Origin of the sequence: Anaeromyxobacter oryzae, from assembly GCF_023169945.1 — a bacterium.
GTDB classification, from domain to species: Bacteria; Myxococcota; Myxococcia; order Myxococcales; family Anaeromyxobacteraceae; genus Anaeromyxobacter; species Anaeromyxobacter oryzae.
The window spans coordinates 2,659,170-2,772,823 of record NZ_AP025591.1 but is presented as its reverse complement, the minus strand read 5'-3'; the positions used below and the strand labels follow the sequence as shown (position 1 = coordinate 2,772,823).

The following is a 113,654-nucleotide window of genomic DNA, read 5'->3' as shown; positions in this document are numbered from 1 at the left end:
GAACGGGCTCTCGCTCGGGACCATCTACGCCCTGATCGCGCTGGGCTACACGATGGTCTACGGCGTCCTGAAGCTCATCAACTTCGCGCACGGCGACGTGTACATGGTGGGCGCGTTCGCGGGGTATTACCTCGCGGGCACGCTCGGCGTGCGCGACCAGCCGAGCTTCTGGAAGGCGGTCGCCGTCACCCTCGGCTCGATGGTCGTGTGCGGCGTGCTCGGCTTCGCCATCGAGCGGTTCGCGTACCGCCCGCTCCGCCACCGCGCCCGGCTCACCGCCCTCATCACCGCGATCGGCATCTCCTTCCTGCTCGAGTACGGGTTCCAGCTCCCGAGCCTCCAGGAGCAGGGGCGCACCCTCGCGCGCTGGGTCGACGATCGCGGCTACGTCGTGCCGGCGCTGAGCGCCGCGGTGCCCCGGCTCCCGGCCGAGTTCCCGCCCGGCCCGACCCCGCGCCTCTTCCCGGAGCTGCTCGAGCGGAAGGACTGGACCTTCTTCCACTCCGAGGCGCCGGACGGGACGGTGACGGATCTGCGGATCTCGAACTTCGACCTGATCGGTCTCGGCGTCGCCTTCGGCCTCATGCTCGGGCTGCAGTGGATCGTCTACCGGACGCGCTTCGGGCGGGCGATGCGGGCCGTCTCGTTCGATCCACAGGTCGCGGGGCTCATGGGGATCCCGGTGAACCGGATCATCTCCTGGACCTTCGTCCTCGGGAGCGCGCTCGCCGCCGCGGCGGGCATCATCAACGCGACGAGCCGCTACCGGATCGAGCCGCTCTTCGGCCTGATGAGCGGCCTGAAGGCGTTCGTCGCGGCGGTGCTCGGCGGGATCGGCTCGGTCCCGGGCGCGATGGTCGGCGGCCTCGTGCTCGGCCTCGCCGAGGAGTTCGTCGCCGGCTACACCGAGTCGTCGTACCGCGACGCGATCGCGTTCGCGGTGCTCATCGTGGTGCTGCTCTTCCGGCCGGAGGGGCTCTTCGGCCGCGCGCGCGTGGAGAAAGTCTAGGTGGGCAAGGCCGGCGCGCTCCTCCGCTCGTTCCTCCCGTTCCTGGTCGGGATCCCGCTCCTCCTCGCCCTCCAGGCGGCCCTCGACGCCTCGGGCCGGGGGGACCTGTCGCTCATCCTGATCTCCGTCGGCGTGAACGTGGTCCTCGCCGTGTCGCTCAACGTGGTGAACGGCTTCACCGGCCAGTTCTCCCTCGGGCACGCCGGCTTCATGGCGGTCGGCGCCTACACCGCCGCGAAGGTTACGCTCGCGCTGCGCGGCGACACGTTCGGCTTCCCGCCCGCCATCGGCGACAACCTCGTCTTCGCCGTCGCGCTCTCCTGCGGGATGGCGACCTCGGCGCTGGCCGGTCTCCTCGTCGGGATGCCCTCGCTCCGGCTCCGCGGCGACTACCTCGCGATCGTGACGCTCGGCTTCGGCGAGATCATCCGCTCGATCATCGTGAACTCGCGGTTCCTCGGGCAGGCGACGGGCCTCCAGGGGCTGCCGAAGCTCACGAACGTGACCTGGGTCGGCGTCTCGGTCATCGCGACCATCGTGATGGCGCGCCGCCTCGCGATCTCGACGCAGGGCCGGGCGCTCTTCGCGATCCGCGAGGACGAGGTCGCCGCGGAGGCGATGGGCGTCGACACCACCGGCTACAAGGTCCGCGCCTTCGTCATCTCCGCGAGCTACGCCGGGCTCGCGGGCGGGCTCCTCGTGCACGTCCTCCAGCTCGCGACGCCGAACAGCTTCACGTTCGTGCAGTCGATGGAGGCGGTGGTGATGGTGGTGCTCGGCGGGCTCGGCTCCATCACGGGCTCGGTCGTCGCCGCGTGCGTGCTGTCGTTCGCCCGCGAGCTGCTCCGCGACTTCCAGCAGTTCCAGATGGTCACCTACGCGCTCCTCCTCATCGTCCTCATGCTGGTGCGGCCGCAGGGCATCTTCGGCACGCGCGAGCTCTGGGACATCGGCCCGTTCCGGCGGCTGCCGCGCCCGAAGCTCGCGGCGGCCTCCGCCGCGACCGGCGCGTCGCCGACCGAGGTGCGCGACGACTCGACCCCGGGAGGGAAGTCGTGAACCGCGTGATCTCTCCCGCGAACCCCCTCGAGGCGGCGCACGTCACGATGCGCTTCGGCGGCCTCAAGGCGCTCTCCGACTTCAACCTCGTCATGCGCCCGGGCGAGCTCGTCGGCCTCATCGGCCCGAACGGCGCCGGGAAGACCACCGCCTTCAACGCGCTCACCGGCGTGTACGTCCCGTCCGAGGGCGAGGTCCTCGTCGCCGGCGCGCGGGTGAACGGGGAGAAGCCCCACCAGATCTGCGCCCGCGGCGTCGCCCGCACGTTCCAGAACATCCGGCTCTTCAAGGAGCTGTCGGCGCTCGACAACGTCCGGATCGCCTGCCACGCCGGCGCCTCGTCCGGCTTCTTCGACGCGCTCTTCCTCACGAGCCACCACCGCGCCGAGGAGGGGCGGATCCTCGCGCGCGCCGAGGAGTACCTCGCGGTGATGGGGCTCGCGCACCGCGCGGGCGAGATCGCGAAGAACCTCCCGTACGGCGAGCAGCGCCGGCTCGAGATCGCCCGCGCGCTCGCCACCGGCCCGAAGGTCCTCTGCCTCGACGAGCCCGCCGCCGGCATGAACGCCGCGGAGAAGATCGAGCTCATGCGGCTCATCCGCGGGGTCCGGGATTCGTTCGGCATCGCGATCCTCGTCATCGAACACGACATGCGCCTCGTGATGGGCGTGTCGGAGCGGCTCCTCGTCCTCGACCACGGCGTCACCATCGCGGAGGGGAAGCCGGAGGCCATCCGGAAGGACCCGAAGGTCATCGAGGCCTACCTCGGCGACGCGTACCTCGAGGAGAAGAAGATCGCGGTGCCGGAGGGACGGGTCCGGGGCGAGGGGGGTGACGCATGACGACCCCGATCCTGGAGGTGAAGGACCTCAAGGTGCACTACGGCGCGATCGAGGCGATCCGCGGCATCTCCCTCGAGGTCCCCGCCGGCGAGGTCGTCGCCCTCATCGGCGCGAACGGCGCCGGCAAGACGACCACGCTCCGCGCGGTCTCGAAGATGCTGCGCCCGAGCGCGGGCGCGGTCTGGTTCCAGGGCGACGACGTGACCCGGCTCGCCTCGCACGAGCTCGTCGCCCGCGGGATCGCCCACGCGCCCGAGGGGCGCGGGATCTTCCTGAACCTCACCGTCGAGGAGAACCTCGAGCTCGGCGCCTACCTCCGCAGGGATCGCGCCGGCATCGCCGCGGACGCGAAGCGCGCCTACGACCTCTTCCCGATCCTGAAGGAGCGGCGGAGCCAGGTCGCCGGCACGCTCTCCGGGGGCGAGCAGCAGATGCTCGCCGTGGCCCGCGCCCTCATGAGCCGGCCGAAGCTGATGCTCCTCGACGAGCCGTCGCTCGGGCTCGCCCCGCAGGTCGTCGAGAAGATCTTCTCGGTGCTCCGCGAGGTGAACGAGAGCGGGGTCGCGCTCCTCCTCGTGGAGCAGAACGCGCACAAGGCGCTCCAGCTCGCGCACCGCGGCTACGTGCTCGAGACCGGCACGGTGGTCATGACGGGGACCGGCAAGGAGCTGCTCGCCTCGCCCGAGGTGCGGAAGGCGTACCTGGGCGAGTGACGACGAGCCCGGCGCGCGGGCCGCGGTCAGGGCGCGCGCACGAGCACGCCGCCCGCGTGGAGCTGGGTCGACGCGAGCGCCCAGGCGCGCACGGCGTCGAACCCGTTCCCGGCCGGGTGAGCCCAGAGCGCGGACACGGCCGCGACCGGCGGATGCGTGTGCTGGAAGGCGGCGCCGTCCCAGCGCAGGACGTCCGCGCCGAGGAGCCACCCGTTGCCGCCCGGCACGTCGGTCCAGCCCCGGGTCGCGGACACGTAGACGTCGGAGGGCGCGATCCCGGCGATCGCGCCGGGCCAGGCGGCCTCGTCCGGGAGCCGCTGCGTCCAGGTCGCCCCGGAGACCTGGTGGACCCCGGAGTACGCGGTCACCCAGAGATCCGCGCCGCGGAAGGCGCCGTACGAGTTGCCCGGATCGCCGGGGAGCTCCGCCCAGCTCACGCCGTCCCAGTGGAGGGTGACGTTCCCCGCGAGGTAGAGGTCGCCGCTGCTCCCGGTGAGGTCGGCGACGCTCCAGAGCGCGGGGACCTGCGCCGGGACGTCGACCACCCCCCAGCCGCTCGCGGTGCGGTGCAGCGCCTTGCCGCTCTCCGCGAACGCCCACACCTCGCCGTCGGCGCCTGCCCAGACCACCTTCAGCTCGCCGATGTTCAGCGCCGGCTGGGCCGCGGCGTCGAGCGCGGTCTCGATCGAGGTCCCGCTCCAGCGAAGCAGGCGGGACGGCGTACCCGCCGCCGCGAGCCACACGTCGTTCGCCGCCACCGCCCAGACGTCCCGCGCGCGCGCCGTCCGATCGAGGCTCCAGCGCACCCCGTTGTACCGCGCGACCAGCGACGCGCCCACCGCCCACACCTCGCCCCCGGCGCCGGAGATCGCGGAGAAGCTCTCGGTCGTCCCGCGCTGGCTGCTCGACACGGGCGCCCAGGCGGCGCCGTCGTAGTACCAGATCCCGCCGTTCAGGCCGACGGCCCAGACCGCATCCCGCGCCGCCGCCGCGACGGCGCCGACCCCCTGCGCGTCGACGGGCAGCTTCACCTCCGTCCACTGCGTGCCGTCCCAGTGCCGCAGGAACCGGCTCCCGTCGACCGCCCAGATGTCCGTCGGGCCCGTGCCCGAGAGCGAGCGGCCGACGCCGGAGGCGCCCTTCGTGGTCCAGGTCGTCCCGTCGTAGTGATAGGCGAGCCCGCCCCAGATGCCGTCCGGCCCCACCACCCACACGTCGTTCCGCCCCGTGCCCCATACCGCATAGCCGTCGTCCGGCAGCGCCCGGCTCGACCACGTGGAGCCGTCCCAGTGGAGCAGCGTCGGCGGCGCGATCGAGCCGGCGACGATCCAGACGTCGCCCGGGCCGCTCGTCCACACGGCGAGCAATGTCGTGTCGGCACCGCCCGGGCGCTGCACCGTCCAGGTCCCCGCCGCGCCGCGGTGGAGGACCCGGCCGGACTCGCCGACCGCCCAGACGTCGCCGGCGCCCGTCCCGAACACGGCGAGCAGGTCGGTGCCCGTCACCTCGATCACCGCGTCCTGCTCCACCTTCCAGCTCGTCCCGTCGTAGCGGAGGATCACCGAGTCCTCGCCGACCGCCCAGACGTCGGTGCCCGTCGCGGTGCCCCACACGCCGTTCAGGGTCCGCCGCGTCGGGCTCGGCATCGCCTCGAGCCGGTCGCCGGTCCAGTGCAGGATCGTCCCCTGCTCGCCGACCGCGAACACGTCCGTCGTCGACCGCGCGAACACCGCGCGGAGATCGTTGCCCTGCGGGAGCGGCGTGGACCAGCACCAGCCGTCGCTGCACACCGGCACGAGCGTCCCGCACCGCGACGGGACTCCGCCGCCGCCGCAGGTCTGCCCGGCGGGGCACGCGCCGCACGCCGCCGTCGGACCGGTCGGCCCGGTCGGCCCAGTCGTCCCAGTCGGACCGCCGCCGGGGCTGCAGGCGAAGAGGAGTGACGCGAGCGCGAGCGCGGACGCCGTGCGAGCGAGCATGGATGGTGGACCCTCCCGGCGGCGGACGCTCGCACGGATGGAAAACGTCTCGCAATGTGGTTGTGGAGCCTACGGCGGGGGCGGCGGCGGGTTCTCGGGAACCCGGCCGTCGATCACCTTCGGTGATGTCGACGAGCCGGGCACGTCACGAATAGTGATACGGGACGTGCGCGTGCCAGCCGCCACCGGAGGACACCATGCGCGCGTGCTCGTACGTGGTCGGCGCGTTCAGCCCCCGATGGCTAGCCTGCGACTGCTCCAGTCTCGGAGCCGAGGGGCCTCGGACCGACGTGGGCAGCGCCGGGCGGCGGGATCGCCCCACCCGGGAGCGCCCCGCGCGCCGCTCTCCGCCGCATCATCTCCGCACGCGCCGCCTGACGGCGCGAGGGAGGCGCGATGGAGCTCCGGGACCTGAAGGTGATCGTGACGGGCGGCGCGCAGGGGATGGGCGCCCACTTCGCGCGGCGGCTCCACGAGGCCGGCGCCCAGGTCGCCGTGGGCGACGTGAACGAGGCGGGCCTCGCCGAGCTGCCCCAGGGCGTCCACCGCCGCCGCCTCGACGTGACGAGCCCGGAGGACGCGCGCGCCTTCGTCGCCTGGGCGGCCGGGGCGATGGGCGGCCTGAACGGCCTCGTGAACAACGCCGGGATCATCCGCGACGGCCTGCTCGTGAAGAAGGACCGGGCGTCGGGCGAGGTCCAGACCCTCTCCGACGCAGACTTCGACGCCGTCATCGCCGTGAACCTCACCGGCGCGACGCGGATGGTCCGCGAGGTGGCCGCCTGGATGGCGCGCGCCGGCGCGCGGCCCGGCGTCGTCGTGAACATCTCGTCGATCGCCCGGCACGGGAACCGGGGGCAGTCGAGCTACGTCGCCGCGAAGGCCGCGCTCGCCGCGAACACCGTCACCTGGGCGCGGGAATTCGCGCCGCTCGGGATCCGCGTCGGCGCCGTCGCGCCCGGCATGATCGAGACGCCGATGACGCAGGGGATGAACCAGAAGGCGCGCGACGCCCTCGTCGCGGCGGTGCCCGTCGGGCGCGTCGGGGTCCCCGAGGACGTCTGGCGGGCGGTCCGCTTCGTCTTCGAGTGCGACTACTTCGACGGGCGCTGCGTGGACGTGGACGGCGGGCTGTCGATGTAGCGGCGCCCGTCGAGTCCGCGGCGCTTCGGGCCGCACGCCCAGGACGAACGGATCCGAGCGCGTCGCCTCGCTCAGCGGACCAGGTCGAACGCGAGCCCCAGGTTCGCGTGGAACGCGAGGTTCGGCACGCGGGCGAAGCCGCCCGCGATCGGCACCTCCGCGTACGCGGCCGTGCCGCGCACGCCGAGGATGACCTCCATGCGCCAGAAGGAGATCCGCTCCTCGAGCCCGGCCCAGAGCGCAGCGCCGGAGAGGTGGTAGCCGTCGACCCCCGTGTTCTGGACGTTCGTCCGGCCGCGGACGATGTTCTCGGGGTGGCTGATCACGGGGCCCGCTCCGCCCCGGATCCAGAGCCCGGGCTGGACCTCGTAGCCGTACCCGGCGAGGAGCAGGTTCCAGCCGTGGGAGAGCGTGAACTCCTGCACCTCGGGCGGCGGATTCTCGAGGTAGAGCTTGTCGTGGATGAGCTCGAGCGACCACTCGCGCCCGCGGTTCCGGCGGGCGAATCCGACCACCCAGTAGAGCGGCGCCTCGAACGGCTTGTGATCCCAGCTGGCCTGGACCCGGATGTCGGGCTCGCCGTTCTGCTCCACGTCGAGCCGCGTGCGAGGGCTCCAGGCGCCGCCGCCGAGGACGCGGATCGACCAGGCCGGGTCGGCGCCCGCCCGCGCCGCGAGCGCGAGGCCGGCGGCTGCCGCCGCCGCGCGGAGCGTCGTCCCGACGCGCATGGCGACAGGATATCAGGCGCCGAGCGACACCGCTGCCTGCGGCCCGGCCAGGGTACGGAGCTCCCCGACCGCGTGCTCGTCCCGGACGAGGCGCCGGGGGTGGAACCCGCAGCGCGCCAGCGCGAGGGCGCGGACCCGGCCGTCGGGGCCGCGCACGTGCGCGATCAGCTCCGCGGCCTCGTCGCCGTGGCGACCGGCCGGGCCCGCCTCGAGCTCGACCCAGAGCGCCTGCCCCGACGGATGCGTGGAGAGCCACTCGGACATGCCCGCCTCGTACTCGGCGCGCTCGGTCGGCTCGAGGAAGTCGCGGAGCAACGTCTGGTAGGCGAGGACCAGCGCGCCGGGCTGCGCCGCGCAGAGCAGGTCGAGGCGCGCGGGGACGTTCCGCGCAGCGATGGGCACGAGCACCGGCGCATCCGGGCGCGCGCGCGCCGCCGCGAACGCGGCGAGCGCCTCCTCGAGCCGCGCGGCGCGCTCCCCCTCGCCCGGCCAGACGCAGGCGCGGAGCCATTCCTGGTCCTCCGCGCGGAGCGCGTCGAGCGGGGCCGAGTCGAGCCCGAGCCGCGCGACCGCCCGCACGCCGCGGGCCGTCTCGACCGGCGCGCCGTCCTGGAACGTCCAGAGGTCGGGGAGCGCGTCGGCGACGAGGTTCAGTCCGGCGCTCGCGCCGACGTCTGCGAGGGCGAGCGCCCGGCCCCCGGACGACGCGCCGGCGAGCGCGGCCGGCCAGAGCCACGCCACCGCGCGGGCGGTCTCGTTCGTCGAGACGCCGCGGTGCGCGAGCGCGTCGTAGACCCGCTCCCGCTCGGGGGCGAGCCCGGCCCGCAGGGCCTCCGCCGTGACCGCCTCCGCGCGCGGCTCCGGCGAGGCGAAGCCCTCGTAGAGCGGGTGGCCCGGCCCCTCCGCCCGCGCGTCGGCGCGGAGCGCCGCGAGGAGCAGGAGCGGGCGGTCGTACCAGGCGAAGAACGTCCGGTGCTCCCACGCGGCCGCGACGAACCGGCCCTCCGCGCCGTCCAGCACGCCGGGCAGGAGGTCGAGCGCCCGGGCATACGGCTCGGACCGCGGAGCGACGTGGGGGCGCTCGCGCGCGAGCTCGTCGGCGAGCCCTGCGAGGACGGTGCGGGGCGAGGTCATGCGACCCTCCTCTTCTCCGCCCCATGGTGCGAACGGACCGCGCCGTGCGCCGCGCGGAGCGGGCGGACGGTCGCCCGTCACGCCTCCGGCGCGGCGGCACCGGACGCCTCGGCCTCGTCCGGCGCCGCGACGCCGAGCGCCGCGAGCCGCCGCCGCCGCGGCGGGGCCGCGAGGAGGTGCCCGATCGCGACCGCGCCCCCGACGCCGAGGCAGGAGAGCCAGAGCGTCGGCCCGCCGAAGCGCTCGAGCAGCTCGCCCCCGAAGATCGGCGAGAGGGTGAAGGCGAGACCCCAGGTCATCGAGAAGGCGCCCTGGTACCGGCCGCGGAGCTCCGGCGGGGCGAGGTCCGACACCAGCGCCGAGGCGACCGGGAACCCGACCACCTCGCCGACCGTCCAGAGCACCACGCCGAGGACGTAGAGCGGGAGGCTCCCGCCGAGCGCGTTCACCCCGAACCCGAGGCCGAAGAGGAGCACCGACGCGGCGAGCAGGTGCGCGCCGTCGAACCGCCGGAGCTGGGGCGCGAGCGTCGGCTGCAGCAGCACCACCCCCACGCCGTTCAGCGCCATGAGGAACGAGAACGTCGAGGGCCCGACGCCGTGCGCGGCCATGTCGAGCGGCGCGGCCAGCTGGAACTGGGTGAAGACGACGAGCGCGGCGAGGTTCAGGAAGAGGAACGCGACGTACGGCCCGTCCTTGAAGACGCGGAGGAGCCCCTCGAGCGGCGGGTGCCGCGGGAGCCCCGCGGGCCGGGTCTCGGGGACGCGGGCGACGATGACGAAGGCGAAGGCGAGCGTGGTCGCCGCGTCGAGGAGGAACAGCGCCACGATCGACCGCTGCGCCACGACCCCCGCGAAGGCGAGCCCGAGCGCCCAGCCGAGGTTCACCGCCCAGTAGATGAGCCCGAACGCGCGGCGCCGGTCCGCCGGCGGCACGACGTCGGCGACCGCGGCGTTCACCGCCGGGCGGTAGAGCTCGCCGGTCGCCGCGGCGAGGAAGGCGAGGAACGCGAGCGCGGTCGGGTCGCGGGTGAAGCCGAGCGCGGCCACCGAAGCGGAGCCGAGCACGAGGCCGAGCAGCATCGTGAACCGCCGGCCCACGCGATCCGCGAGCGACCCGCCGATGGGCCCGGCGACGGTGATGCCGACGCCGTAGAGCGCGACGACCCGCCCCGCCTCGGCGATGGTGAAGCCCCTCTCCTGGGTGAGGTAGAGGGCGAGGAAGGTCGCGACGAAGCTCGCGAGCCGGTTCAGCAGCATGCCGGTCCAGAGGGTCCAGAAGACCGGCGGAAGGCCGCCCACCGCGGCGCGGAATCTGTCCCGGTGGGTCAAGGGAATCCGGAATACCAGACGTCCGGGAGAAATGAAAACGGCCGCCCTCGCGGGCGGCCGTCGTGAAGGCCAGAGCTGCTCCGGCTTCGACTAAATGTCGAAGTAGAGGGCGAACTCGAGCGGAGAAGGCCGCATCCGGACCGGATTGACCTCCTTGTCGTACTTGTACTGGATCCACGTCTCGATCACGTCCTCGGTGAAGACATCGCCCTTGAGCAGGAACTTGTGATCCGCCCGGAGCGCCTCGAGGGCGCCGTCGAGCGAGCCCGGCATCTTCGGGATGTCCTTCAGCTCCTCCGGCGACATGCCGTAGATGTCCTTGTCGAGGGGCTGGCCGGGGTTGATCTTGTTCTCGATGCCGTCGAGGCCGGCCATGAGCATCGCCGAGAAGGCGAGGTAGCCGTTGCAGGACGGATCCGGCGAGCGGAACTCGATGCGCTTCGCCTTCGGGGAGGGCGAGTACATCGGGATGCGGATCGAGGCGGAGCGGTTGCGGGCGGAGTAGGCGAGGTTGATCGGCGCCTCGAAGCCCGGGACGAGCCGCTTGTACGAGTTCGTGCCGGGGCAGCAGAGCGCGGCGAGCGCCGGGCCGTGCTTCAGGATGCCGCCGATGTACCACATGGCGAGATCGGAGAGGCCCGCGTAGCCCTCACCGGCGAAGAGCGGCTTGCCGCCCTTCCAGATCGACTGGTGCACGTGCATGCCCGAGCCGTTGTCGCCGTAGAGCGGCTTCGGCATGAACGTCACGGTCTTGCCGTGGCGGCGGGCGACGTTCTTGATGATGTACTTGAACCACTGGAGCTTGTCGGCCGCGTTCACGAGCGAGTCGAACCGGATGTCGATCTCGGCCTGGCCGGCGGTCGCGACCTCGTGGTGCTGGCGCTCCACGTGGATCCCGACGGACTCCATCACGCGGCACATCTCGGTGCGGATGTCCTGCTGCGAGTCGGTCGGGCCGACCGGGAAGTAGCCCTCCTTGTAGCGGGGCTTGTAGCCGAGGTTGCCGCCGGGCTCCTCGCGGCCGGTGTTCCACTGACCCTCGACCGAGTCGATCTTGTAGAACGCGTGGTTCACGCCCGCGTCGTACCGGACCTCGTCGAAGATGAAGAACTCGGGCTCCGGGCCGAAGAAGGCCGCGTCGCCGATGCCCGTGCCCTTGAGGTACTTCTCCGCCTTCATCGCGATGTTGCGCGGATCGCGGGAGTACGGCTCCTTCGTGATCGGGTCGGTGACGTTGCAGATGATGGAGAGCGTCGGCTCGGCCATGAACGGATCGATCACCGCCGTCGACGGATCCGGGACCACGAGCATGTCGGAGGCGTGAATGGCCTGCCACCCGCGGATCGACGAGCCGTCGAAGCCCAGGCCCGCCTCGAAGACGTCCTCGGTGAGCTCGTAGAGCGGGATCGAGAAGTGCTGCCAGATGCCGACGAAGTCCATGAACTTCAGGTCGACGTACGAGGCCTTCTTCTCCTTGGCCATGTCGAGGACCTGCTTCGGGGTGAGGTTCGCCATCGCGACGGGTCTCCAATCTCCGGAAATGAGGGAGCGGGTTGGTGCGGGTCGAGATAGCACGGCACATGCCACTGCGGAACCCCCGCGGCAGCGCAAATCCGCGATTCTCCGAGGGGTTGCCTGCCTGTAAAGCGGTCACTTGCTGCCCGAGTTCCGGGCACCTCGGGTGGGGCGCCCGTCCCCGGGGGACAGCCGAGCGCGCAGGCGATGCTTACCCCCGGATCGACATCGCCCGAGGGAGCGGCGCGCGCGGTGTCCCAGCGAGCGAGCAACGGGTGTCTCCAGGGACGGAGGCCGGGTGACGGACCGCGAAAGAGCCGCGGAGCTCTATCGGCAGTACGGCCCCGCCGTGTACCGGCGGTGCCTGCGCCTCCTCAAGGATCGCGAGGCCGCTCGCGACGCCACGCAGGAGGTCTTCGTGAAGCTCGTCCGGGACATCGCGCGGCTCGACGATCCGGGCATCGTCCTCCCCTGGATCTACCGGGTCGCGACGAACCATTGCCTGAACCAGCTCCGCAACAAGGTGCGGCGCGGCGAGGAGGCGCTCGACGGGTTCGAGGTGTCGTCCAGCGACGGCGCCTCCTCGTTCCCGGACCGGCACCTCGCGAGCACCGTGCTCTCCCGCTTCGACGAGCGGACGCAGGCGGTCGCGGTGGGCGTCCTCGTCGACGGGATGGCGCACGAGGAGGTCGCCGACGCGCTCGGCGTGTCGCGCAAGACGGTCGAGCGGCGGCTCACGAAGTTCCTCGAGGGCGCGCGGAAGCTCCTGGGAGGCGCGTCGTGAGCCGCTGCCCGTCCGATCTCGCCCTCGAGGCGCACCTGCTCGACCCCGCCCGCTCCCCGCTCACGGCCCACCTCGGCGCGTGCGAGGAGTGCCGCGCCCGCATCGCGCGCATGGAGGCGGAGGGCGAGGACTTCCGCCGCTTCGTCTTCCCCGCCACCGTCGCGGCGGTCGAGGACGCCGCCGCGCCCGCTCGCCGCCCCCTCCTATCCTGGGTCCTCCCGGTCTCCGGCCTGCTCGCGACCGCCGCACTGGCGCTCCTCGTGCTCCGGACGCACGCGCCGGCGCCGGACCTCGCCACCGAGCCGCCCCCCGGCTACGTCGGGCTCCGCGGCGCGTCGATGGCGATCGCGGTCTTCGTGCACGGGGCCGAGGGCACCGTCGCCGTGGCGGACGGGGCGGTGGTGCCGGCCGACGCGCAGCTCCGGTTCAAGGTCCGACCGGCGCCGGACTGCCGGCTCTGGATCGTCTCCGTGGACGCGACCGGGCAGGTGTCCCGGCTCTTCCCGGCGGCGGGCGACGCGGTCCCGGTCTCGGAGGCGGGGGCCCTCCCCGGAGGCGCCGTGCTCGACGGCGCCTCTGGGCCGGAGCGGATCTTCGCGGTTTGCGCGCCCGAGGCGCTCCCCTACGACGCGGTCGCGCGGTCCGCGCACGCGGCCGCCGGCGGCGGGGCGGACAGGGTCCGCAACGCGAAGGCGCTCGCGGACCTCCCGCCCGCCGCGAGCCAGGCGACGTTGCTGCTCGAGAAGCGGCCATGATCCGGGGAGCCGCCGCGCTCGCCGCCTGCGGTGCAGTGGCGGCGGCGCTCCTCGCCCCGGCCCCCGCGGCCGGGGCGGCGCGGTTCGCCGTCGTCGCCGGGAACGACCGGGGCGACACCGGGCGCCCGAAGCTCTGGTACGCCCAGAAGGATGCGGACCGCTTCGAGCGCGCGCTCGTGGAGCTCGGCGACTTCGACGCCGCGAACGTGGTGCTCCTGCAGGGCAAGGGCCCGGGCGAGCTCGAGGCGGCGGTGCGCGCCCTCGAGCCGCGCATCGCGCTCGCGAAGGCCGCCGGCGAGCGGACGCTGCTCGTCGTCTACTACTCGGGCCACGCCGGCGCGGGCGGCCTGGAGATGGGCGCCGAGAAGCTCCCGTTCGACGCGCTCCGCGCGCTGGTGAGCGGCTCGCCGGCCGACGCCAAGGTGGCCATCGTGGACGCCTGCGAGGCGGGCCTGCTCACGCAGGTGAAGGGCGCCTCCGCCGCGCCCGCGCTCGCGTTCGCGATCCCGGCCGAGGACGCGGTGCAGGGGACCGCCTTCATCGCGTCGACCGCGGTCGGCGAGGCGGCGCAGGAGTCGGCCGCGCTCGGCGGCAGCTTCTTCACGCACCACCTCGAGATCGCGCTGCGCGGCGCGGGCGACGCGGACGGCGACGGCCGGGTCACGCTCGTCGAGGCGTTCCGCTACACGTCCGCGCGCACCGCGGCGGGCACGTCCGGCACGCAGGCGGGCACGCAGCACGCCACCTACGAGCTCAGGATGTCCGGCCGCGGGGACGTGGTGCTCTCGGATCTCCGCAAGGCCGAGGCGCGGCTCCTCGTGCCGCCCGACCCGCGGGCGCTCTTCATCCTCAAGGGTCCGCAGGGCCTCTTCGCCGAGGTGCCGGGCGGCGCCGTGGAGACCACGCTCGCGATCCCCTCCGGCCACTACCGGATCGAGCGGCGCGCGCCGGAGGGCCGGGCCACGGCGGACCTCGACGTGGAGCGCGGCCGGACCGCGGCCCTCCCGCGCCTCGAGCCGACCCGCTACGAGCTCGCCCGCGCGAAGGGCGGCCCGAGGCCCGGGCTCCTCTACACCGGCGTGGGCCTCGCCTGGGTCGGGCTGCCCGGCTTCCGCGCCGCGCCGGCCGCGCGGATCGGCGTGCGCAAGGAGGTCGGGCCGCTCGGGGTCCGGGTCCGGTTCGACTACGCGAACGCGTCGAACGTCCAGGACCAGTGGCTCCGGTACGACTACCAGCTCACCGCCGGCGCGCTCGCGGTGCTCTACCCGCTGAACACGGGGAAGATCCTCGTCGAGGCGGGGCTCGAGGGCGGCTACGGGTACGCGACGCAGAAGGCGCGCACGCCGAACGTGTCGAGCAGCCTCTCCTTCTCGTCCGGCGTCGGGCTCGCCGGCGCCGCGCTCATGGCCACCGCGCCGGTCGGGCCGATCCGCGTCGGGCTCGACGCGTCGGCGGGCGCGCAGCTCTTCACGCTCGACGGCACGCGCACGGTGCGCCCGTCCGCGTCGGTCGCCCTCCTCGCGCTGTACGGGTTCTAGCGCCATGGCGAGCCCCGGAAGAAGACCCCTCGTCCTCCTCGCCGGCGCCGCCCTCGTCGCCGGCGCGGGGTGCGGCGACACGCTCGTCGATCACCGGAACACCGCGCTCCGCGACCAGGGCCAGGGCGTCTCCTGCACGGATCCGCGCGAGCTCGTCTGCAAGGTGGACGGGCTCGACGCCTGCGTGCCCGAGTCGGTCACGCACTGCGGCGTCGGCTGCGAGGACTGCACCGCGACCGTCACGCCCCCCGCCGGCGGCCAGGTGGACTGCCTCGCGCCGGCGGGCGGTCACGGTGCGTGCGGATTCTCCTGCACGGGCGGGCTGCTGCGGACCGCCGCCGCCTGCGAGGGCGCGATCGCGCTCGCCGCCGGCGCGGCGCACACCTGCGCCGTCACGGGCGGCGGCGCGCTCCTCTGCTGGGGCCAGGACGATCAGGGCCAGGTCACCGGGGCCGCGAGCGCGGCGCCGGTCCTCGCCCCGCACGTGGTGTTCGCGAGCGGCGTGACCGCGGTCGCCGCGGGCAAGGCCCACACCTGCGCGGTCGTCTCCGGTCAGATCCGGTGCCTCGGGCGGAACGCCGAGGGCCAGGCGCCCACGACCCGCGCCGGCAGCGCCGTCGCGCTCGCGGCGGGCGACCGGCACACGTGCGCGCTGTCCGCCGCGGGCGCGGTCACCTGCTGGGGCGCGTCCGCCCTCGGCCAGACCGGGGGAGGCACGCCGATCGCCGCCGGCGCGAACGCCCTCGCGGCAGGCGCGGATCACACGTGCGCGCTCGCCTCCGGCGCGGTGTCCTGCTGGGGGACGAACGCGTCCGCCGAGATCGGCACCGGCAGCGCGGGCGGCTCGTACTCGACGCCGCAGACGCCGCTCGGGCTCGGCGCCGGCGTCGTCGCGCTCGGCGCGGGCGCTCACCACGCGTGCGCCGCCACGTCGGCGCGGACGTTGCTCTGCTGGGGCGGCACGGTGGCCGGGACGATCCCGGGCTTCGGGACGGCGCAGGCGACCCCGGTCGCGCCGCAGAAGGCGGGCGGCGGCGGCGGCGCGCTCGTCTCGTTCGACGTCGGAATGCTCGCGGGCGGCCGCGCTCACACGTGCCTCGAGCGTCCGGGCGAGAGCGTGAAGTGCTTCGGCGCCGACAACTCGGCCGGTCAGCTCGGGATCGGGCTCGCCGGCGAGCTCGCCGACGCGGGCACCCCGCTCCCCGCGCCCGGCGCCACGAGCGTCTTCGCGATCGGCGGAGATCACGGCTGCGTCGTCGACGGCGCCGGGGCGGTGAGCTGCTGGGGCTCGAACGCGTCCGGGCAGCTCGGCGACGGGACGCAGACCACGCCGCCGGTCGGAACCCGGGTGAGCGTCTCCGGCCGCTGAGCGGATCGCAGCCCCGAACCCGAACGCCCGTCCCCGCCCTGTCCGAGCCCGTCCCCGGCGACCCGCGTCGCGTGTCTCATCGAGTCGTCGACGCCGGGGCTCCCCCCCCACCTCCCCGGACGCCGATGACCAGCGCAGGCGAGCCTCCAGCTCGCCTGCGTTTTTTTTCGCGGAGGGCCGGAGGCGACCCGCGCGGGGGTTCGGACCGAAGGGGATGCCCGAAAACCGGGCAGCGCGCTGCGCGGCGGCCGAGCAGGGCTGCCCTGCTACTTGGGCTTCATCCCGAGGGCGCGCATCCGCTCCCGGAGCGTGTTCCGGTTCATCCCGAGGAGCTCGGCGGCGCGGAGCTGGTTTCCCTTCGTGCGGGCCAGCGCTGCGGCGATGAGCGGCGCCTCGACGGCGGCGAGCGCGGCCTGGTACCGGCCGCTCTCCGGTGCGGGGGCGTCGAGCACCGATTCGACGAGGCCGGAGAGGCCGCGCTCCTGCGCCGAGGCGGCGGGGAGCAGGCCGATGAGGTCCTTCGCGCCGATGCGGGGGCCCGCGAGCTTGAGCAGCGCGCGCTGCACCACGTTCTGCAGCTCGCGGACGTTCCCGGGCCAGGCGTGGGAGAGGAGGATCGGCTCGGCGTCCCTCGCGAGCGCGAGCGGGCGCCCCTTGAGCTGCTCGCCGTACTTCGCGATGAAGTGGCGCGCGAGCAGGACCACGTCCGCCTCGCGCTCCCGGAGCGGCGGGAGCCGGATCGGCACCACCGCGAGGCGGTAGTAGAGGTCGCGGCGGAAGCGTCCCTCCTCCACCGACCGCGCGAGGTCCGCGTTGGTGGCGGCGACGATCCGCACGTCCACCGGGAGCGGGCGCGTGCCGCCCACGCGATCGATCTCGCGCTCCTGCAGGACGCGGAGGAGCTTCGCCTGCAGCTCGATCGGCATCTCGCCGATCTCGTCGAGGAACAGCGTGCCGCCGCTCGCGAGCTCGAACTTGCCGGGGCGGCGCTCGACCGCGCCGGTGAACGAGCCCTTCTCGTGCCCGTACAGCTCGCTCTCGATGAGATCCCGCGGGATCGCCGCCATGTTGACGGTGATGAACGGGCCCCGCGCGCGGGTCGAGTTCGCGTGGATCGCGCGCGCGACCAGCTCCTTGCCGGTCCCGGACTCGCCCATGAGCAGGACCGTCATCTCGGTCCGCGCGACGCGGCCGATCTCCTTGTAGACCTCGACCATCGCGGTGGAGCGCCCGATGAGCGTCTCGGGGAGCGCCACGTCGCGGTAGCGGCGCGCCTCGACGCCCTCGCCGCCTCGCTCCTCGGCCGCGCCGGTGACCGGCCCGTGGTCCTCGTGGCCGAGCGCCCCGTCGTGGGCGTCGTGCCCGTCCACCGGCGTCGCGGCGGCGAGATCCTTCACGATCCGCTCGACGCGGGAGAGGTCGAAGGGCTTGCCGAGGTAATCCGCGGCGCCGCGCTTCATCGCCTCCACGGCGGAGCGCATCGTGTCCTCGGCGGTCATCACCACGACGAACGGCGAGTCGCTTCGCCCGCCGATCTCGCCTAGGAGCTTGAAGCCGTCGTCGCCGGGCAGGCGGATGTCGAGGAGGACGAGGCCGATCCCGTCTCTCCCGCCGCCGGACGCGCGGAGCTTGTCGCGCGCCTCCTCGGCGCTGCCCGCCTCCTCGAACGGCACGCCGGCGCGCTCGCACGTCCGGGCGAGGACGAAGCGCACCGAGGGTTCGTCGTCGACGATGAGGACCTTCCGCAAAGACGCCTCCTGGTTCACGCCCCGGTCGATGCTCTAAGCAAGGACGGGGCCAGCGCGCGACCCGACCGGGTGCCATCGCCGGCGGCCGCGGTCCCGGTGCCGCGGTCGGGTGAGCCACGCCGAGCTACGAGACGTCCAGCGGGAGGTAGACGGTCGCCTCGGCGCCGCCCAGCGCGCGGTTCTTCACCTCGATGCGACCGCCGTGGGCCTCGACGATGCGCCTGCTGATGGCGAGGCCGAGCCCCGTGCCGTGCGGCTTCGAGGTCGCGAACGGGGTGAAGAGCCGCTGCAGCATCGGCTCCGGGATGCCGGGGCCGCTGTCGAGGACCGAGATGCGGGCGAGGGGCCTCGTCCGGCCGCTCGCGGACCGGAGCCGGAGGCTCGCCACGCCGGTCTCGAGGACGATGAGCGGCGAGGGCCGGCCGGCCACCGCGTCCACCGCGTTGCGGACGAGGTTCAGCATCACCTGCGTCAGCTTCTCGTCGTCGCCGTGCACGGGCGGCAGCGACGGGTCGTAGCGCTCGACGAAGTGGATGCCCTCGGCGGCGGACACGCCGCGGGCGAGCACGAGCACGTCGCCGAGGACGTTGTGGATGTTCACCGGCGCGGTCTGGAGCGCGGCCGGGCGGGCGAGGTCGAGGAGCTCGCGGACGAGCCCGTCCACGCGCTTCGCCTCGCGGGCGATGACGAGCGCGTACTCCTTCGCGGGACCCTCCGCCTCCCGGGCGAGCAGCTCCGCGGAGCCCTGGAGCCCGGCGAGGGGGTTCTTGATCTCGTGGGCGAGGCCTGCGGCGAGCGCCTCGAAGTCGAGGGTTCGCTCCGACGAGCGGCGGACGCGGAGCACGATGACGGCGCCCACGCAGACCGCTCCGTCGAGGAGCGGGTTCGCCTCGACGGAGATGGGGACGCCGGGGTCCTGCGGGCTCGGGTAGTCGAGCGACTGGCTCTCGTGAGAGACGCGCGCGCGCTCCGCCAGCGCTGCGAGCTGGGCGCCGCCGGGCAGCGCGCGAACGGGAAGGTCCACCGCCCGCTCGCGCGAGCGGCCGAACAGCTCCTCCGCGGGAGGGTTCAGGTGCAGCACTCCGCCGTCGGCGCCCACGATCACCACCGCGTCGGCGATGGAGTCGACGGCGGCCCGCGCGATGGCGGCGGCGAGCGGTGGAGCTTTTCCGGTCCGGGACACGTCGAGGGGTCCCGCGCCGCCCGGTCCCGCCCGCGAGGCGCGCGGCGAGGACGGGAGCCGGGCGGAGACTTCCGTGCTAGAGCGCCTCGTCCCCGCGCTCGCCGGTGCGGATGCGGATGACCTCCTCCACCGGGATGACGAAGATCTTCCCGTCGCCGATGCGGCCGGTCTTGGCGGCGCGCTCGATGACCTCGACCACGCGGCCGACCAGCGCGTCGGAGACGACCACCTCGACCTTCACCTTCGGGAGGAAGTCCACGACGTACTCGGCGCCGCGGTACAGCTCGGTGTGGCCCTTCTGACGGCCGAAGCCCTTCACCTCCGTGGCGGTGAGACCCGCGACGCCCACCTCGGAGAGAGCCTGCTTCACCTCGTCCAGCTTGAACGGCTTGATGATGGCCTCGACCTTCTTCACGGCGCACCTCGACGTTGGGAAATGTGAGTGTTGGACGCTACGCCCCACTGTCGCGAACGGTCAAGGATACCGCGACGCCACCCTCGACCCGATGCCCGGAACGTGTGCTGGGGATGCCCACGCTCCGCTCAGTGCTGCTGCTCCGGCTCTCCACCCTGCCCGCATGGCTCGGTGACGGATGCGCCCGAGGGTCACCACGGCCGCCGGTCGCCCGTTCCACAGGGAAGCAGGTTGCAACGGGCGGGCCACGGGGGCCTTCCGCGCGCGGACCCGTAGCCAACCGTTCCATGAGCGTAGCGCCCTGCCGCGCCTCGCGCGGCGCGGAGTCCAGGGCCGAGACCTCGGTACAATCCCACCGTGCAGCCGCTCCTCGCCGCGCTCGCCGCCGTCCTCGTCCTCGCGCTCCTCGCGGGACTCCACTATGCGTTCTGGACATGGCGCCTCCGCGCGCCCCCGATCGAGGACGGGATCGTCCACGCGCCGACGCGCGACGGATGGGTGCTCGCCCTCGGCCGGCGCCGGCCCCGTGGCGTCCCGCGCGCCCCCCCCGTGCTGCTCGTGCACGGCATCGCGATGAACCGGCAGACGTTCGAGTTCGGGCTCGTCCGCTGGGCGCTCGCGGACCACCTCGCCCGCGCGGGGTTCGACTGCTTCTCCCTCGACCACCGCGGCCACGGCGCCTCCCGCCGCGGCCCGGGCGCGTCGCGCCGCTGGAACCTCGACGACTACGTCCGGGAGGACATCCCGGCGGCCCTCGACGCGATCCGGCGCGAGACCGGGGCCGAGCGCGTGCTGTACGTGGGCCACAGCCAGGGCGGCATCATGGGGCTCGCCGCCTGCGCGCTGTACCCCGACCGGATCGCCGCGATCGCCGCCCTCGGCGCGCCCGCGCACTACGACGTGCAGGACCGGCTGAAGAAGCTCGTCGCGCTGCGCTTCACCTGGGTCGGCCGCTTCACCCGGCTCGCGGCGCGGATGCTCGCGCCGTTCGCGGGCTACTGGCACCCGGCCGTGTTCGATCTCGCGATCCAGCTCCGGAACGTCGAGCCGCGGGTCTTCCGGCGGCTCCTCGCGAACGGCCTCGAGAACCTGCAGCCCGGCGTCCTCTCGCAGTTCGCCGCCTTCATCCGCGAGGACAGCTTCCGCTCGATGGACGGCAAGCTCGACTACCGCGCGAGCCTCGAGCGGTGCCGGCAGCCCGCGCTCTTCCTCGCCGCGGAGAAGGATGGGCTCGCGCCGCCCTCGGTGGTCCAGGCCGCGTTCCGGCGCTGGGGCGGTCCGAAGGAGTACGCGATCGTCGGGCAGGGGTTCGGCCACGCCGATCTCCTCCTCGGCCGGAGCGCGCCGGAGACGGTCTACCCGCTCGTCGAGCGGTTCCTCCTCGCCCACTCGCGCGAGGTCGCCGGAGCGAGCGCGCCGCGCGCCGCCACGGATCCGAAGTAGCATCCCGGCGTGCGCCTCCGCTTCGCCCTCGCCGCCGCGCTCCCCGCGCTCGTCTCGCTCGCCGCCATGGCGCTCGTCGCCGACCGGCTCGCCCGCCGCGCGCTCGAGGACGAGCTCGCGGCCCGGCTCGTCGCCGCCGCGCAGGCGGCGGCCGCGACGCTCCCCGCGGACCGGATCGGCCGGCTCGCGCCGGGCGAGGAGCGGAGCCGCACGTACGGCAACGTCCGCACCCGCCTCGACGCGCTCGCCCGCGCCACCGACACGCGGCTCTACGTCGTCCGGCCGGACCGGACCGCGCTCGCGGACTCCGCCGGCCGGGCGCGCATCGGCGAGCCGATCGCCGCGCTCGAGAAGGACCGCTTCGAGGTCGCCCTCGCCGCGGGCGGGAAGGCCGTCGCGAGCCAGGTCCTCTTCGAGGGCTCGGACGGGCGGCTCTACAAGAGCGGCTACGCGCCGCTCCGGGACGCGTCGGGCGCGGTCGTCGCGGTGGTGGGCGCGGACGGGACCACCGCGTCCTTCGCCGCCTTCCGCCGCTTCCGTCGCCTCCTCGCAGGCTTCGCGATCGCCGGCGCCGCGGCCGGCGCCCTCGTCGCGGCGGGCGCCGCCCTCTCGGTCACCCGCCCGCTCACCCGCCTCACCGACGCCGCCCGGCGCATCGCGCGCGGAGACCTCGACACGCCGCTCTGGAAGCGCGCCCGCCGGGACGAGATCGGGACGCTCCGCGACACGCTCGAGGAGATGCGACGCGCGCTCCGCGCCCGGGACGAGGAGCGCGAGACGCTGCTCGCCGGGATCGCGCATGAGGTCCGCAACCCCCTCGGCGCCCTCGACCTCTTCGCCGGGCTCCTCGCCGAGGAGCTCGCGGAGAAGCCGGAGGCCGCGCACGTGGCGCGGATCCGGAGCGAGCTCGCCGCGCTCTCCAAGGTCGTGGAGGAGTTCCTCGACTACGCGCGGAGCCGGCCCGCGGTTCGCGAGGAGGTGGACCTCGCGCACCTCCTCGCCGAGGCGGCCGACCTCGCCGCGCCGGTCGCGGCGGAGCGGCACGTCTCGCTCTCGGTCGAGGGCGCGGGCGCGGTGCGCGGCGATCGCGAGCAGCTCCGGCGCGCCGTCCTGAACCTCGTCCGGAACGCGGTGGAGGCGGCGCCGGCGGCGACCGAGGTGGAGCTCGCGGCCGCGGTGCAGGGCGACGAGGTCGTGCTCGAGGTGCGCGACCGCGGCGCCGGGCTCCCGGAGAAGGCGCGCGCCAGCCTCTTCCGGCCGTTCTTCACCACGAAGGAGAAGGGCACCGGCCTCGGCCTCGCGCTCGCGAAGAAGGTCGCGGACGCGCACGGCGGAACGCTCGCGCTGCTCGAACGCGAGGGGGGCGGGACGGTGGCGCGGCTGGTCGTGCCGGCCGCCGGCGAGGGCGAGGAGGAAGCGGTGGAGGCGGCCGTCTCCCGCTCTCCATGACGGCAGCCGAAACGGCGGCGTTTCCCTCCGGTCGCCCCGAGCGGTAGCGGCGGCGTTTCCCTCCGGTCGCCCTGAGCGTAGCGGCGGCGTTTCCCTCCGGTCGCCCCGAGCGTAGCGGCGGCGTTTCCCTCCGGTCGCCCTGAGCGTAGCAGCCGCGAAGCGGCTGCGGAGTCGAAGGGCGTGCGCGGTCAGTCCTCGAGCACCAGCCCGCCGACCCGGAACCGCACCAGGGCGACGTTCCCGGCCCCGTCCACGCGGAGATCGACGAGCGCGACACCGCGGCTCGCGGCGAGGGCGGCGTCCACCTCCGCCCGCCGCGCCTCCGGGATGTAGAAGCGCTCCGCGTACAGGATGTCGGGGTGACCCCGGGTGAAGGTCGTCCGGATCGCCACGCGGTCCGGGCGCGCCGCGGGGCGATCGCGCACCACCGCGACGGCCCGCCAGGCCGGCTCCGCCCGCTCGAGCACGAGCCAGGCCGGCGCGTCGAGCTGGACGGCCCCGTCGACGAGGTCGGGCGGCGGCTCCTCGGCCTTGAACCGCAGGATCACGTAGTGACCGGAGAGCAGGTCGCGGGGATCGACCGGCAGCGTGTCGAGGGTGATCTCGGTCCCGCCGGTGCGGGCCCGCACCTGGCGGAGCGGGATCGCCGCGAGGATCGCGACCTGGATCGCGACGACCGCGAGGAGGCGCCCCTTCGTCGCGCGCATCACGCCACCTCCGCCCGCGCCCGGCGGCGCTCGAAGGCCGCGCCGGCGACGATCACGGCGACGCCGGCGGCGAGGAAGGCCGTCCCCTTCACCCAGAGCGGTAGCTCCTCCTCGAGGAACCGCGCGAGGAGCAGGAGGCCCGCGAGCCCCATGCCCTCCCAGAACGGCGCGCGGCGCCGCGTCGCCATCCCGCGCACGATCCGCCCGGCGGCGAGGAACGCGAGGGCGAGGTTCGCGACGAGCGCGGCCGCGCGGCCCGACTCGAGCGAGAGGCCGGCGGCGAACGCGACCGTCGTCGCGGCGAGGAGCATCGCCTCGCCCCGCGCGAGCGGCTCCACGTCGTCGCGCCGGAGCCCGATGAGCAGGGCCGCGGCCGCGATCGCGAGGGCGGGCGCGGCGGCGACGACGAGGATGGCCGGGACGTGTCCGCCGAAGCGCATCCAACGCGCGGCGTCGGTGAACGAGAGGGTGAACGCCGCGGCGGCGAAGGCGATCCGGCCGAGCACGCGCGCGGCGCCGCCGAGCCGTGCGGCGGTGTCGCTCCGCGCTCCGAGGGGCGCCAGCGCGAGCGGCGCCGCCGCGAAGGCCGCGCCGAGACAGGCGACGAGGAGGGCGCCGCCGCGATCCGCGTGCGCCCCGTCGAGGGCGCCGACGAGGGTCGCGGCGAGCCCGATCCCGGTGAGCACGACGAGCGTTCGCGAGCGGGCGCGCCAGGCGAGCACGAGGAAGATCGCCGCGACGGCCCAGGCGCCGGCGACCGCGGGCGCCGGGTGATCGTGGCCGATGCCCGGCCCGGCGGCGGAGAGCGCCAGCACCGAGGCGAGGAGCAGGTGCGGCACGCTCTCGTACAGCAGGCCGGCCGCGAGCGCGCCGGCGGCGAAGGCGGCGAAGCCGCCCCACCAGACGCCGCTCACGTGGAAGATCTGCGCGACGAGCCCGACGTTCGCGCCGAACACGAGCGTGCCGAGGAAGGCGATCGCGTGGCCAAGACGTGGCGCGCGCGCGTGCAGGGCGACGCCGCCCGCGTGGAGCGCGATCATCGCGCTGCCGATGACGGCCAGCTTCACCGCCGGCGTCATCCCCTCCCAGTGCCAGGCGACGAGCGAGACGATGCCCGCGCCGGCGAGGAGCGCGCCGAGGACGTACACGGCGAGGAACCCGGGGAGGCCGGACTCCGGCTCGGCGAGCCGGTACCGCGCGTGGATCGCCGCGGCGGCGTCGGGCGAGACGAGCCCCTCGTCGCGCCAGCGCGGCAGCTCCTGCCTGAGCCCGTCGCGGAACCCGCGAGAGAGCGCGTCCATTGGAGACCCTCCTGGCGCGCGAGCCTACCACCGGAGGGGGGAGGCTGCGGCGCGCGGGGTGAGACGGTTCGACGCAGAGGGTCGGGGTCGCGGTTGAAGAGGGTCGGGGTCCAGGTCCAGGTCGCGGTCGCGGTCCAGATCCAGGTCGCGGTCGAGGGCGAGGGCGAGGGCGAGGTCACGGTCGGGAGCAGATCCAGATCCAGATCGAGGTGGAGGTCCGAGGTCGAGGTCGAGGTTGCACGCCGCGGTTGCAGGTCGCGGTCGGTGAGGGGATCAAGAGGATTCCTCCCTCTCCCCCCGCGAAGCGAAGCGTAGCGGGGGGAGAGGGCCGGGGTGAGGGGGGCCGCTCGCGTCGCCCGGGGCAGGGGCCACGGGCCACGGGAGGCGGGTCACGGGCACGGAGAAGCCGGGCACGTTTACGGGCACGGGCACGGGAGAGGCTCGGGTTCATCCACAACCCCCCGTTCGCCCTGAGCGTGGCGGCCGCTCCGCGGCCGCGGAGTCGAAGGCCCGCCGATGCGGATCTGACGGAATCAGCTCGTGGTGAGCTTGTCGAACCACGAACGGTTCGACGCCTCCGGCTTCAAGAATCCCGATGCACGCTCTCCGGCGAGAACGCCGGCAGGCACACCGCGACGTACTCCGCCCCCTCCGCCTCCGGCGTCGAGTAGCGGACCCACTCGCCGGCCCGCGCGATCACCGCCTGCCCCGCCCGGACGTCCACGCTCCCGTCCCGGCTCGCGACGCGGAGCACGCCCCGCAGCACGACGGTGTACTCGTCGAACGCGGGCGTCTGCCCCGGCTCCACCCAGCCGCCCGGGCTCACCATCCGCGCGACGCTCACGGCGGCGGTGCCGCTGTTCACGCGCCCCACGTACTCCTCGATCCGCTTCGGCTTGTTCCCCGCCGCGGCGACGACGGTCGGCTTCTCGATGAGGGTCGGCATGCGCGGGGCTTAACCCGCGTGGCGGCGCGGCGCTCGTATGCGGGTTCCCGCTCCGAGTGCTCGCGGACCGCCTCAAAGATACGGCGAGAACAGCCGCGCCACCCCGTCCCTGAGCCGCAGCGCCAGCGCCCGGCGGTCCACCTCCTCGAGCGTCACCTGCTTCGCGACCGCGAGCCGCGCGTCCACGAGCGCGTCGACGCGCGTGGCGAGATCGGGATCGTACGCCTCCACGTCGAACTCGAAGTTGAGGCGGAGGCTCCGCGGATCCCAGTTCGCGGACCCGAGGAGCGACCAGGCGCCGTCCACGGTCATCGCCTTCGTGTGGTCGAACGGGGGCGGTGTGAACCAGACGCGGCAGCCGCGCTCGAGCACCTGCCAGAGCTGGGCGGTCTGCGCCCAGTGCACGACCGGCAGGTTCGAGCGCGCGGGCAGGACCACGTCGACCTCGACCCCGCGGAGCGCCGCCACGTTGAGCGCCGTGACGAGCGTCGCGTCCGGGAGGAAGTACGGCGTCACGATCCGGACCCGCGAGCGGGCGGCGGCGAGCGCGCCGAGCAGGAGCCAGCGGATCGTCTCGAAGTCCTCGTCCGGGCCGTCGGGCACGCCGCGGGCGATGACCGGCCCGGCGGCGGGGAGCGGCGGGAAGAACGTGTTCCCCTCGAGCGGCTCGCCGGCGGTGAAGAGCCAGTCCTCGGCGAAGGCGGACTGGAGGTGCGCCACGACCGGCCCCTCGAGCCGCGCCTGCATGTCGACGTACGGCGCGGGCCGTCCGAGCCCGGGCAGGAAGTCGTCGCGGACGTTCATGCCCCCGGTGAAGCCGATCCGGCCGTCCACGACGAGGAGCTTGCGGTGGTTGCGGAGGTTGACGAACGGGAGCCACGCCGGCGTAAGCCGCGGAAGGAACAGCTCCGTCCGGATGCCGCGCTTGCGGAGCCTCCGGTGGATCGGGGGCCAGCGGTAGCGGACGCCGATGGCGTCGATGAGGACGCGGACGTGCACGCCGCGCTCGCGTGCCCGCGCGAGCGCCTCGACGAACGCGTCGCCGGCGAGGCCCGGGTCGAAGATGTACGTGCAGAAGGTGACCGACAGCTCGGCGGCGTCGATGGCCGCGAGCATCGCCGGGTAGACCTGCGCGCCGCCCTCGAGGAGCTCCACCGAGTTCCCCGCGACGAGCGGGCGGCGGACGATGGCGTCCGCGAGCTGCACGAGCGGGCGGAGGTGCTCGGCGGCAGGCGGGAGCCGCGCCGGGGGCGGCAGGTCCTCCGGTCGCGCGCGCACGTCCGGGAGCCGGAGCGCCTGGGCGCGCCGCCGGATCCGGTTCACGCCGAACACGAGGTACGCGGCCGCGCCGATCGCCGGCGCGAACCAGATGATCGCGACCCAGCCCAGGGCCGCCCGGACGTCCCGCTTGTGCAGGACGGCGTGCGCCGACGCGGCGAGGGCCACGCCGAGCGCGAGCAGGCCCGCGACGAGCGTCCAGAGATCGTGGAGCACCGCTCGCCATCGAACCATCGGGCGAGCGGTACGTCGAGGGGGAAGCGGGCCCGGGCGGGTCGGTCGTGGTCGCGGCTGGAGGCTCGCGCGCCGAGGCGCGTCCGCCGCGATCCCAACGCCGTCGTGCGACCCCGGGCGCGTGGCGACGCGCGCGCGACAACGGGCGCGGCCTTCACCCGGACGCGCTGCGCTAGCTTCGTGCTCGCCGCAGGGGACGTGCGCGGGCGAGGTTCAGGCGCATGTCCCCGGGGGTCCGGGGGCATGGCTTACACGGTCTTCGTGCTGGAGGTGGAGTCTGGCCGGGAGCACGCGCTTCCGGCCGACGCGGTCACCGTCGACGAGCCGGTGCGCGAGGGATGCGGCCCGCTCGTTCCGCTCGGGTTCCGCTCGCGCGACGACGTGTTCTACGTCCGGCACGAGCGGTGGCCGGAGCTCGAGGGCCGGGCGCTGCGGGTGAGAGAGCTCGCCCGGACGTCGCCGCGGCCGTGAGGGCGCGGCTCCCCTACCTCGCCGCCGGCACCGCCGCGGCGACCCTCGGCCCCTCCGCCCGGACCTTCCCGAGCACCGCCTCGAGCTCCGCGCCCGCCAGGGTCTCCTTCGCGAGCAGCACCCGGGCGCTCTCGTCGAGGAGGTTCCGGTTCGCGGTCAGGATCCCGCGCGCCCGCTGGAAGGCGTTCTCCACGAGCTCCCGGACCGCCACGTCGATCTCTCTCGCGGTCTCCTCGGCGTAGAGGCGGCGCGTCCCGCCCGGCAGTCCGAGGAAGCCGTTCGGCTCGGTCTCGTACGTGACCGGGCCGAGGCGGCCGCCCATGCCGTAGCGCGTGACCATGCTCCGGGCGATCTCGGTGGCCTTCGAGAGGTCGTCGGCGGCGCCGGTCGACAGGTGGCCGAAGACGAGGTGCTCCGCGGCGCGCCCGCCCAGGAGGACCGCCATCTTGTTCTCGAGCTCCTCGCGCGTCATGAGGTAGCGGTCCTCGGTCGGGCGCTGGATGGTGTAGCCGAGCGCGCCGATGCCGCGGGGGATGATCGAGATCTTGTGCACCGCGTCGGCGCCGGGGAGCGCCGCGGAGACGAGGGCGTGCCCCATCTCGTGGTGCGCGACGACCTCCCGCTCCTTCGGGTTCAGGAGCCGGTTCTTCTTCTCGAGCCCGGCGACGATGCGCTCGATGGCGAGGTTGAAGTCCTGCATCGAGATCTTCTCGGCGGACCGCCGGGTCGCGACCAGGGCCGCCTCGTTCACCAGGTTCGCGAGGTCGGCGCCGGTGAAGCCGGGCGTGAGCGCCGCCACCTCCTCGAGCTTCACCGACTCGTCGAGGAGCACCGTCTTCGTGTGCACCTGCAGGATCTCGCGGCGGCCGATGCGGTCGGGTCGATCGACGAGCACCTGCCGGTCGAAGCGGCCGGCGCGGAGCAGCGCTGGGTCGAGGACCTCGGGCCGGTTGGTGGCGCCGAGGAGCACGATGCCGGCGGTCGGGTCGAACCCGTCGAGCTCGACGAGGAGCTGGTTCAGCGTCTGCTCCTTCTCGTCGTGGCCGCCGCCGAACACGCCGGCCGCGGCGCGGGCGCGCCCAAGCGCATCGAGCTCGTCGATGAAGATTATCGCCGGCGCCTTGGCCCGGGCCTGCTCGAAGAGGTCGCGGACGCGCGCGGCGCCGACGCCGACGAACATCTCGACGAACTCCGAGCCGCTGATCGAGAAGAACGGGACGCTGGCCTCGCCGGCGACGGCCTTCGCGAGCAGCGTCTTGCCGGTGCCGGGCGGGCCCACGAGGAGCACGCCCTTGGGCATGCGCGCGCCGAGCCGGCCGTAGCCCTTGGGGTCCTTCAGGAACGAGACGATCTCCTTCAGCTCCTCCTTGGCCTCGTCCACGCCGGCGACGTCCGCGAAGGTCACCTTGGTGTCGGTCTCCACGTAGACCTTCGCCTTCGACTTGCCGATCGCCATGAGCCCCCCGGCGCCCGGCCCGCCGAGCTGCTTCGCCATCCGTCTGCCGAGGAACATCCAGACCCCGAGGAAGAGCGCGATGGGGAGGACCCAGGACAGGACGAGCGGGACGATCTCGTTCTCGAAGCGGCCGGCGTAGGTGACGCCGTGCGCGTCGAGCTCCTTCGCCATCTCGGGATCGACGCGGACCGTGACGAAGCGGGTCTTCCCGTTCAGCGCCTCCTTGAGGTCGCCGGAGACCTGGTCCTGCGAGACCACCACCTTCGCGACCTTGTTCTCGCGGACGAGCTTCTGGAACTCCGAGTAGGGGAGCGTCGCGACCGCCTGCGAGCGGACCCACCAGTCCTGGAGGAGGAGCACGCCGAAGGCGGCGAGGAGCACGTAGGCGAGGTTGAATCCGGCGGTCTTCCTGTTCATGGAGCACCCGTGCGGCCGGGCAGACCGGCCGCGCAGATGATCCGTAACCACGGCCCGGGCGAACACAAATACGAATTCGCGCAGGATCCGTGAAGAAAAGTGAAGGGACGCCGCACCCCGCGCCGGTGACCCGGCCGCGGGAGCGCGGCGAGCGACCGCTCTCAGCGCTCGAGGACGCCGAGGTCCACGAACGCGCGGTCCTGCATCACCACGAACGGCCGCTCCTCGAAGCGCAGGTTGCCGCGGCCGTCGTGCCGCACGATCTCGAGCTTCCCCATGCCGTAGCCCATCGGGCCCCGTGCGTAGTAGTGCGCGCCGAGCTGGTAAGGGAAGCCGGCCGGCGTCCCGCGGATCGTGAAGCACTCCGGGCCGTACCCGGTGGTCACGTCCGCGTACAGGCGGCCGCCGGAGGCGAGCTCGGGGTTGCCATAGAACGCGCGGGCGCCCGCGCCGTCCACCACGTGGAAGTCCACGTCGTTCGCGTCCGTCTCCCAGGTGAGCACGAACCGGAGCGACGGGCCGTCCTCGCGCGTCCCGCCGGCGGCCGCGAGCCGGGCGGCGATGCCGGCGGCGCGCTTCGGCTCGGCGCGCGACCAGGCCGCCGCGACGAGGCCGAGGTCCTCGGCGAGGATCTGGTGCGCGCCGGCGAACCGGCCCTCCGGGTACTCGCGGGCGAGCCCCGTCGCGAGAGCGTCGAAGGCGCCCGCGAGGTCGCCTGCGCGGAGGAGCGCGAAGCCGAGGAGGCGGTGGCTCGCGGGGTGATCGGGGCGCTGCGCCGCGGCCTTCCGGTAGGTGTCGACCGCCAGGGCGCCGGCGATCGTCATGGGCAGCCGCTCGAGCCGCTCTCCCGCGAAGCGGCGGAGGTCGGCGCGGTTCGGGAAGAGATCGATGAGGGAGCCGTAGGCCCGGGCGGCGCGGCGGAGCTCTCCGGCGCGCTCGCACGCCTCGCCGAGGGCGACCAGGGCGAGGACGTCTCCCGGAGAGGATGCGACCCAGTCCTCCGCCGCCTTCCGTGCGGGGGCGGAGAGGTTCTTCTGCAGGAGCGACATCACCTGTGCGAAGCGGCCGGTGTACGGCGCCACGCCTCCGGCGAACGGACCCGGGTCGGGGTCGCCCGCGATCTCGAGCGCGGCGTCGTTGCGGCGCGCCGACGGCGCGGTCCGGAGCGCGGGCGCCGGCGCGGCGACCGGCGGCGCTCCAGGGGCGAGCGCGCCGGGGCGCGGGAGGGGCTCCGCCGCGACCGCGGGAGCGGCTTCCTTCGCCTCCTCGACCCGGTACGCTTCGTCGCGGGTCGGAGCCGCGCTCGTCATCCGCTCCGCGCTCCGCGGTGCCGCCGCGCTCGCCACGGTGGCTCCCGCACCGGCGGCGGAGGGCGCGGCGACCGGGACCGCGCGGGGATCGGCGCGCAGGTCCGGCGCCGCGTCTCGCTCCACGGCGGCGGCGCCGCGATGCTTCCCCGCGAGCTGGAGCGGGCCCGCGACCGTCCGCCGGTCGAGGAGCGCGAGCCCGCGGTCGCCCACCACGAGCACGTCCGCGAGCGCCCTGCGATCGATCCCGGCGCGCGCGTAGTCGGCCTCCGTCTCGAGCACGAGGAGCGCGGTGAACGGGGACAGCACACGCGCGCCGACCGAGACGTCCACGATGCTCCGGCGGAGCGCCTCCCGCTCCGCGCGCGCCGTCTCGGGCAGCCGGTCGCGGGTGCCGAGCATCGCGGCGATGCGCGCGCGAGCGCTCGCGCGGCCGACGAGCGGCCGCTCCGGCGGGGCGACCTCGACGACGGCGGGGGTGAAGGTGCGGCCGCCGACCGTGAGCCGGACCGGCAGATGCTCCGGGATCGACGCGTACACGAGCACGTCCTCTCCGGCCTGGACGCCGTCGAGGCGTCCGGGCCACACCCAGCGCGCGCCCTCCGCGGCGACCGCGAGGCCGGAGCGGGTCGCCCGCCCGAGGCGGTCGAGCACCTCGGCGGCCGGGGCGGTCCCGTCGATGACCGCGCCGTCGCGGGCCAGGCCGGCGGTGACGATCCGCGCGAGCGAGGCCTCGTCGCGGATCCCGCCCACCGCGACGGCGTCAATCCGCTCCGCGCCGACGTCCCGGAGGGCGAGCGCCGCCCGGGCGAGGGCGACGCCGTCCTCGGGACCCGCGGTGACGACGCCGTCCGTCACGAGCACGACCCGCGTGTACCGCCCCGGCGCGCGGGCGAGCCAGGTGCGCGCGGACCGGAGCGCGCCGGCGAGATCCGAGGCGCCGAGTGCGCCCCGGGCGCGGAGGGACGCGATCCGCTCCGGCGCGAGCCCCGCGACGCGGCCGTCGTGGACGAGCTCGGCGTCCTGGTCGAAGACGGCGAGCGCGAAGGGTGCGTCCGGTCCGGCCGCCGCGCCGAGGCCGCGGGCGAGCCCGGACACGAGGTCGAGCGACGCGCCGAGGCCGAGGGCCCTCGACGCGCTCGTGTCGACGAGGACGACCAGGTTCCGGACCGGGTCCGCCTCCGCCGCGTCGACGGGCCGGACCCGCACGACCGCGAGGTCGCCGGCGCGGAGCCCCGCGACGCGGCGCGCGGGGCGGAGCGCGAGATCGCCGGTCGGCGCGAAGGCGGTCTCGTGCCGCTCGAGCACGCGCGGCGCTCCGGAGGTCTCGTCGATCACCCGGACGTCGAGCCGCCCGAGCCGCGGGAGCCCCGCGAGCGGCAGCACGAACGGCGACCCGGCGCCGGCGAGCTCCTGCGACCAGGAGACGACGAGCTCCTTCGTCCCGCGCGCCGGGATCGGGAACACCCGCGCGGAGAAGGCGTTCCCGGGCGCCTGCTCGAGCAGCGCCGGATCCTGCCGCCGGTGGAGGAAGTCCTCGTAGGCGCGCCGCGCCGCCTGCAGCTCCACCACCTCGCCCTCCTGCCACGCCGCCCCCGTCCACATCGCGAACCGGGAGAGGCTCGCGCCGCGCGGGAGCGTGATCCGGAACTGTCCCTCGAGCACCCGGTCCTCCGGGTTGCGGAAGGTGAGGTGCAGCTCGGTGAACGCGAGCGGGTCGTTCACGACGGCGCGCGCGTCGACCGCCTCGAGGACGAGGCCGGTGCCGTCGGACGCGGTGAGCGCGAGGGGCGCGTCGGCCTTCGCGGCCGGGAGCTGGATGAGGGCGTCGCCGACCGGCGCCCGAGAGCCCGGGTCCGAGAGCTCCCCCCGCGCACCATCGCCGACCGCCGCGCGCGAGCCCGCCACCGCTGGATCCCCCCTCTCCCCCCGCGCGCCATCGCCGACCGCCGCGCGCGAGCCCGCCACCGCCGGATCCTCCCTCTCCCCCCGCGCACCATCGCCGACCGATGCGCGAGCGCCTGCCTCCGCCGGATCCTCCCTCTCCCCCCGCGCGCCGTCGGTTCCCGCGTCGCTCGTGCGCGGGGGGAGAGGGCCGGGGTGAGGGGGGCTCACGACAGCGCGCGACGGATCGGCCACGGCGATCCGCGCGCCGATCACGACCGGCACGGCGACGACGGCGGCGACGAGGAGCAACGACGAGAGCGGTGCGCGCACGGGACACCTCGGCGAGAGGGAGGGGCGGCGAGAGGCCGCCCGCCGATGACGAACGCGCCACCCCGGAAAAGGATCTGTTGCCCCGCCCGTTGCCGTTTCCGCGCCCCGCGCCTAAGAACCTCCGCGTGAACGTCGCCCACGTGTTCCGTCCGCCCCGCGCCCCCACGCCTCGCCCGCCGCTGCTGGTCCTGCTCCACGGGATCGGCGCCGACGAGCTCGATCCGCGCCTCGCGGTCGCGTCGCTGCGGGCGCCGTACGAGGCCGAGCCGATGGGCCACGCCTGGTACGCGGTGGACTGGCGGACGACGCCGCCGACCGGAGACTTCGAGCAGGCGGAGGAGAGCCGCGCCGCGCTCGTCGCGCTCCTCCCCGCGCTCGCCCGGGAGCACGGCACGGATCCCGCGCGCACCTTCCTCCTCGGCTTCAGCCAGGGCGCGATCCTGTCGCTCGCCGTCGCCCTGACCGCTCCCGGCCTCGTTCGCGGGATCGTCCTCCACTCGGGCCGCGTGCTGCCCGGCCTCGCGGCCCGCGTCCCGCCCGCCGCGGCGCTCGCGGGCCTCGATGCGCTCGTGCTCCACGGCACGCAGGACGACGTGATCCCCGTCCGGCGCGGCCGGGAGATCCGCGACCTGCTCGGGCCGCTCCTCGGCGCGCGCCTCGAGTACCGGGAGCACGACGCCGGCCACGGGGTGACCGCGGCGACGCTCGCGGACGTCCGGCGCTGGCTCGCGGCGCGGCTCGGGTGAGGCGCCCTCCGGCGGCGTGCGTCACCCCTGCTTCGGGGGCCGGAACGCCTCGTTCGAGAGGAGCGTCCGGAGCTCCTCCCGGATCGGGGCCGGCACCGACCCGTCCTCGCGCCAGAGCCGGACGTAGTCCTCCGCCAGCACGTGCGTCGCGTAGAAGGACGCGAGGGACCAGCCTGCCGTCGCGTACAGCACGCCGCGCGCGAGTGGATCGGCCGCCTCCTTCCGCCCCGGCGTCGCCTGCGCCGTCCGCAACGCGGAGTAGTCGTCGCGGTAGCGGAGCAGGTCGACGATGGCGCGGATGGGCTCGGGGCGGCCGGTCGCCATGAACCACGCCCAGGCGAGGTCCATCCGGGCCGTGGTCTCGTCGAGGCGGGCCGCGGTCGCCTCGAGGGCGAGCGGGTCGGGGCGGATCGAGAGCGCCTCGGCGCGGGTCGTCCACTCCGGCCCGAGCGTCGCCGCGAGCGCCCTCGCGTCGAGGCCCGCCCAGCGCAGGGCGACGACGCCCATCGCGCGGGTCGGCTCGTCAGCGTCGCGCAGGCCGGCGGCGAACGTCGGCGCTGCGGCGGGCGCGGCCGCGAGGGCATACGCCGGGAACCCGGCGCGGATGTACGGGTGCGCCGCCCAGGCCGCGCTCTTGCGCAGCAGGGCGGCGAGGTGCTGCGGCTCCGGGCGGAGCGCGTACTGGTTCAGCCACAACTGGGCGGTCCGATCGTCGGTGAACGGCGTCGCGGCGGCCGCGTCCGCCCAGGGCTCGAGCGTCGCCGTCGCGGGCAGGATCGTCGCGGGACTCCCGTCCTCGAGGATCGCTTTGCCCTCCACCGTCACGGGCGGTCGGCGCCGTCACCTCCGGCGCGATCCAGTCCGGGAGCATCACCGCGATCCCCATCGACGCCGCGAGCGCCGACGCCGGCCTGGCGTGCTCGCCGGGAACCCTGACCCACTGGCCGGCGACGCTTCGCATCGTCCGCGGCACGATCCACCGGACCACCGCGGGCCGCACGGTGCCGAGGTCGACCACCTGCGCGCCGCACCGGATGCGGAGGGCGAACCGGAGGCCGAGGAGGTAGTCGCGGGCGTCGTCCCCGGTCGCGCGCACCGTGATCGCGATGCGCTGGCCGGGCACGAGCGCGCTCCGGTCGATCGGCGCGGACACCATCGCGCCGAGGTGCGGCCACGCGGTCCGGATCGGCTCGTCCGCGACGAGGTGGATGCTCGCGAGGAGGGCCGTCGGCTGCCCCGTCCGCGCCGGCCGCGAAGGGCCACCACCGGTCGCGCAGCCGAGGGTCGTCACGGCGATGGCGACGGCCCGCAGGATCGTTCCGCTCCGCATGTCCCCTCCTCGGCCACGGCGAGCGCTCGCCCGCCTCGCTTCGAGCAGACCACGGGGGCGGCTCCAAGTCACCGGGCCCGACGCCCCGACGCCCTCCCGGTCGCTCTCGGCTACACTGCCCCGCGATGGCCCGCATCCTCGTCGCCGACGACCACGACGCCCTCCGCGAGGGCATGGCCCTCTCCCTCACCCGGCTCGGCCACGAGGTCCAGGCGGTCAAGGGCGGGGCGGAGGCGATCGCTGCGTACCGCAAGCGCCCGGCGGACGTGGTCGTGACGGACCTCCGGATGATCCCGGTGGACGGGATCGAGGTGGTCCGCCGCCTCCGGGCCGAGTACCCCGACGCCACCGTCCTCGTCGTCTCGGCCCACGGCACCATCGCGATCGCCGTCGAGGCGATGCGCGAGGGCGCCATCGACTTCCTCGAGAAGCCGTTCAGCCCCGACGTGCTCCGGGCGCGGGTCGAGAAGGCCATCGAGATCGCCCGCGAGCGGCGGGGCGCCGAGACCGCCCGCGCCCGCGCCGCGGCGCTCGACGAGGACCGCGCGCGCGAGCACGATCCGCACGGCCTCGTCGGTCGGTCGGAGCCGATGCGGCGCGTGCACGAGCAGATCCGGAAGGTCGCCGCGACCGACGCGACCGTGCTCGTCCTCGGCGAGTCCGGCACCGGCAAGGAGCTCGTCGCGCGCGCCGTGCACGACCAGGGGACGCGGCGCGCGAAGCCGTTCGTGTCCATCTCCTGCGCGGCGATCCCCGAGGGCCTCCTCGAGTCCGAGCTGTTCGGCCACGAGAAGGGCGCGTTCACCGGCGCGATCCGGCGGAAGCTCGGGCGGTTCGAGCTGGCGCACGAGGGGACGCTCTTCCTCGACGAGGTCGGCGAGATCCCGCCGTCCGTCCAGGTGAAGCTCCTCCGCGTCCTGCAGGAGCGCCGCTTCGAGCGCGTCGGCGGCGAGGAGCCGATCGAGGTCGACGTCCGGGTGATCTCCGCGACGAACCGCGACCTGGCGGCGATGGTCGCGGCCGGCCGCTTCCGCGAGGACCTCTACTACCGCCTGAACGTGGTCCCCATCACGCTCCCGCCGCTCCGCGATCGCCCCGGCGACGTGGAGGAGCTGGCCCGCTTCTTCGTCGCGCGCGCGGCGCCGCGGATCGGGCGGAAGGTCTCCGGCGTCGCGCCGGAGGCGCTCGAGATCCTCGGCCGCCACCGCTGGCCCGGCAACGTCCGCGAGCTCGAGAACGTCGTCGAGCAGGCGCTCGTCTTCGCCGAGGGCGACGTGATCCGCCCGGAGGACCTGCCGGAGGGCCTCCGCCGCGCGCCGGCGCAACCGGCGCTCCCGGTGCCGACCGGCGACCGGAGCCTCCCGGAGATCCTCGAGGAGCTCGAGAAGGCCCTCATCCTCGGCGCCTACGAGCGCGCGCGCGGCGTGAAGGCGGAGACCGCACGGCTCCTCGGCATCAAGCCGTCCGCGCTCTACTACAAGCTCGAGAAGTACGGGATCGTGAAGCCCGGCGAGCGCGGCGAGGACGGACCGTGAAGGCCGTCGCGCTCGCGCTGTTCCTCGCGGGCGGCGCCCCGGCGCGCCCGCCGCTCGAGTGCCCCGCCGGCACCGAGCGCCGCGGCGCCGCTCCGACGGACGGGTACGAGGAGTGGTGCGAGGGGAAGAACCCGTACGGTCAGGGGTGGCGGCACGGGCCCGCGCGGACGTACTACGACGATGGCGGCCTCTGGGTCGAGGAGCGGTTCCGGGAGGGCGAGCGCGACGGACCGTTCGTCGAGTACCATCGGAACGGGCGGAAGGCGCGCGAGGGCGCGTTCTCGCGGGGACGGAAGGTCGGCCGGTGGACGATCTCGTCCGAGTCGGGCCAGGTCGAGGAGAGCTCGGACTGGCGAGACGGCGTGCCGGACGGCCCCTTCGCGGCGTTCTGGCCGGACGGCACCCGGAAGACGGACGGCCGGTACTGCGGCGGCGTCCAGTGCGGACGCTGGCGCACGTTCGACGCCGCCGGGCGGGAGCTCGGGAGCGTCGACTACGGGGAGCAGTCGAGCACGCCGTAACGGGGTGGGGGCCGGCGCAGCAAGGGTGGGGCCCCGACGGCTCTGCCGGCGGGGCGGGGGCGCAGCCCCGGTATCCGATGACGCACCGCGCGGCTCGAATTTCCGAGGGCGGAGCGCAAGAACTCGACGACGGCGTCGTGGCGGCGAAGCGGAAGGGCCCGGGAACTGCGGAATTCCCGGCGGGCACGGAGGTTGCTCATCAGCGGGGTTACCGATGTGGATCACCGGCCTCACGCTCGTCCTCGCCCTCGGGGCGGACCCCGGTCTCGACACCGCCCGCGCCGAGCTGTCCGACGTCGCGGTCCGGATCGAGCAGCTCAAGGTGGAGCACCTGCACGGGCGCGACGTCGGGCGGGAGCTCGAACGCCTGCTGGTCCGCGCCCAGGAGCTCGCCGTCGAGATCGACCGCCGCACCGCCGCCGTGCCCGCGCCGGGCGCCGTCGCGCCGAGCGCAGAGGAGCTCCGCGAGCGCGCCGACGCCCTCCACGACGAGGCCGACCGCCTCGCGGGCGCGCTCACCGATCTCGACGTCCGGATCGCGGCCCTCCGCCGCGCGACCGCGCCCTCCACCGGGAGGTCGATCGCCGCCGTCGCGACCGTGCGGCGCGCGTCGGTCTCCGGCGCCGCGGCCCGGTCCGTCGCGCCGCCGAGCGCGGGGCCGTCGCTCGAGGAGACCCGCCTCCGCCAGCTGCTCGCCGACCGCGACGCGCTCGCCGCGCGCCTCGCGCACGTCCGCGCCGCGGCGGCCGCCGTGGAGGCGGACGCACGGGCGGCGGAGCAGTGACGGGCGGTCCCCGGGAGCGGCGCCACTTCCGTTCACCGTGAGCGTCGCGCCCTGCGGGAGTACGCGGCTTCCGTTCGCCCTGAGCGCGGCGCCATGCGCCTCCGCGCCCGCTGCGCGGGCGCTACGCTCAGCACGAACGGACGGGAATCAGGCCGCGCGGTCCGCGGTGTCGACGCGACACCTCGCGACAGCGTGAAGGCGCTGGCGGAGCACCGTCACGCTCGAGAAAGCGTTGCTGACGCTACGTCGCCTTCCCGGCGCTGCGCCGCGCGGCCCGCTCGGCCTCGATGAACGCGTCGAACTGCGCGGACGGGACGGGCACCGCGAGCCAGGTCGCGACGAGCTCGCCGTCGCCCAGCTGGATCGCCTGCTCCGCGCCGGGCGTGAGCGAGATCTTCCCCTTCGCCGAGACGGCGCGCTCCGGGATCCAGAGCTCGTAGTCGAGCGCGATCTCGCCCGAGGGCTCCCGCTCCGCCTCGACCCGGAAGGTGAGCCGCACCTCGTCCGGCCGCGCGGGATCGTGGAGCACGAGCTCGGCGGACTTCCCCGCGGGGCAGATGAGGCGGGGACGCGCCACGACCTGCCCGTACGGATCCGTGAGCTGGAGCGCCACGAGCTGGCCGGCGCTGCCGGTCTCGCGCTCCGCCTTTGCCGCCTCGACCGCCCGGTGCGTACGGACCGCGACCTCCGCGGACGCGCCCCCGATGGCGAAGGCGCCGAGGAGGAGAAGTGCGATCCGGACGATCTTTGCGGCGCGTGCGTACATGGCGGGTCGGCTGTGCAACGGGCGTGCCCCCGTGCGGACAGCGGGAATACGGGTGATTACCGGATCGTTGTGGTCGGCGCCACCCCCGTAGGACGTGGCTTTCCGTGGACACCTGCTCGGAAATCCGTGGGACGAACGAGCGGCCGAGCGCGATCAGTTTGCGCGCCAGAGCTCGCCGTCGAGCCGCGCCCGCCCTTCGGCCTGCAGCTTGAGGAGCACCGCAAGGCAGCTCCGTGCCGCGATCGGGTGAGCGACGGGCGGCGTGTCGGCGTAGGCCCGCGCCGTGATCTCCGCGAGCGGCGCGGGATCCGCGAGCGCCGCGAGGACGAGCGCCTCGCGCTCTCGACGGTGCGCACGGTATGCGGCGAGCCGGCCGGGCGCGTCCGGCACCGGCGGCCCGTGGGCCGGATAGAGCGTCCGTGGCCCGAGCGCCGCCACGCGGGCGAGCTGGCGCTCGTACTCCGCCATGTCGCCCTCGGGCGGGTCGATCACGATCGTCGACAGCGTCGAGACGAGATCCCCGCACAGCAGCGCGCCCGTGTCCTCGTCGAGGAAGGCGAGGTGCTCGGGTGCGTGGCCGGGCGTCTCGAGGACGCGGAACCTCCCGCCGAGCCGCTCGCCCTCCCGGAGCGGCGCGAGCTCGACGCCCGGGAGGCGGGGCGCGGCGCGCGGGTGGGCGCGGACCGGCAGCCGGTGCCGCGCCGCGAGCGCGGCGACCGCGCCGGTGTGATCCGGGTGCGTGTGGGTGAGCCAGATCGCGGTGGGCGGGCGCCCCTCCGCCGCGAGCCCGTCCACGACGGCGAACAGGAGCGCCTGCTCCCGCGGGTCCGGCGCGCCGGGATCCACCACCGCGAGCCCGCCCTGGTCCGGGACGAGCCAGCAGTTCGTGTGCGTCGCGGGCGGGAGCGTCGGCGTCCGGAGCGCGGCCAGGAAGAACCCCTCCTGGAACTCGATCCGGTGGGCGACGAAGCCGTCGCGGTGCGGCGGGTCGCGGAGCGCGGCGAGGTCGATGGGCCCCTGGCGCGCGAGCGTCCGGAGCGCGTTCAGGTTCGGCGGGTGGAGGAGCATCTCCCCGCGCGCCCAGGCGGCGAGCGCGTCGGCCGCGGGCCGGAGGGAGCCGTCGGCGAGCTCGCCGGGCCAGATCTCGGCGACCTCGCTCCCGGGCAGCGCGGCGAGGAAGAGGCGCGCGTCGTAGCGGAGCGGGAGGTGCTCGGGCGTGATCCAGCGGCCCGCCGGCACGAGGTCGCGCGCGTCGAGGGCGAGCCCGTGCGCCACGAGGAACGCGCCGAACGAGAGCGCTCCGTCGAGGAGGGCGCGGCGCGCGGCGATCCGCTCCGCGAGCCCGACGCGCTCACGGCCGCGGGCGAGCAGCACGCCCGTCTCCTCGAACAGCTCCCGCATGGCGCAGGCGACGAGCGCGGCGTCGGGGCCGACGGCGCCCCCCACCGGCAGGGCGAGGTCCTCGGGATCGAGCCGGCCGCCCGGGAACGCGTGCCAGCCCCCCGCGAACCGGAGGTCCTTCCCGCGGCGGACCAGGACGACCTCGCGGCCGCGCGGCCCTTCCCGGTGGAGGATCACCGCCGTCGCGACGACCGGCTCCGACGGCGGCGGCGCGGGCGGGAGCGGTCCCTGGAACAGGTGCGACACGCGCTAGATCCGGACCAGCTCCCGCTGGATCTTGCCGAAGACCTTCGGGCCGTCCGCGGCGAGGAACACGTCGATCTCGCTCCGGACGCCGAGCCCCTCCTCGGGCAGGTAGATGCCGGGCTCGATGGAGAAGGCGAGCCCCGGCACGAGCCGGCGCGTGTCGTGCGTCTCGAGGTCGTCCAGGTTCGCGCCGTCGCCGTGCACGCGCGTGTCGATGGAGTGGCCGGTGCGGTGCACGAACCGCTCGCCGTACCCGTGGCTCGCGATGAAGTCCCGCACCGCGCGGTCCACCTGCCAGCCCTCGAGCACCTCACCGGCGCGGGCCGCCCGCTCGACCGTGGCGAGCCCTACGTCGCGGGCGCCGGTCGTCACCCGGAAGATCTCCTGGAGCTTCGGCGGCGGGTCGTCGCCGCAGAAGCCGACCCAGGTGATGTCGGCGTACACGTCCCGCGGTCCCGTCGCGCGGGCCCAGAGGTCGATGAGCACGAGGTCGCCGCGCCGGATCGGCGTCGGCGTCGCGTCGGAGGGCTCGTAGTGGGGATCGCCGGCGTGGCCGTTCACCGCCACGATGGGCGGGTGGTCGGCCTCGAGGCCGTCCGCCGCGAAGCGCTCCATCAGGAACCGCTGCACGTCGGTCTCGAGGATCGTCTCGCCCCGCCGCTGCGCCTCGCCGATGCGGGCGAACGCCGCGTCCTTCGCGGCGTCGATGCCGGCGAGCGCGCGGCGGTGGCTCTCCACCTGCTCGGCGTCCCACCGGCAGAGGAAGAGCTGCACGAGCTCCGCGGACGAGACCACGTCGACGCCGTACGTCCGGACGAGCTCGAGCGTCCCCGCGTCCACGCGCGAGAGGTACGGGATCGCGCCCTCAGGGCAGTACTCCATCGCGATCCGCGCCCGCGGCCGGAGGCGCCCGAGCAGCGACCCGAGCTCGGCGCGCAGCGACTGCCACGACGCGTAGCGCCGCCGTTCCCCCGGGACGTCCTTCGGGAACGAGCCGATCTCGATGGCGTGCACGAGCGCGACCGGCACGCCGGAGCGCGGCACGAGGTAGAACCAGCGCCGGGTGAGCATGTGGCCGGCGAGGCCGAGCGCGTTCACCGCGGTGGGGTTCTGGCCGTGGAAGTCGTAGAGCAGCCAGGCGTCGAGGTCCTGCTCGGCGAGCGCGCGCTGGAGAGCCGGGATGTCCATGGGTCGAAGGTATAACGCCGGGGCCGTTCCCGTGGCCGTGACCGTGAGCGTGCCCGCCCCCGTGCCCGCCTCCCGCCTCCCGTGGCCCCTGGCCCGTGCACCGTCTCCCGTGCCCGACCCGAGTCGGCAGGCGGGTCACGGACGAGGGGCCACGGGCCACGGGAGTGGGGTCACGGCCACGGAGAAGCCGGGCACGTGTACGGGCACGGGCACGGGCACGATGGCCGTTCTAGATGGGGACCCGGTACCGGTTCGCCGGCCCGCGCTCGGACGGGTGCGTGATCTCGTGGAGCCGGATCGAGTTCGTGTGCCCCGGTACGCCGAGGGGCGAGCCGTGCACGAGGACCACCCGGTCGCCGGGCTTCACCGCGCCCTCGTCGAGGAGCCGATCCGCGACCAGCTCCGCCATCAGGTCCGCGTTCTTCACCGGCTCCATCACCTTCGGGACGACGCCCCAGTAGAGCGCGAGCCGCCGGCGGATGGCCTGGTCCGGGGAGAACGCGATGATCGGGACGTGGGGCCGGAACTGCGCGAGGAGCCGCGCGGTCTCACCACGGAGCGTGAAGCAGCAGATCGCCACCGCGCGCGACACCGCGGCGGCCTCGCACGCCGCGGCGGCGATGACCTCGTTGAACGGGGCGACCCCGTCCCCGTCGACCAGCAGCCGCGCCGGGAGCCCGACGTGGCGCGGCCGCACCCCGTCCTCCGCCTCGCGCACGATCCGGTCCATCATCTGCACGGCGAGGAGCGGGTACCGGCCGCTCGCCGTCTCGCCGGAGAGCATGACCGCGTCGGCGCCGTCCCAGATGCCGTTCGCGACGTCGGACGCCTCCGCGCGCGTCGGGCGAGGGTGCTCGATCATCGAGTTCAGCATCTGCGTCGCCACGATCACCGGCTTCCCGGCGGCGTTCGCCTTCTCGCAGATCTTCTTCTGCAGCCCGGGCACGCGCTCGGGGAGGATCTCGACGCCGAGGTCCCCGCGCGCGACCATCACGCCGTCGGCGGCGGCGATGATCGCGTCGATGTTGTCGATCGCCTCCGGCTTCTCGATCTTCGCGATGATGGGGACGATCCGGCCGGCGCGCTCCATCTCCGCGCGGCAGAGCCCGATGTCCGCGGGCGTCCGCACGAACGAGAGCCCGACGAAGTCGACGCCGTGCGAGATGCCGAAGGCGACGTCGGCCCGGTCCTTCTCCGAGAGGGCCTCCGCCCGGAGCGCGACGCCGGGGAGGTTGATGCCCTTGTGCTCGCCGAGGATCCCGCCCTCCACCACCTCGGTCCGGACGCGGACCCCGTCGGTGGAGAGGACGCGGAACTCGAGGAGGCCGTCGTCGACGAGCAGCCGGTCGCCGGGCCGGACGTCCTCCGCGAGGTGCGGGTAGGTCGTCGACACGAGCTTCTCGTCGCCCTCGACCTCTCCCTCGGTGGTGATGACGAGCTCGCTGCCGGAGTCGACGCGGACGCCCGCCTTCCCGGCCTTGAGCGGCCCGGTACGGATCTTCGGGCCCTGGAGGTCCTGGAGGACGGCGATCGCCTTCCCGAGGTGGCGGGAGGCCGCCCGGATCTTGTCGAGCATCCGGGCGTGGTCCTCGTGACGGCCGTGGGAGAAGTTCAGGCGAGCGACGTCGACCCCGAGGTCGAGCAGCTTCTCGAGCACCGCCGGATCACTGGAGGCGGGGCCGAGCGTCGCGACGATCTTGGCACGGCGCATGGTCACCTTGTTTAACGCCAGGCGGCGATCTGCGTCCACGACTCCGACTGGCCGGAGCACCTGCCCCGGCGCTGGTAGGACAGGACGTGGAGGACGTGGAGCGGGTCCGGCCGGGATCCGACGACCATGTCGGCCTGCTCCCCGCGCTGGAGGGCGACGGTCCGGTCGGCGAGCTGGATCGAGAGCGACGCGAGGTACACCGGGCCGCAGCGCGCGGGCTCGTAGTCGCGGAAATCGACGACGAGCTCCATGAACGGGATGTCCTCGTTCCCGATCACCGGCTCGAGCGAGAACGGCACCCCCGGCGCGCCGCTCGGGAGCGGCGTGCTCGACTCCCCGAGCATGAACTCGTAGGTCGGCGCGGCGGGCTGGGTCGCGATCCGGAACCCGGAGATCGGCATCGGCGCATCCCCCGACGGCGTGAGCTGCCCCGGGTCCACGAACACGTCCACGAGCACCTGCTCCCCGGTGAGGCGGGCCGGGAACGCCAGCTCCGGCGCGACGGTCCGGTCGAACCGGAGCCGGACCCGCCCGACGGTGGCGTCGTCGATCTCGAAGGTGGTGTCGTCGATGCGCGTCCCGGTCCCCCCGACGCGGACGATGGTCGCCGGCGTCGTGATCCCGTCGGCGAGCGACCTCCCCGTCGAGACCACCACCGCCTCGAGCCGGAACGGCGTCGCCGGGATGTCACGCGTCGTGCAGGCGGTCGCCGCGAGCGCGGCCGCGACGAGCGCCCCGCGCGCCGCGCGGGTCGCGGGCCCGGAAGGCGACCGACGCTCAGAGCACGATGCCGGCACGGAGCCTCCACTGCCCGATCCCGGAGTGGCCGGGCCGTGCCCACACGTACGCCTCCGCGCCGAAGACGTACCTCCGCCAGGCAGTCTCGACGCCCGCCCCGAGCTGCTCCTGACCGAGGAAGCTCGGCCGCCCGGGGACGTCGCTCCCCTTCTCGCCGATCAGCCCGAAGCGGCCGTACACCGTCACGGGGTCGATGGTCGTGCCGAAGATGACGTCGCCCCGGATCTGCGTCAGCGTCTCGCTGCCGATGCTCATCGGGATGAAGATCTGCCCCGCGGTCCCCTCGATGGAGAGCCGGAACGCGCCCCCCGTGATCGGCGTGAGGCGGACGCCGAAGTGGACGCCGGTGTTCGAGTCGAACCCGCGGTACAGCAGCATCGTGTCGGCGGAGAGGATGAGGCCGACGAGGCTCGTGATGCCGAGGTCGAGGCGCAACCCGCTCCAGAGCCACCCGACATCCATGGAGACGACGGGCGTCCCGCTGGGCGCGGGTCCGAGCGCGAGGGAGTGCACGGGCTCTTCCGGCTCGAAGTCGGGATCGCGGGGCGTCGCGGCCAGGGCGCCGGACGGCGAGACCGCGAGCACGGCCAGGATGAGGGCGACGGCCCGCACGGAGCGAGCAGCGTAGCGCAGCGGTCGACCGCGGCCCACGCTTCGCGGCGCTCCCCGTCGGGTCGAGGGCGGCGCGTTGCCGCCCCGAGTCCCGGCGAGGTACGGTCGCGCGCGATGAAGCTCCCGCGGGCCTTCTATGCGCGAGACACCCGGACCGTCGCGCGCGAGCTGCTCGGGAAGGTCCTCGTGCACCAGGACGGCGGCGTGAGGCGCGCCGCCCGGATCGTCGAGACCGAGGCGTACCACGGGCCGGAGGATCGGGCGTCGCACGCGCGCGCCGGGCCGACGCCGCGCGCCGCGATCATGTTCGGGCCGCCGGGGTTCGCGTACGTCTACCTGATCTACGGCACTAGCCACTGCATGAACGTGGTGACCGGCCCGGAGGGCTTCCCGTCGGCGGTGCTGCTGCGGGCCGCCGAGCCGGTCGAGCGCTGCCTTCACTCGACGCGGGGCCCGGGGAACCTCTGCCGCGCCCTCGGCATCCGGCGCGAGCACGACAACGGCCGCGATCTGGCGGGGGACGACCTCTTCGTCGAGGACGCGCCGCCGCCCCCCGAGCGGATCCTCGCGGCACCCCGCGTGAACGTGCACTACGCGGGTGAGTGGGCGGAGCGGCCGTGGCGGTTCGCGCTCGCCGGCAGCCCGTGGGTGAGCAAGCCGGCGCCGATCCCGCCGAAGCGCCGCGGCCGCTAGTCCTGCCACTCCTCGTCGCCGCCGACCTGCGCGCGCTGCCTGAACTGGCCCTTCATGAGGCGGCCGTCGCGCGCGTCGAGGAGCAGGGTCGCGCGGTCGCGGCCGCGGAGGTCGAGGTGCCACCGGCCCGCCCCGTCGAGGTGGGCCCGGTGCACGGTCTCCACCGAGAGGCCGCGGTCGCGACAGATCTCGAACGCGATGTCGATGGCCTGCCGCTCGGCGATGTACGCGCGCGGCGCCGGCCGCGGGGGCGGCGCCGGGGACTCCGCGGGAGCGGGAGGCGGCACCGGCGCGGGGTATGGCCGCACGTAGGTGACGCAGCCTCCGAGGAGGAGGAGGCCCGCCAGGGCGGGTGCTCTCATGCCGCGGAACTTATGCTATCTGGGCGCCGTGCTCCACCTCGCGGGCCAGGACAGCCGGGGCCTCGCCCGGAAGGCAGGCATCTCGCTCGACGATGCCCGCCGGATCACCGGCGCGGTGATCGGCCGGGGCGGCTCCCTTCGCGAGGCGCGCAACGTCCGGCGCGAGGTGCTCGACAGGGTGGCCGCCCAGACGACCCCCGGCGAGCTCACCCGGATCGAGGCCGTCGACGCGCAGGACGGCTTCCGCAAGTACCTCCTCGCGCTGCCCGACGGCGCGCGGATCGAGGCGGTGCGGATCCCGCTCTACGACACCCACCACGTGGTCTGCGTGTCGTCGCAGGCCGGCTGCGCCCTCGGCTGCACCTTCTGCGCGACCGGCGAGCTCGGCCTCACCCGCTCGCTGCGGAGCTGGGAGATCGTCGCCCAGGTGCTGCACGTCCGCGCCGACTCGACGCGCCCCGTCACCGGCGTCGTGTTCATGGGCCAGGGCGAGCCCTTCCTCAACTACGACGCGGTGCTGGAGGCCGCGTACGCGCTGTGCGACCCCGCCGGCGGCCGGATCGACGCGCGCCGGATCTCCATCTCCACCGCGGGCGTGGTGCCGATGATCCGCCGATACACCGCCGAGGGGCACAAGTTCCGGCTCTGCGTGTCGCTCACCGCGGCGATCCCCTGGAAGCGCCGCGCGCTCATGCCCGTCGAGCAGGGCTTCCCGCTGGACGAGCTCGTGGACGCGATCCGCGAGCACGCCGCGGTGCGCGGGCGGGTGACGCTCGAGTACGTGATGATCGCCGGCGTGAACGTCGGGCCGGAGGACGCGGCCGCGCTCGGGCAGCTCCTGTCCGGGATCCCGGTGCGCCTCAACCCCATCTCGGTGAACGACGTCACCGGCCGCTTCCGGCCGCCGACCGAGGCGGAGTGGAACCTCTTCCGCGACGCGCTCGCGCGCGAGCTGCCGGGACAGCCCATCGTCCGCCGCTACTCGGGCGGCCAGGACGAGCACGCCGCCTGCGGGATGCTGGCCTCCCGTGCGCGGGAGCGGTGAGGCGGGTCCCCGCCGCGAGCCCTTCGACTCCGGTCCGCTCTGCGGGCCCCACGCCCAGGGCGGGCGAGCGAAGGGCGCGCCGCGTCTCAGCGCGCCGGCTTCGCTCCCCCGAGGTACCGCACGAAGAACGCCACCGTCCTCCGGTGCGCGTCGAGCACGTTCGCGCGGTGCGTGAACCCGTGGCCCTCGCCGGGGTAGAGCACGTACTCGACGGCGGCGCCGCGGCGGCGGAGCTTCTCCACCACCTCCTCGCTCTCCGCGCGCGGCACGTTCGTGTCGTTCGCGCCCTGCAGCACGAGGAGCGGCGCGCGCACGCGGTCGAGCGCGTGGATCGGCGAGCGCGCGCGGAAGAGGTCGGGCTCGGTCGCCGGCGTCCCCATCTCCGTCTCGTACCAGAGCCCGAAGCGGTCCTTCGTGAGCTCGTAGTCGACGGCCAGGTCCGGCATGCCGAAGAGGTCCACCGCGGCGGCGAACCGGTCCGGCGCGGCGGTGATCGCGCGGAGCGTGAGGTAACCCCCGTAGCTCCCGCCGGTGATCCCGACGCGCGCGCGATCGAGGGTGCCGGAGGCCGCGAGCGCGTCCACCACCGCGAGGAGGTCGCCGAGATCGCCGCCACCCCAGTCCTTGTTGTTCAGGTCCTCGAAGGCGCGGCCATAGCCCGTCGACCCGCGGAAGTTCGGCGCGACGACGACGAAGCCGGCCTCGGCGAGCGCGAGCGGCAGCGGCGCGAACCCGCCGCGCACCTGGCCGGACGGACCGCCGTGGGCGAGGACGACGCACGGCGGCGGCGACCCGAGCAGCGCGGCCGGCGGGGTCCAGAGCCACGCGTCGATCGAGGTCCCGTCGAAGCTCCGGAACGTCCGCATCGCCGCCCGCGGCAGCCGCGACAGGTCGGCGCCGCCCGCCTCGGGCGTGACCACCACCTCGAGCGCGCCGGAGCGCGGATCGATCACGGCGAGGCGCGCCGGCCGGTCCGGCGCCTCGTCGACGAGCGCGATCCGCCGGCCGGCCCGGTCCATCGCGATTGCCGCCGCGCTCACCACGCCGTCGGCGAGGAGCACGCGGGGCGCCGCCGCGAAGGGGTCCGGCCCCGGCGCGAAGGCGAGCTCGCTGCGGCCGTGCACGTTGCGGAGCCACGCGACGGAGCCGTCGTCCGCCGCGGCCGCCCACTCGACGTCCCAGTCGCCGGGGCCGACGAGCCGGGTCGAGCCGTCGCGCGGATCGACGATCGCGAGCTGGAGGAACCCCGCCCCGTTCGTGGCGCGCGCGAGGAAGCGGCCGTCGGGGAGTCCGGCCAGGGGCGCGAGGAGGCCGTCCTCCGACGGCGGCGGGATCACCCGGACCGCGCCCGAGTCGACGTCCACGAGGAGCAGCTCGCCGTGCTGCTCCTCGTCCGGCGTGCGCACCGCCGCGAGGAGCCGGCCGTCCCGCGACCACACCGGCCCGAGCACCGGGACCTCGCCGCGGGTGAGCGCGCGCGGCGCGCCGGCCTCGAGGTCCCGCACGAAGAGGTTCGTCCGGAACGGCCGGTCGCGATCGGCGACGTACGCGACCCGGTGGCCGTCCGGCGAGAGGCGGGGCCGGAGCTCGGCGGCGGGCGTACCGGACGCGCGCGCCGGCGCCGCGCCGGGCCGGACGACGAACAGGTCGTAGCGCTCGTCGCCGCCGTGGTCGGAGCCGAAGACCATCGTGCCGTCCGGGCCGACGTCGGGCGAGGTCACCCGCTCGCCCGCGGTCGTCACCTGCCGCGGCGTCGCGCCGGCCGACGCAGCGACCGTCCAGAGCTCGACGGCCCCGGACCGGCTGCTCGTGAACGCGATCGTTCCGCCGTCCGGCGCCAGGGCGACCTCGGGAAACCGGACCGCGCGCGAGAGCGCCTCGAGCGTGGCGCCGGGAGCAGCGGCGGACGGGCCCGGCGCGTGGGCGCAGGCGAGGAGGAGCGCGGTGGCGACCAGGGCGGAGGCGACCGGGCGGGTGGTCACGACGCCTCCGCGGGCTACCCGCCGGCCATCACCATCAGGCCGCGCGTGAGGACGAACAGGATCGCCGACACGACCGCGGCGGCCGGGATGGTGAAGATCCACGCCCAGATGATCCGGCCGGCGACCCCCCAGCGGACCGCGCGCGTGCCCTTCGTCGCGCCGACGCCGACGATCGCGCCCGTGATCGTGTGCGTGGTCGACACCGGGATGCCCGCGTGGGCGAGGGCGAGGATCGTGACGCCGCCGCCCGTCTCGGCGCAGAACCCGCCGATGGGCTGGAGCTTCGTCAGGTTGTGGCCCATCGTCCGGACGATCCGCCACCCGCCGAACATGGTCCCGAGCGCGATGGCGGCCTGGCAGAGGAGCACCACCCAGAACGGCACCGGGAAGTGGCCGGGCGTCATCGCGGCGCGGTGCGACCAGACCGTGCCGTACAGGATGATCGTGATGATGCCCATGACCTTCTGGGCGTCGTTCGTGCCGTGGCTGTAGCTGAAGATCGCCGCCGACACGAGCTGGAGGCGGCGGAACCAGTGATCGACGCGCGCGGGCGTCTGCCGCCGGACGATCCACGCGGTGATCACCATCATCGTCGAGCCGAGCACCATGCCGATGAGCGGCGAGAGGACGATGAAGAGGACGATCTTGAGGATGCCGTCCCGGATGAGGCCGGACGGCCCGAGCGCCACGAGGCAGGCGCCGATCATCCCGCCGGCGAGCGCGTGGGACGAGGACGACGGGAGGCCCCACCACCAGGTGAGGAGGTTCCAGACGATGGCGCCGACGAGCGCGGCGAAGATGAAGGCGAGGACGAAGTGCGGTCCGCGCGCCTGGAGCGCCGGGAACTCGACGATCCCCTTCCCCATCGTCGCCGCGACCTTGAGCTCGACGCCCCAGAGCACGGGCGCCGCCGAGACGAAGTTGAAGAACGCAGCCCAGACGACGGCGGTGAGCGGCGAGAGCACCCGCGTCGAGACCACCGTCGCGATGGAGTTCGCCGCGTCGTGGAACCCGTTGATGAAGTCGAAGGCGAGAGCGACGGCGATGAGCGCGACGACGATGAGGATCATGGGCGCGGGGCGGGCCTTCGAGCGGCGGGTTCGCTACGCGTGCTCGAGGACGACGCCCTCGATGACGTTCGCGACGTCCTCGGCGCGATCCGTCGCGTCCTCGATGAGATCGATGATCTCCTTCCACTTCATCACCGTCAGGGGGTCGTTCCCGCGCTTGAAGAGCTTCGCCATCGTCTTGCGCGTGAGCGTGTCCGCCTGGTTCTCGAGGACGTTCATCTCCTTGCACGCCTCGAGGATCGGCCGGGGGTCCTTCTTGAAGTTCCGGAGGAGCTTCACCGCCTCCTCCATCTTCTCGGCCTGGGTGACGAGCACCGCCGCCAGATCGCGGGCCTCGGGGAGCACCGTGTCGATGTCGTAGAGCCCGAGCCGCTCGGCGGCGGCGTCCGCGAGATCGAGCACGTCGTCGATGCGCGAGAGGAGGCGGTGGATCTCGCCGCGGTCGAACGGCGTGATGAACTGCGTGTGGAGCCGCGCGAAGGCCTTGTGGGTGATGTCGTCGGCGCGGTGCTCGACGTCCTTGATCGCCTGGCACTTCCTCGGGACGTCGGTGAAGTCCTCGAGCAGCTTGTGCAGGAGCTTCGACCCCTCCACCACCGTCGCGGCCTGCGCCTCGAAGTCCGAGAAGAAGTCGTCGGACCTGGGCATGAGCTTCTCGAGCATCGTCATTCGCCGTCTCCCTGGTGGGGGGTGTGCGTTCAGGCGCGCGAACCATACCGGTTCCGGCCCGGCAGTCAAACGACTCCGGAGGCCGCGTCTCCCCCTGCGCGACGCGTGTCCGGTTGGGGCTCTTACCGCCCTGAATCGGGTCGTTTCGTAGACATGTCACCGTGATGTGGGACAGTCATCCACTTGTATGGCTTGTCCGCTCGTCGGTGCGACAACCATATTGCCCCGCCCGGGTGAGGGTCCGTGCGACGGCGGACCGTCTCGCTCGTCTGTTCCGCGTCGGGGTACAGACGGATCGTTCCGGAGGACACACCTGCGCATGCGGTTCGGCGCCAAGATCGGGCTCGTGCTCCTCGCGGTGGGCGTCCTGCCCGTCGCGCTGCTCGGCCTCGTCTCCTACACCGTCAGCCGCGACGAGCTGCAGCGGACCGTCGGCCGCATGCAGACGCAGACCGCGGCCGACCTCGCGCTCTACACCGAGCGGTTCGTCTCGACCTCGATCGAGAGCCTCCGCCTCGCGATGGCGCCGGTGCCCTTCGACGAGCTCGCGCCGAGGGAGACGTGGCAGATGCTGTCGATCTCGTATCGGCAGCTGCCCTTCGTCTCGATCCTCGTGCTGGTGAACGATCGCGGCGTGCCCGTCGCGGGGCCCCTGCTCGAGCGCAACCCGGGCGAGGACCCCGCGCTCGCCGGCCGCGATCCCGTCACCGACGCCGACGTGGACGTGTTCTCGCATCAGATCCCGCGCGCGCCGCCGCAGGCGGGCGCGACCGCGCTCGGCGCCCCGTACCGGGGCGCGCACGGATCGGCGCGGATCGCGGTCTCGCTCCGGATCGGCAAGGACCGCACCCTCGCCGCCGAGATCCTGCTGAAGGACGTCGAGGGGCGCCTCGCGGAGCTCTCGAGCGGGGGCGGGCTCGCGTACCTCGTCGACGCGAACGGCGATCCCCTCGCGGCCGGCCGGCCCGTGACGCTCACCGCCGAGGAGCGCTACCTCTCCGAGGTCGGCTTCTCCCGCGACCGCTCCTGGTCGCGGCTCGTGCGACGCGACGACGGCGAGCGGTGGCTCTCCGCGTTCGCGCCCGTGAAGGGGCTGCGCTGGGGCGCCGTCGTCGCGCAGCCGATGGCGGTCGCGTTCAGCGCGGCCGAGCGGCTGCGGTTCTACGTCTGGAGCTGGGCGGCCGTCGCGCTCGTCCTCGCCGTGTCGCTCGGGTTCGTCCTCGCGCGGATGGTGACGCGGCCGGTGGAGCGGCTCTCGCGCGCCGCGGCCGCCATCGCGGCGGGCGACTACGCCGTCCCGGTGGAGGCGACGGGGCAGGACGAGATCGGCGACCTCGGCCGCGCCTTCGCGCTCATGACCGGCGAGGTGCGGCGGCGCGACGAGGAGATCCGGAACTGGAACAGGGAGCTGCAGACGCGCGTCGAGGAGCGCACCGCCGAGCTGAAGACCGCGCAGGACCAGATCCTCCGCACGCGCCGGCTCGCCGCGCTCGGGTCCCTCGGCGCCGGCCTCGCCCACGAGCTCAACAACCCGATGACCGCGGTCACCGGCTACCTCGCGATCCTGAAGAAGCAGCTCCAGGGGACGAGCCACGCGGACATGATCGTCCGCGCGCAGGAGCAGGCGAACCGGGTCGCGCGGGTGGTCGAGGACCTCCGCACCTTCGCCGACCAGGAGCAGGTGGTCCAGGGGCAGCGGTTCCCGCTCTCCCGCCCGGTGCACGCCGCCCTCGCCCTCTACGAGGACCGGCTCCGCGCGGCGGGCATCACCCTCACGACGCGGTTCGAGGACCGGCTGCCCGACGCGCAGGGCGACCCGGTGCAGATCCAGCAGGTCGTGGCGCACCTCGTGGAGAACGCGATCAACGCCATGCCGCACGGCGGCGCGCTCGAGGTGAGCCTCGGCACCGTGGACGGCGAGGCGCTGCGGCTGCGGATCGTGGACACGGGCAAGGGCATCCCCGTGACGATCCGCGAGCGGATCTTCGATCCGTTCTTCACGACGAAGGACTCCGCGGGCCGGGTCGGCCTCGGGCTCTCGGTGTCACACAGCATCGTGGAGGCCCACCACGGCCGGATCGTGGTGGAGAGCGAGGAAGGGGCGGGAGCGGCGGTGACGGTGCTGCTCCCGGCGGCCACGGCCGCGCACCTCGCGTGAGGGGGAGGAAGCGCATGAAGCACTCGCACGACGAGACCTCACCGCCGCCGCTCGAGCTGCTCGACGCCGAGCTCCTCGCGCCCGGGCTCCTGCACGAGCTGCGGCAGCCGCTCATGGGCGCCGACGCCGCGGCCACGCTCCTCGAGCGGGCGGCGGGCGCCGAGCTCGGGCGCCACGAGGAGTGGCAGCTCCTCCGCAAGCAGCTCGCGCGCCTCGCCGAGGTCATGAACGGGTACGAGGCGCTCCTCCGCGCCGACGAGTCCGAGCCCGCGCCCTTCGCGGTGGCGCCCGTGGTGACGCGCGCCGTGGACCTGCTCGCGCACCGCGTCCGTCCCCTGGCGAGACGGTTCGCGTTCAGCTCCGGCGAGGGGCCGCTCGACGGGTTCGGCGCGCCGGGCGCGCTCGTGCACGCGGCGACGAACCTGCTCTCGAACGCGATCGACGCCGTGGAGGCGGTCGACCGCGACGCGCGGGTCGCGGTGCGGGTGCTGCCGGCGGCCGGCCGTCGCGTCGAGGTCCGCATCTCCGACGAGGGCGTCGGGATCCCGGCGGAGGTCCGCGGCCGGATCTTCGAGCCGCGCTTCACGACGAAGTCGCCGGGCAAGGGGACCGGGCTCGGCCTCCACATCGCGCGCCGGCTCATGGGGCGCTTCGGCGGCGAGATCTACCTCGTGGACGAGACCGACCCGGCCCGGCTCTCCTGGGCGGTCACGGAGTTCTGCATCGCCGTCCCGGCGCCGCCGGAGGGAGCGCGCCCATGAAGAGCGTCCTCCAGATCGCGGCGGGGATCGCGGTCGGCACCGGGCTCCTCGCGATCGCCGGCGCGAACCTCCGCCCGCGCGAGAGCGTGGCGGAGCCCGTGGCCCCGACGGCCGTGGCGCAGACGTCGATCGTCACGCCGGCGTCGGTGACGACCGTCGCGCCGGCGACGGCCGCGCCCCCGCCCGTCGCCGCGGAGGCGACGACGTGGCGCGCCCAGGCGCGGCCTCCTGACGCCGTCTCGCCCGGCATGCTCGCGCGCGTCGCGCGCCGCGTGGCGGATCGCGCGCCCGCCGCCTGCGCGCCGCCCCCGGCGAGGGACGCCCCGGCGGCCTCCAGGGCGCCCGCCGCCCCCGCGGCCGCACCGCCGTGCCGTGCGGGAGACCTGATCGAGTCCGTCGAGATCGACTGGCATGGATCGCCGTCGAGCCCGTGAGCGCCTGGGCGCCCTGGCCCTCGTCGCCGCCGCGCTCGCGGCGGCGGCTCCCCGCGTGCGCGCGGCGGACGCGCCGCCCGTCGCGTCCGGCGGCGCGCTCCGGATCGCGGCGGACCCGCCCCGGCTCGTGCTCGGGCGCGACGGCGGCGCCGAGCTGCGGATCGCCGCGCCGGCCGACGTCGAGGAGGTCACGCTCACCGCGAGTGCGGGGCGGATCGAGGCGCTGCGCCGGCTGCCCGGCGGCGGGTTCGCCGCCCGGTACCGCGCGCCGTCGGACCGGATCCCGCAGGTGGCGATCGTCTGCGCCGTCGGGCGCGGCGCGCGCGGCGCCGTGGACGGGTGGCTCGCGCTGCCCCTCTCCGGCCAGGGGGACGCGAAGGTGCGCGCCCGCCCGGGCGCGCAGATCGCGCTCCGCGTCGAGGACGAGACGTTCGGCCCCCGGGCGGCGGGCGACGACGGCGTGGCGGTGATCCCGATCGTCGTCCCGCCGGGCGTCCGCGAGGCGCACCACGGCTTCACCGCCGTCGACCTCCACGTCCCGGAGAAGCCGCTCGTGCACGCGGTGCTCGATCGCGTCTCGATCCACGCCGACCGCGCCGAGTCGGTCCGCGTGCTCGCCTACGTCGTCGCGCCGCACGGCGCGGCGCGCCGCGGCGACGTGCCCGTGTTCGAGCCGTCGCGCGGCTCGGTCGCGTACGCGCCGCGCGAGCCGGGCGCGTTCGAGGCGACCTGGACCGTCCCGCCCGGCGCGGCCGGCGAGGATCGCCTGGTGGTCCGGCTCCCCGGGTCGGCGGCGTCGCGCGTCGTGCTCCGGGTCGAGGCCCTGGCCGGGCCGCCCGCCACGGTCGCCGTCGCGTTCGATCGCGACACGTTCACGGCGGGCGCGGCGGACGACGTGAAGGTGGTCGCCCGGGTGCTCGACGCGGCCGGGAACCCCGTGCCGTCCGGGATCGAGCTCGAGGCCGACGCGGGCGAGCTCGGGGAGCGGGTCGAGTCGGCGCCGGGCGTCGTGACGGCCCGTCTCAAGGTCCCGCCGACGTTCGGGCGGAACCGCTCGGTCGCCGTGTCGGCGCGCGCCTCCGCCGCGCGGATCGCCGGGTCGCGCACGCTGCTCCTCGTCCCGGGGCCGCCGGCCGCGGCGCGGATCTCGCCGGACGACGCGGTGCTCGTCGCGGACGGCGAGCGTGAGGCGACCCTCCGGGTGGCGGTCGTCGACCGGTTCGAGAACGCCGTCGCCGGCCCGCCCGAGGTCCACGCCGTCCGGGGCCGCGTCGTCGCGGTCGAGGCGGCAGCGGACGGCGAGTGGATCGTCCGCTACCGCCCGCCGCGCCTGGCCGCCCGGGCGGACGACCAGGTCGTGGCGCGCGTCGGGGACGTCGCGGCGACGTCCGACCTGCTGCTCGTCCCGCCGCGGACCGGGATCGCGCTGTCCGCGTCCGCCGGCGTGTACGGCGACGTTCGCGGGCGGTTCGCGGCGCCTCGCCTCGGCGCCGCGGCCGAGCTCGCGTGGCCGGTCCGGGCGCTCCCCGCGTCCCTCTCCTTCGCGTGGCGCGTGGAGGGAGAGGCGCTCACGGCGGACCGCGACGGCACGCCGGCGCGCGGCCCCCGGCCGGCCGGGAGCGTCGGCGTGGGCGGCGGCGCGCTCCTCGCCGGCGGCGCGCTGCACCAGGACCTCCGCCGCGGCCACCTGTGGGCGAGCGCCACCGTCGGCGCGCTCGTCGCGCGCGCGGACCCCTCCGACGGCGCGCCGTCCTGGGGCGCCGCGCCCGCGGCCCGCCTCGGCGTCGGCTTCGCCCTGCCGATGCGCCACGGTGCGCCCTTCCTCGAGGCGTCGCTCCTCGCCGCCGGCCCCCGGCCCGCGGGCGCGTTCGCCGCGGTGGGCCTCTCCGCCGGCGTCACCTTCGATCTGGGAGGAGTCCCATGGCGACGATCCTCATCGTCGACGACGAGCCCGTGATCCTGGACGTGTTCCGCCGGTTCCTCGAGAGCGAGGGCCGGACGCTCCTCCTCGCCGGCTCGGCGCGGGAGGCGCTGGCGCGCGCCGAGGAGGCGGGCGACATCGACGTCGCGCTCGTGGACAAGAACCTCGGCGACGGCTCGGGGCTCGAGGTGGCGCGCCGCCTCAAGGCCGCGAAGCCGGACGTCGAGGTGATCCTCGTCACCGGCTACGCGTCCCTCGACTCCGCGATCCAGGCGGTCCAGATCGGCGCCTACGACTACGTGACGAAGCCCGTCTCGGACTACGACGCCCTGAACCTCAAGGTCGAGAACGCGGTCGAAAAGGTCCGGATGAAGCGGTCCCAGCGGGAGCTCGTGGGACGCCTGGTCGAGAGCGAGGCGCTTCACCGCGGCGTCTTCGAGACGTCGTCCGACGCGATCCTCCTCGTGGACGCGGAGAGCGGTCTCATCGACGACGCGAACCCCGCCGCCGAGCGCCTGTACGGGCGCGACCGCGACGCGCTGCGCCGGCTCCGCTTCGCGGATCTGCTCGACCCGGAGGTCGAGCCGGAGGAGCCGCGCCCCGGCATGCGCTCCGCGCCCGGCCGCCACCGCCGCGCGGACGGCGCCGGGTTCCCGGTCGAGCTCACGGTCGACGAGCTGCGGCTGCACGACCGCGCGTTCCGCGTGGTGTCGGTCCGCGACGTGTCCGAGCGCGAGCGCGCGGAGTCGCAGCGCCGCGAGCTCGAGCAGAACCTCCGGCAGGCGCAGAAGATGGAGGCGGTCGGGCGCCTCGCCGGCGGCGTCGCCCACGACTTCTCGAACGTCCTCGCGGTGATCCTGGGCTACTCGGAGCTCCTCATGCGCGACCTGCCCGAGGGCGACGCCCGCGTGCGCGAGAGCGCCGAGGGGATCGTCGAGGCGGCCCACCGCGCGGTCGGGGTCACCCGCCAGCTCCTCACGCTCTCGCGCAAGAAGCTCCTCCGTCCGGAGGTGCTCTCCATCAACAAGGTGGTCGCCGATCTCGGAAAGCTCCTCTCCCGCGCCATCGGCGAGCGCATCGAGCTCTCGACGCGTCTCCAGGACGGCATCTGGCCGGTCCTCGCCGACGCCGACCAGCTCGCGCAGGTCCTGATCAACCTCGCGGTGAACGCCCGCGACGCGATGCCGGCCGGCGGCCCGCTCTCCATCGCCACCGCGAACGTCGACCTCGCGGAGCCGCCGCGCGATCTACCCCTCGCGGCGGGCCGGTACGTGACGCTCACCGTGAAGGACGGCGGCTGCGGCATGGACGAGGACGTCCGGAGCCGCATCTTCGAGCCGTTCTTCACGACGAAGGAGACCGGCACCGGGCTCGGCCTCGCGACGGTGTACGGCATCGTCCGGCAGGCCGGTGGCGCGATCCGGGTCGAGTCACGGCCCGGCGAGGGCTCCGCGTTCACCGTGTTCCTGCCCATGGCGCAGGAGCGCGGCGATCGCGTGGTGGTCCAGGTCGCCGCCTCCGCCCCGCGCGGCCTCGGCGAGACCGTGGTCGTGGCGGAGGACGAGGACGCCCTGCGGACGCTCCTCGGCCGCGTGCTCGCCGGCTCGGGGTATCACGTCATCGCGGGGCGGAACGGCGCGGAGGCGCTCGAGGCGGCACGCAAGCGCGGCGGACGGGTCGACCTCCTCCTCGCCGACCTCGTGATGCCCCGGATGAGCGGGGCGGAGCTCGCCGAGGCGCTCTCCGGGGATCAGCCCGGGATGAAGGTCCTCTTCATGACCGGCCACACCGACGACGCGCTGGTGCAGGACCGCCTCGTCGACGGCGACGTGGAGCTCATCCAGAAGCCGTTCACGAGCGAGGCGCTCCTCGGGCACCTCCGCCGCCTGCTCGGTCCCGCCAAGGCGACGGCGTAGCCGCCGGCGCGCCCGGCCGTCCGCCCACCGCGCTCCGGCCGGGCGGCGGACCGGCCGCGGTCCGGGTGGGGCCTCGGGCCGCTGCGGGCTGGCGCGCGCGCTGCACGGGCGGCACGCCTGCCCGCATGCGAGTCGCCGATCCCGCGCCGATGCTCGACCTCAGCGGGGCGTGCTGCCCGGCCATCGGGCACCCCCGCCCGGAAGGCGGGCTGCGCTCCGGCGCGGGGCGGATCGCGACGGCGCGGGTGGACGGCGCCAGCGCGCTCGTCGCCTGCGCGGCGGCGAGCCCGCTCCAGCTCCTCTCGCCGTCGCCCCGCGGGCGCGTCGCCTGGGTGATCTCGGCGAGCCACGGCGGCGGTCTCGTCGCCGGCGACGACGTCTCGCTCGACCTCGACGTCGGTGCGGGGTCGACCGCGCTCCTCTCCACCCAGGCCGGGACGAAGGTGTACCGGTCCGGCGGCGCGGTCGCCGCGCAGCGTCTCCACGCTCGGGTCGCGGAGGGCGCCGTCCTCGCCGTCCTCCCGCAGCCGGTGAGCTGCTTCGCCGGCGCGCGCTTCGAGCAGGAGCAGCGCTTCGCGCTCGCGCCCGGCTCGAGCCTCCTGTGGCTCGACGCCCTCGTCGCCGGCCGCGCCGCCCGGGGGGAACGCTGGGCGTTCGCGGCGTACCGCTCGCGCGTGGAGGTCGCGGTGGCGGGCCGCCCGGTGCTCGCGGACGCGCTCCGCCTCGTCGCGGGCGAGGGGCCGCCCCTCGGCGAGCGCCTCGAGGGGATCGACCTCCTCGCGACCGCCGTCGCCCTCGGGCCGGCCGTCGCGCGCCACGCCCGCGCCCTCCTCGACCGGCTCGCGGACGCGCCCGCGGATCGCGACGCGCCCGTCCTCGCGGCGGCGAGCCCGCTCGCCGGCGGCGGGGTCCTCCTGCGCGTGGCGAGCCGGACCGTCGAGGCGGGGCTCGTCTTCCTCCGCGAGCGGCTCGCGTTCGTCGCGGACGTCGCCGGCGCGGACCCGTTCGCCCGAATCCCCTGAGACCCCGGAGGCTAGACGCATGCACCTCGGCCCACGCGAGATCGACAAGCTCATCCTCCACCAGGCCGGCGTCCTCGCGCAGAAGCGGCTCGCGCGGGGGCTCCGCCTGAACCAGCCCGAGGCGGTCGCGCTCGTGGCGACGCAGCTCCTCGAGCTCGTGCGGGACGGCCGTCGCGTGGCCGAGCTGATGGACCTCGGCCGGCGGATGCTCGGGCGCCGGCAGGTGCTGCCCGGCGTCCCGGAGCTGGTCGCCGAGGTGCAGGTCGAGGGGACGTTCCCGGACGGCACGAAGCTCGTCACCGTCCACCACCCGATCGCCGCCGAGCACGGCGACCTCGCCCTCGCGCTGTACGGGTCGTTCCTGCCGGTCCCGCCGCTCTCGCTGTTCGCGGAGCCGGCGGAGCCCGCCGGGGCGGAGGAGGCGATCCCGGGCGAGGTCCTCCCCGCGCCGGGCGAGATCGTGCTCAACGCGGGGCGCGAGGCGATCCGGCTCGCGGTCACCAACCTCGCCGACCGCCCGGTGCAGGTGGGGAGTCACTACCACTTCGCGGAGGCCAACCCGCTCCTCCGGTTCGACCGCGCCCGCGCCTACGGCCGCCGCCTCGACGTTCCGGCCGGGATGGCGGTCCGCTTCGAGCCCGGCGAGACGCGCACGGTGGAGCTGGTCGAGATCGCCGGCCGCCGGATCGTGAAGGGCGGCAACGCCCTCGCGACCGGCCCCGTGGCCGAGGAGGGGCGGGCGCGCGCCGTGGCGGAGGCGGAGCGGCGGGGCTTCGGGCACGAGGAGGAGGGGCGATGACGCGGCGGATGGACCGGCGGCAGTACGCGCAGGTGTACGGGCCGACCACGGGCGATCGCGTCCGGCTCGGCGACACGTCGCTCCTGCTCGAGGTGGAGCGCGATCTCACCGTGTACGGGGACGAGTGCGTGTTCGGCGGCGGCAAGGTCCTGCGCGACGGGATGGGGCAGGCGGCAGGCGCCCCCGCCGGCGAGGTGCTCGACCTCGTCGTCACGAACGCGCTCGTGCTCGACCACTCGGGGGTCACGAAGGCGGACGTGGGCGTCCGGAACGGCCGCATCGTCGCCCTCGGGAAGGCCGGCAACCCCGACGCGATGGCGGGAGTGACGCCCGGCATGACGATCGGGCCCGGCACCGAGTGCATCGCCGGCGAGGGGCTCATCCTCACCGCGGGCGGCATCGACACGCACATCCACTTCGTCTCGCCGCAGCAGGCGCACGAGGCGATCGCGAGCGGCGTCACGACGCTCCTCGGCGGCGGCACCGGCCCGGCGACGGGGACGAACGCGACCACCTGCACCCCGGGCGCGCGGCACGTGGGGCTCATGCTGCAGGCCACCGACGCGCTGCCGGTGAACATCGGGCTGCTCGGGAAGGGGAACGCCGCGTCGCCGGAGGGGCTGGCGGAGCAGATCCGGGCCGGCGCGGTGGGCCTCAAGCTCCACGAGGACTGGGGCACCACGCCCGCCGCCATCGACACCTGCCTCCGGATCGCCGACCAGCTCGACGTCCAGGTCGCGATCCACACCGACACGCTCAACGAGTCCGGCTGCGCGGAGCACTCCATCGCGGCGTTCGCGGGCCGCACCATCCACACGTTCCACACCGAGGGCGCGGGCGGCGGGCACGCGCCGGACATCATCCGCGTCTGCGGCGAGCCGAACGTCCTCCCGTCCTCGACGAACCCCACCCGGCCGTTCACCGTGAACACCGTCGACGAGCACCTCGACATGCTCGTGGTCTGCCACCACCTCGACCCGTCCCTCCCCGAGGACCTCGCCTTCGCGGAGAGCCGGATCCGCGGCGAGACCATCGCGGCCGAGGACATCCTCCACGACCTCGGCGCGATCTCCATGATGAGCTCGGACTCGCAGGCGATGGGGCGCGTCGGCGAGGTGATCACCCGCACCTGGCAGACCGCCGACAAGATGCGGCGCCAGCGCGGGCGGCTCCCCGAGGAGCGCGGCGAGAACGACAACCTCCGCATCCGGCGCTACGTCGCGAAGTACACGATCAACCCGGCGATCACCCACGGCCTCTCGGAGGAGGTGGGCTCGGTCGAGCCCGGGAAGCTCGCGGACCTCGTGCTCTGGCGCCCCGCGTTCTTCGGGGCGAAGCCCGAGCTCGTCCTGAAGGGCGGCCTCATCGCCTGGGCGCAGATGGGGGATCCGAACGCCTCGATCCCCACCCCGCAGCCGGTCCTGTCGCGGCCGATGTTCGGGGCGTTCGGCCGCGCCGTCGGCGCGACCAGCGTCGCGTTCGTCTCGCGCGCCGCCCTCGAGGACGGCGCGGTCCACGGCTACGGCCTCGCGAAGCGGCTCGTCCCCGTGCACGGCTGCCGCCACCTCGGCAAGAAGGACATGAGGCTCAACGACGCGCTGCCGCGGATGGAGGTCGACCCGGAGACCTACGAGGTGCGCGCCGACGGCGTGCTCCTCCGCTGCGAGCCGGCCGCGCGCCTCCCGCTCGCGCAGCGCTACTTCCTCTTCTGACGACGACCTCCCGATGACGCCCTGGCTCGCGTTCCAGCTCGCGGACTCCGCCCTCCCCACCGGCGGCTTCGCCCACTCGGGCGGGCTCGAGGCGGCGGTGCAGCTCGGCCGCTGCCGCGGCGCGGCGGGCCTCGAGCGCTTCGTCGAGGAGGCGCTCTGGCAGGCGGGGTCGCTCGCGGTCCCGTTCGTGCTCGCCGCCGCGCGCGCGCCGGAGCGGCTCGCCGACCTCGACGCCCGCTGCGACGCCGCCACGCCGGGGCACGTCGCGAACCGCGCGAGCCGCGCGCAGGGGCGGGCGCTGCTCCGGGCGGCCCGCGCGTTCGGCCCGGCCGCTGGCGCGCTCGAGGACGAGGTCCGGCGGGCCGGCCTCGCCGGGCACCTCGCCCCGATCTCCGGCGCGCTCCTCGCGGCGCTCGGCGCGGCCGCGGATCACGCCGCCCGGCTCCACCTCTTCGTCGTGGCGCGCGGCGTCGTCTCCGCGGGCGTGCGGCTCGGCCTGGTCGGCCCGCTCGAGGCGCAGGCCGCGCTCCTCCGCGCCGGCGCGGTCGCGGAGGCGGTCCTCGCAGCCACCGCGGGGCGCGCGCCCGAGGACGCCGCCGCCACCTCGCCGCTCCTCGACCTCCTGCAGTCGCACCAGGACCGCCTCTACTCGAGGCTCTTCCAGAGCTGACCATGACCTCGCTCTCGCTCCACTCCGGCCACGACCACGCCCCCGGGCCGGGCGCGTTCCTCGATCGCGATCCGCCCCGCCCGCGCGGCGACCTCCGCCGGCGCGCCTTCACCGTCGGCGTCGGGGGGCCGGTCGGGAGCGGCAAGACCGCGCTCGTGCTCGCGCTCTGCCGCATGCTCCGGGACGCGCACTCGCTCGCGGTCGTGACGAACGACATCTTCACCCGCGAGGACGCCGAGTTCCTGGTCAGGAACCAGGCGCTCCCCGCCGAGCGGATCCGCGCGGTCGAGACCGGCGGGTGCCCGCACGCGGCGATCCGGGAGGACGTCACCGCGAACCTGCTCGCCCTGGAGGAGCTGACGCAGGCGCACGACCCGGAGCTCCTCTTCTGCGAGTCGGGCGGCGACAACCTCGCCGCCCACTTCAGCCGCGAGCTCGCCGACTACACGATCTACGTGATCGACGTCGCCGGCGGGGACAAGGTGCCGCGGAAGGGTGGTCCCGGCATCACGCAGGCGGATCTCCTGGTGGTGAACAAGACCGATCTCGCCCAGGCGGTGGGCGCCGACCTCGGCGTCATGGCGCGCGACGCCGCCCGGATGCGCGGCGACGGCCCGGTGGTCTTCGCGCAGGTGACCCGCGGCGTGGGCGTCGCGGACATCGCCGCCCACGTGCTGCACGCGTGGCGGCACGCCGTGGGCGTCCCGCATTGACCGCGGCCCGCGCCGCTACAGCGACGCCGGATCGCCTTCCGGGGTGACGCCCTGCCGCGACGAGCGCTCGCGCCAGGAGCGGCCGAGCGGGCGGTGCATGGGCTTCCGGCTGCCGCTGCGCATCTTCGCCACTTCGCGCTGCACGAGGCGCTTCAGCCGCTCGCTGGCGTCCAGCAGCGCCTTGTACAGGTCCTTCTCCACGCTCGCGACGTTCAGCGTCTTCGCGCCGGGGATCCGGAACGAGAGCCGGCACTCCTGGTCGACGCCGCCCCGCTTCGGTCGCGTGTCTCCGAGGAAGACGGTCAGCGCCGCCGCGGAGTCGTCGAAGACGCGGGCGAGCGGCCGGGTGACGTGCTTGTCGAGGAACTTCGGGAGCTCCGGCGGGAGCGACAGGTGATGCGCGCGGATGACGAGCTTCATGCCCCGAATCTGCCCACGGGTCGGATGACGGGCGCGGGCAGGGCGCGATCCGGCCCGTCCGGCTACACTCAGGCGCCGGGCCTCCGGCATCAGGCCTCGGGCTCGTGAGACCGACGGAGCGGCGCTTCACCTGGGGCCTGCGGTTGCCGTGGCCCGAGGCCTTGCCGTCACCCCATGACCGACCGCCTCTACCACGCCGATCCCGACCTCCTCGCCTTCGACGCGACCGTGCTCGCGACCCGCGTGCACGGCGGCCGCCCGGCCGCCGTCCTCGACCGGACCGCGTTCTATCCCGAGGGCGGCGGCCAGCCCGCCGACCGCGGGCGGCTCGGCGGGGTCGCGGTCGTCGACGTCCAGGAGGTCGGGGACGAGATCCTGCACTTCACCGAGGGCCCGCCGCCGTCGGGGCACGTCCGGGGCGAGGTGGACGCGGCGCGGCGGCTCGATCACGTGCAGCAGCACCACGGGCAGCACCTCCTCTCGGCCGCCTTCGAGGGCCGCGCCGGCGCGCGGACGCTGTCGTTCCACCTCGGCGCGGACACCTGCACCCTCGACCTCGACGCGCCGCCCGCGGCGCTCGGGCCCGAGGTCCTCCGCGCCGTGGAGTCGGCCGCGAACGCCTTCGTGTTCCGCGACCTGCCGGTGGTCGCGCGAGACCTCTCGCCGGACGAGCTCGCGCGGCTGCCGCTCCGGAAGGAGCCGGCGAAGGGATCGAGGGTCGTGGTGGTGGGCGAGCCCGGCCCCGGCGGCGGCCTGCCCGCGACCGACGCGCTCGTCGACGCGTCGCCGTGCGGCGGCACGCACCCGCGCCGCACCGGCGTGGTGGGCGCCATCGCGGTGCTCCGCGTCCAGAAGTGGGGCGCGGGGACCCGCGTCGAGTTCCTCTGCGGCGGCCGGGTGGTCCGCGCCCTCGCGGAGGCGAGCGCGCGGCTCCAGGCAGCGGCGGACGCCTTCCGGTGCGCGAGCGCCGAGGTGCCCGCGGCGGCGGCCCGCACGGTGGAGGAGGCCGCGGTCCGGCGGAAGGATCAGGAGAAGCTCGTCGCTGCGCTCGCGGACGCCGAGGCGGCGAGGCTCGCGGCGCGGGAGGGCGCCATCGCGGGGATGCTCGCGCCGCCCGTCCCGGGCGCCGCGGCGTGGGCGCGGGCGGTGGCGCAGGCGCTCGCGGTGCGCGGTCGGGTCGCCTGCCTCGGCGCAGTCGAGGACGGCCGGGTCCACCTCGCGTTCGCGAGGCCGCGCGGCGCGGACGGGCCGCACATGGGCGAGCGGCTCCGGGCGGCGGCAGCGTCCCTCGGCGGGAAAGGCGGCGGCGCGCCGGACTTCGCCCAGGGCAGCGCGCCGGCCGCGGACGGGCTCGAGGCGGTGCTCGAGAGCGCGGCGCGGCTCGGGTGACGAGGGGAGCGTTCGGGGCCCGCACGGGCCACGGGCCACGGGAAGCGGGTCACGGGCACGGAGGAGCCGGGCACGTGTACGGGCACGGTCACGGAACGGACGGACGAAGACGGCTACCGTTCCCGGAGCCGCACGAGCGTCGCCCCCCAGCCCCCGGCGTCCTCGCCGGCGGGCCCGTGCCACAGGACGCGCGGATCGCGGGCGAGGAGCGCCTCGACGGTGCGCCGGAGCGCGCCCGTCCCCTTCCCGTGGACGATCCGGAGCTCGAGGAGGCCGGCGTCGCGGCACGCGCCGATCCACTCCGGCACGAGGTCGCCGACCTCCGACGGCCGGAACGCGTGGAGGTCGAGCGTCCCGTCGATGGGGAGCGGCACGGGCGCGTCGAGGTCGTCGTCCGGACGCGGCGGCTCGTCGGGAGGGTTCGCCATCTCCGCGGATGATAGTGTCCCCGCATGCGCCTCGCCTGCGCCCTCGCGCTCGCCCTCACCGTCTCCGCCGCCCGCGCCGAGGAGCCGATCCCGCTCCGGTACGACCTGTCCGTCGACGTGCCCGTCACCGCCGCCACGTTCGCGTTCTGGGGCGGCACGGAGCTCCTGAAGGATCGGCTCGCCCCGGCCCAGTGCCGGTTCTGCGGCACGAACGCCCTCGACGCGGGCGCGCGCGACCTCCTCCTCGCGTCGAACGTGAACGTGCCGCGCCGTGCCTCCGACGTGCTCGCGTTCGCGGTCTTCCCCGCCGGCGTGGCCGCGCACCAGCTGCTCGCGGCGCGGGCGGCAGGCGACGTCGGCGCGGGCGGCCGGGATCTCCTCTTCATCGCGGAGGCCGCCGGGATCGCCGGCTCCCTGAACCAGATCGTGAAGTTCGCCGTGGGGCGGCAGCGGCCGTTCGTGCACTACGGGAACGGCACGAGCCCGGACCGGGTGCCGGAGTCCGACGACAACCTGTCCTTCTACTCGGGCCACACCTCGCTGACGTTCTCGCTCGCCGCCGCGGCGGGGACGGTGTCGACCCTCCGTGGCTACCGGAGCGCGCCGTGGGTCTGGGGCGTCGGGATGACGCTCGCGACCGCGGTCGGGTACCTCCGCATCGCGGGCGACAAGCACTACCTCACCGACGTGCTCACGGGCGCCGTGGTCGGCGGCGGGATCGGCGTGGCGGTGCCGCTCTGGCTGCACGGTCGCGAGGACCGCCCGCCGCAGCCGGGCGCTTCCGCGCGGAGTGCGCAGGTCGTGCCGCTGCCGCTCGGGGTGCTCGTCCTCTTCTAGCGGGCTCGAGGGCGCGCTAGGAGAGCTCCGCCAGCCGCCGCGCGAGCACGGAGCGGATGGCGTCGAGCTCGAACGGCTTGTCCACGCACAGCACCGGCTCGCGCTCGAGGAACGCGCGCGCGGCGGGCGTGAACGCACCGCCGGTGAGGAAGATCATGCGGCGCGCGAGGCGCGGGTCGCGCTCCTCGAGGGCCCGGTAGAGCTCCATCCCGCTCATCTCCGGCATCAGGAGATCGGACAGCACCAGATCGAAGACCGCGCCGCCCGCGATGCGGTCGAGCGCGGCGCGGGCCGAGGAGACGACCGTCACGTCGTGCTCGGCCTGGAGCGTCCGCTCGAGCACCGTGCCGACCAGCGGCTCGTCGTCCACCACGAGGATCCGCCCGCGCGCCCGGGCGGGCGCCGCGGGCGGCAGGGCGGCCGCCGGGATCGAGGCATGGGCCACGGGGAGCGTGACGCGGAGCACGGTGCCGCGCGTCGCGCGCAGCACGGCGATGTCGCCGCCGAGTCCCGTCACGATGCTGTGGCAGATCGAGAGCCCGAGGCCGGTGCCGACGCCCGGCGGCTTCGTCGTGAAGAACGGATCGAAGACGCGCGGCAGGTGCTCGGGCGAGATCCCGCAGCCGGAGTCGCGGACCTCGACGACGACCCGCCCGCCCTCGGCGCGCGCGGCGATCGCGATCTCGTTCTCGTCCGCGTGGCCCTCGGGGATGGCCTGGGCGGCGTTCACGAGCAGGTTCAGGAACACCTGCCCGAGCCGCGCCTCGCTCCCGCGCACCGGCGGGACCGGCGGGACGTCGCGCACGAGCCGCGCGCGGTGGCGGATCTCGTTCCAGGCCATGCTCACGCACGAGTCGAGGACCGGGCGGAGCTCGACGGGCCCGGCCTGCTCCTCGTCGCCCCGCGAGAACGTCCTGAGGTCGCGGATGATGACGCGCATCCGCTCCGCGCCGGCGCGGGCGTCGCGGGTCGCCTCCTGGAGCTGGACCGCGAGGTCCGCGTCCTCCGGCGAGACGCCCTGCGTGCGTGCGAGCAGCTCGCCGGCGCGGCCGAGCCGCTCCGCGAGGAAGGCCAGGTTCGCGTTCACGTAGGCGAGCGGGTTGTTGAGCTCGTGCGCGACCCCCGCCGCGAGGGTCCCGACGGAGACGAGCCGGTCGGCGAGGGCGAGGCGGGCGTGGAGCTGCTTGCGCTCGGTGACGTCGCGCATCACCGCGAGGTGCCGGCCCGGGTGGACCCCCGGCACGAGCGCGAGCTCCACCGACCGCGCGCGTCCGCCGGGGAGCGCGACCTCGGCCTCCTCGAGCGGCGAGCGCCCGAGCGCGCCCGCCCGGAGCCGGTCCCGCGCGGCGGGCGCGATGGCGTCGAGCCGGGCGCCGAGCAGCGCGGCGCGGGGCGCGTCGAGGAGGGCGGTGGCCGCCGCGTTCGCGTCCCGGATCACCCCGGCATCGTCGACGAGCAGCATCGCGTCGAGCGCCGCCTCGAACACCGCCCGCGCCTCGCGCTCGCGGTCGAGGACCTCCTCCTCCGCCCTGCGCCGGACGAGCGCCGACGCGAGGATGCTCGCCGCCGTCTCGAGGAACCGGATCTCGTCGGGGGAGAAGTTGCGCGCCTGCCGCGCGTAGGCGCCGACGAGGGCTCCGCGATGGAGGCCGGGCAGCGTCACCTCCGCGGCGGAGGCGAAGCCGAGCGAGGATGCGAGCGACGGGCCGGGGGCCGCGACGTCCGTCTCCGGGCGCCCCACACCCGCGGCGGCGCGGACGACGAGCCGCCCGCCCCGGTCCTCGGCGAGCAGCGCCGCGTCCACCCCGAGCACCTCGACCGCCGTCGCGCACGCGGCCTGGAGGAGCGGCTCCATCTCCTCCGTGTTCATGGCGAGCTCGCCGAGCGCGACCAGCGCCGCCTCCTGCCGGGCGCGGTCGCGCAGCGCGACCGCGGCGCGGCGCGGCTCGACGACGGGCTCGACCCCGGCGCCGGGGCCGTCCGCCGCTTCGTCCGGCGAGGGGTGCGGTGGCATGCGCGCCTCTCCTGCACGATCCGTTCGCCGGGGGCGGCCCGGCGCGCCGGCGCACCCGCTGGAGATCAGGGGGATCGCTCGCCCGCGTTCCCCCGGGCGCCGGGGGTTTCGCGAGACCCGGGGTCCCGCCCGCGCCCGCCGCCACGATCAGCCGGCGCGATCCGGGCGCGTGGAGCCGAGGAGCTCGAGGACCCGCTCCGCGGGCCGGGCGAGCACGCCGCGCCCGCCGGCGAGCAGGATGGGTCGGTCCAGGATCCGCGGGTGGGCCGCGATCGCGCGGACCAGCTCGGGCACGGGCGTCCGCGGCGAGAGCCGGAGCGCCTGATACTCGTCCTCGTCCGTTCGCACCACGTCGTGCGCGGCGACGCCGAGCGCGGCGAGGAGCGCCTCGATCTCGGCCGCCGTGGGCGGGTCCTCGAGGTGCCGGCGCACGACCGGCTCGACGCCACGGTCCCGCAGGAGCTCGAGCGCGCGCCGCGACGTGGCGCAGCGCGCGTCGAACCAGAGGACGTACTCGATCGGCATCGCGGGGGGCACTATAGGAGAGCCCTGGACCTTTCGCACCACATCGACCGGCTGGCCGGGCTGCTCGCCGCGGAGCGCGACGAGGAGCGGGCGCGCTTCGCGGAGGCAAAGGGCCGGCTGTCGCTCGCGGAGCGCGAGGCGCGCGGGCTCGCGGTCGCCGACGTGGAGGCCGTCGAGGAGGGCGCCCTCGCCGGGCGGACCCTGGTCACGTTCTCGCGCGGCGGCCGGCCGCTCCCTGGCGGCCGGATCGGCGCGGGCGGCCTCGTGTCGGTGACGCTCCGCCGCGAGCTCCGGCCGGACGCGCCCACCGGCGTCGTCGCGCGCCGGACCCGGACGCAGATAGCGGTCGCCTTCGACGAGCCGCCGCCGGACTGGGCGACCGACGGGCGCGTCGTCCTCGAGCTCGAGCCGTCGCCGGTGACGTGGGAGCGGCTCGCGTCCGGTCTCGCGCGCCTCCGGGAGGATCGCGGCGGGAAGCGCTGGCACGGCCCGCTCTCGGGCGCGCCGCTGCGCTTCCTCGCGCGGCCGCGCGGGCCCGACCTCGGGGCGGCGCTGAACGCCGAGCAGCGCGCCGCGCTCGAGCTCGCCGACCGCGCCGAGGACCTCGCCCTCGTCCACGGTCCGCCGGGCACCGGGAAGACCACCGTGCTCGTGGAGGTGATCCGCCGCGCGGCGGCCCGCGGCGAGAAGGTGCTCGCGGCGGCGCCCTCGAACCTCGCCGTCGACAACCTCGTCGAGCGGCTCGCGGCCGCGGGGCTCTCCTGCGTGCGCGTCGGGCACCCGGCGCGCGTGCTCCCGGCGGTCCTCGCCCACACGCTCGAGGCGCGGGTGGCGGATCACGAGGCGGCGCGCATCGCGAAGGGGCTCGTCGAGGAGGCGCTCGCCCTCCGCCGCGAGGCGCGCAAGCGCAAGGCGCGCCGCGGCCCGGGGCGGTTCAGCGAGTCGCGCGGGAAGGAGCGGGATGCCCGCGCGCTCCTCGCCGAGGCGCGCACGCTCGAGGCGCGCGCGGAGGCCGAGGTGCTCGATCGCGCCGACGTGGTCCTCGCGACGCTCACGTCGCTCGACGCGCCGGCGCTCGCGGCGCGCCGCTTCGCGGTCGCGGTCGTCGACGAGGCGACCCAGGCGGTCGAGCCCGCGACGGTGCTCGCGCTGCTCCGGGCGGAGCGCGCCGTGCTCGCCGGGGATCACCTGCAGCTCCCGCCCACCGTCCTCTCCGCGGCGGCGCAGGCGGGCGGCCTCGGCGTGTCGCTCTTCGAGCGGCTCGTCGCCGCTCACGGCGACTCGGTGAAGGTGACGCTCGCCGAGCAGCACCGGATGAACGAGGCGATCATGGCGTTCCCCTCCGCGGCGGTGTACGGCGGCGCGCTCCGCGCACACCCCGCGGTCGCGGCCCGCGCCATCGACGCCGCGCCGCTCGAGGTCGTCGACACCGCGGGCCGCGGCTTCGAGGAGGAGACGCCCGAGGGCTCGGACTCGAAGCAGAACGCCGGGGAGGCGGACCTCGCCGCCTCGGAGGTGGAGCGGGTCCTCGCCGCCGGCGTTCCCCCGGAAGAGGTGGCCGTCATCGCCGCATACGACGCCCAGGTGCAGCGCATCCGGGAGCGGCTCGCCGACTGGCTCGATCGCGGCCTGGAGGTCGACACGGTCGACGGCTTCCAGGGCCGGGAGAAGGAGGCAGTGATCGTCTCGCTCGTCCGGTCGAACGATCGCGGCGAGGTGGGCTTCCTCGCGGACGTGCGCCGCATGAACGTCGCGCTGACGCGGGCGCGATCGAAGCTCGTGGTGGTGGGGGACGGTGCGACCGTGTCGCGCCACCCCTTCTACGAGCGGTTCTTTCGCCATGCCCAGGACGTGGGCGCCTGGCGGAGCGCCTGGGAGCGGGAGACCGGGGCAGCAGGCGGACGCTGAGCACGATCTCATCCCTCCGGGGTGGATCCGATGTGCGCGCGGCCATCTGCCGGGTCGCGCGGCGCGGCGGCCGGAACGTCGTAAGATGGCCCGGTCTCTGGGGGGCAGAGATGCACGGTGGTCCGGGAAGTGCGCGGTCGGCCGAGGCCGGCGCCCGAGGTGAGGTGAACGTCATCACTTTCGGTGATGACGAGCGCGAGCTCCTGCACGCCGTGTTCGACGCGTCCGCCGTCGGCCTCGCCCTCGTCGCCGGCGAGGACCTCCGGTACGTCAAGGTGAACCCCGCGTATCGCGCCCTGACGGCCGCACCCGAGGTGGACCCCGTCGGCCGGACCTTCGCCGAGGTCTGGTCCGTGCCCGCCGCGTGCCTCCGCGACCTCGAGCGCGCCGCCTCGACGGGCGGCGTCACCCGGATCGAGGACTGCCCCGTGCCCTTCGGAGGCGGGACGCGGTGGTTCTCGTACCACGCGCGGCCGCTCCGCTACGCCGGCCAGCCGGCGCTGCTCCTCGAGGTGACCGAGACGACCTCCTTCGTCCTCGCGCGGCAGAGCGCCGAGGCCGGGCTCGACCACGCGCTGCGACGCGCCGCCGAGCTCGACGCGGTGATCGACGCCATCGCCGACGGGTTCGTCCTGTACGGTCCGGGCGGCAAGGTGCTCCGGTACAACCTCCCCGCCGCGCGGATGGTCGAGGCGAGCGGGCTCGATCCCCACGACGCGTTCGCGATGCCGTCGCCCGCGGCGGTCGCGTTCACCTCCGCGGACGGGCGGCCGCTCGCGCCGGAGGACGGCCCGGTCACGCGCGCCCTCGCCGGGGAGACCGTGGTGGGCGCACACCTTCACGTCGCGCCGGCGGTCGGCGAGGACCACTGGATCGTCGTGAGCGCGGCCCCGGTCCGCGGCACCGACGGGAGGGTCGCCGGCGCCGTCGCGACCTTCTCGGACGAGACCGCCATGCACGTGCTCGAGGAGGCGCGCGACGATCTCGTGCGGATGATCAGCCACGACCTCCGGACGCCGCTGAACGCCGTCTACACGCAGGCCCACCTCCTCCGCCGGGCGCCCCACGATCCCTCGAAGGTGACCGATCGGGCGCGCTCCATCGTCCGGAGCTGCGAGCGGATGAGCGCGATGATCCACGACCTCGTGGACACGACGCTCCTCGAGGCGGGACAGCTCCACCTCTCGCCGGTGCCGATCGAGCTCGAGGCGCTCGTGCCGGAGCTCATCGAGCGGCTCCGCGGCGGGCTCGACGTCGATCGCGTCGCGGTCGCGGTCGCGCCCGACCTGCCGCGGGTGAGCGCGGATCCGCCGCGCCTCGAGCGGATCGTGACGAACCTGGTCTCGAACGCGCTCAAGTACTCGCCCGGGCAGACGCCGGTGACGCTCGAGGTCGTGGCCGATGCCGGCGGGGTGCGCATCGCCGTGTCGGACCGCGGCGTCGGGATCGCGCCGGAGGACCAGGCCCACCTCTTCGAGCGGTACTTCCGCGCGCGCGGGAGCCGCCGGCCGGAGGGGCTCGGCCTCGGCCTGTACATCACGCGGCTCCTCGTGGAGGCGCACCAGGGCCGGATCGAGGTCGAGAGCGCGCTCGGGCGGGGCAGCACCTTCCGCGTGTTCCTCCCCGCTGCGCCCCCGGAGAGCGCCTCACCGGCGTGATGCCCCGGCAAGCACCGTTCGCGGTGAGCTCGTCGAGCCGCGAACGGTAGCGGCAGGGTCGCCCTTCGACGGGCTCGGGGGCGGACGGAAAGCGCTCGCCCTGGCGCGCGGGCGGCGCCCCGCCTAGAGTCCGGCGGGTGATCCGCAGCACCTTCCGGCTCGCCCCCGGCGTCGGCCCGTGGCTCGAGTCCAGGCTCTGGAACGCGGGCGTCCGCCGATGGGCCGACCTGCCCGGCGCGCCGGACGACGCCCTCTCGCCGCGGCTGCGCCCCAGGCTCGCGACGGCGGTGGCGCGCGCGGAGGAGGCGCTCGCCGCGGGCGACGCGGAGGCGCTCGCGGCGATGATCCCCCGCGTCGAGCGCTGGCGCCTCTACGCCGCCTTCGCGGCCGACGCGGCGTTCCTCGACGTGGAGTGCGACGGCGACGACCTCACCTGTGTCGGCGTCCTCGACCGGCGCGGGCCGCGGCTCTTCCTCGCCGGCCGCGACCTCGACGCGTTCCCGGAGGCGGCCGCCGGCTGGAAGCTGCTCGTCACCTACAACGGGCTCGCCTTCGACGTGCCCGCCCTCCGCCGCGCCTTCCCGGGCTGGCGGCCCCCGCGCGCGCACGTGGATCTGTGCCACCTCTGGCGCCGGCTCGGGCACGCGGGCGGGCTCAAGCTCCTCGAGGAGGAGACCGGTGTCGGCCGCCCGGAGCACCTCCGCGGCGTCACCGGCCGCGACGCGGTGCGGCTGTGGCGGGCGCACCTCGAGGGCGACGGGGACGCGCTCCGGCTCTTCGCGGAGTACAACCTGCACGACGCCGTGAACCTGCGGACCCTCATGGACCTCGCCTACAACCGGATGATCGAGCGCCTCCGGCTGCCCGCCGCGCCGGTGCCGGTCTCCGAGCGCGGCGACGTCCGCTATGACATGACGAAGCTCCTGCTCGCCCTATGAGCCGCTTCCGCCGGGCCCTCGCCATCCTCGCGCTCGTCGCCTTCTCCATGCTCGCCACTGCGTTCGCCCAGCGCCGCGCCTCCGACGGCAAGTTCGTGAACCTGGACGGCTCGCGGCCGCAGCCGCTCGGCGCGGTCCTGCGCTGGGCGGTCTGGGACAAGCTCACCGGCAAGCGGCGAACCTCGCCGCCGGCGGCGCCCGTCCCGGCCGTCGCGCCGGACCTCGCGCGGCTCGCGCGCCCGCCGGAGCCGGGAGAGCCCGCGCGCGTCACCTGGCTCGGCCACGCGAGCTTCCTCGTCCAGCTCGACGGGGTGTCGCTGCTCCTCGACCCGGCGCTCCTGCCGTCGATCTTCGGCGGCCTCGAGCGGAACGTGCCGCCCGGCGTCCGCATCGAGGACCTGCCGCCCATCGACGCGGTCCTCGTATCCCACTCGCACTACGACCACCTCGACCTCCCCACCATCGAGCGCGTGAAGGCGCCGGTGGTGGCGGGGCTCGGCCTCGAGCGGTGGTTCCGCGACCGCCGCATCTCCGCGACCGAGCTCGGCTGGTGGGGGTCGACGAAGGTCGGGCCGGTCCGGATCACCTTCGTCCCCGCCCAGCACTGGAGCCGGCGCGGCCTCCTCGACACCAACGCGACACTGTGGGGCGGCTTCGTCGTCGAGGGCTCGACCGCGACGCTCTACCACTCCGGTGACACCGCCTGGTTCCCCGGGTTCCAGGAGATCGGCGCGCGGTTCCCCATCGACGCCGCGCTCCTGCCCATCGGCGCCTACGATCCCGCCTGGTTCATGGAGAAGCAGCACATGAGCCCCGAGCAGGCGCTGCAGGCGTTCGAGGACCTCCACGCGCGCACCTTCGTCGCCATGCACTGGGGCACGTTCAAGCTCACCGACGAGCCGCTCGACGAGCCGCCGCGGCGCCTCGAGGCGGAGCGGCTCCGCCGCGGGCTCGCGGGAGACCGGGTCCGGGTGCTCGCCGTGGGCGAGTCCATGGAGATCGACCGGCGATCGCCGCGCGAGGTCGCGCCGCCGTCGGGGCCGGCGCGATAGGCCGCCGCCGCCCGCGCGTATCCCGGGAGGACGCTCACGGCGTGACCGCTCGAGCCGGACGACGGCCGGGCGCTCCGGAGGCCGCAGGGTGGGCTGGCGGCCGTGTTGCGGGTATCCTGGCGAGGCATGGGCGCGCCGCGCGGGGGCGGCGCCTCGAGGGACGGAACGCGTGCAACTCTCTCTCGGATCACCCGCGATCGTCGCCGCCCTGGCGCTGCTCGCGACGGCGGGCTGCAACCCGGTGGTGCAGGGGAACGGCGTCTTTCACGAGGAGACCCGCAGCGTCCCTGCGTTCCTCGGCGTGTCGGCGGAGGACGGGATCCTCGTCACGGTGACCGCCGGCGGCGCCCAGCGCGTCACGGTGAGCGGCGACGAGAACGTGGTCCAGCACGTGGAGACCACCGTCCACACCGATGTCGCCCTCGGGATCCAGGTGCTCGAGGCGAAGGTGACGTTCGTCGACAGCTACACCTCCGTCCATCCGCTGCGGCTCACCGTCACCGTCCCGGAGCTGCAGCTCGTGCGCGTGCAGGATCCGACCCGCGTCGAGGCGAAGAACGTCGCCGCCGAGCGGTTCCGGGTCGAGGCGGGCGACGGCGGCGACGTCGTGCTCGCCGGCGCCGGGACCGGCGCGGCGCCGGTTCTCGAGGTGGTGCTCTCGGGCGTGCAGCACGGAGCGCACCTCGACGCGCGGGAGTACGCCGTCGCGACGTCCGACGTGACCCTCACGGGCAGCTCCCGCGCCGAGCTCCAGGCGAGCCTCGCCGTCACCGGCACCGCCGTGCCGGGGAGCCGCGTCGAGAACTCCGGCACTGGGACGTGCCGGGTGACCGATGGCGCCGGAGACCCCGTGAGCTGCGCGATTCCCGCTCCCTGACGCTCCAGGCGGGAGCCGGCGGGGCGGCTCCTCCTTCCGGCCGGGCCGGCGATCGCCGCCTGACCGGCCAGACGAGCCTCGCGATCCGGGCGCCGCGCCGTTAGAATCCGCGGCCTCATGAGCGAGAAGATCACGCCCGAGGTCGTCGCCCGTCACGGACTCAAGCCCGACGAGTACGAGCGGGTGAAGCAGCACCTCGGCCGCGAGCCGAACCTCACCGAGCTCGGCGTCTTCTCGGTGATGTGGAGCGAGCACTGCTCGTACAAGTCGTCCCGCGTCCACCTGAAGACGTTCCCCACCACCGGCCCGAAGGTGCTGCAGGGTCCGGGAGAGAACGCGGGTGTGGTGGACCTCGGCGACGGTCTCGCCGCCGCTTTCAAGATGGAGAGCCACAACCACCCGAGCTACATCGAGCCGTACCAGGGCGCGGCGACGGGCGTGGGCGGCATCCTCCGCGACGTCTTCACGATGGGCGCCCGGCCGATCGCCTCGATGAACTCGCTCCGGTTCGGCGACCCGGCGCACCCGAAGACCGCGTACCTGCTCGAGGGCGTGGTGGCCGGCATCGGCGGCTACGGCAACTGCATGGGCGTGCCGACCGTCGGCGGCGAGGTGATGTTCCACCCCTCGTACAACGGCAACTGCCTCGTGAACGCCTTCACGCTCGGGATCCTCCCCGCCGACAAGATCTTCCGCGGCACGGCCGCCGGCGTCGGGAACCCGGTCATGTACATCGGCGCGAAGACCGGCCGCGACGGCATCCACGGCGCGACGATGGCCTCCGCCGAGTTCGACGCGTCCACCGAGGAGAAGCGCCCGACCGTCCAGGTCGGCGATCCGTTCATGGAGAAGCTGCTCCTCGAGGCGTGCCTCGAGCTCTTCCAGACGGACGCCGTGATCGGCATCCAGGACATGGGCGCGGCCGGCCTCACGAGCTCGTCGGTCGAGATGGCCGGCCGCGGCGGGAACGGCCTCGACCTCCACCTCGACCAGGTGCCGCTCCGCGAGGAGGGCATGACGCCGTACGAGATCCTCCTCTCCGAGTCGCAGGAGCGCATGCTCCTCGTGGCCGCCGAGGGCAAGGAGGACGTGGTCCGGCGGATCTGCACGAAGTGGGACCTCGACGTGGCGGTGATCGGGAAGGTCACCTCCACCGGCCGCTGGCGCGCTTACTGGCACGGTCAGATGGTGGCCGACCTCCCGGTGGACCCGCTCACCGAGGGCGCGCCCAAGTACGAGCGGCCGATGAAGCCGCACCCGGCGCTCCCGGACCTGCACGCGTTCGACGCATCGGCGATGCCGGAGCCGACGGATCTCGGCGCGTCGCTCCTCCGCCTCCTCGCCCGCCCGACGATCGCCTCGAAGGAGTGGGTGTACCGGCAGTACGACCACATGGTCCGGCTCGTCGGCGCGGTCCGCCCCGGTGGCGACGCCGCGCTGGTCCGGATCGCGGTGTCGAACGAGAAGCACGCGAACAAGGGCATCGCGCTCTCGCTCGCCGCGAACGGCCGGTGGTGCTTCCTCGATCCCTACCTCGGCGCGAAGCACGCCGTCGCGGAGTGCGCGCGCAACATCGCCTGCGTCGGCGGCGAGCCGCTCGCGATCACCGACTGCCTGAACTTCGGCAACCCCGAGAAGCCGGAGATCATGTGGCAGTTCGCGGAGTGCGTCCGCGGCATCGGCGACGCCTGCCGCGCGCTCGGCACGCCCGTCGTCTCCGGCAACGTCTCGCTCTACAACGAGACGGAGGGTCAGGGGATCCTCCCCACCCCGACCGTCGGCATGGTCGGCCTCGTCGAGCCCGTGGATCGCACCTGCACGAGCGCCTTCCGGAACGCGGGCGACGTGATCGCCCTCGTCGGCACGCTCCAGGGCGAGGTCGGCGGCTCGGAGTACCTCGCGGCCGAGTTCGGGAAGGAGGCGGGCCGCCCGCCCGCGCTCGATCTCACGAAGGAGAAGGCGGTGCAGGAGACGGTGCGTCGCGCGATCCGCGAGGGGCTCCTCTCGTCGGCGCACGACTGCTCCGACGGCGGCCTCGCCGTCGCGCTCGCGGAGTGCTGCATGATGCACGACGCGCCCGCGGGCTCCACCGCGCCATGGATCGGCGCCGCGGTCCGGGTGCCGTTCCCGACGCGGAAGGACTTCGTGCTCTTCGGGGAGGATGCGAGCCGGATCGTCGTCTCGCTCCCGAAGGAGAGCCTGCCGCGCCTGGTCGAGCTCGCGAAGGCGTGCGGCGCGCCGGTGATCACGCTCGGCGCCGTGGGCGGCGACCGGCTCGAGATCCAGGGCGCGCTGTCGGTGCCGGTCGCCGACCTCGCCCACGCGTGGCGCGACGGCATCCCCTCGGTGCTCCGCCGCGACGTGGCGCACGCCACGACGGCGCTCGCGGAGTGACGGCCGGGCTGGTGGCTGAAGCGGCGCCCGGCTATCGGACCCGCGCGCGGCGCCGCGCCTACGGCGCAGCGGCGGTCGTGAACGTCCGGACCGCGCTGGTGGCGGAGCACCCGCCGGCGGCGCTCGCCGCGAGCGCGGCGTCGACGTCGGGCGCGGCGGTGCTCATCACCGTCCACTCGTAGCGCGTGGACGGCGCGAGGAAGACCCCGAGCGCGGAGAGATCGGGGATCCGGGCCGAAGATCCAGTCGTGAGGACCGTGACCACACTCTCGTGGGTCGTCGCGTCCTGGAGCGCGAGCCACTTCACGCCGGCGCGTGTGTCGCTCCAGGAGAAGTCCGTGGCGGGCCCGACGCCGGTCGCCGCGTCGGCGGGCTCGACCTGCGCCGGCGTGAGCGGCAGCGGGATCTCGAGCCCGGTGGTGGTCAGGTCCGGCGTGCGAACGCTGCATCCGACCGATTCACCGCCCGGCCCCGTGGCGCCCCCGAGCACGAGGAGGCCTGCGCCGACGCCGGGCGTCGGCAGGTCGAACGCCGTCGAGGTCACGGTCCCGAGCGTGAGCTGAGCGCCGTCGGGCCATTCCAGACAAACCGTCGTCCCGTCGAAGACCCAATCGCCGGGGACGACGAACCGTCCCTCGAGCCGGCCGACCTGGGGGATGGGCGCGAGGTCGAGGCCGGGCCAAGGGCTCCGCGCGGCGTCGATCAGGTCGATCGTCGCCTCCGCGTAGCCGTAGTAGTCCGTGGGGAATGCGCCCACCGCGTTGGCGCGGTGCAGCGCGTGGACCGTCGGATGGATCGTGCTCGCGCCGTTCCAGCTCGCATCCATGTCGAAGACGAAGGGCACCGCGAAGGTGGAGGTCGCGAACCACTGGAGATGCGGGCTGCCGAACGCGAGCGAGACCCGGACCGTCGAGGACGGGCCCGGAGTCCCCTGCACCGGCACCGCCTGCAGCGAGAACGTCGTGTATCGCGGGGTGCTCCCCAGGGCGGGAATGGTCACCAGCGGATCGCGCCGGGTCGCGCCGGCGTAGACCCAGGCGCGGCCGTTCGCGGCCACGACGAGGTCGTACGGAACATCCACGTCGTCCACGGTGAACGTCTCACCGGCTGCGACCGGCTGCGGCGCGTGCCCGGGGATCAGGATGGTCGCGTCGAACCCCGTGTCGCCCCAGGCGACGACGCGACCGCGAACGGCGCGATCCAGGGGAAGCACGGGACCGGGAGAGGCAGTGGGCTTCGAGGCCCCGCAGCCGGCGAGCATCGCGACGAGGGCGGCAGCGAAGGCGGCGCGCGAGCGAGGCATCATCTTCTCCTCCATGGCCGAGGCGATCGAACGTAGCACGCACGGTCACACCGAGGGGCGGCACCGCACCTGCTCGATCTACGCCGTCCTCGTCCGCTCGCGGCGGGGAGCGCCGCCGGCGCCGCTGGGCGGGTGTGCTCCGACCCGGGGTTGGCTCCGCGCTGCGCAGGTGCCCGGTTGTCCTGAGGTGGGGCGGGCCTCCCCATTGCAGCAGGAGTCGCCGGGTCCGGACCCGTGGCGAGCACCGTCGAGTACACGAACGTCTTCGTCCGCGTCGACGAGGAGCGCCTCGCGGCGGTCGAGCGGCTCGTCCTCGCGTTCCCGCTCCTCCTCGACGGCGCGCTCCACCGGTGCGATCTCGCGTTCCGGCCGGAGACCCGGTTCCTCGCCGTCGGAGTCCATCTCCGGGCCACGGCGCTCTCCCCGCAGGCCCGGGACCGGCTCTCGTTCTGGACCGCGCGCGCGGGCGGCCGCGCCACGCCGGTCGCCCGGCTATCGGGCCCGGATCTCGCGCAGCTGCGCGCGCATCTCGCCGCGTGCGAGGTCGTCCGCCTCGGGGTTCTCCCGCCCGCGCTCGCGCACGCGGCGGCGTCGTTCTTCACGGAGGCGGGCGCGCCGCGCGAGCGGCGCCGCGCCGCCGTGGAGCCGGTGCTCGCGATGGATGTCGGCGGGCCCGGCTGGGAAGGCGTCCGGTACGACCCGGAGGAGGGGCTGCTCTTCGTCGCGGCGCCGATCGCGCCGCCCTCCGGCGACGACGTCGCGCTCGCGTTCCGCATCCCGGGAGCGCCGCAGCCGATCGAGGCGCGGGGCCGCGTCGTCCAGGTCGTGACGCCCACCACCGCCGGTCCGGGCCACGCCGCGGGCTACGGCCTCCGGCTCGAGGCGCCCCCCGCGGCGCTCGTCTCCGCGCTGGAGGCGCGCCCGGCCGCGAGCCCGGGCGCCGAGATCCGGGCCGCGCCCCGCTTCCCCGTGAGCGCGCCGGTGAAGGTGATCGCGCGTTCGCCGCTCGCCACGCGCGCGCACGCGAAGATCGAGTACGCGACGGATCAGGAGCTCGCGCGCGACTTCGTGGAGAACCTCTCGCAGGGCGGCGCGTTCGTCCGCACGTCGCACCCGCCGCCGGTGGGGAGCCCCGTCTCGCTCGAGCTCCGGCTGCCGAACGGCGCGGAGCTGTGCGCGTCGGCGCAGGTCGCGTTCGTGAACGGAGGCGGCATGGGCGTCCGCTTCCAGCTCGCGCCGGACGCGGAGGCGGTGCTCGCCGCGGCGATCGCGCACATCTCCGCCCGCCCCCGCCGCGCGCTCCTCGTCGACGACGACGCCCTCGTCCGACGGATGCTCGCCGACGCGCTCGCCGCCCGCGGGTTCGAGGTGCTGACCGCGGCGGACGCGCAGGACGGGCTCAGGACGCTGTCGGCGGAGCTGCTCGCGCTCGACCTCCTCGTCACCGACGTCCGGATGCCCGGGATGGACGGGGAGGCGCTCGTCCGGATGATCCGCACCGCGGGCGGGGAGACGGAGCTCGCCATCGTGGTGGTGACGGGCTCGCTCGACCCGGGGACGGAGTCCCGGCTCGAAGCCGCCGGCGCGGACGCCGTGCTCGACAAGGCGCTCGGGCCGGAGCTCGTGGCGCAGGCGGCGGACGCCGTGCTCGAGCGGAAGCGGATGGTCGCGGCGGCCGGGTGACGAGGTCGAGCAGGCAGCGGAACGGATCGTCACCTCGAGGCGGCGACGCAGGAGCCGGTCTCCGTGTGCGTCCCCGACGCGGACGAGGCCCCGTCGCTCGCGACGAAGGAGATCGTCGCGGTCGGCTTCTCGGTCCCGCACGTGCTCATCGCGGCGAGCTCGGCGGTCGCGGCCGGGCACGCGCCCGCGACGCACACCACCGACGCGGGCGTGACGCCGAGCGGAAACCGGACCTCGACGGGATCGCCGTCGGGGTCGGAGACCGCGGGCGCGAAGGTGAACGCGGTCGCCGTCGTCGCCGTGGGGGACACGAGGCAGCTCCCGTTCGGAGCCTCCCGGCAGCAGAGCACCTCGTCCGGCGTGCACGCCACCGGCGCCGTCCCGCTCGTGTTCGTCACCACGGGCGCCCGGTCGTGGATCTGCACGATGACGTCCGGCCGCTCCGCGGCGATCGCCCACGGATCGCGCACCGAGGAGCGGACGACGTGGTCGCCCGCGAACAGGTGGACCGCCGGCACGCCCGCGTACGCGCGGCTGCAGATCGCCACCGAGGTGCCGTCCACGAGCAGGGACAGGGCGCTGCAGTCCGCGTCGCCGGTCGGGTCCGCCTGCCAGATCGGGTCGCCGTCGGGATCCGACCAGCGGCCGAGCGTCGCGGTGGCCCGGTACTGGCCCTGCGCCGCGTCGAAGGAGTGGTCGACCTGTACCTGCACCGGCGCGGGATCCGCGAGGACGGGCGGACGGTTCGAGATCTCGACGGCGCGCGTCTCCACGGTCTCGCCGCCGTTCACGTCGGTCGCGGCGATCCGGACCGCGCGCTCCAGCGCCGGGCCGTCGATCAGGAACCCGGCGTCGGCGGGCGACGCGTAGTCCACGGCCACCCGGAACGTCACCTCCGACCCGAGGTCCTCGCCCTCGAACACACCGCCGCCGTCGTTCGCGTGGACCCAGCTCACCACCCGGACCGGGATCGGATCGCCGTCCGGATCCGTCACCGTGACGGAGCCGACCCGTCCGCTCGCCGTGAGGCGGGACGAGGCCGCGTCGAAGACGTGGGGCACCGGCGCGAGCTTGTCGGCCGTCACCACCGGGGGACGGTTCGTGACGCTGACGCGGGTCACTGCGGTCCCGATGACGCCCGCGGCGTCGCGGGCCTCGACGCGGAACACCCAGTCGCCGGACAGGGCCGCGTCGTCGCTCTCGAGCGCGACCGACGGGTTCGGCACGTCGGCGGACGGGGAGAAGGCCAGGCGGCGCGTCGGCCCCAGCGCCCGATCCGGCGGCGGCTCGACGGTCCAGTGATAGGTGACCGGGCCGAGGAACGCGCCGGTCGTGGTCGCGGCCAGCGCGACGTCGCCCGCCGGAGTGCACCGGCCGTCGCTGCACGAGTGCCCGAGCGCGAGATCGGCCCCCGCCGTCAGCATCGGCGCGTCGGTCGACACCCCGACGTCGAACGCCTCGACGGCCGGCGGGCTCGCGACGCCCTTCTCGTCCCTGACGACGAGCGACACGGAGTACCGGCCCGCGCAGGCGAACCGGACCCGCGCGACCGGGCCCGTGTCGGCGACGACCGGCGGCGCGCACGGGGCGGCGTCCGGGGCGAAGGTCCAGGCGTAGGAGCGGATCGCGTCGTTCGGATCCGGGTCGGCGCTCGCGCCGCCGTCGAAGAGGACGAGCCGGTTGGTGGTGATGGCGAGCGGGACCGCGATCGACGCGACGGGCGAGCCGTCGGCGACGCAGGTCCTCGCGAGACACCGCCCCGACGCTCCGCAGGCGTCGTCCGTCGTGCAGCTCGTCGCGGTGGGACCGAGGCCCGAGCAGCCGGCCACCGCGAGCACCGCGGCCACCATCGAGGAGGCCACCACCGTCCGGATCGTTCGCATCCGCTCTCCCTCCAGGCGTGATCGCGAGGACCACGCTCATCCTAGTTGCCGTTCCGTGAATGTTGAAAGCACGGACTGCGAGTGTCGTGCCAGGTGAGAGCTTTGCGTTCAGTCCGTGAAACGGTGGGTCCGTGCCATACCCGGGGTCGAGGCGCGACCGGGGGGTCCGCGGCGCGGACTGTCTGACGCGCACGGCTTAGCGCCAATGCCCGCGCGGCAGACGGTGCACGGCCCTTGCAGCACGGTCGCGAGTCGTGGTGAAACAGAGACTCCGAGTACAACCGCCTCGGGGGAAGGCTCCAGCAATGGCTCTTTCCGGTGCGTTGATGATCGCGCTCGCCCTGGCCGCGGGCGGAGGCGGAGAGCGGATCCTGCTCTGCCGCCCCAAGATCCTGGGGGATCCGGCGCTCTCGCGCGCCGAGTCGGTGATCGCGGCGGCCCGGGACGGCGACGGCCGCTTCCTCGATTACGGGGTGGCGTGCGAGGACGCCGCGGAGGGCGCGCGCGCCGCGCGCCGGGCGGGGCTCCCGCACGCGATCGCGACGACCGCCGAGGGGCGCGCCGACGGCAGCCGCTTCCTGCTCGTGCTCGCCGACTCCGACACGTCGGCGGTCCGGGCGCGGAGCGCCCTCGAGGTGGCGCCCGGCGACGACGCGGTCCGCCCGCTCCACGCCGCGTTCGACAAGCTCCTGCAGGCGCTCCCGCCGGAGCCCGGCCCGCGTCCAGCGCACGTCGCGGCCTGGACCGTCGTGGGCGTCGGCGTCGCCGCCCTGGTCGCCGGCGTGGTGTTCACGATCGGCGCCCGCGACGCGGCGGACCGCGCCGCGAGCGCCACCGACCTCGACGCGCAGATCACGGCGCGGAAGGACTGGGAGACGAAGCGGCGCAACGCGGGCATCGCGTACGGCGTGGGCGGCGCCCTCGTCGCCGGCGGCCTCGTCTGGCGGTTCGGGTTCTAGGGGGAAGACATGAAGCGCTGGATGACCGGAGTGTGGGTCCTGGTGATGGGCTGCGGGACCGTGAAGGATCCCCCGACGTGCGCGACGAGCGCCGACTGCCCCGCAGGCGAGTACTGCGCGTCGGCCCAGGGCGAGCAGCGGTGCTGGCCGGACTCGCACCCGCCGGTCGTGTCGGGCGTGGCCGTCTCCTGCCTGGACGTCGCCGCCGGCGAGAAGTGCCCGCGCGACGGCACCCTGCGGGTGACCGCGACCGCCTCCGACGCCGAGGAGCTCGCAGAGGTCCGCGTCGCCCTCACGCTCGACCCGTCGACGGCGGTCGCGATGACCCGGACCGGAGACACCTGGACCGCGGACGTCCCGCTCGCGACGGTACCGGTCGCGGCGTTCGAGGCGACCGTCGACGCGACGGTCACCGCGCGCGACGGGGCGCGGCAGGAAGCCTCCGCCACGACAGCCGCGGCGATCCCCGTCACGCGCCTGCGGTGGACGACGGAGGTCGAGCCGGGGCAGGCGATCGCGCTCACGCCGGCGGCGGTGATGACCGACGGGACCGTCGTCGTCGCCGGCAGCAACGGGAAGGTGTACTTCGTGAAGCCCGACGGGACGCGGGCGCACGACCCGGTGACGGTCGGGAGCGGACAGGCGATCAGCGCCGCGCCGGCGATCGGAACGAAGGCGATCTGGGTGGGGAGCGAGGACGCCTGGCTCCGCGGGCTGGCGCTCGACGGGAGCGGCGCGCTCGCCGGTGTCGCCGTCAACTCGGAGGGGGCGATCCGGGGGTCGGTGGCGGTGTTCACCGAGGCAACGAAGGAGTGGGGGTTCGTTGCGTCGGCGAGCGGGCGGTTGGCGGCGGCGAGCACCGGTCTCGACACCGCTCGGTCGGGTGCCACTAGCGCGTATGTGGTGGGCCCGGCAGTTGATTCCGCGGGGCGAGTATTCGCAGCCTCCTCGGGAGCGAATTCGACGGTTCGCGAATTCCTTTTCGACGGAGCGTTCACGGACCAATGGGTCACGTCTTCGCCTGTTGTCGGCGTGAATGTTAGTGCGGCCATTGCGCTCGACCGCAGCGGCAACGTCATCACGGGATCTCAAGACAAGAAGATCAATCTAACGACGGTTGTCGGTGGAACATCAACGATTGCCACCGTCAGCGACGCCATCGTCGACTCCCCCATCATCCTCCCCAACGGCGACATCATCGTCGGCGACCAGAGCGGCGCGCTGCACCGGCTCTCTTCCGACGGGACCGCGCTCTGGACGCCCGCCAGGAACCTCGGGGCGGCGGTGCTCTCGCCGATGCTGCTCGCCGGCACCTCGGCGACGCTCCTCGTGCCGACGCGCGCGGGCACGCTGTACGCGCTCGACGGCTCGGGCGCGGAGATCTGGCATCGATCGCTCGGCACCGGCGCGGAGCTCCGGTCGGGGAACATCCACACGAGGCCGGGGCAGCCGGCCGGCCATGTCGTGAGCACGGCGTACTACCCGACCTCGGACGGCAAGCTGCACGCGGTCATCGTGGACGGCCAGCTCGACACGAGCGCGCCCTGGCCGAAGGCGTTCCACGACCCCCGGAACACGTCGAACGCGGGGACGGCGCCGTGATCGGGCGGGCCGTCGCGGTCGTGGCCGCGCTCCTCGTCGCGGGCGAGGGCGCCGCGGTGGAGAGGCTGGGCGTCATGGCCGTCGGGGATCCGCCCGGCGGTCCGGACCCCGACGTCACGGAGCTCGCGCACCAGCTCCGCGCCATGTGCCGGGACCGCGTGGGTGGCGTCGAGGAGGTGTCGACGATGCGCGCGCGGCTCCTGGGGCAGGAGTCCGGCGCGACGCTGTCCGAGCTCGACCGCGCGTACGGCGGCGCGCTCGCGGTCTACCAGAGCGGCGAGTTCGAGAGCGCGTACCGCACGCTCAAGGCGATCATCGCGGACCTCGAGATGCTCCCGGAGAGCGACGAGGCCTACGAGCAGTGGGTCCGGGCGCTCCTCAGGCTCGCGCACGCCGCCCTGACGCTCGGCTCGCAGAAGGACATGGACGCCGCGCTCCTGAAGCTCGCGCGCACCGACCTCACCGTCCTGCCGGACCCGGACCAGTACTCGCCGTCGTACCGGCGCCGGTTCGAGGAGCTCAAGGCCCGCGTGCGCGCGCTCCCGAGGAGGCGGCTCGTCGTGACGGCCGAGGGGCACGACGGGACGGTGTTCGTGAACGGCCGCAAGATGGGGACGACGCCGCTCGCGCTGTCGATCCCGGCGGGCACCTACCGGATCGGCGGCGCGTCGGGCGCGCTCCGGGTGCCGACGTTCCCGGTCGACCTCGAGGGCGAGGACCGCGCGGTCGTCCTCGACTTCGCGCTCGCGGACGCGCTGCGCGTGAACGCGGGCCCCGGGCTCGCGCTCGCGCCGGCCCAGCGGGCCTACGGGATCATCCGGGCGGGCGCGTGGCTCGGCCTCGACCGCCTCGTCGTGGTGAGCCGGGTCGAGGAGGGCCAGGCGCAGTTCCTGCTCGGCTCGATGTACGACGTGCGGCGCGGCGCGCTGCTGCGCGAGGGCAGCGTCCGGATGGTGGCCGGGAGCGTGCCGTCGGTGAACCTGGGCGCGCTCGCGGCGTTTCTCCTCACCGGCCAGAACTCGCGCGAGGTGAAGGACCGGACGCAGGACGGCCCGAGGGAGATCGTGCCGCCCGCCGTCGCCTCGGAGGCACCGTCCCGCGTCCCCCCGGTCGTCACGACGACGCCTCTGCCGCAGGTGCCGCCCGTCACCGCCTCCCCCGGATCCACCAGGGCTGCAGCCCAGACCCGGCCGCTGGCCGCTACCACGTCTTCGAGCTCCAGCGAGGCCCCCTCACCCCGGCCCTCTCCCTCCGCTCGCGCGGGCGGAGAGGGAGGACTTTCCCCGATCCCGACCGCGACCCCGACCGTGGCGACCCGGACCTTGGCGGCCACGGCCGGCGCGGCCACGACCGCGTCCCCATCCCCGGCCGCGCCGCTCGCCGCCGGCGCGGGAGCGGGAACGGCTCCCGGCGCGCACCCGCCGCTCACCGCGACGCTCGCGACACCGGCGGCCACGACCGCCTTCGCGCCGCCACCCGCAGACCTCGGTCCGCGCCGCCCGACGTCGCGGCACCCCTGGATGCGGCCGGCCGCGATCGGCGTGGGGATCGTCGCGGTCGGCCTCGCCGGCGTCGCGGTGCAGCAAGGGCTCACGGCCTCGCAGTCGTACGCGGACGCGCGGGCGATGCTCCAACCGGATCTCAGCCTCAAGCCGGGCTCCGACGGCGCGCGCTACCAGGCGCTCCGCGACGACGGCGGCGCCGCGACCCGGAACATGTACGTGTCCGCGGGCGCGGCGGTCCTCCTCGCCGGCGCCGCGGGCGTGCTCGGCTGGTGGTCCTTCGACGTCGACCCGGCGACCGGAGGGACGCTCGCGCTCCGGTTCTGAGGCTCGCATCCCAACCGGGTGGACGGCGGCGGCCCCGGTTCCGCGGTAGAGACCTCTACCGCCCCACGGCCCCCGAGGAGCCATGCGCTACACCAAGATCTTCATCGTCCGGTGGTCCGACTCCGACGCCAACGGCCACATGCGCAACACGGCCTACAGCGAGTACGCCATCGACACGCGGATGAGCTACCTCGCCGACCACGGCTTCCCCTACGAGAAGTTCGAGGAGATGGGCTTCGGGCCGGTGATCCTCCGCGAGGAGATCGACTACCTCCACGAGCTGCGGCTCGGCGAGACCGTCGAGGTGGACTTCACGCAGCTCGGCCTCGCGCCGGACGCGTCCCGGTTCAGGCTCGCGCACGACTTCTGGCGTCCGGGCGGGAAGAAGGTCGCCCGGATCGTCCTCAACGGCGGCTGGCTCGGGATGGAGACGCGGAAGCTGATCCGTCCGCCGGAGTCGCTCGTGTCGGCGATCTCGAGCGTGCCGCGCGCGGAGGGCTGGGAGGAGCTCCCGCCCATCCGCGCGAGGACGCCGGGCGGCGGCTAGCGACGGCGCGACGGGAGCGCGAGGGCCCCCTTCGTCCGGAGCGGCCCGGCCCCGCGGCGATCGTCGCGGAGGGCGTCGGCGACCGCGCCGACCGCCCGCTCCAGCCGCGGCGCCAGGTCGGGGCCGTAGTACGTCCGCCGGGTCTCGCCCTTCCCCTCGGCCATGACCTCGGGCGCCTCGACGTAGCCGACGTACCCGTCGGCGAGGGACAGGATCTCCGCGCCCGGTCCCGCGCGCTCCCGGAGGCGGGCGCCGACCTCCGCCGTCGGCTCCCCGGGGAGCGCGACGAGGAGCACCGGGCCGAGCCGGACCGCGCTCACCGCCGCCTGCGCCGGCATGCGGTCCGCCACGAGGTTCCGCGCCGCGCGCTCGACGAGCCGTGGCGCGGCGCCCGGGACCGGCGCCGGGAGCGTGACCAGCGCCCGGGCGAACGCGAGGGCCGGGGCGGCGTCGGCCGGCCCGAACTGCAGCTTGTCGACCTCGGTCGAGAGCGCGGCCGCGAACAGCTCCGGCGAGATCGCGCCGTCGGTGGGGAGCGAGACGGACTGGTCGCCGGACGCGCCCTGGAAGAGGAGCCGCACGCCGTGGCTGTTCACCGACAGGAAGGGTCCGCCCCAGTCGCCGGAGAGTGCGCGGTTCCTCTTGCCGAGCGTGGTCGGGTGGGCGGGGAAGAGCGCGAGCTCCGCGACGGGCGTCGCGTCCGGCCGCTCCAGGCGGAGCACGACGAGGCGCGCGTCCTTCGGCCCGCCGTTCCGGTTCCGGGCGAGCTTCTCGACGCGCGCCCGCGCCACCGCCAGGCGGGCCGGGCCCTCGGAGGCGGCGGCGTGGCGGATCGCGGTCGCGATGGTGCGGGCGATGGCGTCGCGGACGGCGGGGTCGAACGGCCCCGTCGCGAGCCGCTCGCCGGCGGCGTCGTCCCAGTACCCGCCGGGGCCGGCGTGGGTGTGCGTCGCCGCGAGCACGAGCCCGTCGAGGGGGACGTCGGCGAGCCGCGCCCGGACGGCCTCCTCGAGCGCATCCGGGACGAGCAGGAGCTCGGCAGAGACGAGGGCGACCCGGCACCCCGCCGCCTCCACCACGACCGCCCGCACGCTCACCCGGTTGCGGACGCCGGTCGCGTCGTACGAGAGCCGCGCGAACCCGCCGATCGGCGTCCCGGCGGGCAGCTCGAAGTCGAGCGTCGCCGCGCCGGCGGAGAGCGGGCCCCGCCCGCGCGCGACCGCCTCCATGCGGGGGGGCGCCTCGGGGCGCCGCGGCGGGGTCGGCACCGAGAGCAGGGCGGCGAGCGCTGCCGGGATTCCGAGCACGAGCGCGGCGACGAGGAGGAGCTTTCGGGTGGGACGCTTTTTCAAGCGTGGATCGTTATACTCCCGCGCTCCATGGGGTACGACGCCGTCTACGACAAGATGAAGGACGAGTGCGGCGTCTTCGGGATCTGGGCCGTCGGCCATTCCGAAGAAGCCGCGAACTTCACGTATCTCGGCCTGCACGCGCTGCAGCATCGCGGGCAGGAGTCGGCCGGCATCGTCGCGTCCGACGGCGAGACCCTCCACGTCCACCGGGACATGGGCCTCGTCGCCGACATCTTCAACGCCGAGGTGCTCGCGAAGCTGAAGGGCGGCGCCGCGATCGGGCACGTCCGCTACTCCACGACCGGCGCCTCGCACGTGAAGAACGCGCAGCCGCTCGCGGTCCAGTACGCGGGCGGCGCCATCGCCGTCGCGCACAACGGCAACCTCGTGAACGCCGAGGCGCTCCGCGCCGAGCTCGAGTCGCAGGGGTCGATCTTCACCGCGTCGACGGACACCGAGGTGGTGGTCCACCTGCTCGCCCGCGCGCGCCCGACCGGCGCGCCCGGCACGGTCGAGCACCTCCTCGGCTCGATCCGGCAGGCGCTGGGGAAGGTCTCCGGCGCGTACTCGATGCTGTTCATGACGCCGAAGGCGATCGTCGGCGTGCGCGATCCGATGGGGTTCCGCCCGCTCGTGCTCGGCCGCCTCAAGGGCAACTGGGTCCTCGCGAGCGAGACGACCGCCCTCGACCTCATCGAGGCCGACTACGTCCGCGAGGTCCACCCGGGCGAGATCGTCGTCATCGACGCGAGCGGCGTCCGCAGCGAGCGGCTGTTCCCCGAGCAGCGCCCGGCCACCCGCCTGGGCCGCTGCGTCTTCGAGCACATCTACTTCGCGCGGCCGGACTCGGTGCTCTTCGGCCGGAGCGTGTACGAGGTGCGCCACTCCTTCGGGAAGCAGCTCGCGAAGGAGCACTCGGTCGAGGCCGACCTCGTCGTCCCCGTCCCGGACTCGGGCGTGCCGGCGGCGATCGGCTACGCCGAGCAGAGCGGGATCCCGTTCGCGATGGGGCTCGTCCGCTCCCACTACGTCGGGCGCACCTTCATCGAGCCGCAGCAGTCGATCCGGCACTTCGGCGTGAAGCTCAAGCTGAACGCGCTCCGGGGCGTGCTCACCGGCAAGCGCGTCGTCGTCGTGGACGACTCGGTCGTGCGCGGCACCACCAGCCGGAAGATCGTGAAGATGATCCGCGCCGCGGGCGCGACCGAGGTCCACCTCCGGATCAGCTCCCCGCCGACCGCGTGGCCCTGCTACTACGGCATCGACACGCCGACGCGGCAGGAGCTCATCGCGAGCACGCACACGACCCCGGAGATCGCGACCTACGTGACCGCGGACAGCCTCGGCTACCTTTCGCTCGAGGGGCTGTACGCGGCGATCGGCGACGAGCGGACCGGCTTCTGCGACGCGTGCTTCTCCGGCGAGTACCTGATCGAGTTCCCGAAGCGCCCCGCGCAGACGCCGCTGCGCGTCGTCGGCGGGTGACCGCCGCTCAGGCCCAGCGCGCGATCCGTTCCAGCTGCTCCTGGATGACGTGGTCCGACGGGGCCGCCGCGAGCGCGTCGGCGAACCGGCGCGCCGCGAGCTGGATCCGGCCCGCGGCGAGGTGCGAGAGCCCCTCGTCGTAGAGGCGCTGCGCGGCCGACGACCGGGGCGTGTCCGGCACGGCCTGCGCCGCGTTGGCGGTGTCCGCCTGCTCGAGCACGCCGCGCCAGACGAGCGGTCCGGTCGCCTCCGCGGGATCGAGCACGACGAGCCGCCGAGCGACGAGCGAGAACAGCGCCCCGAGCAGCCGCTCCGAGGACGCGCCGAAGGAGCGGACCAGCGCGTCGACGGTGACGCCCGCGCCGATGCGGCGGAGGATCGTGACCTCGTCGGCCGTGAAGTCCACGACGAGTCGCGGCGGCGCACCGAGGTGGACGCGGGTCGCTCGCGCGAGGACGTCCGGCGCGCGGCGGGCGGCGCGCGCGGCGGCGGGATCCGCCTCGAGGAGCGTCTCGAACCAGGCGCGGTCGGTCTCCGACGCGTCGAACGCGACGCCGAGGCGCGAGGGCGCCTGCGGGCGCGACCAGATGACCGTGCCGGCCACGCGGACCTCCCGCCCGATCACCGCGCAGTCGATGCGGAGCTTAACGTCCCGGCCCGGCGCGACGAGGCGCGGCGTCACGAGCTGGCAGCCGCGCGGGCCGAGGTCCTCGGTGTCCGCGCGCCACGTCGAGAAGCGGTGCCGCACCTCCACCGGGAGGCGGACGGGGACGCGCGGCGCGCGGCGCGGATTCGGGACGTCGTTCGTGGCCAACGGAGCCCCTGGGCGACCTGCGACTCATTGTCGCGGCTGCGCGCGCCGGCAAGGCTCTCGTCAGGTGTCCCCGCACAGGGGATTCCCGGGCCGGCGCCGGACGCCTCGGCTAAGCTCCGCCGCGGATGAACGGGCAAGTGCCTGCGGTGGTGGACGGGGACGTGCTCGTCTACCGGCTCTTCGACGTCGCCGACGCCGTGGACCTCGTGCGGGCGGAGGAGGTCGTCTCCGCGCCGAAGTCCCGGCTCCGGCTCGCCGGCGCGCAGTCCGCCTCGGCGCTCGAGTTCCCCCGGCCCCCCCTGCACGTGGCGCTCGGGCAGCGCGCGCTGCCCCTCGCCTCGGGGCCGCGCCAGGTCGAGGCGAGCGCGCACGTGTACGACTACGGCGTGGTGTCGGTCCGCTACAAGCTGCGGATCGCGCCGGGCACGGCCCTCTCCGAGCTGGTGCCCCTCGCGGAGGAGCTCTTCGTGGAGCCGGCCCCGGCGCTCGACACCGAGGCGCGCCGCGAGGTGGAGGCGATCGCCCGGGACCTCGGGCCAGCGCTGGAGCGCCCCCACTCCTGGGAGGGCCTCGAGAGCTACCAGGTCTTCCTCGTCCGCGCCTTCGAGGGCGGCCCGTTCCGCGCCCTGGACCTGCTCGCCCGCGCGCCCGTCCCGGAGCTCCTCCTCGGCGAGACCAGCGAGACGCCGCTCTCCGCCGCCGAGCGCCAGGACGTCCTTTCGCACCACTTCTCCTACCTCGAGGACGACCTCGCGGTGGTGCACTGGAACAGCGCCTTCGTCTCCGAGCCGTCCGGCGTGGAGGACATCCCCGACCTGCTCGAGTTCGCGACCGCCCACCTCCTCGAGCTGCGCTACTACGACGCCCTCCTGGACCGCGCGCTGCACCGCATCTACGACGACATCGAGACCGGCGGCACGCCCCTCGCGAACATCTTCACCCGCAAGTACCGGAAGCTGCAGCGCAGCACCGCGGCGCTCCTCCTCGAGATCTCCGAGATGATCGAAAGGCTGGAAAATGCGGTGAAAATCGTGGGCGACTTCTACCTCGCCCGCCTCTACCAGGCGGCGGTCCGGCGCTTCCGGCTCCCCGCCTGGCAGGAGACGGTCCTCCGGAAGCAGCGGCTCGTCGCCGAGGTGAACGACCTCATCGGCGACTCGGCCGACACGAGCCGCGCCGAGCTCATGGAGCTCGCCGTCATCGCCCTCATCGCGTTCGAGATCGTCGCAGCCCTCAAGTGAACTCGCAGTGCGAGTCCGAACGCCCTTTTTCCGGGCATTCCCGGAGGTGGGTGTCACGGGAGGCCCATTTTTCAGGCGATCCGTGCAGCGATGAAGTTGACGCCGTGATCCGGAAGCGATATCTGCTCGGACCGACGCCGCTTCACACTCCCGCGGCGAGGCGACAGGAGGGATCCCCTACATGACGCAGGCTCAGTTCTTCCAGGCGGTGGCCGAGGGTTCGCAGGTCTCCAAGGCGCAGGTTCGGGCGGTGTTCCAGGCGGTCGAGGAGGTCGTGACGAAGCGCCTCAAGGCCGAGGGGAAGATCCCGCTCGGCGGTCTCGGCGCGGTGAAGCTCGTCGACCGCAAGGCCCGCATCGGCCGCAACCCGGCGACCGGCGAGCAGATCAAGATCCCGGCCCGCACCGCGATCAAGCTCACGCCGGCGAAGGCGCTGAAGGACATCTTCAACAAGAAGGCGAAGAAGTAGTCCTTCGGTCCGCCGCGGGCCCGCGCACGGGCCCTACCGCAACGCGACGCCCGCCGGGTTCCCGGCGGGCGTCCGTCGTTTCACGGGAGGTCGAAGATGCCGATCACCGTCGTGGCCGCGGATACCGCCGCGCTCCGCGCCGAGGCGTACGCGCTCCGGCACCGCGTCTTCGTCGTCGAGCAGAAGGTGCCGGTCGAGCTCGAGCGCGACGCGCAGGACGACGCCGCGTTCCACGCGGTCGCCCTCGACGGCGCCCGGTGCGTCGGGACCGGCCGGCTCGTTCGCCAGCCGGACGGCACCGGGCGGATCGGCCGGATGGCGGTGGACGCCGCGTACCGGCGCGCCGGGGTGGGGGCGCGCGTGCTCGCGGCCCTCGAGGCGCACGCCCGCGCCGAGGGGATCGCCGAGATCGAGCTCCACGCGCAGTGCTACGTCGAGGCCTTCTACCGGCGGCACGGCTACGCGCCCGTCGGCGACGTCTTCGAGGAGGCGGGCATCGCCCACGTGGTGATGCGGAAACGAGCCTGAGCGGCGCGGAGCGCCGGCGGCGCGCCTCAGCTCCGGACCTTGAGGAGCGTCCGCACCGTCGCGATGATGTCCGCGAACTGCACCGGCTTCTGCAGGTAGACGTCGACGCCGAGATCGACGGCGCGCGCCCGCGCGTCGGCGCCGCCCGCGCTGATCACGAGCACGGGGGTCTCCATGAGCGCCGGATCGCCGCGCATCCGCTCGACCAGCGTGAAGCCGTCCATCACCGGCATGTAGAGGTCGGCCATGACCAGGTCGACCTTCGGCGGGGTCGCGAGCCGGAGCAGCGCCTCGTGGCCGTTCGAGGCGAACTCCACCCCGACGTCCACGCCCCCCTCGCCGGCCTTCAGCTTGCGGAGCGCGTAGTCGTACATCTCGACGACGTGCGGGTTGTCCTCGACGACGAGGACCCGGAACCCCTGCCGCGCCTTCCCGAGGCCGGTCCGCGCGGTCTCGGCGAGGCGGGCGAGCTTGTGCCGGTCGTCGATGCGGTCGAACGGGATCTTCACCGCAACGCCGCCCGGCCCCTCGGACGTCGCGGGCCGGCGCCGCACCACCTCGACCTCGACCTCGAGCGGATCGAGGAGGCCGGGGAAGCTCACGACGAGCGGGACCCGCTCGCCCTCGGCGAGGGCGCGATCGGTGCGGATGAAGAGACCGCCGGCGGATAGGTTCTCGGTGGCGTCGCGGACCGCGGAGGGCGAGCCCGGATAATCCACCCTCAGGACGAGGGGGACGCGAGGATCGCGGCGCTTTTCTGGTCCCTCGGCCATCCGGCGGGCGAGAGTATAGCGCGACGGCCGCTCGCCGGTCGCCGGCGTGTTCTGGCGAGAAATCGCAGTAAATGGAGCGGCCTTCTCCTTGACAATACTACCTTGCCTCACTAGCCTGCCCCGGATTTCGCCCAGACTTCTCGGACCTTTATGACGAAACCAGCGTCGGTTGGTGCGGTCGAAGAACTGCCCCGCGAGAAGGTCGAGCACTTCGATCGGGAGCTGCAGGTGGTGCTGAAGCGCTACCCGCCCGATCGGAAGGCTGCCGCCATGATCCCGGCCCTCCGCATCGGCCAGGAGGTGTTCGGCTACCTCTCCCCCGCGGTGCAGCGGCTCTGCGCCGATCGCCTCGGCACGTCGCCGGCGCGCGCGGAGGAGGTCGCGACCTTCTACGTGATGTTCCACGACGATCCACCCGGGAAGCACGTCGTGGAGATCTGCACGAACGTGTCCTGCTGCCTGACCGGGGGCGAGCGGATCTTCGAGTACCTGAAGAAGAAGCTCGAGCTCGCGAACGCGGGGCCCAAGGGCCAGACGACGCGCGACGGCCGCATCACCCTCCGCGAGGTCGAGTGCCTCGGCGCGTGCGGCACCGCGCCGGCGATGCTCGTCGACGAGGAGATGTACGAGCGGCTCGACATCCAGAAGGTCGATCAGATCGTCGGAGGCCTCAAGTGAGCGAGACGCTCATCCTCACGAAGCGCTGGGGGAAGCCGAACTCCGCCACGCTCGAGAGCTACCGCCAGGACGGTGGCTACCAGGCGCTCGACAAGGCGCTCGGGATGGATCCCGCCGCCGTCGTCGACGAGGTGAAGAAGTCGAACCTCCGCGGCCGCGGCGGCGCCGGCTTCGCCACCGGCCTCAAGTGGACGTTCCTCCCGAAGGACGTCCGCCCGCGTTACCTCACGGTGAACGCCGACGAGTCCGAGCCCGGCACGTTCAAGGACCGCTACATCATCGAGCACGACCCGCACATGCTCCTCGAGGGCATCGCGCTCACGTGCTACGCGCTCGACATCCACCTCGCGTACATCTACATCCGCGGCGAGTTCGCGAAGCAGGCCCGCGCGCTCGAGAAGGCCATCGCGGAGGCGAACGCGGCGGGGATCATCGGCCCGCGGCTCCTCGGCAAGAAGGACTTCGACCTGCAGATCAGCGTGCACCGCGGCGCGGGCGCGTACATCTGCGGCGAGGAGTCGGCGCTCCTCGAGTCGCTCGAGGGCAAGAAGGGCTACCCGCGCCTCAAGCCGCCGTTCCCGGCGGTGGTGGGCCTCTGGGGCAAGCCGACCATCATCAACAACGTCGAGACCATCGCGAACGTCCCCTGGATCGTCGCGAACGGCGGCGAGGCGTTCGCCGCGCTCGGCGTGGGCAAGTCCGGCGGCACGCGCCTCTTCGGCGTCTCCGGCCACGTGAACCGGCCGGGCGTCTACGAGAAGCCGGTCCACTACAACCTGAAGAAGCTCATCATGGAGGACGCGGGCGGGATCGTCGGCGGCCGGAAGCTCAAGGCCGTGATCCCCGGCGGCTCCTCCGCGCCGGTGCTCGCCGCGAGCGAGATCGACATCTCGCTCGAGTTCGACGCGGTGAAGGCGGCCGGCTCGATGTCCGGGTCGGGCGGCGTCATCGTGTTCGACGAGTCCACCTGCATGGTGCGCGCGCTCGCCCGGATCTCGAAGTTCTACGCCGAGGAGAGCTGCGGCCAGTGCACGCCCTGTCGCGAGGGCACCTCCTGGATGGAGGGCATCGTCGAGAAGATCGAGCACGGGCACGCGACCGCGGCGGACGTGGCGAAGCTCGAGCAGGTCGCCGGGAACATCGCCGGCCAGACCATCTGCGCGCTCGGCGACGCCGCGGCGATGCCGGTCCAGTCCTTCCTCAAGAAGTTCAAGCACGAGTTCCTGCAGCACGTGGAGGAGCGCCGCTGCCCGCACGGCGACCACGGCTGGGGCCTCGACCAGTCCTCCCGCGCCGCCCGCGTCGGGGCGATCACCTACTAGGAGGGCCGATGAGCGTCACGGCCGAGCAGGTCATCTTCTGGATCTTCGCCGTCCCGCTCGTGGTCACGGCGTGCGGCGTCGTGGTGTCGCGGAACCCCGTCTACGCGGCGATGAACCTCGTCGCGGCGTTCTTCTTCATGGCGGGGATCTACATCCTCCTCGTCGCCCACCTCGTCGCGTTCATGCAGATCCTGGTGTACGCGGGCGCGGTGATGGTGCTGTTCCTCTTCGTCATCATGCTGCTCTCGCTCGACGAGCACGTGGTGATGAAGGAGCAGCACCGGGCGATCCAGATCATCGGCGCCCTGGGCGTGGTGATGCTCGTCGCGGTGATCGCGTCCGCGATCGCCGACGTGAACGGGGGTGCCCCCGCGGTGCTCTCGCCCGAGTTCGGCACCGTGAAGGCGGTCGGGAAGGTGCTCTTCACGCAGTACCTCCTGCCGTTCGAGGTGACGAGCATCCTCCTCCTCGCCGCCATCGTGGGCGCCGTCGTCGTCGCGAAGGAGCGGATCTGACATGAGCGTCCAGTACTACCTCTGGCTCGCCGCGATCCTCTTCGGCATCGGCCTCGTCGGCGTCCTCACGAAGCGCAACGCCCTCATCGTCATGATGAGCGTCGAGCTGATGCTCAACGCGGCGAACCTCACGTTCCTCGCGTTCGCCCGGCAGACGGGCAACATCAGCGGCCACGTCATCGCGTTCTTCGTCATCGCCGTCGCGGCGGCCGAAGCCGCGGTCGGCCTCGCGGTCGTCATCGCGATCTACCGGTCGCGCGGCGCGGTGAACGTGGACGAGGTCCGCGCGCTCCGCGAGTAGCCCGGCTTTTCCGGCGGCGCGGCGGGGCGGGGGCGCGGTAAGCTTCCGCGCCATGCTCGCTCGCTGCGCCCGCTGCCAGGGCACGTTCACGACGGATCGCTTCGGCCGGCAGTTCTGCCCGCACTGCGGCTCGGAGCTCGACCTCGCCGATCCCAACGCCCCGCGGCCTCCGCCGGCCCCCGGCGCCGGTGCGCCGCCCGCCCCCGGAGAGCCGCCGCCGCCCGGCGCGGGCGCCCAGCCGCCCCCGGGCGAGCTCCCCCCGCCCCCTCCGCCTCCGCCCGGCGGCTACGGCCCGCCCGGCGGGTTCGGCTACGGCGGCCCCGGCGGCACGGGGTTCCCGCCCCCGCCTCCCGGCGGCGGCTGGGGCCCGCCCCCCGGCGGCCCCGGAGGGCCCGGCCCGTTCGAGCCCGAGCTGCCCGCGCCGTTCGCGGAGCGGCAGACCCGCGGCCTCTTCTCCGCGTTCTTCGAGACCTGGAAGCTCGCCGCGACCGATCCCCAGCGCTTCTTCCGCCGCGTTCGCATCGACCAGTCCGGGAGCGCGGTCCTCTTCGGGGTGATCGCGTACTCGTTCGGCAACGCGGTCCAGGGCGTCTACAGCTACGTGACCGGGCAGCAGACGCTCGTCGCGGCCGAGCGCGCGATGCACGACCTCCCGCCCGAGGCGGCGGAGATGGCGCGGAAGGTCCTCGGCATGTTCGCGGGGCCCGCCGTGCTCGCCTCGGTCGTCCTGTCGCCGGTGATGGCGCTCATCGGCATCTACCTCTCCGCCGCGATCGTCCACCTGCTCCTCATGCTGTTCAAGGGCGCGGCGCGCGGGTTCGACGCGACGCTCACCGCGGTCGGGTACGCGTACGGCCTCTACCTCCTGCTCGCGGTGCCGGGGTGCGGGAGCCTGATCGCGGCCGTGTGGTACCTCGTCGTGCTCGTCATCGGGCTCGGGCAGACGCAGCGCTGCGGGCCCGGCAAGTCGGCGGCGGCGGTGTTCGCGCCGGCGATCCTCCTGTGTGTCTGCTGCTGCGCGGCGTTCGGGCTCGGGTTCGGCGCGGTGCTCCGCGACGCCGCCCACAAGACCCAGCAGGTGAACCTGTGACCGCGCTCGTGACGCTCCGGCGCACCGAGCGCTTCGGGCACCCCGAGGTGTTCGCCGTGATCGGCGCGCTGTCCTTCCTCGTCGCGCGGTTCGCGCCGGTGCTCTCCCTCGGCTACGTCTGCCCGCTGAAGGCGCTCGCGGGCATCCCGTGCGCCACCTGCGGGATGACGCACGCGTTCGTCGCGCTCGCGCACGGCGACCTCGCCGCGGCCGTCTCCGCGAGCCCGCTCGGCGCCGCGCTCGCCGCCGCCGCGTGGGCCTACGCCGCGATCGATCTCGTCCGCGCGGCCGCCGGGTGGCCGCTCCCGGTCCCGGCGGCGCGGGCCTGGCGCGGCGCCACCGCCGTCGGCATCGCCCTCCTCCTCGCGAACTGGGCGTGGCTCGTGGCGCGCGGGAGCGGGGCATGAGCGGGACCGCTCTCGGGGCCGCCCTGGTCCTCCTCGGCTACCTGTCCGGCTCCGTGCCCTACGGCGTCGTGCTCGGGAAGCTCTTCCTCGGCGTCGACGTCCGGACGGTCGGGTCGGGCAACATCGGCGCGACCAACGTCGCCCGCGCCGGCGGGAAGGGGATGGGCGTCGCGGTCGTGATCCTCGACGCGGCGAAGGCGATGCTCCCCATCGTGCTCGCGCAGCGGCTGCTCGCCGGCGCGCCGCACGCCGAGCTCTGGGTGATGGCGGTCGCGATCGCCGCGTTCGCCGGGCACCTGTTCCCGGTCTGGCTCGGGTTCAAGGGCGGCAAGGGCGTCGCGACCGGGCTCGGCATCTTCGCGGTGCTCGCGCCGTGGGCCGCGCTCGCCGGCCTCGTCGCGTACCTCGTCGCCTACCTCGCGACGCGCATCTCGTCGGTGGGATCGCTCCTCGGCACCACCGCCTGCGTCGTGGGCGGGTTCTTCGTCAACGGCGCCGCGAGCCCCATCTCCTGGGCCGGCGTCGCCATCGGGGCGCTCATCTTCCTCCGCCACCGCGAGAACATCCGGCGGCTCGTGCGCGGGGAAGAGAAGAAGATGAAGGTGTGAACGAAGACGGCGGGCGCGCTCGTCGAGCACGCCCGCCGCCGGTGACTTCCTCGCGCCGCTACGTCGCGTTCGGCACGTCGATGTGCAGCTCGACGCGGCGGTTCTTGGCGCGACCGTCGGCGGTGCCGTTGTCGGCGACCGGCCGGACCTCGCCCATCCCGAGCGCCGTGATCTGCTTCTCCTGGACGCCGCGGCCGACGAGGAGCGACTTCACGGAGTCCGCGCGGCGGAGCGACAGCTCCTCGTTCGTCTTGTTCGAGCCGGTCGAGTCCGTGTAACCCTCGATCCGCACGCGGTCGTCCGAGTACTTGGCGATGACGTCGCCGAGCTGGGTCAGCTGCTCGATCGCCTCGGGCTTCAAGGCGGCGCTCCCGGTGTCGAACAGGATGTCGCCCTTCAGCTGGACGATGAGGCCGTTGTCGGTGCGCTTCGTCTCGGCGATCTTCTCGAGCTCCTTGTGCTGCTTGTCGAGGTAGAGGCCGACGGAGCCGCCGGCGAGGGCGCCGACGCCCGCGCCGATGAGCGCGCCCTTCTTGCCGCCTGCGAGGGCGCCGACGCCGGCGCCGAGGAGGCCGCCCGCGCCCGCGCCGATGGCGGTGCGCTTGCCGGCGGTCTCGCAGCCGACGACGAGGAAGGCCGCCAGCGCGGCGGCGGCGGTGAGGCGGACGGAGCGGCGATTCTTCATGACCAGAGACCTCCAGTGACGACGACGTTCGTGAACGGCCGAACCCTTTAGCACCGGTCGCGGGGGCGGCACCAGCCGCGGCCAGGTGCCCGACCGGGGGACGACCCGGCCGACGGTCGGGTCGGGGACGCCGCGGAGCGCGTTGCGCGGCGCCCGGCGACCGCCTAGGGTCGCCCACATGCGACCCGCCGAGACCTCCGGCCCGCAGGCGTCCCCGGCCGGATGGCTCGACCGGCTCGGCCTCGGCAGGCCCGAGCTGCGGGCGTGGGCACTCTATGACTGCGCCAACTCGGCAGCGGTAACGTCCATCGTCACCGCGATCTTCCCCGTCTACTTCGGTGCGGTCGCAGGCGCGGATCTCCCACCTGCACTCACCACGGAGCGCTACGCGGTCGCGACCACGATCGCGCTCGTCGTCGTCGCGGCGCTCGCGCCGCTCCTCGGCACCGTCGCCGACCTGCGCCCGTGGAAGAAGCCGCTGCTTTCGGCCTTTGCGGCCGTCGGGATCGCCGGCACCGCCGCGATGGCCCTCGTCGGCAAGGGCGACTGGCTCCTCGGCGCGGCGCTGCTCGTCGTCGTGAACGTCGGCCTGATGGGCAGCTTCGTCTTCTACGACGCGCTCCTCCCGCACGTCGCGCGGGAGGACGAGCTCGACCGCGTCTCGTCGGCGGGCTACGCCGTCGGGTACCTCGGCGGCGGCGCGCTGCTCGCCGTGCAGCTCCTCGCGATCCTCCGGCCGGCGTGGTTCGGGCTGCCGCACGGGCCCGGCCTCTCGAGCGCGCAGGCGACGCTCCCGACCCGCCTCTCGTTCCTGTCGGTGGCGATCTGGTGGGCCGTGTTCACCATCCCGCTCCTCCGGCGCGTGCGGGAGCCCGCCGCAGCCGCGGAGGGCGACGGCGCGCCGGTGCTCCGGCTCGCCTTCTCGCGCCTCGCGCGCACCGCGCGCACGCTCCGCGCCTACCCGCAGGCCGCGCTGATGCTCCTCGCCTTCCTCGTCTACAACGACGGCATCGGCACCATCATCCGGATGGCGACGATCTACGGGACCGAGCTCGGGCTCCCGAGCGGCGCGCTCATCGCGGCGATCCTGCTCGTGCAGTTCATCGGGATCCCGTTCGCGTTCCTGTTCGGGATGGTGGCCCACCGCGTCGGCGCGAAGCGCGCGGTCACGGGTGGCCTCGTCGTCTACACCGCCGTGGCGGTGCTCGGGTACTTCACCACCACCGCGGTGCACTTCTTTGCGCTCGCGATCCTGGTCGGGATCGTCCAGGGCGGGACGCAGGCGCTCTCGCGCTCGCTGTTCGCGAGCCTCGTGCCGCGCCGGCTCTCGGGCGAGTTCTTCGGGTTCTTCGCGGTGGTGGAGAAGGTCGCCGGGATCTTCGGTCCAGGCATCTACGCCGTCACCATCGCGCTCACGGGCTCCTCCCGCGGCGCGATCCTGTCCGTGATCGCGTTCTTCGCGGTCGGCGCGGCGCTGCTCCTCCGGGTGGACGTCGAGGCGGGCCGGCGCGCGGCGGAGGCGGGCGAGGCGAGCGCGGCGAGGCCGGGGTGACGCCCGGGTCCGTGCGCGTCAGCCGGCGGTGAAGTTGAACGGGTACTCGACCGCGACCGGCTCGGATGGCCGGAACGGCAGCCGCCACGCCTTCACCGCGCGCGTCACGCAGTCGGCGAGGTCCGAGGGGCCGCGCCGCTTCCCGGTGAGCTCGAGCTCGCTCACCTCGCCGCACCGGCCGATGGTGAAGCGCACCACGACGCGCCCGCGGAGCGAGGCGTCGCGCTTCAGCGCCCGGTCGTAGCACTCCCGGATCCCCTTCGTGCGGCCCGCCACGAACGCGCGCAGGAGCGCGCCGTCGGGCTCCGGCCCCGTCCCGGGGTCACCGCAGAGCGGCGCGGCGGAGGCCGCGTCGCGCGCGGGCCCCCGCGTGCTCCTCGACGGAGCGTGCGGGGCGAGGCGGCCGGGATCGAGGGCGGGGCCGGCGTCGGCAGCGGGTGCCGGCGCCTGCGGAGCGGCCGTCGTGGCGGTGGCCGGCTCCCGGTCGCGGCCGCAGGCGGTGAGGACGAGGACGAGGGCGAGCGCGGCGAGGGCGGGGAGGAGCGCGAGACGCATACGGAGCGTGAGGGTAGCGCGTCCGCCGGGGACGCGGGAAGCCGTCAGACGTTCGGGATGGGCGACACCTCGCCCGCCGGGCGGATCAGGACCTGCCGCGGCTTCACCCCGTTCGGCGGCCCCACGATGCCCTCGCGCTCCATCCGCTCGATGATCTTCGCGGCCTTGTTGTAGCCGAGCCGCATCTCGCGCTGGAGCTTCGAGACCGAGACCTCCTCCATGCGCGACACGAGGTCGACCGCCTGGTCGTACACCGGATCCTCCTCGTCGTCCCCGCCGCCGCGGTCGCCGGCGCCCTCGCGCGCCTTGAGGATCGACTCGTCGTAGACGGGCTTCCCCTGCTCCTTGAGGAAGCCGACGACCCGGTGGAGCTCCTCCTCGGACACGAACGCGCCCTGCACGCGCGTGACGGGCTGCGTCGCCGTCATGACCAGCATGTCGCCGTCGCCGAGCAGCGTCTCCGCGCCGGGGCCGTTGATGATGGTCTGCGAGTCGTGGCGCGAGGCGAGGCGGAAGGTGATGCGCGCCGGGAAGTTGTTCTTGATCATGCCCGTCACGACGTCGGTCGACGGGCGCTGGGTCGCGACGATGAGGTGGATGCCCGTCGCGCGCGCCTTCTGGGCGAGGCGGGCGAGCGAGATCTCCACCTCGCGCGGCGCGGTCATCATGAGGTCCGCGAGCTCGTCGATGACGACGACGATGTAGGGCAGCTTCTGCGGGAGCTTCTTCTCGTCGCGCGCCGCGACCGGATCGTCGGGCGGCGGCGCGGTGGGATCCTCGAACTCGGGTGACGCGACGACCGCGTCCGCGGGCAGCGGGCGCCACCCCTTCGACTCCGCGCCGCCTTCGGCGGCGCTACCTTCAGGGTGAGCGGCCGCTTCAGCCTCCGCGGCGGCGCGCGCGGCCGCCTCGTCCTCGGTCTCGCCCGCGGTGACGTCGACCACCACCAGCTTCTTCGGCGGGTGCGCGAGGTCCTTGTCCTCGAAGGTCTTGTTCTCGCTCCGCAGCTTCTCGACCTTCCCGTTGTAGGACTTGAGGTCCTTCGACCCGGTGTCGGCGAGGATCTGCGTCCGCCGCTCCATCTCGTCGACGGCCCACTGGAGCGCGCGCGCCGCCTTCTGGGGATCGGTGACGACGGGCAGGAGGAGGTGCGGGATGTCCTCGTAGGCCGACAGCTCCGTCATTTTCGGGTCGACCATGATCATCCGGACCTCCGCCGGCGTCTGCCGGAAGAGCATCGAGAGGATCATGGTGTTCAGGCCCACGGACTTGCCGGAGCCGGTGGTGCCGGCGATGAGGAGGTGCGGCATCCGCTGGAGATCGACGCAGTACGGGATGCCCTCGATGTTCTTGCCGAGGCCGAGCGGCAGGAACCCGCCGGCGGCCGCGAAGGCCTCCGACTCGAGGATGTCCTTCAGCCACACCGTCGCGCGGTCCTTGTTCGGCACCTCGATGCCCACGACGCCCTTCCCCGGGATCGGCGCGATGATGCGGATCCGGGTGGCGCTGAGCGCCATCGTGAGCTCCTTGTCGAGGTTCTCGATGCGGGCGAGCTTCACTCCCGCGACCGGGGAGAACTCGTAGAGCGTCACGACCGGCCCCGGCCGGATGTGCTTGATCACGCCCTCGATGCCGTGCTGCTTCAGCGTCGCGACGATGATCTCCGCGGTCCGGGTGAGCGAGTCGGTGTCGAGGTCCTTCTGCTTCTCGTCGTGCGCGTCGAGGAGGTCGGTCGACGGCGGCCGGAACACCGCGCCGGCCTGGGTGAAGGCGAAGCTCGGCGCCTCCTTCTTCTCCTTCTTCTTCTTGGCGCGATCGAGCATCGCCTGGGAGACGATGATCTCGGGCTTCGACGGGATCGCGAGCGGCAGCGGCGCGGCCGCGGGCTCCTCGGCGGCGTCCTCCGGCGGCGCGAGCTTCGGCGGCTCCGCCGCGGCCTTCCGGGCGTCGTCGGGCTCGCGCGCCTTCCGCTTCCTGCGGGGCGGCTCGGCCTCCTCCGCCTCCGGCTCGGGCGCCGGCTCGAGGCCGCCCACCCAGGCCGGATCGTCGAAGCTCGCGCGGCGGACCTCCTCGAGCGCCAGCGCGCCGGCCACGGCGCGGGCCTCCGCGCGTGCCTCGTCGCCGTCCGCCTCGATCTCCGCGGTCTCCGCGAGCTTCTCCGCCTCGGCGCGGCGGGCGCGCTCGGCGGCCTCCTCGGCGCGCAGCTCCGCGACCGCGCTCCGGTGCTCGTCCACCGCGTCGGCGAGCCCGCGGTGCAGGAACCCGAGCACGGCGCGGCCCACCGCGAAGAGCGCCCCGCCGATGGTCTGCGGCTTCACGTCCGCGGCGACGATGAGCGCGACGAGCGCGGTCGCGGTGACGACGATGGCGCTCCCCCAGACGGAGAAGAGCCCCTCGGACCACGCCGCGAGCGCGGCGCCCACCGCGCCGCCCGCCGGGAACGAGACCGGCGCGCGGCCGGCGAGCGCGAGGTGGCCGAGCGTCGCGACGGCGAGGGTGAGGACGGCGTAGGCGACGGCGGACACGATCGTGATCCGCGGCGGCGCCCCGCGGAAGAGCCTCCACGCCGCGGTGCCGAGGCCGAACGGCAGCACCAGCGCGGAGAAGCCGAGCAGGCCGTAGACGCTGGACGCGACGCGGTGGCCGACCGGGCCGCAGAGGTTCGCGGGCGGGAGCCCGTTCGCGATGAGGCCGCCGTCGAGCGACGAGAACGTGGCGAGGGCGAGGCCCGAGCCGAGCGCCAGCGCGAGGAGGACGACCGCGCCGACGTCGCGGGCCATGCCCGTCCTCGGCGCGCCGCCCTTCTTTCCCCGGGGCTCGGCGGGCTCGTCGCCGCGCTTCACCCGCTCCTTCTCGGAGAGACGACGGTTGGACTTGGCCTTGCCCATGTGGTTGCGGGGCCCTCGGGAGGAAGAACGGAGCCGCACGCGCGGACGAGGGCCTGCCCGCCGAGAATATCGGCGGGAATCGGGGGGTCAATTTTTCGGCGGGAGGGGGGATCCTCGCGTAGAATCCCAGAAAGAGGCTCCTTTTCCCCGGAATTCCATGGACGTCCGCTGCGAGCGCTGCAGGGCCCAGTACGTGTTCGACGACGATCAGGTGACGCCGTCCGGGCTCACCGTCCAGTGCACGAACTGCGGCCACGTCTTCAGGGTGAAGAAGAAGGAGCTGGTCGTCACCGTCCCGGTGAAGCCGGACGAGCTGGACGGCGCGCCGCTCCCCGCGACGGCCGCGGCGCTCCGGCCGGCGGGTCACGTCGAGGCGGCGTCCGCGGCGGCGCGCCCGCACGAGCCCGAGCGGCGCGAGTGGCGCGTCCGGCAGGCGAACGGGAACGTCTTCACGTTTCGTGAGCTGACGACGCTGCAGAAGTGGATCGTCGAGCAGAAGGTGTCCCGCGACGACGAGATCTCGCAGGGGACCGACGCGTGGAAGCGCCTCGGGAACATCGCCGAGCTCGCGAGCTTCTTCCAGGTGGTCGAGGCGGCGGAGCGGGCGAAGGCGCACCCGGCCCAGCCCGCGGTGACCCCGCTCCCGGTCTCGGCGGCGACGACGGCGGTCTTCGGCGCGCCGGCGGCGAGGCTGCCGCCCCCGCCCTCCGGGTTCCCGCCCCCGTCGTTCACGCTGCCGCCCCAGGCGGCGCGGCCGGCGCCGCCCGCGCCGATCCCGCCGCCGGCGGTCGCGCCGGCGCGGCCGCTCCCCGCCGAGGACGTGCCCGTCGACGACGACCTCTCCGCGGTGAGGGGGACCGGGCGCGGCCGGATCGTCGCCGCCGTCGCGCTGATCGCGGTCGCCGGCGGCGCCCTGGCCTACGTGCTCGCGCCGCGCCAGCGGCCCGCGCCCGTGTCCGTCCCGATCACGCTCGAGGTGAAGCCCGTGCCCGCGCCGGGCCCGGCCGCCTCGGTCCCGACGCCCGCCGTCGCAGCCGGCGAGGGCGTCGCGGCGGCGCCGGCCGCCACCGCCGCCGCCCCCGCGGCCGCGCCGGAGCCGCCGGCCGATCGCGGCGACCCGAGCGGCCTCCCTGAGCCGAAGGGGGCGCCGCCTCCGCCGCTGGCGGCGCCGGAGCCGGTTCCGGAGAGCGCCGCGAAGGCGCCGGAGCCGGTGAAGGCGCCCGCGAAGCCGGCCGCGCCGCCGGCCCCGAAGGTGCTCCTCGCGCAGGCGGAGCGGCTCCGGCAGCGTGGCGAGGCGGAGCGCGCGCTCGATCTGTACGGACGCGTCGTCGCGTCCGAGCCCGAGAACGCCGCAGCCCTCGTGGGACGGGGTTTGTGCTATCTGGATCTCGAGCAGTACGCGCCCGCGGAGGCGAGCTTCCAGGCGGCGCTCCGGGCCGCACCGGGGGACGCCGACGCGCTGATGGGCCTCGCCGAGACCTATCGGGGGCGAGGAAAGAAGGCCGAGGCCCTCCAGTACTACGAGAGGTACCTCGCCCTTCACCCGGACGGCGAGGAAGCGGCGGTCGCGCGCAACGCCATCGAGGAATTGAGGAGATGACCATGCCAGATCGTACTTTCGAGAAGCCGTCCCAGACCGAGGACGAGTACTTCGTCCGCGAGGACGCGGAGAAGAAGCGGAAGCTCGCGCTCGAGGTGAAGAAGCAGACCGAGGTCGCCGAGCGGAACCGCCTGAAGCAGCTGCACTGGATGCGCTGCCCGAAGTGCGGGATGGAGATGCACGAGGTGAAGTACCGCGGCGTCGACGTCGACGTCTGCTTCTCCTGCAACGGCATCTTCCTCGACCAGGGCGAGCTCGAGCACCTCGAGCGGCCCGAGCACAAGGGCGTGATGAGCGCCATCCTGAACTGGTTCAAGCCCGAGATGAAGCCGTAGGGCCCTTCGGACTCCGGGCCGCTGCGCGGCCCAACGCTCAGGGTGAACGGGCCCTTCGACTCCGGGCCGCTCGCGCGGCCCTACGCTCAGGGTGAACGGGAGGAGGTATGGCGCTGTCGCTGGAGGAGGTCCGCCGGATCGCGACGCTCGCGCGCCTCCGGCTCACGCCCGACGAGGAGCAGAGGTTCGCCGTTCAGCTCTCGGCGATCCTCGACCACGTCGAGCAGCTGAAGGCGCTCGACGTCACGGGCGTCGAGCCGATGACGCACGCGCTCGCCGCCGGCGAGATCCCGGCGCTCCGCGACGACGTCACGGTCCCGGGGCTGGGGCCCGACGAGGCCCTCGCCGCCGCGCCGGCGCGCGAGGGCACCGCCTTCAAGGTGCCGAGGATCATCGAGTGACCGCCCCCGTGCAGGACCTGGTACGCCTCGGGCTCCGCGAGGCCGGCGAGGCGGTCGCGTCGCGCCGCGTCTCCGCGCGCGCCCTCGTCGACGCCGCCCTCGCCCGGATCGAGGCGACCGACGCGAAGCTCGGCGCGTTCCTCGCCGTGACGCCCGAGCGGGCGCGCGCGGCCGCGGACGCGGCGGACGCCCGCGCGGCGCGTGGCGAGCGCCGGTCGCCCCTCGACGGCGTCCCGGTGGCGGTGAAGGACATCTTCGTCACGAAGGGCGTCCCGACCACCGCCGGCTCGCGCATCCTCGAGGGCTGGATCCCGCCGTACGACGCGACGGTCGTCGAGCGGCTCGAGGCCGCGGGCGCGGTGCTCGTCGGGAAGCTCAACATGGACGAGTTCGCGATGGGCTCGTCCAACGAGAACAGCGCGTACAAGCCGTGCCACAACCCCTGGGACCTCGCGCGCACGCCGGGCGGCTCCTCCGGCGGCAGCGCCGCCGCGGTCGCCGCGTTCCAGGTCCACGGCACGCTCGGCACCGACACGGGCGGCTCGATCCGCGAGCCCGCCGCCTTCTGCGGCGTCGTGGGCGTGAAGCCGACCTACGGCCGCGTGTCGCGCTACGGCGTCATCGCGTTCGCCTCGTCGCTCGACCAGGTGGGACCGCTGGCGCGGAACGTCGGCGACGCCGCGCTCCTCCTCCGCACCATCGCCGGGCACGACCCGCGCGACATGACCTCCTCGACCCGGCCGGTGGACGACTACCTCGCGGCCCTCGAGGGCGGCGCGAAGGGGCTCCGCATCGGCGTGCCGAAGGAGTGGCTCGACGGGAGCGGTCTCGACGCCGGCGTCGCCGACGCGGTCCGGGCGGCCCTCGCCGCGTACGAGCGGCTCGGCGCGCGGCTCGTCGAGATCTCCCTCCCGCACTCCAAGTACGGCATCGGCGCCTACTACCTCATCGCGCCCGCCGAGGCGTCCTCGAACCTCGCCCGCTACGACGGCGTGCGCTTCGGCCTCCGCGCCGGGGACGCCCGCGGCCTCAAGGAGATGTACGCCGAGACCCGCGAGCGCGGCTTCGGGCCGGAGCCGAAGCGGCGGATCATGCTCGGCACGTACGCGCTCTCGTCGGGCTACTACGACGCGTACTACCTGCGCGCGCAGAAGGTCCGCACCCTCATCCGGCGCGACTTCGACGCGGCCTTCGAGCGCTGCGACGTGGTGGCCGGTCCGGTCACGCCCTCCGTCGCGTTCAGGCTGGGCGAGCGGACCGACGATCCGCTGAAGATGTACCTCGCCGACATCTTCACCATCACCTGCAACCTCGCCGCGCTCCCGGGCCTCTCGGTCCCGTGTGGCCTCGAGGGCGCGAGCGGCCTGCCGGTGGGGCTGCAGCTCCTCGGTCGCCCCTTCGACGAGGCGACGCTGTTCCGCGCCGCGCGCGCGCTCGAGCGCGAGCTCCCGGCGCTGCCGGCGCCGGCGGGGGTCTAGCGCGGTGGCCCCGCTGCCCTACGCGCGCCGCGCCGCGCTCGTGGTCTGGAGCGCGCTCATCGTGCTCCCGCTCGCGTTCCTCGTCGTGGTGCTCGCGGTCGGCGGCGTGGATCGCGCGAGCCCCGCGGTCGCGCCGCTCTTCTTCTGGATCGCCATCGGGGCGTCGGTCCTCGACCTCGCCCTCGCGTGGCTCCTCGCGCCGCGCGTCGGCGCCAAGGCCTCGTCCGACCCCGAGGCGGTGGCGTTCACGCGCCTGCTCTTCGCGTGGGCGCTCGCCGAGGCCGCGGCGATCTTCCCGCTCGTCGCCTATCTCCTCACGGACGACGCGCGGCTCATCGGGATCTTCGGGGTGGACCTCCTCGCGCTCGTGCTGCTCTTCCCGAGCGACCAGCGCTGGGAGAGCATGCGACCGGCGGGGGCGGAGGACGGCCGCCCGGCCGTCCGCAGGATGGTGCGCTAGATGGCGGTCTCCGACTTCCAGGTGGTCATCGGGCTCGAGGTCCACGCCCAGCTCCTCACCCGGAGCAAGATCTTCTGTACCTGCACGACGGCGTTCGGCGGCGAGCCGAACGCGCACGTCTGCCCGGTCTGCCTCGGCCTCCCGGGCGCGCTGCCTGCGCTGAACCGCAGCGTCGTCGAGATGGCCATCCGGGCGGGCCTCGCGCTCGGGTGCACCATCAAGCCGAAGAGCATCTGGGCGCGGAAGAACTACTTCTACCCGGACCTGCCGAAGGGCTACCAGGTCTCGCAGTACGAGCTCCCCATCTGCGAGGGCGGCGAGGTGCCCGTGGCGGTGGAAGGGACCGAGCGGATCGTGCGCCTCGTCCGGATCCACATGGAGGAGGACGCCGGCAAGAACGTGCACGACGTCTCGCCGGACGGCTCGTCGGGCGTGGACCTGAACCGCGCCGGCGTCCCGCTCCTCGAGATCGTCTCGCAGCCCGACATCCGCTCGTCGGACGAGGCCGTCGAGTACCTCCGCACGCTCCGCGCCATCCTGATGGCGCTCGGCGTGAACGACGGGAACATGCAGGAGGGCTCGCTGCGCTGCGACGCGAACGTGTCGATCATGCGCAAGGGCGCCTCCGAGTACGGCACCCGGTGCGAGATCAAGAACATGAACTCGTTCCGGTTCCTCAAGGCCGCGATCGAGTACGAGGTGCGGCGGCAGGTGGAGCTCGTCGAGTCGGGCGGCAAGGTCGAGCAGGAGACGCGCCTCTTCGACCCGGACCGCGGCGAGACGCGGTCGATGCGCTCGAAGGAGGAGGCGCACGACTACCGCTACTTCCCCGAGCCGGACCTGCCGCCCGTGATGGTGGAGCCGGCCCTGGTCGAGCGGATCCGCGCGACGCTCCCGGAGCTGCCGCGCGCCCGCGCGGCGCGCTACCAGAAGGAGCTCGCGCTGTCCTCCTACGACGCCGAGAACCTCGTCGCCGACGCCGCCGTCGCGAGCTGGTTCGACGCCGCGCTCGCCGCGTACGGGAAGGGGCCGGAGGCGGCGAAGAAGGTGGCGAACTGGGTGACCGGCGAGATCGCGCGGCTCGCGAACGAGACCGGCGAGGCGCCGGCGAGCTGGAAGCTCTCCCCGGACAGGTTCGCGGCCGTGCTCCGCCTCGTCGACGCGGGCACGATCGGTGGGCCCGGCGCGAAGCAGGTCGTCGAGGAGGTCTTCCGGACCGGCGCCGATCCCGCCGCGGTGGTGCAGGCGAAGGGGCTCGCGCAGGTCTCCGACGAGGGCGCGATCGAGGCCGCCGTCGACAAGATCCTCGCCGCGAGCCCGGGCGAGGTGGAGAAGCACCGGAGCGGGAAGAAGAACCTCACCGGCTTCTTCGTCGGCCAGATCATGAAGGAGATGAAGGGGAAGGGGAACCCGGCCGTGGTCAATGCGCTCCTGAAGAAGAAGCTCGGGAGCTAGCGCGTGGCCAGGTGGGCGGGATGGGGTGCCGGCCCCGCGGGCGCCGGCGCGACCGGCGGGCCGAGCCGGGTCTTCCTCGTGATCGCGCTCCTCGGCGCGATCGTCGTCACGGTCATCTCGGCCGTCCGGCGAGAGCTCCCCGCGGCGGCGGTGGCGGGGCTCGCCGCGATCTACTTCGCCCTGCGCCTGTTCGCGGGGCTCGGGAGAGGAGAGCGATGACACGGGAGCCCCTCCGGCCGGTGCTGTACGACGACGCGCGCGACGTGGTCCGCGTCCTCGACCAGAAGCGGCTTCCGGTAGACGAGGTCTGGCTCGAGCTCTCGACCGCCGAGCAGGTCGCCGCCGCGATCAAGGACCTCACGGTCCGCGGCGCACCGGCGATCGGGGTCGCCGCCGCGTACGGGATCGCGGTCGAGGCCCGGCGCGGTGCCGACGTGGCGCGCCTCCGAGCGGCCGCCGAGCTGCTCGTGCACGCGCGGCCGACCGCGGTGAACCTCGCCTGGGCGGTGCGCCGCATGGGCCGCCGGATCGGGCTCGGCGCCGAGGTGATCCTCGCCGAGGCCCACGCGATCCGGGACGAGGACGAGGCGGCCTGCCGCCGGATCGGCGCCCTCGGGGCGCCGCTCATCCCGCCGAGGGCGCACGTCCTCACCCACTGCAACGCGGGCGCCCTCGCCACCGCGGGCTACGGCACCGCGCTCGGCGTGGTCCGGGCAGCGGTCGAGGCGGGGAACCCCATCTCCGTCTTCGCCGACGAGACCCGGCCGTTCCTCCAGGGCGCGCGCCTCACCGCCTGGGAGCTGCACCGCGACGGGATCCCCGTGACGATCCTCACCGACGGCATGGCCGGGTGGCTCATGCAGCGGGGGGAGATCGCGTGCGTCGTCGTCGGCGCCGACCGCATCGCGGCGAACGGCGACGTTGCGAACAAGATCGGCACGTACGCCCTCGCGGTGCTCGCCCGGCACCACCACCTGCCGTTCTACGTCGCCGCGCCGTGGTCCACGGTCGACCTCGGCACGCCGGCGGGCGACGCGATCCCCATCGAGGAGCGCGGCACCGAGGAGGTGGTCACGCTCGCCGGGCAGCGCATCGCGCCCGTGGGCGTCCCGGCGCGCTACCCCGCGTTCGACGTGACGCCGGCGGCGCTCGTCTCGGCGATCATCACCGAGCGTGGGGTCCTTCGCGCGCCGTATGACGCGTCGCTCCGCACGCTCGCCGCGGAGTAGGCACAGGCTCACCTTTTCGCCCTCGCGAGCGCCGTCTATCATCGCCCTTCACCATGGGCGATCTCGCGCAGACCCGCGTCTTCGGCCACTCCGATCACGCCGTCGTCGTCGTCGGGCTCCGCAAGCGGCCGCTCGCGGACCTCTACCACCGCCTCGTCACGGGGTCGTGGACGCGCCTCTGCCTCGTGTACGCGCTCGTCTACTTCGGGACCGAGCTGCTCTTCGAGGCGGCGCACCTCGCCCTCGGGCCCGGCGCGGCGGCGCCCCGCGGCACGACGCTCGGCGCCCTCGTCGCGCTCGCCCGCGGCGTCTCGCTCGCGGAGGTTCGCGCGACGCTCCAGCCGCGCGCGATCCTCACCGGCGCGCTCGGCGGCCTCGAGGAGTTCGTGCGCTGGCTCGAGCTCGTCATCGGCGCCGGCATCGTCCTCGCGAAGTTCGCGCTCCTCCGCGCGCGGGTCCTCTGGAGCGAGGTGGCGGTGGTGTCGCCGCACCCGCAGGGCCGCGCGCTCCTCTTCCGGATGGCGAACGAGCGGTCCGGGCACGTGGTGGACGCGAAGGTCTCGGCGATGCTCGTCCGGAACGAGGTGGACGAGGACGGGGCGCCGATCCGCCGCGCGCACGACCTCCCGCTCGTCCGCAACGGCACCGCGCTCTTCGCCCACGCGTGGACGGCCGTGCACGTCATCGACCGCGAGAGCCCGCTCGCGCGGGAGAGCGCCGAGTCGCTCGCCGCGGCGGAGGCCGAGGTCATCGTCACGCTCACCGGCTTCGACGAGGGGCTCACCCGCACGATCCACGCGCGGAACGCCTGGCCGGCGAAGCGGATCCGCTGGAACGCGCGGTTCGAGGAGATCGTGACGGTGCTCCCCGGCGGCGCGCGCCAGGTGGACTACCGGCGGTTCCACGAGGTGGTGCCCGTGGAGGACTCCCGCCCGGAGCGGACCCCGCGGCGGTCCGCCCGCCCGGGGTGACGTCGGCGGGGCGCGGTCGCCCTCCGGGCCGCGCGGCATTAGGATCGGGCGATGTCCGTCCGCACCTGCGCCGCCTGCGGCAAGCCCCGGGGAAGCAACGCCGAGTGCCTCTCCTGTCGCGAGGCCGTCGCGGAGGGGCTGGTCCGCGAGGCGAAGGACGTGACGCCGGAGGTGGTGCCCGTCGCCGCCGACCGGGCGGAGCGGTTCCTCACCCGCCCGCCGTGGTACGCGCGCACCGCGCCCCGGACGATCCGGACGAAGCTCCGCCTGCTGTGGATGGTCGTGCGCGACTACGCGAACGGTACGTATCGCCAGCTCCCCTGGAAGGCGGTCGCGGCGCTCGTCGCGGCGATCCTGTACGTGGTCTCGCCGATCGATCTGGTCCCGGACGTCCTCGGTCCGCTCGGGTTCACGGACGACGTGCTCGTCCTCGCGCTCACGTGGGGGCTCGTGAAGCGCGAGCTCCGCGATTACTGCGCGTGGAAGGGGCTCTCTCCCGCGCACTTCGGGCTGTAGCGCCCCGGCGCGGGAGGGCTATCCGTCCCGCAGCTCCGCCGCGAGCGCGGCGACCGCGCGGCGCGCGGCCTCCGGAGATTCCGCTCGCCACGGCCGGCCGTGCCCGGGCAGCACCCACTGGAACCGGAGCGCCGCGAGCTTCTCCAGCGAGCGGACCTGCTCGCCCCAGTCGTACCAGCAGACGTGGCGCGACGCGCCGAGGCGGCCCTCGGCGTCGCCCCAGAGGTGATCGCCGGTGAAGAGGTACGTGTCGCCGGCGAGCAGCGCGGCGGACCCGGGCGTGTGCCCGGGCACCGGCACGGCGAGGAGGTCGTCCGCGAGCGGCACCGGCGCGTCCCCCTCGAGCCGCCGCTCCACGCCCCGCGTGCTCGCGGTCACGTCGCGCGCGTGCAGGATGCGCTCGCAGCCGAGGGCCTCGCGCCAGCGCGCGTGGTCGGCGACGTCGTCGCGGTGCGTGAGGAACATCAAGCGCGCCCCGCCGAGCGCGCGGATGCGGTCGGCCAGGGGCCGCGCGTATCGCGGCGAATCCACGAGCACGTTCCCGCCCGGGCGCACGACGAGCCAGGCCGCCGCCCCGAACGACGAGTCCGCGGCGTAGCCGCAGGCGTACACGCCGGGCGCGAAGGGCTCGGGCAGGGCCGTGGTCGCGTCCGCGATGCCGGCCTTCGTGCGAGAGCCGATCGCCGCGACCGGGCAGGAGACGAGCGCGAGCAGCGCGCGGCGCCGCTCGGCGGCGTCGGCGGGCTGGCGGCGCACGAACGCGGGGTCGTCCTCGCCGCCGCCGAACACGCCCGGCGCGAACCGCCGGCACGTATCGCACGCGATGCACGCGTCGTCGACGAAGAGGTCACCGGGAGCGTTGCCGGGCAGCGCGCGGGCGGCGAGGGCCACGCCCGATCTGTAACGGCGCCGGTCCCGGCCGGCACCCCCTCGTGGCGGAGACGCCGGAACGACGAGCGGGCAGCGGACTCGAGTCCGCTGCCCGCCGGAGACCTCGCGCTGACGCGAGGGCGAGGCTAGTCGCCGTGCTTCTCGTGCCCCTTGCCGCGGCCGTTGTCGTGGTGCCGCTCTTCCCTCTCGCGCTTCTCCATCTCCTTCTCGTGGTGCTTGTCGAAGTGCCGGTCGTCGCGCTCGTAGCGCTCGTACCGCACCGGGGCGGGCGCCGCGCGCGGCGGTCCGGGACGGTAGTGACGGTAGCGGCCGGGCGGGATCTCGTAGAGGCGCGCCGGGACCCCGCGGCGGGGGACGACCACCCAGCCGCCGCGGTGGTTCCGCGACCGGTACCAGCCGCCGTCGTGACGGCACCAGTAGTAGCCGTCGACGAAGAAGACCTCCTCCTCGACGTCGGGGACGACCTGGACGCCGGGGGAGACGACGACGAGCTGCGGGAGGACGACGGGGAGACCGAGCTGGAGCGTGACCTGCGCCTGGGCCTGGGCACGGGCGATCGCCGGGAGGACGAGCAGCCCGGCGACGAGGAGGAGGGTCTTTTTCATGGCGGGCGAAGGATCGGCTGATCGTCGCTGTCGCGCAAGCAGGGGACACGCCTACAGTTCCCCACCCCGGGGTGGTCGCCGGATCCAAGCCTCGGGAATCCTTGACAGCCCCGCGGCCGCGATCGTATATGACCGCCCTTCTCGGAGGGCCGGCGCGCCACACGCAGC

Annotated in this window: 101 protein-coding genes and 1 pseudogene (1 of these 102 only partly in view); 63 read left to right on the top strand and 39 right to left on the bottom strand. The window is 74.5% G+C overall.

The annotated features are described in order from the left end of the window. The 4 genes in view from AMOR_RS12080 to AMOR_RS12065 are tightly spaced (at most 47 nt apart) and all read left to right on the top strand, a layout consistent with a single transcriptional unit that may run on beyond the window. A protein-coding gene (locus tag AMOR_RS12080) for a branched-chain amino acid ABC transporter permease (RefSeq protein WP_248361379.1) crosses the window boundary here: on the top strand, window positions 1-1,009 show its 3' portion. Its footprint begins 26 nt before the window's first position; the window shows 1,009 of its 1,035 coding nt (coding positions 27-1,035); its start codon lies off the left edge, out of view; it ends in the stop codon at window positions 1,007-1,009. Further along, window positions 1,010-2,068 (top strand): branched-chain amino acid ABC transporter permease, encoded by a 1,059-nt coding sequence (locus tag AMOR_RS12075; RefSeq protein WP_248361377.1) that lies wholly within the window; start codon window positions 1,010-1,012, stop codon window positions 2,066-2,068. 47 nt (window positions 2,069-2,115) lie between these two features. Continuing rightward, entirely contained in the window at window positions 2,116-2,910 is a 795-nt protein-coding gene (locus tag AMOR_RS12070) for an ABC transporter ATP-binding protein (protein WP_248362500.1), read from the top strand. Beyond that, complete coding sequence (locus AMOR_RS12065; protein ID WP_248361375.1) at window positions 2,907-3,623, top strand: ABC transporter ATP-binding protein; 717 nt, start codon at window positions 2,907-2,909, stop codon at window positions 3,621-3,623. Before AMOR_RS12070 ends, AMOR_RS12065 begins: the two co-directional genes overlap by 4 nt. Before the next feature lie 26 nt (window positions 3,624-3,649). On the opposite strand, the gene AMOR_RS12060 is transcribed toward AMOR_RS12065, so the two are convergent. Then, on the bottom strand, window positions 3,650-5,602 hold the full coding sequence (locus tag AMOR_RS12060) for a WD40/YVTN/BNR-like repeat-containing protein (RefSeq protein WP_248361373.1): 1,953 nt from the start codon (window positions 5,600-5,602) through the stop codon (window positions 3,650-3,652). Window positions 5,603-5,998: 396 nt separating this feature from the next. On the opposite strand from AMOR_RS12060, the gene AMOR_RS12055 reads away from it, so the two are divergent. Next, on the top strand, window positions 5,999-6,745 hold the full coding sequence (locus tag AMOR_RS12055) for an SDR family oxidoreductase (RefSeq protein ID WP_248361371.1): 747 nt from the start codon (window positions 5,999-6,001) through the stop codon (window positions 6,743-6,745). A gap of 71 nt (window positions 6,746-6,816) precedes the next feature. Here the strand turns inward: AMOR_RS12055 and AMOR_RS12050 are convergent, their stop codons facing one another. From AMOR_RS12050 to glnA, 4 genes are all read right to left on the bottom strand, one after another. Then, window positions 6,817-7,473: a hypothetical protein gene (locus AMOR_RS12050; protein WP_248361369.1), complete on the bottom strand. Its 657-nt coding sequence runs from the start codon at window positions 7,471-7,473 to the stop codon at window positions 6,817-6,819. 12 nt (window positions 7,474-7,485) lie between these two features. After that, complete coding sequence (locus AMOR_RS12045) at window positions 7,486-8,607, bottom strand: DUF2332 family protein (RefSeq protein WP_248361367.1); 1,122 nt, start codon at window positions 8,605-8,607, stop codon at window positions 7,486-7,488. Window positions 8,608-8,684: 77 nt separating this feature from the next. Then, window positions 8,685-9,908, bottom strand: coding sequence for an MDR family MFS transporter (locus AMOR_RS12040; protein ID WP_248361365.1), 1,224 nt, complete (start codon window positions 9,906-9,908; stop codon window positions 8,685-8,687). A 120-nt stretch (window positions 9,909-10,028) separates the two neighbouring features. After that, a complete protein-coding gene (glnA, locus tag AMOR_RS12035; protein ID WP_248361363.1) occupies window positions 10,029-11,453 on the bottom strand; it encodes a type I glutamate--ammonia ligase in 1,425 nt (474 codons plus the stop codon). Window positions 11,454-11,751: 298 nt separating this feature from the next. Here glnA and AMOR_RS12030 point away from each other — a divergent pair, with 298 nt between their 5' ends. Genes AMOR_RS12030 through AMOR_RS12015 form a run of 4 tightly spaced genes read left to right on the top strand, consistent with a single transcriptional unit; the run spans window position 11,752 to window position 15,899 of the window. After that, entirely contained in the window at window positions 11,752-12,237 is a 486-nt protein-coding gene (locus AMOR_RS12030) for an RNA polymerase sigma factor (RefSeq protein WP_248361361.1), read from the top strand. Further along, window positions 12,234-12,992, top strand: a complete 759-nt coding sequence (locus AMOR_RS12025; protein WP_248361359.1) for a DUF4384 domain-containing protein — start codon at window positions 12,234-12,236, stop codon at window positions 12,990-12,992. Before AMOR_RS12030 ends, AMOR_RS12025 begins: the two co-directional genes overlap by 4 nt. Then, window positions 12,989-14,530, top strand: a complete 1,542-nt coding sequence (locus AMOR_RS12020; RefSeq protein ID WP_248361357.1) for a caspase family protein — start codon at window positions 12,989-12,991, stop codon at window positions 14,528-14,530. The genes AMOR_RS12025 and AMOR_RS12020 overlap by 4 nt, the downstream gene beginning before the upstream one ends. 4 nt (window positions 14,531-14,534) lie before the next feature. After that, entirely contained in the window at window positions 14,535-15,899 is a 1,365-nt protein-coding gene (locus AMOR_RS12015) for an RCC1 domain-containing protein (RefSeq protein WP_248361355.1), read from the top strand. 266 nt (window positions 15,900-16,165) lie between these two features. On the opposite strand, the gene AMOR_RS12010 is transcribed toward AMOR_RS12015, so the two are convergent. From AMOR_RS12010 to AMOR_RS12000, 3 genes are all read right to left on the bottom strand, one after another. Further along, a complete protein-coding gene (locus AMOR_RS12010; RefSeq protein ID WP_248361353.1) occupies window positions 16,166-17,647 on the bottom strand; it encodes a sigma-54-dependent transcriptional regulator in 1,482 nt (493 codons plus the stop codon). 124 nt (window positions 17,648-17,771) lie between these two features. After that, window positions 17,772-18,830: a two-component system sensor histidine kinase NtrB gene (locus AMOR_RS12005; protein WP_248361351.1), complete on the bottom strand. Its 1,059-nt coding sequence runs from the start codon at window positions 18,828-18,830 to the stop codon at window positions 17,772-17,774. Between the two features lie 76 nt (window positions 18,831-18,906). Beyond that, window positions 18,907-19,245, bottom strand: coding sequence for a P-II family nitrogen regulator (locus AMOR_RS12000; RefSeq protein WP_248361349.1), 339 nt, complete (start codon window positions 19,243-19,245; stop codon window positions 18,907-18,909). A gap of 357 nt (window positions 19,246-19,602) precedes the next feature. Here AMOR_RS12000 and AMOR_RS11995 point away from each other — a divergent pair, with 357 nt between their 5' ends. Both AMOR_RS11995 and AMOR_RS11990 read left to right on the top strand, forming a co-directional pair. After that, on the top strand, window positions 19,603-20,688 hold the full coding sequence (locus tag AMOR_RS11995) for an alpha/beta hydrolase (RefSeq protein ID WP_248361347.1): 1,086 nt from the start codon (window positions 19,603-19,605) through the stop codon (window positions 20,686-20,688). 9 nt (window positions 20,689-20,697) lie between these two features. Continuing rightward, window positions 20,698-22,137, top strand: coding sequence for a sensor histidine kinase (locus AMOR_RS11990; RefSeq protein ID WP_248361345.1), 1,440 nt, complete (start codon window positions 20,698-20,700; stop codon window positions 22,135-22,137). Window positions 22,138-22,325: 188 nt separating this feature from the next. On the opposite strand, the gene AMOR_RS11985 is transcribed toward AMOR_RS11990, so the two are convergent. The 4 genes from AMOR_RS11985 to AMOR_RS11970 form a co-directional block, all read right to left on the bottom strand. Then, a complete protein-coding gene (locus tag AMOR_RS11985) occupies window positions 22,326-22,844 on the bottom strand; it encodes a GDYXXLXY domain-containing protein (RefSeq protein WP_248361343.1) in 519 nt (172 codons plus the stop codon). Further along, on the bottom strand, window positions 22,844-24,145 hold the full coding sequence (locus AMOR_RS11980) for a DUF2157 domain-containing protein (RefSeq protein WP_248361340.1): 1,302 nt from the start codon (window positions 24,143-24,145) through the stop codon (window positions 22,844-22,846). Before AMOR_RS11980 ends, AMOR_RS11985 begins: the two co-directional genes overlap by 1 nt. 583 nt (window positions 24,146-24,728) lie before the next feature. Further along, window positions 24,729-25,091 (bottom strand): cupin domain-containing protein, encoded by a 363-nt coding sequence (locus AMOR_RS11975; protein ID WP_248361338.1) that lies wholly within the window; start codon window positions 25,089-25,091, stop codon window positions 24,729-24,731. 72 nt (window positions 25,092-25,163) lie between these two features. Beyond that, on the bottom strand, window positions 25,164-26,603 hold the full coding sequence (locus tag AMOR_RS11970) for a phospholipase D-like domain-containing protein (RefSeq protein ID WP_248361337.1): 1,440 nt from the start codon (window positions 26,601-26,603) through the stop codon (window positions 25,164-25,166). A gap of 243 nt (window positions 26,604-26,846) precedes the next feature. Here AMOR_RS11970 and AMOR_RS11965 point away from each other — a divergent pair, with 243 nt between their 5' ends. Further along, on the top strand, window positions 26,847-27,074 hold the full coding sequence (locus AMOR_RS11965; protein ID WP_248361335.1) for a hypothetical protein: 228 nt from the start codon (window positions 26,847-26,849) through the stop codon (window positions 27,072-27,074). 13 nt (window positions 27,075-27,087) lie between these two features. Here AMOR_RS11965 and ftsH read toward each other — a convergent pair whose 3' ends face one another. Together ftsH and AMOR_RS11955 are read right to left on the bottom strand one after the other, a co-directional pair. Then, the gene (gene ftsH, locus AMOR_RS11960; protein WP_248361333.1) at window positions 27,088-28,947 is read right to left on the bottom strand and encodes an ATP-dependent zinc metalloprotease FtsH; all 1,860 of its coding nucleotides are present in this window, start codon (window positions 28,945-28,947) and stop codon (window positions 27,088-27,090) included. Between the two features lie 161 nt (window positions 28,948-29,108). Next, on the bottom strand, window positions 29,109-32,162 hold the full coding sequence (locus AMOR_RS11955) for a VIT domain-containing protein (RefSeq protein ID WP_248361331.1): 3,054 nt from the start codon (window positions 32,160-32,162) through the stop codon (window positions 29,109-29,111). 434 nt (window positions 32,163-32,596) lie between these two features. Here AMOR_RS11955 and AMOR_RS11950 point away from each other — a divergent pair, with 434 nt between their 5' ends. Further along, entirely contained in the window at window positions 32,597-33,217 is a 621-nt protein-coding gene (locus AMOR_RS11950) for an alpha/beta hydrolase (protein WP_248361329.1), read from the top strand. 21 nt (window positions 33,218-33,238) lie between these two features. Here the strand turns inward: AMOR_RS11950 and AMOR_RS11945 are convergent, their stop codons facing one another. Continuing rightward, window positions 33,239-34,036, bottom strand: coding sequence for a hypothetical protein (locus AMOR_RS11945; RefSeq protein ID WP_248361327.1), 798 nt, complete (start codon window positions 34,034-34,036; stop codon window positions 33,239-33,241). 636 nt (window positions 34,037-34,672) lie between these two features. Between AMOR_RS11945 and AMOR_RS11940 the strand changes: the two genes are divergently transcribed. From AMOR_RS11940 to AMOR_RS11930, 3 genes are all read left to right on the top strand, one after another. Beyond that, complete coding sequence (locus AMOR_RS11940; RefSeq protein ID WP_248361325.1) at window positions 34,673-36,082, top strand: sigma-54-dependent transcriptional regulator; 1,410 nt, start codon at window positions 34,673-34,675, stop codon at window positions 36,080-36,082. After that, window positions 36,079-36,603 (top strand): toxin-antitoxin system YwqK family antitoxin, encoded by a 525-nt coding sequence (locus AMOR_RS11935; RefSeq protein ID WP_248361324.1) that lies wholly within the window; start codon window positions 36,079-36,081, stop codon window positions 36,601-36,603. The genes AMOR_RS11940 and AMOR_RS11935 overlap by 4 nt, the downstream gene beginning before the upstream one ends. 214 nt (window positions 36,604-36,817) lie before the next feature. Continuing rightward, entirely contained in the window at window positions 36,818-37,387 is a 570-nt protein-coding gene (locus AMOR_RS11930) for a hypothetical protein (protein ID WP_248361323.1), read from the top strand. Window positions 37,388-37,628: 241 nt separating this feature from the next. Here the strand turns inward: AMOR_RS11930 and AMOR_RS11925 are convergent, their stop codons facing one another. From AMOR_RS11925 to AMOR_RS11900, 6 genes are all read right to left on the bottom strand, one after another. Beyond that, window positions 37,629-38,153 carry a hypothetical protein gene (locus tag AMOR_RS11925; RefSeq protein WP_248361322.1) on the bottom strand — a complete coding sequence of 175 codons (525 nt, stop codon included), beginning with the start codon at window positions 38,151-38,153 and terminating at the stop codon, window positions 37,629-37,631. A 153-nt stretch (window positions 38,154-38,306) separates the two neighbouring features. Continuing rightward, window positions 38,307-39,800 (bottom strand): MBL fold metallo-hydrolase, encoded by a 1,494-nt coding sequence (locus AMOR_RS11920; protein ID WP_248361320.1) that lies wholly within the window; start codon window positions 39,798-39,800, stop codon window positions 38,307-38,309. Window positions 39,801-39,803: 3 nt separating this feature from the next. Then, entirely contained in the window at window positions 39,804-40,988 is a 1,185-nt protein-coding gene (locus AMOR_RS11915) for a M24 family metallopeptidase (RefSeq protein ID WP_248361317.1), read from the bottom strand. Between the two features lie 229 nt (window positions 40,989-41,217). Beyond that, window positions 41,218-42,699 (bottom strand): pyruvate kinase, encoded by a 1,482-nt coding sequence (gene pyk / locus AMOR_RS11910; protein ID WP_248361315.1) that lies wholly within the window; start codon window positions 42,697-42,699, stop codon window positions 41,218-41,220. Between the two features lie 11 nt (window positions 42,700-42,710). Beyond that, a complete protein-coding gene (locus AMOR_RS11905; protein ID WP_248361313.1) occupies window positions 42,711-43,496 on the bottom strand; it encodes a hypothetical protein in 786 nt (261 codons plus the stop codon). Further along, window positions 43,477-44,109 (bottom strand): hypothetical protein, encoded by a 633-nt coding sequence (locus AMOR_RS11900; RefSeq protein ID WP_248361311.1) that lies wholly within the window; start codon window positions 44,107-44,109, stop codon window positions 43,477-43,479. The genes AMOR_RS11905 and AMOR_RS11900 overlap by 20 nt, the downstream gene beginning before the upstream one ends. Window positions 44,110-44,223: 114 nt before the next feature. Here AMOR_RS11900 and AMOR_RS11895 point away from each other — a divergent pair. Further along, window positions 44,224-44,845: pseudogene (locus AMOR_RS11895) on the top strand (DNA-3-methyladenine glycosylase). On the opposite strand, the gene AMOR_RS11890 reads toward AMOR_RS11895, so the two are convergent. Further along, complete coding sequence (locus AMOR_RS11890; protein ID WP_248361309.1) at window positions 44,799-45,164, bottom strand: hypothetical protein; 366 nt, start codon at window positions 45,162-45,164, stop codon at window positions 44,799-44,801. The pseudogene AMOR_RS11895 and the gene AMOR_RS11890 overlap by 47 nt on opposite strands. A gap of 28 nt (window positions 45,165-45,192) precedes the next feature. Here AMOR_RS11890 and AMOR_RS11885 point away from each other — a divergent pair, with 28 nt between their 5' ends. Beyond that, on the top strand, window positions 45,193-46,209 hold the full coding sequence (locus tag AMOR_RS11885; RefSeq protein ID WP_248361307.1) for a radical SAM protein: 1,017 nt from the start codon (window positions 45,193-45,195) through the stop codon (window positions 46,207-46,209). Between the two features lie 86 nt (window positions 46,210-46,295). Here the strand turns inward: AMOR_RS11885 and AMOR_RS11880 are convergent, their stop codons facing one another. Genes AMOR_RS11880 through AMOR_RS11870 form a run of 3 tightly spaced genes read right to left on the bottom strand, consistent with a single transcriptional unit; the run spans window position 46,296 to window position 49,930 of the window. Then, the gene (locus tag AMOR_RS11880) at window positions 46,296-48,191 is read right to left on the bottom strand and encodes a S9 family peptidase (protein ID WP_248361305.1); all 1,896 of its coding nucleotides are present in this window, start codon (window positions 48,189-48,191) and stop codon (window positions 46,296-46,298) included. Between the two features lie 14 nt (window positions 48,192-48,205). Further along, a complete protein-coding gene (locus tag AMOR_RS11875; protein WP_248361303.1) occupies window positions 48,206-49,261 on the bottom strand; it encodes an inorganic phosphate transporter in 1,056 nt (351 codons plus the stop codon). 33 nt (window positions 49,262-49,294) lie between these two features. Then, window positions 49,295-49,930 carry a DUF47 domain-containing protein gene (locus AMOR_RS11870; protein ID WP_248361301.1) on the bottom strand — a complete coding sequence of 212 codons (636 nt, stop codon included), beginning with the start codon at window positions 49,928-49,930 and terminating at the stop codon, window positions 49,295-49,297. 319 nt (window positions 49,931-50,249) lie between these two features. On the opposite strand from AMOR_RS11870, the gene AMOR_RS11865 reads away from it, so the two are divergent. The 10 genes from AMOR_RS11865 to ureG all read left to right on the top strand — a co-directional run bounded on the left by AMOR_RS11865 (window position 50,250) and on the right by ureG (window position 62,036). Continuing rightward, window positions 50,250-52,088: a sensor histidine kinase gene (locus AMOR_RS11865; protein ID WP_248361299.1), complete on the top strand. Its 1,839-nt coding sequence runs from the start codon at window positions 50,250-50,252 to the stop codon at window positions 52,086-52,088. Between the two features lie 14 nt (window positions 52,089-52,102). Next, window positions 52,103-52,849, top strand: coding sequence for a sensor histidine kinase (locus AMOR_RS29730; protein WP_318653864.1), 747 nt, complete (start codon window positions 52,103-52,105; stop codon window positions 52,847-52,849). Continuing rightward, window positions 52,846-53,283, top strand: a complete 438-nt coding sequence (locus AMOR_RS11855; RefSeq protein ID WP_248361297.1) for a hypothetical protein — start codon at window positions 52,846-52,848, stop codon at window positions 53,281-53,283. Before AMOR_RS29730 ends, AMOR_RS11855 begins: the two co-directional genes overlap by 4 nt. After that, on the top strand, window positions 53,261-55,240 hold the full coding sequence (locus AMOR_RS11850; protein WP_248361295.1) for a hypothetical protein: 1,980 nt from the start codon (window positions 53,261-53,263) through the stop codon (window positions 55,238-55,240). The genes AMOR_RS11855 and AMOR_RS11850 overlap by 23 nt, the downstream gene beginning before the upstream one ends. Continuing rightward, a complete protein-coding gene (locus AMOR_RS11845; protein WP_248361293.1) occupies window positions 55,204-57,120 on the top strand; it encodes a hybrid sensor histidine kinase/response regulator in 1,917 nt (638 codons plus the stop codon). Before AMOR_RS11850 ends, AMOR_RS11845 begins: the two co-directional genes overlap by 37 nt. Window positions 57,121-57,269: 149 nt before the next feature. Then, complete coding sequence (locus AMOR_RS11840; RefSeq protein ID WP_248361291.1) at window positions 57,270-58,142, top strand: urease accessory protein UreD; 873 nt, start codon at window positions 57,270-57,272, stop codon at window positions 58,140-58,142. Window positions 58,143-58,161: 19 nt separating this feature from the next. After that, window positions 58,162-58,941: an urease subunit beta gene (locus AMOR_RS11835; protein WP_248361289.1), complete on the top strand. Its 780-nt coding sequence runs from the start codon at window positions 58,162-58,164 to the stop codon at window positions 58,939-58,941. After that, the gene (ureC, locus tag AMOR_RS11830) at window positions 58,938-60,653 is read left to right on the top strand and encodes an urease subunit alpha (RefSeq protein WP_248361287.1); all 1,716 of its coding nucleotides are present in this window, start codon (window positions 58,938-58,940) and stop codon (window positions 60,651-60,653) included. Before AMOR_RS11835 ends, ureC begins: the two co-directional genes overlap by 4 nt. A gap of 13 nt (window positions 60,654-60,666) precedes the next feature. After that, on the top strand, window positions 60,667-61,323 hold the full coding sequence (locus tag AMOR_RS11825; protein ID WP_248361285.1) for an urease accessory protein UreF: 657 nt from the start codon (window positions 60,667-60,669) through the stop codon (window positions 61,321-61,323). Window positions 61,324-61,325: 2 nt separating this feature from the next. After that, the gene (ureG, locus tag AMOR_RS11820; RefSeq protein ID WP_248361283.1) at window positions 61,326-62,036 is read left to right on the top strand and encodes an urease accessory protein UreG; all 711 of its coding nucleotides are present in this window, start codon (window positions 61,326-61,328) and stop codon (window positions 62,034-62,036) included. A gap of 15 nt (window positions 62,037-62,051) precedes the next feature. On the opposite strand, the gene AMOR_RS11815 is transcribed toward ureG, so the two are convergent. Continuing rightward, window positions 62,052-62,456 carry an HPF/RaiA family ribosome-associated protein gene (locus AMOR_RS11815; protein ID WP_248361281.1) on the bottom strand — a complete coding sequence of 135 codons (405 nt, stop codon included), beginning with the start codon at window positions 62,454-62,456 and terminating at the stop codon, window positions 62,052-62,054. Between the two features lie 174 nt (window positions 62,457-62,630). Between AMOR_RS11815 and AMOR_RS11810 the strand changes: the two genes are divergently transcribed. Beyond that, complete coding sequence (locus AMOR_RS11810; RefSeq protein WP_248361279.1) at window positions 62,631-63,845, top strand: alanyl-tRNA editing protein; 1,215 nt, start codon at window positions 62,631-62,633, stop codon at window positions 63,843-63,845. Between the two features lie 113 nt (window positions 63,846-63,958). On the opposite strand, the gene AMOR_RS11805 is transcribed toward AMOR_RS11810, so the two are convergent. Beyond that, window positions 63,959-64,273 (bottom strand): Smr/MutS family protein, encoded by a 315-nt coding sequence (locus AMOR_RS11805; RefSeq protein ID WP_248361277.1) that lies wholly within the window; start codon window positions 64,271-64,273, stop codon window positions 63,959-63,961. Between the two features lie 24 nt (window positions 64,274-64,297). Here AMOR_RS11805 and AMOR_RS11800 point away from each other — a divergent pair, with 24 nt between their 5' ends. Further along, window positions 64,298-65,110, top strand: coding sequence for a phosphatase PAP2 family protein (locus AMOR_RS11800; RefSeq protein WP_248361275.1), 813 nt, complete (start codon window positions 64,298-64,300; stop codon window positions 65,108-65,110). Between the two features lie 16 nt (window positions 65,111-65,126). Here AMOR_RS11800 and AMOR_RS11795 read toward each other — a convergent pair whose 3' ends face one another. After that, entirely contained in the window at window positions 65,127-67,124 is a 1,998-nt protein-coding gene (locus tag AMOR_RS11795; RefSeq protein ID WP_248361273.1) for an ATP-binding protein, read from the bottom strand. A 147-nt stretch (window positions 67,125-67,271) separates the two neighbouring features. Next, the gene (arsC, locus tag AMOR_RS11790) at window positions 67,272-67,649 is read right to left on the bottom strand and encodes an arsenate reductase (glutaredoxin) (protein WP_248361271.1); all 378 of its coding nucleotides are present in this window, start codon (window positions 67,647-67,649) and stop codon (window positions 67,272-67,274) included. Window positions 67,650-67,673: 24 nt separating this feature from the next. On the opposite strand from arsC, the gene AMOR_RS11785 reads away from it, so the two are divergent. From AMOR_RS11785 to purL, 6 genes are all read left to right on the top strand, one after another. After that, on the top strand, window positions 67,674-69,557 hold the full coding sequence (locus AMOR_RS11785; RefSeq protein WP_404800962.1) for an AAA domain-containing protein: 1,884 nt from the start codon (window positions 67,674-67,676) through the stop codon (window positions 69,555-69,557). Window positions 69,558-69,721: 164 nt separating this feature from the next. After that, entirely contained in the window at window positions 69,722-71,215 is a 1,494-nt protein-coding gene (locus tag AMOR_RS11780) for a sensor histidine kinase (RefSeq protein ID WP_248361268.1), read from the top strand. Between the two features lie 137 nt (window positions 71,216-71,352). Beyond that, window positions 71,353-72,153: a ribonuclease H-like domain-containing protein gene (locus AMOR_RS11775; RefSeq protein WP_248361267.1), complete on the top strand. Its 801-nt coding sequence runs from the start codon at window positions 71,353-71,355 to the stop codon at window positions 72,151-72,153. Then, a complete protein-coding gene (locus tag AMOR_RS11770) occupies window positions 72,150-73,205 on the top strand; it encodes an MBL fold metallo-hydrolase (protein ID WP_318653863.1) in 1,056 nt (351 codons plus the stop codon). The genes AMOR_RS11775 and AMOR_RS11770 overlap by 4 nt, the downstream gene beginning before the upstream one ends. Before the next feature lie 169 nt (window positions 73,206-73,374). Then, window positions 73,375-74,082, top strand: a complete 708-nt coding sequence (locus tag AMOR_RS11765; RefSeq protein WP_248361266.1) for a GIN domain-containing protein — start codon at window positions 73,375-73,377, stop codon at window positions 74,080-74,082. Window positions 74,083-74,199: 117 nt separating this feature from the next. After that, window positions 74,200-76,476, top strand: a complete 2,277-nt coding sequence (gene purL / locus AMOR_RS11760) for a phosphoribosylformylglycinamidine synthase subunit PurL (protein WP_248361263.1) — start codon at window positions 74,200-74,202, stop codon at window positions 76,474-76,476. Window positions 76,477-76,534: 58 nt separating this feature from the next. On the opposite strand, the gene AMOR_RS11755 is transcribed toward purL, so the two are convergent. Further along, entirely contained in the window at window positions 76,535-77,782 is a 1,248-nt protein-coding gene (locus AMOR_RS11755; protein WP_248361261.1) for a hypothetical protein, read from the bottom strand. Between the two features lie 231 nt (window positions 77,783-78,013). Between AMOR_RS11755 and AMOR_RS11750 the strand changes: the two genes are divergently transcribed. Then, window positions 78,014-79,462 carry a response regulator gene (locus tag AMOR_RS11750; protein ID WP_248361259.1) on the top strand — a complete coding sequence of 483 codons (1,449 nt, stop codon included), beginning with the start codon at window positions 78,014-78,016 and terminating at the stop codon, window positions 79,460-79,462. 29 nt (window positions 79,463-79,491) lie between these two features. Here AMOR_RS11750 and AMOR_RS11745 read toward each other — a convergent pair whose 3' ends face one another. Next, a complete protein-coding gene (locus AMOR_RS11745) occupies window positions 79,492-81,345 on the bottom strand; it encodes a PKD domain-containing protein (protein WP_248361257.1) in 1,854 nt (617 codons plus the stop codon). Between the two features lie 326 nt (window positions 81,346-81,671). Between AMOR_RS11745 and AMOR_RS11740 the strand changes: the two genes are divergently transcribed. The 4 genes from AMOR_RS11740 (at window position 81,672) to AMOR_RS11725 (ending at window position 86,282) form a co-directional block, all read left to right on the top strand. After that, a complete protein-coding gene (locus AMOR_RS11740) occupies window positions 81,672-82,304 on the top strand; it encodes a hypothetical protein (protein WP_248361256.1) in 633 nt (210 codons plus the stop codon). Window positions 82,305-82,313: 9 nt separating this feature from the next. Beyond that, window positions 82,314-83,906, top strand: coding sequence for an NHL repeat-containing protein (locus AMOR_RS11735; protein ID WP_248361253.1), 1,593 nt, complete (start codon window positions 82,314-82,316; stop codon window positions 83,904-83,906). Then, entirely contained in the window at window positions 83,903-85,735 is a 1,833-nt protein-coding gene (locus AMOR_RS11730; protein WP_248361251.1) for a PEGA domain-containing protein, read from the top strand. The genes AMOR_RS11735 and AMOR_RS11730 overlap by 4 nt, the downstream gene beginning before the upstream one ends. 82 nt (window positions 85,736-85,817) lie before the next feature. Further along, complete coding sequence (locus tag AMOR_RS11725) at window positions 85,818-86,282, top strand: acyl-CoA thioesterase (RefSeq protein WP_248361249.1); 465 nt, start codon at window positions 85,818-85,820, stop codon at window positions 86,280-86,282. On the opposite strand, the gene AMOR_RS11720 is transcribed toward AMOR_RS11725, so the two are convergent. Next, window positions 86,279-87,634: a neutral/alkaline non-lysosomal ceramidase N-terminal domain-containing protein gene (locus AMOR_RS11720; protein ID WP_248361247.1), complete on the bottom strand. Its 1,356-nt coding sequence runs from the start codon at window positions 87,632-87,634 to the stop codon at window positions 86,279-86,281. The genes AMOR_RS11725 and AMOR_RS11720 overlap by 4 nt on opposite strands. 27 nt (window positions 87,635-87,661) lie before the next feature. Here AMOR_RS11720 and purF point away from each other — a divergent pair, with 27 nt between their 5' ends. After that, a complete protein-coding gene (gene purF / locus AMOR_RS11715) occupies window positions 87,662-89,119 on the top strand; it encodes an amidophosphoribosyltransferase (protein ID WP_248361245.1) in 1,458 nt (485 codons plus the stop codon). A 7-nt stretch (window positions 89,120-89,126) separates the two neighbouring features. Here purF and AMOR_RS11710 read toward each other — a convergent pair whose 3' ends face one another. Then, complete coding sequence (locus tag AMOR_RS11710; protein WP_248361243.1) at window positions 89,127-89,933, bottom strand: PilZ domain-containing protein; 807 nt, start codon at window positions 89,931-89,933, stop codon at window positions 89,127-89,129. A 125-nt stretch (window positions 89,934-90,058) separates the two neighbouring features. On the opposite strand from AMOR_RS11710, the gene AMOR_RS11705 reads away from it, so the two are divergent. From AMOR_RS11705 to AMOR_RS11695, 3 genes are all read left to right on the top strand, one after another. After that, on the top strand, window positions 90,059-91,174 hold the full coding sequence (locus AMOR_RS11705) for an RMD1 family protein (protein WP_248361241.1): 1,116 nt from the start codon (window positions 90,059-90,061) through the stop codon (window positions 91,172-91,174). A 181-nt stretch (window positions 91,175-91,355) separates the two neighbouring features. Next, on the top strand, window positions 91,356-91,643 hold the full coding sequence (locus AMOR_RS11700; protein ID WP_242395285.1) for an HU family DNA-binding protein: 288 nt from the start codon (window positions 91,356-91,358) through the stop codon (window positions 91,641-91,643). Between the two features lie 96 nt (window positions 91,644-91,739). Continuing rightward, entirely contained in the window at window positions 91,740-92,171 is a 432-nt protein-coding gene (locus AMOR_RS11695; protein WP_248361239.1) for a GNAT family N-acetyltransferase, read from the top strand. A 26-nt stretch (window positions 92,172-92,197) separates the two neighbouring features. On the opposite strand, the gene AMOR_RS11690 is transcribed toward AMOR_RS11695, so the two are convergent. After that, window positions 92,198-92,944, bottom strand: coding sequence for a response regulator (locus tag AMOR_RS11690; RefSeq protein ID WP_248361237.1), 747 nt, complete (start codon window positions 92,942-92,944; stop codon window positions 92,198-92,200). A 150-nt stretch (window positions 92,945-93,094) separates the two neighbouring features. Here AMOR_RS11690 and AMOR_RS11685 point away from each other — a divergent pair, with 150 nt between their 5' ends. Genes AMOR_RS11685 through plsY form a run of 7 tightly spaced genes read left to right on the top strand, consistent with a single transcriptional unit; the run spans window position 93,095 to window position 97,865 of the window. Then, window positions 93,095-93,622: a complex I 24 kDa subunit family protein gene (locus AMOR_RS11685; RefSeq protein WP_248361235.1), complete on the top strand. Its 528-nt coding sequence runs from the start codon at window positions 93,095-93,097 to the stop codon at window positions 93,620-93,622. Next, a complete protein-coding gene (gene nuoF, locus AMOR_RS11680; RefSeq protein ID WP_248361233.1) occupies window positions 93,619-94,944 on the top strand; it encodes an NADH-quinone oxidoreductase subunit NuoF in 1,326 nt (441 codons plus the stop codon). Before AMOR_RS11685 ends, nuoF begins: the two co-directional genes overlap by 4 nt. A gap of 8 nt (window positions 94,945-94,952) precedes the next feature. Continuing rightward, window positions 94,953-95,459, top strand: a complete 507-nt coding sequence (locus AMOR_RS11675) for an NADH-quinone oxidoreductase subunit J (RefSeq protein ID WP_248361231.1) — start codon at window positions 94,953-94,955, stop codon at window positions 95,457-95,459. A 1-nt stretch (window position 95,460) separates the two neighbouring features. Continuing rightward, complete coding sequence (nuoK, locus tag AMOR_RS11670; RefSeq protein ID WP_248361229.1) at window positions 95,461-95,760, top strand: NADH-quinone oxidoreductase subunit NuoK; 300 nt, start codon at window positions 95,461-95,463, stop codon at window positions 95,758-95,760. Between the two features lie 52 nt (window positions 95,761-95,812). Then, entirely contained in the window at window positions 95,813-96,850 is a 1,038-nt protein-coding gene (locus AMOR_RS11665) for a YIP1 family protein (RefSeq protein ID WP_248361227.1), read from the top strand. Further along, complete coding sequence (locus AMOR_RS11660; protein ID WP_248361225.1) at window positions 96,847-97,257, top strand: DUF2752 domain-containing protein; 411 nt, start codon at window positions 96,847-96,849, stop codon at window positions 97,255-97,257. The genes AMOR_RS11665 and AMOR_RS11660 overlap by 4 nt, the downstream gene beginning before the upstream one ends. Then, window positions 97,254-97,865: a glycerol-3-phosphate 1-O-acyltransferase PlsY gene (gene plsY / locus AMOR_RS11655; RefSeq protein WP_248361223.1), complete on the top strand. Its 612-nt coding sequence runs from the start codon at window positions 97,254-97,256 to the stop codon at window positions 97,863-97,865. The genes AMOR_RS11660 and plsY overlap by 4 nt, the downstream gene beginning before the upstream one ends. Window positions 97,866-97,923: 58 nt before the next feature. Here plsY and AMOR_RS11650 read toward each other — a convergent pair whose 3' ends face one another. Then, window positions 97,924-98,550 (bottom strand): OmpA family protein, encoded by a 627-nt coding sequence (locus tag AMOR_RS11650; protein ID WP_248361221.1) that lies wholly within the window; start codon window positions 98,548-98,550, stop codon window positions 97,924-97,926. A 178-nt stretch (window positions 98,551-98,728) separates the two neighbouring features. Here AMOR_RS11650 and AMOR_RS11645 point away from each other — a divergent pair, with 178 nt between their 5' ends. Further along, entirely contained in the window at window positions 98,729-100,102 is a 1,374-nt protein-coding gene (locus tag AMOR_RS11645) for an MFS transporter (RefSeq protein WP_248361219.1), read from the top strand. A gap of 18 nt (window positions 100,103-100,120) precedes the next feature. Here the strand turns inward: AMOR_RS11645 and AMOR_RS11640 are convergent, their stop codons facing one another. Beyond that, a complete protein-coding gene (locus AMOR_RS11640) occupies window positions 100,121-100,657 on the bottom strand; it encodes an AgmX/PglI C-terminal domain-containing protein (protein ID WP_248361217.1) in 537 nt (178 codons plus the stop codon). A 44-nt stretch (window positions 100,658-100,701) separates the two neighbouring features. Then, complete coding sequence (locus AMOR_RS11635; RefSeq protein WP_248361215.1) at window positions 100,702-103,545, bottom strand: FtsK/SpoIIIE family DNA translocase; 2,844 nt, start codon at window positions 103,543-103,545, stop codon at window positions 100,702-100,704. 157 nt (window positions 103,546-103,702) lie between these two features. Between AMOR_RS11635 and AMOR_RS11630 the strand changes: the two genes are divergently transcribed. The 10 genes from AMOR_RS11630 to AMOR_RS11585 all read left to right on the top strand — a co-directional run bounded on the left by AMOR_RS11630 (window position 103,703) and on the right by AMOR_RS11585 (window position 111,990). Further along, window positions 103,703-105,145 (top strand): tetratricopeptide repeat protein, encoded by a 1,443-nt coding sequence (locus AMOR_RS11630; protein WP_248361213.1) that lies wholly within the window; start codon window positions 103,703-103,705, stop codon window positions 105,143-105,145. A 2-nt stretch (window positions 105,146-105,147) separates the two neighbouring features. Then, window positions 105,148-105,480, top strand: a complete 333-nt coding sequence (locus tag AMOR_RS11625; RefSeq protein WP_248361211.1) for a TFIIB-type zinc ribbon-containing protein — start codon at window positions 105,148-105,150, stop codon at window positions 105,478-105,480. A gap of 107 nt (window positions 105,481-105,587) precedes the next feature. Then, window positions 105,588-105,881, top strand: a complete 294-nt coding sequence (gatC, locus tag AMOR_RS11620) for an Asp-tRNA(Asn)/Glu-tRNA(Gln) amidotransferase subunit GatC (RefSeq protein WP_248361209.1) — start codon at window positions 105,588-105,590, stop codon at window positions 105,879-105,881. Continuing rightward, a complete protein-coding gene (gatA, locus tag AMOR_RS11615; protein ID WP_248361207.1) occupies window positions 105,878-107,359 on the top strand; it encodes an Asp-tRNA(Asn)/Glu-tRNA(Gln) amidotransferase subunit GatA in 1,482 nt (493 codons plus the stop codon). Before gatC ends, gatA begins: the two co-directional genes overlap by 4 nt. A gap of 4 nt (window positions 107,360-107,363) precedes the next feature. Continuing rightward, window positions 107,364-107,819 (top strand): hypothetical protein, encoded by a 456-nt coding sequence (locus AMOR_RS11610; protein WP_248361205.1) that lies wholly within the window; start codon window positions 107,364-107,366, stop codon window positions 107,817-107,819. Next, entirely contained in the window at window positions 107,820-109,274 is a 1,455-nt protein-coding gene (gene gatB / locus AMOR_RS11605; RefSeq protein WP_248361203.1) for an Asp-tRNA(Asn)/Glu-tRNA(Gln) amidotransferase subunit GatB, read from the top strand. 3 nt (window positions 109,275-109,277) lie between these two features. After that, complete coding sequence (locus AMOR_RS11600; protein WP_248361201.1) at window positions 109,278-109,493, top strand: hypothetical protein; 216 nt, start codon at window positions 109,278-109,280, stop codon at window positions 109,491-109,493. Beyond that, on the top strand, window positions 109,490-110,503 hold the full coding sequence (gene mtnA, locus AMOR_RS11595; RefSeq protein WP_248361199.1) for an S-methyl-5-thioribose-1-phosphate isomerase: 1,014 nt from the start codon (window positions 109,490-109,492) through the stop codon (window positions 110,501-110,503). The genes AMOR_RS11600 and mtnA overlap by 4 nt, the downstream gene beginning before the upstream one ends. Before the next feature lie 53 nt (window positions 110,504-110,556). Beyond that, window positions 110,557-111,474, top strand: a complete 918-nt coding sequence (locus tag AMOR_RS11590) for a potassium transporter (protein WP_248361197.1) — start codon at window positions 110,557-110,559, stop codon at window positions 111,472-111,474. 51 nt (window positions 111,475-111,525) lie between these two features. Further along, window positions 111,526-111,990 carry a YkvA family protein gene (locus AMOR_RS11585; protein ID WP_248361195.1) on the top strand — a complete coding sequence of 155 codons (465 nt, stop codon included), beginning with the start codon at window positions 111,526-111,528 and terminating at the stop codon, window positions 111,988-111,990. Window positions 111,991-112,008: 18 nt separating this feature from the next. Here the strand turns inward: AMOR_RS11585 and AMOR_RS11580 are convergent, their stop codons facing one another. Both AMOR_RS11580 and AMOR_RS11575 read right to left on the bottom strand, forming a co-directional pair. Continuing rightward, a complete protein-coding gene (locus AMOR_RS11580; RefSeq protein WP_248361193.1) occupies window positions 112,009-112,881 on the bottom strand; it encodes an MBL fold metallo-hydrolase in 873 nt (290 codons plus the stop codon). Between the two features lie 125 nt (window positions 112,882-113,006). After that, complete coding sequence (locus AMOR_RS11575; RefSeq protein WP_248361191.1) at window positions 113,007-113,486, bottom strand: hypothetical protein; 480 nt, start codon at window positions 113,484-113,486, stop codon at window positions 113,007-113,009. Window positions 113,487-113,654 lie beyond the last annotated feature (168 nt).

Coding starts and splice junctions, on each gene's coding strand:
- purL (WP_248361263.1), top strand. CDS start 74,200: ATGAGCGAGAAGATCACGCCCGAGGTCGTCGCCCGTCACGGACTCAAG.
- AMOR_RS11930 (WP_248361323.1), top strand. CDS start 36,818: ATGTGGATCACCGGCCTCACGCTCGTCCTCGCCCTCGGGGCGGACCCC.
- AMOR_RS11635 (WP_248361215.1), bottom strand. CDS start 103,545: ATGGGCAAGGCCAAGTCCAACCGTCGTCTCTCCGAGAAGGAGCGGGTG.
- gatB (WP_248361203.1), top strand. CDS start 107,820: ATGGCGGTCTCCGACTTCCAGGTGGTCATCGGGCTCGAGGTCCACGCC.
- AMOR_RS11590 (WP_248361197.1), top strand. CDS start 110,557: ATGGGCGATCTCGCGCAGACCCGCGTCTTCGGCCACTCCGATCACGCC.
- AMOR_RS11870 (WP_248361301.1), bottom strand. CDS start 49,930: ATGACGATGCTCGAGAAGCTCATGCCCAGGTCCGACGACTTCTTCTCG.
- AMOR_RS11705 (WP_248361241.1), top strand. CDS start 90,059: ATGAACGGGCAAGTGCCTGCGGTGGTGGACGGGGACGTGCTCGTCTAC.
- AMOR_RS11630 (WP_248361213.1), top strand. CDS start 103,703: ATGGACGTCCGCTGCGAGCGCTGCAGGGCCCAGTACGTGTTCGACGAC.
- AMOR_RS11695 (WP_248361239.1), top strand. CDS start 91,740: ATGCCGATCACCGTCGTGGCCGCGGATACCGCCGCGCTCCGCGCCGAG.
- mtnA (WP_248361199.1), top strand. CDS start 109,490: ATGACACGGGAGCCCCTCCGGCCGGTGCTGTACGACGACGCGCGCGAC.
- AMOR_RS12065 (WP_248361375.1), top strand. CDS start 2,907: ATGACGACCCCGATCCTGGAGGTGAAGGACCTCAAGGTGCACTACGGC.
- AMOR_RS11925 (WP_248361322.1), bottom strand. CDS start 38,153: ATGTACGCACGCGCCGCAAAGATCGTCCGGATCGCACTTCTCCTCCTC.
- AMOR_RS29730 (WP_318653864.1), top strand. CDS start 52,103: ATGAAGCACTCGCACGACGAGACCTCACCGCCGCCGCTCGAGCTGCTC.
- AMOR_RS12070 (WP_248362500.1), top strand. CDS start 2,116: ATGCGCTTCGGCGGCCTCAAGGCGCTCTCCGACTTCAACCTCGTCATG.
- ureC (WP_248361287.1), top strand. CDS start 58,938: ATGACGCGGCGGATGGACCGGCGGCAGTACGCGCAGGTGTACGGGCCG.
- gatC (WP_248361209.1), top strand. CDS start 105,588: ATGGCGCTGTCGCTGGAGGAGGTCCGCCGGATCGCGACGCTCGCGCGC.
- AMOR_RS11795 (WP_248361273.1), bottom strand. CDS start 67,124: ATGCCACCGCACCCCTCGCCGGACGAAGCGGCGGACGGCCCCGGCGCC.
- pyk (WP_248361315.1), bottom strand. CDS start 42,699: ATGCGCCGTGCCAAGATCGTCGCGACGCTCGGCCCCGCCTCCAGTGAT.
- AMOR_RS11755 (WP_248361261.1), bottom strand. CDS start 77,782: ATGATGCCTCGCTCGCGCGCCGCCTTCGCTGCCGCCCTCGTCGCGATG.
- AMOR_RS12045 (WP_248361367.1), bottom strand. CDS start 8,607: ATGACCTCGCCCCGCACCGTCCTCGCAGGGCTCGCCGACGAGCTCGCG.
- AMOR_RS11865 (WP_248361299.1), top strand. CDS start 50,250: ATGCGGTTCGGCGCCAAGATCGGGCTCGTGCTCCTCGCGGTGGGCGTC.
- AMOR_RS11675 (WP_248361231.1), top strand. CDS start 94,953: ATGAGCGTCACGGCCGAGCAGGTCATCTTCTGGATCTTCGCCGTCCCG.
- AMOR_RS11740 (WP_248361256.1), top strand. CDS start 81,672: ATGATCGCGCTCGCCCTGGCCGCGGGCGGAGGCGGAGAGCGGATCCTG.
- AMOR_RS11975 (WP_248361338.1), bottom strand. CDS start 25,091: ATGCCGACCCTCATCGAGAAGCCGACCGTCGTCGCCGCGGCGGGGAAC.
- AMOR_RS12055 (WP_248361371.1), top strand. CDS start 5,999: ATGGAGCTCCGGGACCTGAAGGTGATCGTGACGGGCGGCGCGCAGGGG.
- AMOR_RS11685 (WP_248361235.1), top strand. CDS start 93,095: ATGACGAAACCAGCGTCGGTTGGTGCGGTCGAAGAACTGCCCCGCGAG.
- AMOR_RS11700 (WP_242395285.1), top strand. CDS start 91,356: ATGACGCAGGCTCAGTTCTTCCAGGCGGTGGCCGAGGGTTCGCAGGTC.
- AMOR_RS11915 (WP_248361317.1), bottom strand. CDS start 40,988: ATGGACATCCCGGCTCTCCAGCGCGCGCTCGCCGAGCAGGACCTCGAC.
- AMOR_RS11815 (WP_248361281.1), bottom strand. CDS start 62,456: ATGAAGCTCGTCATCCGCGCGCATCACCTGTCGCTCCCGCCGGAGCTC.
- AMOR_RS11625 (WP_248361211.1), top strand. CDS start 105,148: ATGCCAGATCGTACTTTCGAGAAGCCGTCCCAGACCGAGGACGAGTAC.
- AMOR_RS11575 (WP_248361191.1), bottom strand. CDS start 113,486: ATGAAAAAGACCCTCCTCCTCGTCGCCGGGCTGCTCGTCCTCCCGGCG.
- AMOR_RS12050 (WP_248361369.1), bottom strand. CDS start 7,473: ATGCGCGTCGGGACGACGCTCCGCGCGGCGGCGGCAGCCGCCGGCCTC.
- AMOR_RS11845 (WP_248361293.1), top strand. CDS start 55,204: ATGGCGACGATCCTCATCGTCGACGACGAGCCCGTGATCCTGGACGTG.
- AMOR_RS11800 (WP_248361275.1), top strand. CDS start 64,298: ATGCGCCTCGCCTGCGCCCTCGCGCTCGCCCTCACCGTCTCCGCCGCC.
- arsC (WP_248361271.1), bottom strand. CDS start 67,649: ATGCCGATCGAGTACGTCCTCTGGTTCGACGCGCGCTGCGCCACGTCG.
- AMOR_RS11940 (WP_248361325.1), top strand. CDS start 34,673: ATGGCCCGCATCCTCGTCGCCGACGACCACGACGCCCTCCGCGAGGGC.
- glnA (WP_248361363.1), bottom strand. CDS start 11,453: ATGGCGAACCTCACCCCGAAGCAGGTCCTCGACATGGCCAAGGAGAAG.
- AMOR_RS11810 (WP_248361279.1), top strand. CDS start 62,631: ATGACCGACCGCCTCTACCACGCCGATCCCGACCTCCTCGCCTTCGAC.
- AMOR_RS11855 (WP_248361297.1), top strand. CDS start 52,846: ATGAAGAGCGTCCTCCAGATCGCGGCGGGGATCGCGGTCGGCACCGGG.
- AMOR_RS11890 (WP_248361309.1), bottom strand. CDS start 45,164: ATGAGAGCACCCGCCCTGGCGGGCCTCCTCCTCCTCGGAGGCTGCGTC.
- AMOR_RS11875 (WP_248361303.1), bottom strand. CDS start 49,261: ATGATCCTCATCGTCGTCGCGCTCATCGCCGTCGCTCTCGCCTTCGAC.
- AMOR_RS11665 (WP_248361227.1), top strand. CDS start 95,813: ATGCTCGCTCGCTGCGCCCGCTGCCAGGGCACGTTCACGACGGATCGC.
- AMOR_RS11980 (WP_248361340.1), bottom strand. CDS start 24,145: ATGGACGCGCTCTCTCGCGGGTTCCGCGACGGGCTCAGGCAGGAGCTG.
- ureG (WP_248361283.1), top strand. CDS start 61,326: ATGACCTCGCTCTCGCTCCACTCCGGCCACGACCACGCCCCCGGGCCG.
- AMOR_RS11805 (WP_248361277.1), bottom strand. CDS start 64,273: ATGGCGAACCCTCCCGACGAGCCGCCGCGTCCGGACGACGACCTCGAC.
- AMOR_RS11970 (WP_248361337.1), bottom strand. CDS start 26,603: ATGGTTCGATGGCGAGCGGTGCTCCACGATCTCTGGACGCTCGTCGCG.
- AMOR_RS11835 (WP_248361289.1), top strand. CDS start 58,162: ATGCACCTCGGCCCACGCGAGATCGACAAGCTCATCCTCCACCAGGCC.
- AMOR_RS12060 (WP_248361373.1), bottom strand. CDS start 5,602: ATGCTCGCTCGCACGGCGTCCGCGCTCGCGCTCGCGTCACTCCTCTTC.
- AMOR_RS11840 (WP_248361291.1), top strand. CDS start 57,270: ATGCTCGACCTCAGCGGGGCGTGCTGCCCGGCCATCGGGCACCCCCGC.
- AMOR_RS11745 (WP_248361257.1), bottom strand. CDS start 81,345: ATGCGAACGATCCGGACGGTGGTGGCCTCCTCGATGGTGGCCGCGGTG.
- AMOR_RS11640 (WP_248361217.1), bottom strand. CDS start 100,657: ATGCGTCTCGCGCTCCTCCCCGCCCTCGCCGCGCTCGCCCTCGTCCTC.
- purF (WP_248361245.1), top strand. CDS start 87,662: ATGGGGTACGACGCCGTCTACGACAAGATGAAGGACGAGTGCGGCGTC.
- AMOR_RS11645 (WP_248361219.1), top strand. CDS start 98,729: ATGCGACCCGCCGAGACCTCCGGCCCGCAGGCGTCCCCGGCCGGATGG.
- AMOR_RS11650 (WP_248361221.1), bottom strand. CDS start 98,550: ATGAAGAATCGCCGCTCCGTCCGCCTCACCGCCGCCGCCGCGCTGGCG.
- AMOR_RS11725 (WP_248361249.1), top strand. CDS start 85,818: ATGCGCTACACCAAGATCTTCATCGTCCGGTGGTCCGACTCCGACGCC.
- AMOR_RS11965 (WP_248361335.1), top strand. CDS start 26,847: ATGGCTTACACGGTCTTCGTGCTGGAGGTGGAGTCTGGCCGGGAGCAC.
- AMOR_RS11825 (WP_248361285.1), top strand. CDS start 60,667: ATGACGCCCTGGCTCGCGTTCCAGCTCGCGGACTCCGCCCTCCCCACC.
- AMOR_RS11770 (WP_318653863.1), top strand. CDS start 72,150: ATGAGCCGCTTCCGCCGGGCCCTCGCCATCCTCGCGCTCGTCGCCTTC.
- AMOR_RS12015 (WP_248361355.1), top strand. CDS start 14,535: ATGGCGAGCCCCGGAAGAAGACCCCTCGTCCTCCTCGCCGGCGCCGCC.
- nuoK (WP_248361229.1), top strand. CDS start 95,461: ATGAGCGTCCAGTACTACCTCTGGCTCGCCGCGATCCTCTTCGGCATC.
- AMOR_RS12020 (WP_248361357.1), top strand. CDS start 12,989: ATGATCCGGGGAGCCGCCGCGCTCGCCGCCTGCGGTGCAGTGGCGGCG.
- AMOR_RS11585 (WP_248361195.1), top strand. CDS start 111,526: ATGTCCGTCCGCACCTGCGCCGCCTGCGGCAAGCCCCGGGGAAGCAAC.
- ftsH (WP_248361333.1), bottom strand. CDS start 28,947: ATGAACAGGAAGACCGCCGGATTCAACCTCGCCTACGTGCTCCTCGCC.
- AMOR_RS11985 (WP_248361343.1), bottom strand. CDS start 22,844: ATGCGCGCGACGAAGGGGCGCCTCCTCGCGGTCGTCGCGATCCAGGTC.
- AMOR_RS11735 (WP_248361253.1), top strand. CDS start 82,314: ATGAAGCGCTGGATGACCGGAGTGTGGGTCCTGGTGATGGGCTGCGGG.
- AMOR_RS11690 (WP_248361237.1), bottom strand. CDS start 92,944: ATGGCCGAGGGACCAGAAAAGCGCCGCGATCCTCGCGTCCCCCTCGTC.
- AMOR_RS11850 (WP_248361295.1), top strand. CDS start 53,261: ATGGATCGCCGTCGAGCCCGTGAGCGCCTGGGCGCCCTGGCCCTCGTC.
- plsY (WP_248361223.1), top strand. CDS start 97,254: ATGAGCGGGACCGCTCTCGGGGCCGCCCTGGTCCTCCTCGGCTACCTG.